The 89675-nt window shown below is 40.4% G+C and carries 86 protein-coding genes, 2 tRNA genes, 3 pseudogenes and 2 other annotated features (1 of these 93 cut by a window edge); of the genes and pseudogenes, 81 read left to right on the forward strand and 10 right to left on the reverse strand.

The window, feature by feature from the left end; translation table 11 throughout:
* The 7 genes and pseudogenes from GEZ84_RS03390 to GEZ84_RS03420 all read left to right on the forward strand — a co-directional run.
* Positions 1–364, forward strand: the 3' portion of a protein-coding gene (locus GEZ84_RS03390; protein ID WP_153223487.1) for a DUF1697 domain-containing protein. It extends 197 nt beyond the left edge of the window; 364 of the gene's 561 nt are visible here — the last part of the coding sequence; its start codon lies off the left edge, out of view; its stop codon occupies positions 362–364.
* On the forward strand, positions 361–1170 hold the full coding sequence (locus GEZ84_RS03395) for a purine-nucleoside phosphorylase (protein WP_153223488.1): 810 nt from the start codon (positions 361–363) through the stop codon (positions 1168–1170). The genes GEZ84_RS03390 and GEZ84_RS03395 overlap by 4 nt, the downstream gene beginning before the upstream one ends.
* Before the next feature lie 234 nt (positions 1171–1404).
* Complete coding sequence (locus tag GEZ84_RS03400; protein WP_153223489.1) at positions 1405–4134, forward strand: thiol-activated cytolysin C-terminal domain-containing protein; 2730 nt, start codon at positions 1405–1407, stop codon at positions 4132–4134.
* A 131-nt stretch (positions 4135–4265) separates the two neighbouring features.
* Positions 4266–4502 (forward strand): annotated as a pseudogene (locus GEZ84_RS03405) (purine-nucleoside phosphorylase); the annotation flags it as partial.
* Between the two features lie 12 nt (positions 4503–4514).
* Positions 4515–5228, forward strand: coding sequence for a LemA family protein (locus GEZ84_RS03410; RefSeq protein ID WP_153223491.1), 714 nt, complete (start codon positions 4515–4517; stop codon positions 5226–5228).
* 393 nt (positions 5229–5621) lie between these two features.
* Positions 5622–6332, forward strand: coding sequence for a purine-nucleoside phosphorylase (deoD, locus tag GEZ84_RS03415; RefSeq protein ID WP_000022096.1), 711 nt, complete (start codon positions 5622–5624; stop codon positions 6330–6332).
* Between the two features lie 335 nt (positions 6333–6667).
* On the forward strand, positions 6668–7399 hold the full coding sequence (locus GEZ84_RS03420) for an NAD-dependent protein deacylase (RefSeq protein ID WP_153223492.1): 732 nt from the start codon (positions 6668–6670) through the stop codon (positions 7397–7399).
* A gap of 230 nt (positions 7400–7629) precedes the next feature.
* Here GEZ84_RS03420 and GEZ84_RS03425 read toward each other — a convergent pair whose 3' ends face one another.
* From GEZ84_RS03425 to coaA, 3 genes are all read right to left on the reverse strand, one after another.
* Complete coding sequence (locus GEZ84_RS03425; RefSeq protein ID WP_153223493.1) at positions 7630–8142, reverse strand: DNA topology modulation protein; 513 nt, start codon at positions 8140–8142, stop codon at positions 7630–7632.
* A gap of 52 nt (positions 8143–8194) precedes the next feature.
* Positions 8195–8431 (reverse strand): 30S ribosomal protein S20, encoded by a 237-nt coding sequence (gene rpsT, locus GEZ84_RS03430; protein ID WP_001274000.1) that lies wholly within the window; start codon positions 8429–8431, stop codon positions 8195–8197.
* Positions 8432–8498: 67 nt separating this feature from the next.
* Positions 8499–9419, reverse strand: coding sequence for a type I pantothenate kinase (gene coaA, locus GEZ84_RS03435; protein WP_153223494.1), 921 nt, complete (start codon positions 9417–9419; stop codon positions 8499–8501).
* Positions 9420–9618: 199 nt separating this feature from the next.
* Between coaA and GEZ84_RS03440 the strand changes: the two genes are divergently transcribed.
* The 9 genes from GEZ84_RS03440 (at position 9619) to GEZ84_RS03480 (ending at position 17987) form a co-directional block, all read left to right on the forward strand.
* On the forward strand, positions 9619–10023 hold the full coding sequence (locus GEZ84_RS03440) for a hypothetical protein (RefSeq protein WP_153223495.1): 405 nt from the start codon (positions 9619–9621) through the stop codon (positions 10021–10023).
* Positions 10024–10233: 210 nt separating this feature from the next.
* A complete protein-coding gene (locus GEZ84_RS03445) occupies positions 10234–10824 on the forward strand; it encodes a class I SAM-dependent methyltransferase (RefSeq protein WP_153223496.1) in 591 nt (196 codons plus the stop codon).
* Positions 10821–12098 (forward strand): pyrimidine-nucleoside phosphorylase, encoded by a 1278-nt coding sequence (locus GEZ84_RS03450; RefSeq protein ID WP_153223497.1) that lies wholly within the window; start codon positions 10821–10823, stop codon positions 12096–12098. The genes GEZ84_RS03445 and GEZ84_RS03450 overlap by 4 nt, the downstream gene beginning before the upstream one ends.
* A gap of 19 nt (positions 12099–12117) precedes the next feature.
* A complete protein-coding gene (gene deoC, locus GEZ84_RS03455) occupies positions 12118–12780 on the forward strand; it encodes a deoxyribose-phosphate aldolase (RefSeq protein ID WP_153223498.1) in 663 nt (220 codons plus the stop codon).
* Positions 12767–13156: a cytidine deaminase gene (locus GEZ84_RS03460; RefSeq protein WP_153223499.1), complete on the forward strand. Its 390-nt coding sequence runs from the start codon at positions 12767–12769 to the stop codon at positions 13154–13156. The genes deoC and GEZ84_RS03460 overlap by 14 nt, the downstream gene beginning before the upstream one ends.
* 89 nt (positions 13157–13245) lie before the next feature.
* A complete protein-coding gene (locus tag GEZ84_RS03465; RefSeq protein WP_153223500.1) occupies positions 13246–14298 on the forward strand; it encodes a BMP family lipoprotein in 1053 nt (350 codons plus the stop codon).
* Positions 14299–14441: 143 nt separating this feature from the next.
* A complete protein-coding gene (locus GEZ84_RS03470; RefSeq protein WP_033681960.1) occupies positions 14442–15977 on the forward strand; it encodes an ABC transporter ATP-binding protein in 1536 nt (511 codons plus the stop codon).
* Entirely contained in the window at positions 15970–17028 is a 1059-nt protein-coding gene (locus GEZ84_RS03475) for an ABC transporter permease (RefSeq protein WP_153223501.1), read from the forward strand. The genes GEZ84_RS03470 and GEZ84_RS03475 overlap by 8 nt, the downstream gene beginning before the upstream one ends.
* Before the next feature lie 2 nt (positions 17029–17030).
* Positions 17031–17987, forward strand: coding sequence for an ABC transporter permease (locus tag GEZ84_RS03480; RefSeq protein ID WP_049513683.1), 957 nt, complete (start codon positions 17031–17033; stop codon positions 17985–17987).
* 38 nt (positions 17988–18025) lie between these two features.
* Here the strand turns inward: GEZ84_RS03480 and plsY are convergent, their stop codons facing one another.
* Positions 18026–18667 carry a glycerol-3-phosphate 1-O-acyltransferase PlsY gene (gene plsY / locus GEZ84_RS03485; RefSeq protein WP_153223502.1) on the reverse strand — a complete coding sequence of 214 codons (642 nt, stop codon included), beginning with the start codon at positions 18665–18667 and terminating at the stop codon, positions 18026–18028.
* Positions 18668–18802: 135 nt separating this feature from the next.
* Between plsY and parE the strand changes: the two genes are divergently transcribed.
* The 19 genes from parE (at position 18803) to sufB (ending at position 40218) form a co-directional block, all read left to right on the forward strand.
* A complete protein-coding gene (parE, locus tag GEZ84_RS03490) occupies positions 18803–20746 on the forward strand; it encodes a DNA topoisomerase IV subunit B (protein WP_319946412.1) in 1944 nt (647 codons plus the stop codon).
* Between the two features lie 27 nt (positions 20747–20773).
* Positions 20774–21601, forward strand: coding sequence for an aminoglycoside 6-adenylyltransferase (locus GEZ84_RS03495; RefSeq protein WP_153223503.1), 828 nt, complete (start codon positions 20774–20776; stop codon positions 21599–21601).
* 29 nt (positions 21602–21630) lie between these two features.
* Complete coding sequence (locus GEZ84_RS03500) at positions 21631–22191, forward strand: GTP pyrophosphokinase (RefSeq protein WP_153223504.1); 561 nt, start codon at positions 21631–21633, stop codon at positions 22189–22191.
* Positions 22192–22516: 325 nt separating this feature from the next.
* Positions 22517–24997 carry a DNA topoisomerase IV subunit A gene (gene parC, locus GEZ84_RS03505; protein ID WP_153223505.1) on the forward strand — a complete coding sequence of 827 codons (2481 nt, stop codon included), beginning with the start codon at positions 22517–22519 and terminating at the stop codon, positions 24995–24997.
* Between the two features lie 328 nt (positions 24998–25325).
* Positions 25326–27356, forward strand: coding sequence for a thiol-activated cytolysin family protein (locus GEZ84_RS03510; protein WP_153223506.1), 2031 nt, complete (start codon positions 25326–25328; stop codon positions 27354–27356).
* A gap of 141 nt (positions 27357–27497) precedes the next feature.
* The gene (locus GEZ84_RS03515) at positions 27498–28520 is read left to right on the forward strand and encodes a branched-chain amino acid aminotransferase (RefSeq protein ID WP_000218999.1); all 1023 of its coding nucleotides are present in this window, start codon (positions 27498–27500) and stop codon (positions 28518–28520) included.
* A gap of 22 nt (positions 28521–28542) precedes the next feature.
* Complete coding sequence (locus tag GEZ84_RS03520) at positions 28543–30510, forward strand: peptide ABC transporter substrate-binding protein (protein WP_153223507.1); 1968 nt, start codon at positions 28543–28545, stop codon at positions 30508–30510.
* Between the two features lie 97 nt (positions 30511–30607).
* Positions 30608–30838 carry a DUF2969 domain-containing protein gene (locus tag GEZ84_RS03525; RefSeq protein WP_153223508.1) on the forward strand — a complete coding sequence of 77 codons (231 nt, stop codon included), beginning with the start codon at positions 30608–30610 and terminating at the stop codon, positions 30836–30838.
* A gap of 49 nt (positions 30839–30887) precedes the next feature.
* Positions 30888–30968, forward strand: a tRNA-Tyr gene (locus GEZ84_RS03530).
* A 9-nt stretch (positions 30969–30977) separates the two neighbouring features.
* Positions 30978–31049 (forward strand) — tRNA-Gln (locus GEZ84_RS03535).
* 161 nt (positions 31050–31210) lie between these two features.
* Positions 31211–32413 carry a 30S ribosomal protein S1 gene (gene rpsA / locus GEZ84_RS03540; protein ID WP_153223509.1) on the forward strand — a complete coding sequence of 401 codons (1203 nt, stop codon included), beginning with the start codon at positions 31211–31213 and terminating at the stop codon, positions 32411–32413.
* Positions 32414–32498: 85 nt separating this feature from the next.
* Complete coding sequence (locus tag GEZ84_RS03545; protein WP_153223510.1) at positions 32499–32996, forward strand: GAF domain-containing protein; 498 nt, start codon at positions 32499–32501, stop codon at positions 32994–32996.
* The gene (gene dnaX, locus GEZ84_RS03550) at positions 32996–34651 is read left to right on the forward strand and encodes a DNA polymerase III subunit gamma/tau (RefSeq protein ID WP_153223511.1); all 1656 of its coding nucleotides are present in this window, start codon (positions 32996–32998) and stop codon (positions 34649–34651) included. The genes GEZ84_RS03545 and dnaX overlap by 1 nt, the downstream gene beginning before the upstream one ends.
* Before the next feature lie 27 nt (positions 34652–34678).
* Positions 34679–34873, forward strand: coding sequence for a DUF3272 domain-containing protein (locus GEZ84_RS03555; RefSeq protein ID WP_001081602.1), 195 nt, complete (start codon positions 34679–34681; stop codon positions 34871–34873).
* 150 nt (positions 34874–35023) lie between these two features.
* Positions 35024–35794 (forward strand): Fe-S cluster assembly ATPase SufC, encoded by a 771-nt coding sequence (sufC, locus tag GEZ84_RS03560; protein ID WP_000114489.1) that lies wholly within the window; start codon positions 35024–35026, stop codon positions 35792–35794.
* A 27-nt stretch (positions 35795–35821) separates the two neighbouring features.
* Positions 35822–37084, forward strand: a complete 1263-nt coding sequence (gene sufD / locus GEZ84_RS03565; protein WP_000159658.1) for a Fe-S cluster assembly protein SufD — start codon at positions 35822–35824, stop codon at positions 37082–37084.
* Between the two features lie 10 nt (positions 37085–37094).
* Positions 37095–38321, forward strand: coding sequence for a cysteine desulfurase (locus tag GEZ84_RS03570; RefSeq protein ID WP_153223513.1), 1227 nt, complete (start codon positions 37095–37097; stop codon positions 38319–38321).
* Positions 38308–38748 carry a Fe-S cluster assembly sulfur transfer protein SufU gene (sufU, locus tag GEZ84_RS03575; RefSeq protein WP_153223514.1) on the forward strand — a complete coding sequence of 147 codons (441 nt, stop codon included), beginning with the start codon at positions 38308–38310 and terminating at the stop codon, positions 38746–38748. Before GEZ84_RS03570 ends, sufU begins: the two co-directional genes overlap by 14 nt.
* A 57-nt stretch (positions 38749–38805) precedes the next feature.
* Complete coding sequence (gene sufB / locus GEZ84_RS03580) at positions 38806–40218, forward strand: Fe-S cluster assembly protein SufB (protein ID WP_153223547.1); 1413 nt, start codon at positions 38806–38808, stop codon at positions 40216–40218.
* 234 nt (positions 40219–40452) lie between these two features.
* Here sufB and pbp3 read toward each other — a convergent pair whose 3' ends face one another.
* Complete coding sequence (gene pbp3 / locus GEZ84_RS03585) at positions 40453–41694, reverse strand: D-alanyl-D-alanine carboxypeptidase PBP3 (RefSeq protein ID WP_153223515.1); 1242 nt, start codon at positions 41692–41694, stop codon at positions 40453–40455.
* Between the two features lie 102 nt (positions 41695–41796).
* Between pbp3 and GEZ84_RS03590 the strand changes: the two genes are divergently transcribed.
* A complete protein-coding gene (locus tag GEZ84_RS03590; RefSeq protein ID WP_153223516.1) occupies positions 41797–42906 on the forward strand; it encodes an AI-2E family transporter in 1110 nt (369 codons plus the stop codon).
* Between the two features lie 232 nt (positions 42907–43138).
* Here the strand turns inward: GEZ84_RS03590 and GEZ84_RS03595 are convergent, their stop codons facing one another.
* On the reverse strand, positions 43139–44305 hold the full coding sequence (locus GEZ84_RS03595; RefSeq protein WP_153223517.1) for an IS30 family transposase: 1167 nt from the start codon (positions 44303–44305) through the stop codon (positions 43139–43141).
* 246 nt (positions 44306–44551) lie between these two features.
* On the opposite strand from GEZ84_RS03595, the gene tuf reads away from it, so the two are divergent.
* Positions 44552–45748, forward strand: coding sequence for an elongation factor Tu (gene tuf / locus GEZ84_RS03600; RefSeq protein ID WP_001040724.1), 1197 nt, complete (start codon positions 44552–44554; stop codon positions 45746–45748).
* A gap of 151 nt (positions 45749–45899) precedes the next feature.
* On the opposite strand, the gene GEZ84_RS03605 is transcribed toward tuf, so the two are convergent.
* Entirely contained in the window at positions 45900–46982 is a 1083-nt protein-coding gene (locus tag GEZ84_RS03605; protein ID WP_153223518.1) for a DEAD/DEAH box helicase, read from the reverse strand.
* Positions 46979–47956 (reverse strand): annotated as a pseudogene (locus GEZ84_RS03610) (Gfo/Idh/MocA family protein). The gene GEZ84_RS03605 and the pseudogene GEZ84_RS03610 overlap by 4 nt, the downstream one beginning before the upstream one ends.
* Positions 47957–48097: 141 nt before the next feature.
* On the opposite strand from GEZ84_RS03610, the gene GEZ84_RS03615 reads away from it, so the two are divergent.
* The 5 genes from GEZ84_RS03615 to GEZ84_RS03635 all read left to right on the forward strand — a co-directional run bounded on the left by GEZ84_RS03615 (position 48098) and on the right by GEZ84_RS03635 (position 50693).
* Complete coding sequence (locus tag GEZ84_RS03615; protein ID WP_153223519.1) at positions 48098–48802, forward strand: YoaK family protein; 705 nt, start codon at positions 48098–48100, stop codon at positions 48800–48802.
* A 58-nt stretch (positions 48803–48860) separates the two neighbouring features.
* Positions 48861–48948: a sequence feature (ribosomal protein L21 leader region), on the forward strand.
* A gap of 35 nt (positions 48949–48983) precedes the next feature.
* Positions 48984–49298, forward strand: a complete 315-nt coding sequence (rplU, locus tag GEZ84_RS03620) for a 50S ribosomal protein L21 (protein WP_000109141.1) — start codon at positions 48984–48986, stop codon at positions 49296–49298.
* Between the two features lie 15 nt (positions 49299–49313).
* The gene (locus tag GEZ84_RS03625; RefSeq protein ID WP_000613694.1) at positions 49314–49658 is read left to right on the forward strand and encodes a ribosomal-processing cysteine protease Prp; all 345 of its coding nucleotides are present in this window, start codon (positions 49314–49316) and stop codon (positions 49656–49658) included.
* Between the two features lie 16 nt (positions 49659–49674).
* Positions 49675–49968 carry a 50S ribosomal protein L27 gene (gene rpmA, locus GEZ84_RS03630; RefSeq protein ID WP_000916509.1) on the forward strand — a complete coding sequence of 98 codons (294 nt, stop codon included), beginning with the start codon at positions 49675–49677 and terminating at the stop codon, positions 49966–49968.
* A gap of 431 nt (positions 49969–50399) precedes the next feature.
* Positions 50400–50693: a DUF5301 domain-containing protein gene (locus GEZ84_RS03635; RefSeq protein ID WP_319946414.1), complete on the forward strand. Its 294-nt coding sequence runs from the start codon at positions 50400–50402 to the stop codon at positions 50691–50693.
* A 159-nt stretch (positions 50694–50852) separates the two neighbouring features.
* Here the strand turns inward: GEZ84_RS03635 and GEZ84_RS10815 are convergent.
* Positions 50853–50927 (reverse strand): annotated as a pseudogene (locus tag GEZ84_RS10815) (AraC family transcriptional regulator); the annotation flags it as partial.
* On the opposite strand from GEZ84_RS10815, the gene GEZ84_RS03640 reads away from it, so the two are divergent.
* From GEZ84_RS03640 to GEZ84_RS03770, 27 genes are all read left to right on the forward strand, one after another.
* Complete coding sequence (locus GEZ84_RS03640) at positions 50920–51828, forward strand: LysR family transcriptional regulator (RefSeq protein ID WP_001025694.1); 909 nt, start codon at positions 50920–50922, stop codon at positions 51826–51828. The pseudogene GEZ84_RS10815 and the gene GEZ84_RS03640 sit on opposite strands and share 8 nt — an antisense overlap.
* On the forward strand, positions 51825–52286 hold the full coding sequence (lspA, locus tag GEZ84_RS03645) for a signal peptidase II (RefSeq protein ID WP_153223520.1): 462 nt from the start codon (positions 51825–51827) through the stop codon (positions 52284–52286). The genes GEZ84_RS03640 and lspA overlap by 4 nt, the downstream gene beginning before the upstream one ends.
* Positions 52276–53166: an RluA family pseudouridine synthase gene (locus GEZ84_RS03650; RefSeq protein ID WP_153223521.1), complete on the forward strand. Its 891-nt coding sequence runs from the start codon at positions 52276–52278 to the stop codon at positions 53164–53166. The genes lspA and GEZ84_RS03650 overlap by 11 nt, the downstream gene beginning before the upstream one ends.
* A gap of 109 nt (positions 53167–53275) precedes the next feature.
* Entirely contained in the window at positions 53276–54385 is a 1110-nt protein-coding gene (proB, locus tag GEZ84_RS03655; protein WP_228113011.1) for a glutamate 5-kinase, read from the forward strand.
* Between the two features lie 9 nt (positions 54386–54394).
* Positions 54395–55657: a glutamate-5-semialdehyde dehydrogenase gene (locus GEZ84_RS03660; protein ID WP_153223523.1), complete on the forward strand. Its 1263-nt coding sequence runs from the start codon at positions 54395–54397 to the stop codon at positions 55655–55657.
* Between the two features lie 3 nt (positions 55658–55660).
* On the forward strand, positions 55661–56458 hold the full coding sequence (proC, locus tag GEZ84_RS03665; RefSeq protein WP_153223524.1) for a pyrroline-5-carboxylate reductase: 798 nt from the start codon (positions 55661–55663) through the stop codon (positions 56456–56458).
* 113 nt (positions 56459–56571) lie between these two features.
* On the forward strand, positions 56572–57210 hold the full coding sequence (gene tmk, locus GEZ84_RS03670) for a dTMP kinase (RefSeq protein WP_153223525.1): 639 nt from the start codon (positions 56572–56574) through the stop codon (positions 57208–57210).
* Positions 57207–58097, forward strand: coding sequence for a DNA polymerase III subunit delta' (locus GEZ84_RS03675; RefSeq protein WP_153223526.1), 891 nt, complete (start codon positions 57207–57209; stop codon positions 58095–58097). Before tmk ends, GEZ84_RS03675 begins: the two co-directional genes overlap by 4 nt.
* A gap of 39 nt (positions 58098–58136) precedes the next feature.
* On the forward strand, positions 58137–58454 hold the full coding sequence (yabA, locus tag GEZ84_RS03680) for a DNA replication initiation control protein YabA (RefSeq protein WP_000358228.1): 318 nt from the start codon (positions 58137–58139) through the stop codon (positions 58452–58454).
* Between the two features lie 2 nt (positions 58455–58456).
* Positions 58457–59335: a 16S rRNA (cytidine(1402)-2'-O)-methyltransferase gene (gene rsmI / locus GEZ84_RS03685; RefSeq protein WP_153223527.1), complete on the forward strand. Its 879-nt coding sequence runs from the start codon at positions 58457–58459 to the stop codon at positions 59333–59335.
* Positions 59336–59469: 134 nt separating this feature from the next.
* Positions 59470–60804 carry a methylenetetrahydrofolate--tRNA-(uracil(54)-C(5))-methyltransferase (FADH(2)-oxidizing) TrmFO gene (gene trmFO / locus GEZ84_RS03690; RefSeq protein WP_319946413.1) on the forward strand — a complete coding sequence of 445 codons (1335 nt, stop codon included), beginning with the start codon at positions 59470–59472 and terminating at the stop codon, positions 60802–60804.
* 83 nt (positions 60805–60887) lie between these two features.
* On the forward strand, positions 60888–61625 hold the full coding sequence (gene pyrH / locus GEZ84_RS03695) for a UMP kinase (protein ID WP_000002996.1): 738 nt from the start codon (positions 60888–60890) through the stop codon (positions 61623–61625).
* Between the two features lie 8 nt (positions 61626–61633).
* The gene (gene frr / locus GEZ84_RS03700) at positions 61634–62191 is read left to right on the forward strand and encodes a ribosome recycling factor (protein WP_153223528.1); all 558 of its coding nucleotides are present in this window, start codon (positions 61634–61636) and stop codon (positions 62189–62191) included.
* Positions 62192–62250: 59 nt separating this feature from the next.
* Positions 62251–63105, forward strand: coding sequence for an RNA-binding virulence regulatory protein CvfB (gene cvfB / locus GEZ84_RS03705; RefSeq protein ID WP_153223529.1), 855 nt, complete (start codon positions 62251–62253; stop codon positions 63103–63105).
* 8 nt (positions 63106–63113) lie between these two features.
* Positions 63114–63329, forward strand: a complete 216-nt coding sequence (locus tag GEZ84_RS03710) for a YozE family protein (RefSeq protein ID WP_001232084.1) — start codon at positions 63114–63116, stop codon at positions 63327–63329.
* Between the two features lie 84 nt (positions 63330–63413).
* Positions 63414–64418 carry a PhoH family protein gene (locus tag GEZ84_RS03715; RefSeq protein WP_153223530.1) on the forward strand — a complete coding sequence of 335 codons (1005 nt, stop codon included), beginning with the start codon at positions 63414–63416 and terminating at the stop codon, positions 64416–64418.
* A 212-nt stretch (positions 64419–64630) separates the two neighbouring features.
* On the forward strand, positions 64631–65200 hold the full coding sequence (locus GEZ84_RS03720) for a GNAT family N-acetyltransferase (protein WP_153223531.1): 570 nt from the start codon (positions 64631–64633) through the stop codon (positions 65198–65200).
* Positions 65201–65266: 66 nt separating this feature from the next.
* Positions 65267–65917 carry a helix-hairpin-helix domain-containing protein gene (locus tag GEZ84_RS03725; protein WP_153223532.1) on the forward strand — a complete coding sequence of 217 codons (651 nt, stop codon included), beginning with the start codon at positions 65267–65269 and terminating at the stop codon, positions 65915–65917.
* Complete coding sequence (locus GEZ84_RS03730) at positions 65901–68141, forward strand: DNA internalization-related competence protein ComEC/Rec2 (protein WP_153223533.1); 2241 nt, start codon at positions 65901–65903, stop codon at positions 68139–68141. The genes GEZ84_RS03725 and GEZ84_RS03730 overlap by 17 nt, the downstream gene beginning before the upstream one ends.
* Before the next feature lie 512 nt (positions 68142–68653).
* On the forward strand, positions 68654–70783 hold the full coding sequence (locus tag GEZ84_RS03735; protein ID WP_153223534.1) for an LPXTG cell wall anchor domain-containing protein: 2130 nt from the start codon (positions 68654–68656) through the stop codon (positions 70781–70783).
* A 347-nt stretch (positions 70784–71130) separates the two neighbouring features.
* Positions 71131–71262 (forward strand) — a sequence feature (ribosomal protein L20 leader region).
* Between the two features lie 15 nt (positions 71263–71277).
* Positions 71278–71808, forward strand: a complete 531-nt coding sequence (gene infC / locus GEZ84_RS03740; RefSeq protein ID WP_000848180.1) for a translation initiation factor IF-3 — start codon at positions 71278–71280, stop codon at positions 71806–71808.
* 32 nt (positions 71809–71840) lie between these two features.
* A complete protein-coding gene (gene rpmI / locus GEZ84_RS03745) occupies positions 71841–72041 on the forward strand; it encodes a 50S ribosomal protein L35 (protein WP_001125943.1) in 201 nt (66 codons plus the stop codon).
* 51 nt (positions 72042–72092) lie between these two features.
* On the forward strand, positions 72093–72452 hold the full coding sequence (gene rplT / locus GEZ84_RS03750; RefSeq protein WP_000124834.1) for a 50S ribosomal protein L20: 360 nt from the start codon (positions 72093–72095) through the stop codon (positions 72450–72452).
* A gap of 58 nt (positions 72453–72510) precedes the next feature.
* Positions 72511–72891, forward strand: coding sequence for a VOC family protein (locus GEZ84_RS03755; RefSeq protein WP_153223535.1), 381 nt, complete (start codon positions 72511–72513; stop codon positions 72889–72891).
* A 248-nt stretch (positions 72892–73139) separates the two neighbouring features.
* On the forward strand, positions 73140–73940 hold the full coding sequence (locus tag GEZ84_RS03760) for a dihydroorotate dehydrogenase electron transfer subunit (protein ID WP_153223536.1): 801 nt from the start codon (positions 73140–73142) through the stop codon (positions 73938–73940).
* Positions 73903–74889, forward strand: a complete 987-nt coding sequence (locus GEZ84_RS03765) for a dihydroorotate dehydrogenase (RefSeq protein ID WP_194252016.1) — start codon at positions 73903–73905, stop codon at positions 74887–74889. Before GEZ84_RS03760 ends, GEZ84_RS03765 begins: the two co-directional genes overlap by 38 nt.
* Positions 74890–75017: 128 nt before the next feature.
* Positions 75018–76901: a glucosaminidase domain-containing protein gene (locus GEZ84_RS03770; RefSeq protein WP_153223538.1), complete on the forward strand. Its 1884-nt coding sequence runs from the start codon at positions 75018–75020 to the stop codon at positions 76899–76901.
* Between the two features lie 53 nt (positions 76902–76954).
* Here GEZ84_RS03770 and pavA read toward each other — a convergent pair whose 3' ends face one another.
* Positions 76955–78610, reverse strand: coding sequence for an Rqc2 family fibronectin-binding protein PavA (gene pavA / locus GEZ84_RS03775; RefSeq protein WP_153223539.1), 1656 nt, complete (start codon positions 78608–78610; stop codon positions 76955–76957).
* 104 nt (positions 78611–78714) lie between these two features.
* On the opposite strand from pavA, the gene ybeY reads away from it, so the two are divergent.
* The 12 genes from ybeY to GEZ84_RS03835 all read left to right on the forward strand — a co-directional run.
* Positions 78715–79212, forward strand: a complete 498-nt coding sequence (ybeY, locus tag GEZ84_RS03780; RefSeq protein WP_000275156.1) for an rRNA maturation RNase YbeY — start codon at positions 78715–78717, stop codon at positions 79210–79212.
* The gene (locus tag GEZ84_RS03785; RefSeq protein ID WP_000378166.1) at positions 79193–79588 is read left to right on the forward strand and encodes a diacylglycerol kinase family protein; all 396 of its coding nucleotides are present in this window, start codon (positions 79193–79195) and stop codon (positions 79586–79588) included. The genes ybeY and GEZ84_RS03785 overlap by 20 nt, the downstream gene beginning before the upstream one ends.
* Positions 79589–79604: 16 nt before the next feature.
* Complete coding sequence (gene era / locus GEZ84_RS03790; RefSeq protein WP_000143264.1) at positions 79605–80504, forward strand: GTPase Era; 900 nt, start codon at positions 79605–79607, stop codon at positions 80502–80504.
* A 48-nt stretch (positions 80505–80552) separates the two neighbouring features.
* Entirely contained in the window at positions 80553–81377 is an 825-nt protein-coding gene (gene mutM / locus GEZ84_RS03795; RefSeq protein WP_153223540.1) for a DNA-formamidopyrimidine glycosylase, read from the forward strand.
* Positions 81377–81967, forward strand: a complete 591-nt coding sequence (gene coaE / locus GEZ84_RS03800) for a dephospho-CoA kinase (RefSeq protein WP_153223541.1) — start codon at positions 81377–81379, stop codon at positions 81965–81967. Before mutM ends, coaE begins: the two co-directional genes overlap by 1 nt.
* Position 81968: 1 nt before the next feature.
* Positions 81969–83168: a multidrug efflux MFS transporter gene (locus tag GEZ84_RS03805; protein WP_153223542.1), complete on the forward strand. Its 1200-nt coding sequence runs from the start codon at positions 81969–81971 to the stop codon at positions 83166–83168.
* Positions 83168–83317, forward strand: coding sequence for a 50S ribosomal protein L33 (gene rpmG, locus GEZ84_RS03810; protein ID WP_020900291.1), 150 nt, complete (start codon positions 83168–83170; stop codon positions 83315–83317). The genes GEZ84_RS03805 and rpmG overlap by 1 nt, the downstream gene beginning before the upstream one ends.
* 39 nt (positions 83318–83356) lie before the next feature.
* Positions 83357–83590, forward strand: a complete 234-nt coding sequence (gene secG, locus GEZ84_RS03815) for a preprotein translocase subunit SecG (RefSeq protein ID WP_000282517.1) — start codon at positions 83357–83359, stop codon at positions 83588–83590.
* Positions 83591–83690: 100 nt separating this feature from the next.
* Entirely contained in the window at positions 83691–86045 is a 2355-nt protein-coding gene (gene rnr / locus GEZ84_RS03820; protein WP_153223543.1) for a ribonuclease R, read from the forward strand.
* Positions 86008–86475 (forward strand): SsrA-binding protein SmpB, encoded by a 468-nt coding sequence (smpB, locus tag GEZ84_RS03825; RefSeq protein WP_001051750.1) that lies wholly within the window; start codon positions 86008–86010, stop codon positions 86473–86475. The genes rnr and smpB overlap by 38 nt, the downstream gene beginning before the upstream one ends.
* 14 nt (positions 86476–86489) lie before the next feature.
* Positions 86490–87350, forward strand: coding sequence for an SAM-dependent methyltransferase TehB (gene tehB, locus GEZ84_RS03830; RefSeq protein WP_153223544.1), 861 nt, complete (start codon positions 86490–86492; stop codon positions 87348–87350).
* Positions 87351–87603: 253 nt separating this feature from the next.
* Positions 87604–89675: YSIRK-type signal peptide-containing protein (locus GEZ84_RS03835; RefSeq protein WP_153223545.1), on the forward strand; the 2072-nt coding region annotated here is incomplete at its 3' end.

Below are 89675 nucleotides of genomic sequence, written 5' to 3' on the forward strand. Positions count from 1 at the left end.
CCATTATCCATTTATTCAGAGCTTTTCTTTACTGAGTCTAGAGGACTTTGAAGCGGAACTTGAAAATCTGCCTGAATGGTGGACCAAAGATTTGGCACGAAAGGATGTACTCTTTTACACGGAGAGCTTGGATGTGGATCAAGTCATCGAGAAAGTGAACAGTTTGGAACTGGAAGATGAAGTCGTTCATTTTGGAAGACTTGCGATTTTCTGGGGGAAATTCTCTGAAGAATCCTACTATGCAACTGCCTATCATAAGTACTTGCTCAAGATGCCCTTTTATCGCAACATCACTATTCGCAATGCTAAAACTTTTGACAAAATCGGTCAAATGCTAAAAAATAATAAAGGAGACACACAATGACATTTTTAGATAAGATCAAGGAAACAGCTGCTTTCCTGAAAGACAAGGGAATCCAAGCGCCTGAGTTCGGTCTAATCCTTGGATCAGGACTTGGAGAACTGGCCGAAGAAATTGAAAAACCAGTTGTAGTAGACTATGCTGAGATTCCAAACTGGGGCCGCTCTACAGTAGTCGGTCACGCTGGTAAATTGGTATATGGTGACCTTGCAGGTCGCAAGGTATTGGCTCTTCAAGGTCGCTTCCATTTCTACGAAGGCAATCCTCTAGAAGTCGTGACTTTCCCAGTACGTGTCATGAAAGTTCTTGGATGTGAAGGTGTCATTGTAACCAATGCAGCTGGTGGTATTGGATTTGGTCCTGGTACCTTGATGGCTATTTCAGACCATATCAATATGACGGGGCAAAATCCATTGATGGGTGAAAACTTGGATGATTTTGGTCCTCGTTTTCCAGATATGTCTAGGGTATACACACCAGAATACCGTGCTACTGCCCATGAAGTGGCCAAGAAACTTGGTATCAAGCTTGATGAAGGTGTCTATATTGGTGTAACAGGTCCGACTTATGAAACCCCAGCAGAGATTCGTGCCTATAAGACACTTGGAGCAGATGCAGTTGGTATGTCCACAGTTCCTGAAGTTATTGTTGCAGCCCACTCTGGCTTAAAAGTTCTTGGAATTTCATGTATTACTAACTTTGCAGCTGGATTCCAAGAAGAACTCAACCACGAAGAAGTTGTAGAAGTGACTGAGCGTGTTAAAGGTGACTTCAAAGGCTTGCTTAAAGCTATTCTTGCTGCACTATGAGAAAGAAAAATAAGTGTGAAAACATCTATATAAATTGGAAGATGAATGAAACAATTAACTTCCATATAGAATTATGATATGAAAAACGAATGAGGTTCCTATACTTTTACAAACCTCATCAAATCCTTGCTAACCAAATATAAAAATGAAACTGTGATGCTAAAGGAGATTAGCTGATTGGAGAATATTGTTGGTAAAGAGGGTGAAAAAAATAAAAGAAAGATATATGAATAAATGAAAAATAATCAACGAATTATGCGTTTTGGTATAAAAAAACTAAGTATCGGAGTTGTGTCTGTTGCAGTTGGTTTTGCTTTTTTAGCACCGACAGGAATTTCTGCCAATGAAGGAAGTCCCGTTGTGAAAAACGAAACTCCTCTAGTAGTAAATGCAACGGATAGTTCCATAAAAGAAAACACTGATAAAAAACAGGAAATATCTATTACAGAGGAGAAAACTACAGCTGCTCAATCAACTCTAGAGACAAAAGAAGTTGTTGAAACTCAGAAAGAAAAAGCAGGAGAAGAATTATATCAAAAAGAATCTGCTGTGCCTCATGAGGAATTGAAGAAAGAGGAAATTCTAAAGGATGAGCCAAAAAATTCTCGACCAGTAACAGAGGCAGACTTTGTCAAAATTTCTAAAGGAGAACTCCATGTAGAGAAGGATCTTGTAGATAGTTCTTTATACGGTGGAAAATTTTTAGATCCTGATGGAGATGATGATCATGATGGAATAAAAAATAAGGATGAATTGTATATTTACAATAAAGATGGGAAAGACTATTTAGGTTACCATAGCCATCCATTACTAGCAGATAGTGATGGAGATGGATTAGAAGATGGGGAAGATGATAACAAGAAACAATGGTATGTCACAGATCGTGATTCCCTCCTTTTTATGGAGTTGGCTTATCGTGATGATGATTACATTGACAAAATTCTAGATCATAAAAATCCTTTTCCAAGTCTTTATCTTGATCGTCAAGAATATAAAATGATGCACAATGAGTTAGCCCCATTTTGGAAGATGAAAAAGGCTTATCATACAGCAAGTGGGATGGATGCTTTTTTGTTTGAAACTAAGAGTGATCTTCCTTATCTCAAAGATGGAACGGTGCATATGTTGGCTATACGTGGAACAAGACTGAATGATGCGAAAGATTTAAGTGCAGATTTTGTTTTGTTAGGAGGAAATAAACCAGCACAAGCGGATGATATCCGTAATGTTGTAAAAGAATTGGCGCAGGATTCCAGCATTACCAATCTGTATATGACAGGTCATTCTCTAGGAGGCTACTTAGCTCAAATAGCAGCAGTTGAAGCTTATCAAAAATATCCTACTTTTTATAATAATGTTTTGAAAAAAGTTACGACATTTAGCGCTCCTAAAGTAATTACTTCTCGAACTATTTGGAATGCTAAAAATGGTTTCTGGGATGTAGGGTTAGAAAGTCGTAAGTTGGCTTTATCTGGAAAAATAAAACATTATGTGGTCGATAATGATAATGTTGTGACATCTTTGATTCGTAATGATAATGATATTGTAACTTTTACAGGTAACTCTAGTTTCAAGCACCGTTCACGTGGTTATTTTGAAAGTAGAATGAACGCTATCCCGAATTTTAATATTGGAAAACGTGATACACTTGATAAACAGGGGTATCGTGATCAAAAATTGGACAAAGTTTATTTCTTTAAGAAAAAGGAAGTTCCCCTCTTGTCTACTCAACCTAGTTCAGAATCATTTGAAAACATAGCTCTAGGAAAACGAGTAACTCAAAGTTCGACAGCTTTTGGGGGAGATGCTAGAAGAGCGGTTGATGGGAAATTAGATGGGAATTACGGACATAACTCTGTCACTCATACAGATTTTCAATCAAAACCTTGGTGGCAAGTCGATTTAGACAAGGAAGAAACAATTCGTCAGATTAATATTTACAATCGAACAGATGCTGCTCAAGATAGACTGACTAATTTTAATGTGATTCTTTTGGATAGTTTTGGAAAAGAAATTGAAAGAAAGCGCATTGCATACTTGCGAGATAGTTTCGCTCAGATTTCAATTGATTATAAGAAAGCTCGTTTTGTACGCATTGAGTTAGATGGATATAATGTTCTCAGTCTTGCAGAAGTTCAGGTTTTTCGTGCTGAAAATATTGCTTGGAAAAAACAAGCACGTCAAAGCTCTACCGAATTTGGAGGAGATGCTAGTCGTGCCTTGGATGGCAACACCAATAGTAGTTATAGCCAGCAATCAATTACCCATACAAAATTTGAAAACCAGCCTTGGTGGGAAGTTGATTTAGGTCGTACAGAACAGGTAGGACTTGTTCGCCTTCATAATCGTGGGGATGGAGAACTTTCTAAACGTCTCTCAGACTTTGATGTAATTTTATATGATGAAAGAGGGCAAGAAGTTACTAGACAATATGTTTCTCGCTTAGAAGGAAGCAGTTTAGATCTCCAGTTGAATGGTAAACTAGGGCGCCGTGTTCGCATTCAATTGCGTCAAAAAAATCAAGCTCTCAGCCTTGCAGAAGTAGAAGTTTTTCGATTTGTAGCTAAAAATAATGTAACTACTCAAGTTTCTAAGCCTGTACAACTGTTAAACTACACTCCTGTAAAAGATAAAACCCTAACTATTCAACATAGTGGCGCTTATATTGCACGTTATTCAATATCGTGGGAAGAAGTTACAGTAGATAAAAATGGTCAATCAGTTGTCCGCAGTCGTTCTTGGGAAGGGAATGGACGCAATCAGATCGCAGGCTCTATCCTCAATCTCCCAATTAAGTCTAATATGCGCAATCTTCGAATTAAGATTGAAAAGAGAACAGGTCTTATCTGGAATAGATGGCAAACAATCTATGATAACAGACCTCTTCTCGCCCAACCACATCGAAAAATCACTCACTGGGGAACAACATTGAATTCTAAGGTGAGTGATGATGATGTCTTGTAATCTGACGATACAATGACAGTTAGTTTGTCTAATTTATAAGAAAGCACTAGCTGATCTTGAACAGAACTCAGCTAGTTCTCTGTGAGAGAACAAAATTAAACAGAAAGGGAGAGTGAGGTGTTCTAATTTGAACACGAGTAGCAATTCGTACCTATAAGATGCTTGGAACAGATGTGGTCGGAATGTCAACTGCTCCTGAAGTTATTGTTGTAGCCTACTCAGGTTTGAAACTTCTAGGAATTTTATTTATTACTAACTATACTACTGGTTTTAAAGAAGAGCTCAACCATGAAGAAGTGGTAGAAGTGACCGAACGTGTCAAAGGTGACTTCAAAGGCTTGCTAAAAGCCATTCTAGCTGAATTATAAAAGGGAAAATTGATGTCAAATTTAATGAATAATCCATTATTTCGTATCATTCGTGGAGTTTTTATAGTTGCTCTCCTAACTATTGTTTGGTTGATTATATTTTCTGCTATAGATACAAGTGGTAGTGAAATAGACTATGAACCGTTTCAAGGAGCATCTATCGTATTTGCAGTTTTAAGCTATATCATAATAGTCTTTCTATTTCAATACCATAAAGTTGTTAACTTAAAAGAGTTAATTAAATCCTCATACAGTGCAATTGAAATTAAAGAACAGTATGTGGAAAAGTTAATCGTACAACTTCGTGAATTGACCGATAAAATTGTTGACCATGAGTTAAAAATGTCTGTTAGGAAAAATGTTTCAGAATTGTTGGAAGAAAAAAAGTCTGTTAACAATTTTACAAACGATGAAAATCAAGCCAATCATTCAGAATCTAAGCGTAAATTTTATGGTGAATCTGGAAATACTTCAAAACACGAATACTCTACTAAAATGGAGGAGACGAAGAATAAAATTATTGAGGAAATTGAAAGAGATACAAGTGTTACCGCGGATCAAAGTATAAAGGATCTGATTGCTGAGATTAAGGAGTCAGAAGTGCTAGTTGCTAATCAAAAATTACACTATAATGAAATGGTATCGCAATACAACAAAGCAATTTACACTTTGCCATTTGCATTTTTAAGAACAACTTTAGGTCATTCAGAAAAAAATTATTTATAATATTTAACAAAATCACTCAGACTAAAATATAGTCAAAAAAAGTAAAACAAGGAAAGGTAGAGCATGTGTTCAGATTTGAACACAAGCGGAAATCTTTTCTAAAAAAATACTCACAGAAAGGATGGGTAAACCGTATTCACTGAACTGAATACGGGCGGAGAACTGTGTAAAAAAGATAAACTTCCTAGCATCATCGATGCGTCGTCAGTTTCCTATTTTTACTTTGTTCTCTGTCGATATCCTAAATATACAAAAAAGAAAGGTAGAGTGAGGTGTTCTAATTTGAACACGAGCGGAAAACTTGGAAAATAGATAATCTGACTGAGAAATCAGGATTTCTCGTCAGATTCCTAATTTTCAGTCGTTTTCTTGTCGCTCTTTGTATCATAAATTATGTCTATCCATATTGCTGCTCAGCAGGGTGAAATTGCTGATAAAATTCTTCTTCCTGGGGATCCTCTTCGTGCGAAATTTATCGCTGAGAACTTCCTTGAAGATGCTGTTTGTTTTAACGAAGTTCGTAATATGTTTGGTTACACTGGTACTTACAAGGGTCATCGTGTATCTGTCATGGGAACTGGGATGGGAATGCCATCTATTTCGATTTATGCGCGTGAGTTGATCGTTGACTACGGAGTAAAGAAATTGATCCGTGTGGGAACGGCGGGTTCTTTGAATGAAGATGTCCACGTTCGTGAATTGGTTTTGGCGCAGGCAGCTGCAACCAACTCCAACATCGTCCGTAATGACTGGCCACAGTACGATTTCCCACAAATCGCTAGCTTTGATTTGCTAGATAAGGCTTATCATATCGCCAAAGAACTTGGTATGACAACCCATGTTGGGAACGTTTTGTCTTCGGATGTCTTTTATTCAAACTACTTTGAAAAGAACATCGAGCTTGGTAAATGGGGAGTCAAGGCTGTGGAAATGGAAGCAGCAGCTCTTTACTATCTTGCTGCTCAACACCATGTTGATGCTTTAGCTATTATGACTATTTCAGATAGTTTGGTTAATCCAGATGAAGATACAACTGCAGAAGAACGTCAAAACACCTTCACTGATATGATGAAGGTTGGTTTGGAAACATTGATTGCAGACTAAAGGTAGGCTATATTCAGAATGATTTCTCTTGTTCTCAAAATGATAACTATCAACAATGAATCAATTCTGAAATAGGTAAGAATAAGGAAATTGAAGAAAGCCTAATTGTGTCAAAGGACCGAGACTAGTCAGTTTAATATCTAAATCATAATCAAATAAAGTTGGAAGCCAAATTGACAAGAAGTCAAGGCTTTCAACTTTTTAATACTCTTCGAAAATCAAATTCAAACCACGTCAGCGTCGCCTTACCGTACTCAAGTACAGCTTGCGGCTAGCTTCCTAGTTTGCTTTTTGATTTTCATTGAGTATAACTTGAAAATTCCTAGGAGTACAAAATGGATAAGATTGAACAATTACAAGGTATTATTGATCAAAGTCAGAGAATTGTCTTTTTCGGTGGTGCAGGGGTTTCTACAGAGTCTAATATTCCAGATTTTCGTAGTTCAGATGGTATATATAGTCTGAAACTAGGTCGCCATTTTACTGCCGAGCAACTGGTTTCACGCACTATGTTTGAGCGCTATCCAGAGGATTTTTTTGATTTCTACAAAAAGTATCTGGTCTATCCTGATGCCAAGCCGAATTTAGCACATGATTATCTAGCGTCGTTGGAAAAAACAGGTAAATTAAAGGCGATTGTGACGCAAAATATCGATAGCCTCCATGAAATGGCAGGATCTCATAAAGTTTTGAAACTGCATGGCAGTGCAGATCGTAATTATTGTTTGGGCTGTCATCGCTTTTATGATTTGACTGCCTTTTTGGAACTTGAAGGTCCAGTTCCCTACTGCTTAGATTGTGGCAAGGTGGTCAAACCTGACGTGACCCTTTATGAGGAAGCGCTAGATATGGATGTATTTAGTTGCGCAGCTCGAGCCATTCAGCAAGCAGATTTGTTGATTATTGGTGGCACTTCCTTAGTTGTTTACCCTGCAGCTAGCCTAATCAATTATTTTTCAGGGTCAAATCTTGTCGTTATCAACAAGTCCAGTACTCCTCAAGACAGCCAAGCTGATTTAGTTATAGAAGGTAAGATTGGAGAAGTTTTTTCTAAATTGAGACAATAACAAACTGAAAGAAGTAGGACTATACTTCCTTCAGTTTTTTTGTATCACGAACTCAGAAACTATGAACAAGATTCTCTTCATTTCTAGGGGAATTTTATTGTTGATTTATAAATTGCTCGAGTTATTTTTAATTGTTGAATAAAAGGAAAAAAGGAAGACTTTCTGGATGAAAAACTTCCTTTTTTAGTCAATCAATACATGCTGATTTTAATGAAATGCTACTATATTGTTTACTTTTTTAAAAATCGCAAAAAACAATCAATCTCTGCTTGAGAATGGAGAATATGCATCTTTTCTGGGTAAGTATTGTTTAAGTATTGGTATCTATCCTTAGCATTTTTTGTTCGACCATCCCAGAGAATCCAACGAATAAATTCCCAGTTGAATTGCTCGGGGCATCCCTTAGCCATACTTTCTCTCACTTTTCCTCTGTATTTTAAATAGCGCTTAAAGGCTCTTAGCAAACAATTCCAAGCAGAGAAATTTAAAAAGATGATCTGGTCAGCTTCCTGCATTCTTTCCTCGTAATAGCACCAAGAATAATTCCCATCAATGACCCAAGCTTCATGCTTGGTGAGAAAGCTTTTCATCTCGGTCAACATCCATTCGCGGTCACTGTCTTGCCAACCAGGTTGAAATTGGAGTGTGTCCATATGAAGTTTTGGGATGGAGTAGTAGAGAGATAACTTTTCAGCTAGCGTTGACTTACCAGCACCAGAATATCCGATAATTGCGATTTTCATTTTCTGCCCTTTCCTATTTGGAGACAAAAAAACAGCCTCTATGGACTGTTTCTTATTTAGCAAGTTTAGCTGAAAGACGAGCTTTATCGCGGCTTGCTTTGTTTTTGTGAATCAAACCTTTAGTTTCTGCTTTATCGATAGCTGAGCTAGCAGCACGGAAAAGTTCTTCAGATGGGTTTGCTTCGAAAGCTTTGATAGCAGTACGCATAGCTGATTTTTGAGCTGAGTTCTTTTCGTTTTGTTTAACGTTCAATTCAGCGCGTTTGATAGCTGATTTAATGTTTGCCAATGTTCTTACCTCCATATTTACTAACTATACCATTATATCTGAAAACTTACGTTTTGACAAGGGAAAATTATTTTTTTAAGTAAATTTCATCGATTTCATGGTTCTTTGTTTTATGAAGAATAACTTCTGCACGATTTCTGGTTGGTTCAATATAATTTTGTAAATTTGTGAGATTGATACTGGTCCAGACCTGATGAGCAAAGGCCTCCACTTCCCCAATCGGCATTTGAGTAAAACGATAGTAGTAGCTATCAGGGTCGTTTTGGGCCAGGCTCAGCATTTTCAAGAAACGATCGAGATACCAACTCTCAATATCATCTACTGAGGCATCAACATAGATTGAAAAGTCAAAGAAGTCAGTGATATAGAGACGCTCGTTTTGTGGATTTTGAAAGACGTTAATCCCCTCAACAATTACAAAGTCAGCTGCTTTGACGTTTTGTTTTTCCTCAAGAACGATGTCGTAGACTTCATGAGAATAGACAGGAATATCCACATCTTGTCCATTCTTGATGCGGTCCAAGAAGTTGAGAAGAGCTTCCATATCATAGCTTTCAGGAAATCCTTTACGATTTAAAATCCCTTGTTCAATCAAGGTCTGGTTAGGATAGAGAAAGCCATCAGTTGTTACTAGCTCAACCCTAGCATTTGTAAGCGTACGGGACAGTAAAATTTGAAGTAGGCGACTGGTTGTGGATTTTCCAACGGCAACACTACCAGAAACCCCAATGATAAAAGGCTGGGCTTTGCTTTCACGTTGAAGGAAAATTCCTTTTGAAAAGGCCAAATCATCCTTGGTACGCTTGTAAATCTGGATGAGATGGGCTAGGGGTAGATAGACATCGATAACATCTTGCAGACTAATCTGGTCATTAAAGCTTTTGATGGATTCTAATTCCTCTTCTGTCAAAGGAGGTGTTGTTTTTCGATGTAAAGATTGCCAAGTCTGGCGGCTGATTTTTTCAAAATGTAAAAATTCGTTTGTCATTTGTTTTCCCCTAGATATTTTGTCTATCATACCATAAAAAGCTAAAAAAATAAAGCGGTTTCTTGATGGTAGTAAGCTAATATAGTATAATAGAGGTAGATAGAGGTTGACCAATTTATAGATGAAGTAGGAGATAGTCGCTACTGATTTATAAGCTAATAAAGGGGAATTTTAGTTCACAACATATAGGAGGTGTACTATGAAAATCTTAAAACATTACATATTGGAACTCTGTTTTATTTTAAGTTTTGCACTACCTTTTATAAAAGGGGCGAATGCGGATAATGGTAGACGTTTTGTGGAAATCTATTACGGTTTTACTTTTTTGATGGAACATGCCATTGTAACAGCTGTCTTTATCTGTTCGCTCTTGATTGCTTTCTTCCTAAAAAAACGGTGGACGAAATGGCTTGCTGCTGGTAGTTATTTCTTCTTAGTTCTATGGATTGCTACAGAGGGTTATTTCTTCCGCATGTCGCTAGAAGATTTGATACGACTTTGGACAAGTTTGGAATTCCTGACAAAAACGTATCAGTTGGGCTTTTATCTAAACATCTTGTTGGGAATCCTGTTGATGATTAAGTATTTGAAGGTTAAGCAATAGTAATAATAAATACGCCCGATTATAGATGATAAACTTTTTGTTTTATCCTGACTATGATATTTCTGGTTCTAAATGCTTTATCATTCATCTATAAGTGTTGAAAGAGATTGAAGAAAAGGTTTTACTTACTAGCTTTCTTCAGTCTTTTTCATTTTGTTATCAATTTGTAAACGATTTACAATTTAAGTCAAATTATGGTAAAATAGTTTCATGAGTAAAATGTATTATGCAGAAAATCCTGATGCTGCTCACGACATTCATGAGTTGAGAGTGGAGTTGTTGGGAGAAAAAATGACCTTTTTGACGGATGCGGGTGTTTTTAGCAAGAAAATGGTTGACTTTGGAAGTCAACTATTGCTCAAGTGTCTTGAGGTCAATCAAGGAGAAACTGTCCTTGATGTAGGCTGTGGTTACGGGCCTTTGGGTTTGTCCTTAGCTAAGGCTTATGGAGTTCAGGCAACCATGGTTGATATCAATAATCGTGCCTTGGATTTGGCACGACAAAATGCTGAAAGAAATAAAGTAGAAGCGACGATTTTCCAGTCCAACATCTATGAACAAGTTGAAGGAAAATTTGACCATGTGATTTCCAATCCTCCTATCCGTGCGGGCAAGCAAGTGGTTCATGAAATCATTGAGAAAAGTAAAGATTTTTTGGAAACTGGTGGGGATTTAACAATCGTTATCCAGAAAAAACAAGGGGCTCCAAGTGCCAAATCCAAGATGGAAGAGGTGTTTGGCAATTGTGAAATCGTCAAAAAAGATAAGGGATACTATATCCTTAGAAGTGTGAAAGAATGAGAGCAGTTGATTTAATCCAAAAGAAACGAGACGGGCAAGAACTGACTTCAAGTGAAATTGAATGGCTAGTTGAAGGCTATGTGTCAGGAACTGTTCCTGATTATCAGATGTCTGCCTTTGCTATGGCTGTTTATTTCAAAGGAATGACGACTCGAGAAATCTCTGATTTGACCATGAAGATGGTCAAGACGGGGCAAGAGTTTGATTTATCAGCTATTGATGGGGTTAAGGTTGACAAGCATTCCACAGGTGGTGTTGGCGATAAGGTGACCTTGATTTTGGCTCCTCTTGTTGCAAGCTTTGGTGTTCCTGTGGCAAAAATGAGTGGTCGTGGTCTCGGCCATACTGGTGGGACAATTGATAAATTGGAGTCCATTAAGGGCTATCAAGTAGAACGTAGTCAAGAGGCTTTCATTAATCAAGTGCAGGATATTGGTGTATCTGTCATTGGGCAATCAGACCAGCTGGTCAAAGCAGATAAGCTTCTTTATGCCCTCCGTGATGTGACCGCAACTGTCGACACGATTCCTTTGATTGCGAGTTCTGTCATGAGCAAGAAAATCGCGGCAGGAGCGGATGCTATCTTGCTAGATGTGACTGTTGGAGAGGGTGCCTTCATGAAGACGGTTGATGAGGCACGTGAGCTGGCTCAAACCATGGTAGATCTTGGTAAGGCAGTTGGTCGAAAGACGGTAGCAGTGATTACGGATATGAGTCAGCCCTTGGGACGAGCGATTGGAAATCGCCTGGAAATCCTTGAAGCATTGGAGATTTTACAAGGTCAAGGCCGTCAGGATATTACCCACTTTATCTGTGAATTGGCTCAAATTATGCTTGGCCTGGCAAATGTAAACAAGACAGTTGAAGAAGTTCGCCAACATCTTGAAAATGGTCAAGCGCTGGCTAAGTTTGAGGATATGGTGCAAGCCCAAGGTGGAGACTTGAAAGACCTCTACCGTCCTGTTAATGTGGATCATGTAGTGGAAATCCCTGCTCAGGAAACGGGTATTATCTCAGCTCTTCCAGCTATGGAATTTGGGCTTTATGCTATGAGACTTGGGGCAGGCCGTGCAGTCAAATCTGATGACTTGGACTATGAAACTGGAATTGTTTTTGAAAAAAAGATTGGAGATTCCGTTCAAAAGGGAGAAATTGTTGCAAAAGTATACACAAATGGAAAAATTTCTCCTCAGCTAGTTACAGATTTTCAAAAATATGTTAAAATAAATGACAGGGTGAAAAGTTTACGAGAAATTATAGAAATTATCTCATAAACTACAGGAGAATCCGTATATGAAACTAAATAAATATATCGATCATACGCTTTTAAAGCAGGATGCGACAGGAAAACAAATTGATTGTTTGTTGTCTGAGGCTAGGAAGTATGATTTTGCCAGTGTTTGCGTTAATCCGACCTGGGTTGAACATGCTAAAAAAGGGCTTGAAGGAACAGATGTCAAGGTCTGTACAGTAGTAGGTTTCCCCTTGGGAGCAGCAACTTCAGCTGTGAAAGCATTTGAAACAAAAGATGCTATCCAAAATGGGGCTGATGAGATTGATATGGTGATCAATGTTGGAGCCCTCAAATCGGGTAATCTTGATTTGGTTGAATCTGATATTCGCGCAGTAGTAGAAGCAAGTGGTGACAAGTTAGTGAAAGTCATTATCGAAGCTTGCCTTCTGACAGACCAAGAAAAAGTTGTGGCTTGCCAATTAGCTCAAAAAGCTGGAGCTGATTTTGTTAAAACATCTACTGGCTTTTCAACTGGTGGTGCGACGGTAGCAGATGTTCAATTAATGCGTGAAACAGTTGGATCTGATATGGGAATCAAGGCTGCTGGTGGAGCTCGTTCTTATGCAGATGCTCTTGCCTTTGTTGAAGCAGGTGCGACCCGTATCGGAACGTCAGCTGGGGTAGCAATTTTAAAAGGAGAATTGGTAGATGGCGACTACTGAGTTGATTGAACTAGCAATTGAAACCAGCAAGAAAGCCTATGTACCCTATTTTCACTTTCCAGTCAGTGCTGTTCTAGTGGCAAAAGATGGTAGTATTTATACAGGTGTCAATATCGAGAATGCTAGTTATTCTTTGACCAACTGTGGAGAACGTACAGCAATTTTTAAAGCAGTTTCCGAAGGACAAAGAGAGTTTTCAGAATTGATTGTCTATGGACGGACTGAAAAACCAATTTCACCATGTGGTGCTTGTCGCCAAGTGATGGCTGAATTTTTTGAACAAAATCTAAAAGTGACCTTAGTCGCAAAAGATAAATCGACGGTCGAGATGACGGTCGGGGAGTTACTTCCATACTCTTTTACAGACTTAAACTAGTCTGAGCCACTTTCTGAGTGGCACGGTCCTTGTGACCAATCAATCCATACTTGCAACATCGTTGCACATCTTATTTAGGAGGTTCAGTAATGAACAAGAAACAATGGCTAGGCCTTGGTCTAGTTGCAGTGGCAGCAGTTGGACTTGCTGCATGTGGTAACCGCTCTTCTCGTAACGCAGCTTCATCTTCTGATGTGAAGACAAAAGCAGCAATTGTCACTGATACTGGTGGTGTTGATGACAAGTCATTCAACCAATCAGCTTGGGAAGGTTTGCAAGACTGGGGTAAAGAACACAATCTTTCAAAAGATAAAGGTTTCACTTACTTCCAATCAACAAGTGAGGCTGACTACGCAAATAACTTGCAACAAGCGGCTGGAAGTTACAACCTAATCTTCGGTGTTGGTTTTGCCCTTCACAATGCAGTTAAAGATGCAGCAGAAGAGCACACTGATTTGAACTATGTTTTGATTGATGATGTGATTAAAGATAAAAAGAATGTTGCTAGCGTAACATTTGCTGATAACGAAGCTGCTTACCTTGCAGGTGTTGCAGCGGCTAAAACAACTAAAACAAAACAAGTTGGTTTTGTAGGTGGTATTGAGTCTGAAGTTATCTCACGTTTTGCAGCTGGATTTAAATCTGGTGTTGCCTCAGTAGACCCATCTATCAAAGTTCAAGTTGACTATGCTGGTTCATTTGGTGATGCTGCTAAAGGTAAAACAATTGCAGCAGCACAATACGCAGCTGGTGCAGACGTTGTTTACCAAGCAGCAGGTGGAACAGGTGCTGGTGTCTTTGCAGAAGCAAAATCACTCAACGAAAGCCGTCCTGAAGGTGAAAAAGTTTGGGTTATCGGTGTTGACCGTGACCAAGAAGCAGAAGGTAAATACACTTCTAAAGATGGCAAAGAATCAAACTTTGTTCTTGTATCTACTTTGAAACAAGTTGGTACAACTGTAAAAGATATTGCTAACAAGGCAGAAAAAGGTGAATTCCCTGGCGGTCAAGTGATCGTTTACTCATTGAAAGATAAAGGGGTTGACTTGGCAGTAACAAACCTTTCAGAAGAAGGTAAAAAAGCTGTTGAAGCTGCAAAAGCTAAAATCCTTGATGGAAGCGTAAAAGTTCCTGAAAAATAATGGATGGAAGTCATTTCTTAGGAAGCGGCCCTCGGCCGCTTTTTTAAGAGTTGAGACAAAGTCATTTTGTCTCAGTAAAGCTTGCTACTAGACAAACTAGCAAGTTTTATTGAAATAAAATAAGACTCTGAAAGGAAGAGCACATGGCACACGAAAATGTCATTGAGATGCGTGATATTACCAAGGTGTTTGGTGAATTTGTTGCCAACGACAAAATCAACCTGCACCTACGAAAAGGTGAAATTCATGCACTTTTAGGAGAAAATGGGGCTGGAAAGTCCACACTCATGAACATGTTAGCAGGGCTTCTTGAACCAACCAGTGGTGAAATTGTGGTCAACGGTCAAGTTGTCAATCTCGATTCACCATCTAAAGCAGCTAGCTTGGGAATCGGAATGGTTCACCAGCACTTTATGTTGGTAGAAGCCTTCACAGTTGCTGAAAACATCATTTTAGGTAGTGAATTAACTAAAAATGGTGTGTTAGATATCGCTGGAGCTAGCAAAGAAATCAAGGCTCTTTCTGAACGTTATGGCTTAGCTGTTGATCCTTCTGCTAAAGTGGCAGACATCTCAGTTGGAGCCCAACAACGTGTAGAAATTTTAAAAACCCTTTATCGGGGGGCTGATATCCTTATCTTTGACGAACCAACGGCTGTCTTGACTCCATCAGAAATTGATGAGTTGATGGCTATTATGAAAAATCTTGTCAAAGAAGGAAAATCAATTATCTTGATCACCCACAAGTTAGACGAGATTCGCGCAGTTTCTGACCGTGTTACAGTTATCCGTCGTGGGAAATCAATTGAAACAGTCGAAATTGCAGGAGCTACCAATGCTGATTTAGCAGAAATGATGGTAGGTCGTTCTGTTTCCTTTAAAACAGAGAAACAAGCCTCTCAACCAAAAGAAGTGGTCTTGTCTATCAAAGATTTGGTGGTCAATGAAAACCGTGGTGTTCCAGCTGTTAAAAATCTGTCCTTGGATGTTCGTGCTGGAGAGATTGTTGGTATTGCAGGGATTGATGGAAATGGTCAGTCTGAACTGATTCAAGCCATTACAGGTCTTCGCAAGGTTGAATCTGGTAGCATTGAGCTAAAAGGAGATTCAATTGTAGGCTTGCACCCACGTCAGATTACAGAGTTGAGTGTTGGGCACGTTCCAGAAGACCGTCACCGTGATGGTTTGATTTTAGAAATGATGATTTCTGAAAATATTGCCCTTCAAACCTACTATAAAGAACCACATAGTAAAAATGGAATTTTGAACTATTCAAATATTACTTCTTATGCTAAAAAGCTAATGGAAGAGTTTGATGTTCGTGCTGCCAGTGAATTTGTTCCTGCAGCGGCACTCTCAGGAGGAAATCAACAAAAAGCAATTATTGCTCGTGAAATTGATCGAGATCCTGATCTCCTTATCGTCAGCCAGCCAACTCGTGGGTTGGATGTCGGTGCCATTGAGTATATCCACAAGCGCTTGATTGAAGAGCGTGATAATGGCAAGGCTGTCCTTGTTGTCAGCTTTGAATTGGATGAGATTTTAAACGTCTCAGACCGTATTGCCGTTATCCACGATGGTAAGATTCAAGGTATTGTATCACCAGAAACAACCAATAAACAAGAACTAGGTGTCTTGATGGCTGGTGGAAACTTGGGAAAGGAGAAGAGTGATGTCTAAAAAATTACAACAAATTTCGGTTCCCTTGATTTCTGTCTTCCTAGGAATTTTGCTCGGAGCCATTGTCATGTGGATCTTCGGTTATGACGCTATTTGGGGCTACGAAGAATTGTTCTATACAGCCTTTGGTAGTCTGCGTGGGATTGGAGAAATCTTCCGCGCCATGGGGCCTTTGGTCTTGATTGGTCTTGGCTTTGCCGTTGCCAGTCGTGCAGGTTTCTTTAACGTTGGGCTTCCTGGTCAGGCTTTGGCAGGTTGGATTCTCAGTGGTTGGTTTGCCTTGTCGCATCCAGATATGCCACGCCCCTTGATGATTCTAGCAACCATCGTGATTGCCTTGATTGCTGGTGGAATTGTCGGAGCTATTCCAGGTATTCTGAGAGCCTATCTAGGGACGTCAGAGGTTATCGTAACCATCATGATGAACTATATCGTCTTGTATGTAGGGAATGCCTTTATCCATGCCTTCCCTAAAGACTTCATGCAAAGTACAGATTCAACCATTCGTGTTGGGGCTAATGCAACTTACCAGACACCTTGGTTGTCTGAGTTGACTGGTAACTCACGGATGAATATTGGTATTTTCTTTGCCATCATTGCCGTTGCAGTTATTTGGTTCATGCTCAAGAAAACAACTCTTGGTTTTGAAATTCGTGCGGTTGGTCTTAATCCCCATGCTTCAGAATATGCTGGTATTTCTGCAAAAAGAACGATTATCCTATCAATGATTATATCAGGTGCCTTGGCTGGTCTTGGTGGTGCTGTTGAAGGACTTGGAACCTTCCAGAACGTCTATGTTCAAGGGGCGTCATTAGCTGTCGGGTTTAACGGGATGGCGGTTAGTCTGCTTGCGGCAAACTCACCAATTGGTATTCTCTTTGCAGCCTTCCTCTTTGGTGTTCTCCAAGTTGGAGCCCCTGGTATGAATGCGGCGCAGGTACCGTCTGAGCTTGTCAGCATTGTAACAGCTTCTATTATCTTCTTTGTCAGTGTTCATTACCTTATCGAACGCTTTGTCAAATCGAAAAAACAAGTTAAAGGAGGTAAGTAAAGATGTCTATTACAACCTTGCTCACCCTCTTGGTGTCTTCTATGCTGATTTACTCAGCCCCCCTCATCTTTACAAGTATCGGTGGCGTTTTCTCTGAACGTGGTGGTGTAGTAAACGTCGGCCTTGAAGGCATTATGGTTATGGGTGCCTTTTCTGGAGTTGTCTTTAACCTTGAATTTGCAGAACAATTTGGAGCAGCAACTCCATGGCTATCTTTGTTAGTTGCAGGATTGGTAGGGGGAATCTTTTCTATCATCCACGCAGCAGCGACGGTTCATTTCCGTGCAGACCATGTTGTCAGTGGTACGGTATTGAACTTGATGGCACCAGCCTTGGCTGTTTTCTTGGTTAAAGTTCTTTATAACAAAGGACAAACCGATAACTTAAGCCAGACTTTTGGACGCTTTGATTTCCCAGTCTTGGCAAATATCCCAGTGATTGGTGATATCTTCTTCAAGTCAACTAGTCTACTTGGTTATCTGGCCATTGCCTTCTCATTCCTTGCTTGGTTTATCCTCTTCAAAACGCGCTTTGGTCTTCGTCTCCGCTCTGTCGGTGAACACCCTCAAGCAGCTGATACCTTGGGAATCAATGTCTACAAGATGAGATATTTAGGGGTTATCATTTCAGGTTTCCTAGGTGGAATTGGTGGAGCGATTTATGCTCAATCCATCTCAGTTAACTTCTCAGTGACAACTATTGTTGGACCTGGATTTATCGCCCTTGCTGCGATGATTTTTGGAAAATGGAATCCAATCGGAGCCATGCTATCTAGTCTCTTCTTTGGGCTTTCACAAAGTTTGGCTGTTATCGGTTCTCAATTGCCGTTCCTACAAGGTGTGCCAACAGTTTACCTTCAAATCGCACCTTATGTTTTGACAATTCTTGTCTTGGCAGCCTTCTTTGGAAAAGCAGTCGCACCAAAAGCAGATGGTATCAACTATATCAAATCAAAATAAGCATACAAAAAAACGTCAGTTCATTCAAAACTGGCGTTTTATTTTTTAGGATGTTGGTGAGTTAAGTTCAATCCCCAAGGAACCAAATTTTCAGTTTTATTTTTGATGCGAGAGATATTATCCTTATGTCGAATGATAATCAAGCTAGCGAGTGCTAGGATAATAGCAATGAAGAGAGGGTCATAGTGACTCAGGATAAAACCAACAAGTGGAAAGAGTAGAACTCCAATGACAGCCGCGATAGATGCTGTGACACTAGAGAGTGAAATCATACTACCAAGATAGAGGGTTCCAAAGAAAACAACTGCAAGGTAGAGACAGAAGACAGGCGCAAATCCGAAAACCACTCCAGCGCTAGTTGCGACAGCCTTACCACCCTTAAATCCTGCAAAGATAGGGAAGGTATGGCCGATTACAGCTAAAAGTCCAAAGATGAGAGGCGAAACGCCTTGTAGATGAAAAATAATTGGAAGAAGTGTTGCTAGGGTTCCTTTGAAAAAGTCAATTACAAAGGTCGCCATACCAGCTTTCTTACCTAAAATACGGAAGGTATTGGTTGTTCCAGTATTTCCAGAACCATGATCGCGGAGATTGATTTGAAAGAATACTTGTCCAATCCAGAGACCAGACGGAATTGAACCCAGCAGATAGGCTAGGATTAATAAAACTATTGTAATCATACTCCTATTATATCATGAAATGGAGAAGAAAGGCAGAGAATCTCTTCTGAAATTGTCACAGCGGAGAAAGAAAAATTTTGCAAAATCCTTGGAAAACCTGTAGAATAGTAAAGATGAACGAATAGGAGGTTCCTTGTGTCAAAAAAGGAAATCAATATTAACAATTATAATGATGATGCCATTCAGGTGCTAGAAGGGTTGGATGCGGTTCGAAAACGTCCAGGGATGTATATCGGATCGACCGATGGTGCTGGTCTCCACCACCTAGTCTGGGAAATCGTCGATAATGCTGTCGATGAAGCCTTGTCTGGATTTGGTGACCGTATTGATGTGACCATCAATAAAGACGGGAGTTTGACTGTGCAAGACCATGGTCGTGGGATGCCGACTGGAATGCACGCTATGGGGATTCCAACAGTTGAGGTAATCTTTACCATTCTTCACGCCGGAGGGAAATTCGGTCAGGGTGGCTACAAGACTTCTGGTGGTCTCCATGGGGTTGGATCTTCCGTTGTAAACGCCCTATCAAGCTGGTTGGAAGTTGAAATTACCCGTGATGGAACGATTTATAAACAACGATTTGAAAATGGGGGCAAACCTGTTACGACTCTTGAAAAGGTCGGTACAGCACCCAAGTCTAAGACAGGTACTAAGGTTACTTTTATGCCTGACGCGACGATCTTTTCTACGACAGATTTCAAGTACAATACCATCTCAGAACGTCTCAATGAGTCAGCCTTTCTCTTAAAAAATGTGACCTTGTCTTTGACGGACAAACGAACAGATGAAGCGATTGAATTCCACTATGAGAATGGGGTACAAGACTTTGTTTCTTATCTGAACGAAGATAAGGAAACCTTAACGCCAGTTCTATACTTTGAAGGCGAAGACAATGGTTTCCAAGTGGAAGTAGCTCTCCAGTACAATGATGGATTTTCAGATAACATCCTATCCTTTGTCAATAACGTTCGCACCAAGGACGGTGGAACGCACGAGACAGGACTTAAGTCTGCCATTACCAAGGTTATGAATGACTATGCGCGTAAGACGGGGCTTCTCAAGGAAAAAGATAAAAACCTTGAAGGGTCAGATTACCGTGAAGGGTTAGCAGCTGTTCTTTCTATCTTGGTTCCTGAAGAACACCTCCAGTTTGAAGGCCAGACCAAGGATAAACTTGGAAGTCCGCTTGCTCGTCCCGTTGTGGATGGAATTGTGGCGGATAAGTTGACCTTCTTCCTCATGGAAAATGGGGAACTGGCTTCTAACCTCATCCGTAAGGCTATCAAGGCTCGTGATGCTCGTGAAGCGGCTCGCAAGGCGCGTGATGAGAGCCGGAATGGTAAGAAAAATAAAAAAGACAAGGGCTTGTTGTCTGGGAAATTAACCCCAGCCCAGTCTAAGAATCCTGCTAAGAATGAACTCTATCTAGTCGAGGGGGACTCTGCCGGTGGTTCTGCCAAACAAGGCCGTGACCGCAAGTTCCAGGCTATTTTGCCTCTTCGTGGTAAGGTTATTAATACAGCCAAGGCAAAGATGGCGGATATCCTCAAAAATGAAGAAATTAATACCATGATTTATACCATTGGTGCGGGTGTTGGGGCAGACTTCTCTATTGAAGATGCTAACTATGACAAGATCATTATTATGACCGATGCGGATACAGACGGTGCCCACATTCAAACACTTCTCTTAACCTTCTTTTACCGCTATATGCGTCCTCTTGTCGAGGCAGGACATGTCTATATCGCCCTTCCGCCTCTTTATAAGATGTCCAAAGGAAAAGGCAAGAAAGAAGAAGTGGCCTATGCTTGGACGGACGGTGAGCTAGAAGAGCTCCGTAAACAGTTCGGTAAAGGCGCTACTCTCCAACGTTACAAAGGTCTTGGTGAGATGAATGCGGACCAGCTCTGGGAAACAACCATGAATCCTGAAACCCGTACCCTTATCCGTGTCACCATCGAAGACCTAGCACGCGCCGAACGTCGCGTCAATGTCCTCATGGGAGATAAGGTCGAACCACGCCGTAAGTGGATTGAGGACAATGTCAAGTTTACGCTGGAAGAAGCGACAGTGTTTTAAGTCACTTTTTAATGAATGGGTATCAACATGAGAGCTGAAACAGAAATGCTAGATCTGATTTTACAAACTGCCAAAACTTTACAAGTAAAAGCTGTCGGCCTGTCTGGTTCACGGACAAACCCAAAGGCCCCAAAAGATGAATTTCAAGACTATGACGTGGTCTATGTCGTGGACGATTTAGATAATCTGACGAGTGACCTTTCTTGGCTAGACCAGTTTGGCAAACGTATTATTGAGCAAGAGGTTGCTCTTGACCATCGTCGTCTATATCTCATGCTCTTTGAAGATGGTAATCGTATTGATTTGACTCTTTGCCCTAAAGAACACATTCAAGAATGGGTGGACAGTGAAGCAGGATTCACTGTTTTAGAAGATGAGAAGGGCTTATTTGAGTCATATTCTCCCAGTCCAAAGCGTTTCTGGATACATTCAGCTACTGAAACAGATTTTAAAAATTCCTGCAATGAATTTTGGTGGGTGTCTGCCTATGTAGTCAAAGGCATTTGTCGCAAACAAGTCATCTATGCGACCGACTATCTCTACAGCATTTGTCAACAAGAACTCCTGAAAGTCTTATCTTGGCAGGTAGCAAGTGACAGGGGAAAGGTCGACATCGGAAAGAATTACAAGTATCTCTTTAACTATTTACCTACTGAGAAAGAGAAAGAATTCTCAAATCTACTTGATTTTTCAAGTATAGAGAAACTTACTCAGTCTTTGTTTGCTACGATGCAACTTTTTCATCAAGAAGCTCAATTCTTTGCTCAAAAGATGGGTTTTGACTATGATACGGAAGTGGCTGAGAAGATGATTGAGTATGCTGAGGAAAGAGTGAAGAAGTTTGGGAATAACTAGAAAAATGAAAAAGCGAGAGGAGAAGACTCATGATTGAAAAAGTGGAACGCCTTATTACAGAGATTAATCGTATTCATCTAGAATATTCTAAAGATTATTTTGAAACGGGTAAGGTGGAAAAAATCAATCTCAAGCATACCTTTTCTAAAGTTCCTACGAAAGCGATTTTGGCCTACCGTCTGAATTTACATGAGTCGATTAATGACTATCTGATGAAAGCGGATGTCCAAGATATTGCCTATGTTTATCGCGTCAAAACTTCTGAGTCTATTTTAGATAAAATTACACGTTTTTCAGAGCGTCAAGAGGGCTATCCTGTGAATTCTATTCTTAATGATATTTTTGGTGCTCGTATGATTTTAAGTTCCAAAGAGATATCTCAAGTTATGGAGAAGCTAGATGATTGGCAAAATCTGTACGGACTAAAAAACTGGTATTTACGTGATAAAGATGGCTATGTCGGTATTCATATCTATTTTAAAAATAAAAGTAATTTTTATTACCCATGGGAACTTCAACTTTGGGATAAGAAAGATGTAGATAGCAATATCGCCAGTCATATCAAGTATAAACGAGGATTTGTGGAGTAGGCATTTCAAGTGGAAATGACGATACAGGAATTGGATGAAACTCACTTACTCTATATTTTTTCTTTTTCCATAATATTTTCTTTCCATTTTTCGAAAGAAGTTGAACACGCCTTAAATGCTGTGTGAAAATTCCTTAATACTAACCGAATCAATAAATTTTAAACACTTTAAACTACAGAAAGGATAGTTTGGTTACTCATCGTAACTGAACACGGGACTAAGACTTAGGAAAAAAGAGAAATCGACTTGGGTTCATAGAACCTTACATCGATTTCCTATTTTTCTACAGAAATTTTCGGCAAGCCGAATTGTCCCTTTGTATCTTATGTCTAACATTCAAAACATGTCCCTGGAGGACATCATGGGAGAGCGCTTTGGTCGCTACTCCAAGTACATTATTCAAGACCGGGCTTTGCCAGATATTCGTGATGGCTTGAAGCCAGTTCAGCGCCGTATTCTTTATTCGATGAATAAGGATGGAAATACTTTTGACAAGAGCTACCGCAAGTCGGCCAAGTCTGTCGGGAATATCATGGGGAATTTCCACCCACACGGTGATAGTTCTATCTATGATGCCATGGTTCGTATGTCACAGGACTGGAAAAACCGTGAGATTTTGGTCGAAATGCACGGAAACAACGGTTCTATGGACGGGGATCCGCCTGCGGCTATGCGTTATACCGAGGCACGTTTGTCTGAGATTGCTGGCTATCTTCTTCAGGATATCGAGAAAAAGACAGTTCCTTTTGCTTGGAACTTTGACGACACGGAGAAAGAGCCGACGGTCTTACCAGCAGCTTTTCCGAATCTATTGGTTAATGGTTCGACTGGGATTTCGGCTGGTTATGCCACAGACATTCCTCCCCATAATTTGTCTGAGGTCATTGATGCGGCGGTTTATATGATTGACCATCCAACTGCAAAAGTTGATAAACTCATGGAATTCTTGCCTGGACCAGACTTCCCGACTGGAGGAATTATCCAAGGGCGTGACGAAATCAAGAAAGCCTACGAAACTGGGAAAGGGCGTGTGGTTGTTCGTTCCAAGACTGAGATTGAAAAGCTAAAAGGTGGTAAGGAACAAATCGTTATCACTGAGATTCCTTATGAAATCAATAAGGCTAATCTGGTCAAGAAAATCGATGATGTTCGTGTCAATAACAAGGTGGCTGGTATTGCTGAGGTTCGTGATGAGTCTGACCGTGATGGTCTTCGTATCGCTATTGAGCTCAAAAAAGACGCCAATACTGAGCTCGTTCTTAACTATCTCTTCAAATACACAGACCTGCAAATCAACTACAACTTTAACATGGTGGCGATTGATAATTTCACACCTCGCCAGGTTGGGATTGTTCCAATCCTGTCTAGCTACATCGCCCACCGTCGCGAAGTGATTTTGGCGCGTTCCCGCTTTGACAAGGAAAAGGCTGAAAAACGTCTCCATATCGTCGAAGGTTTGATTCGCGTGATTTCGATTTTGGACGAAGTCATTGCTCTTATCCGTGCTTCTGAGAATAAGGCTGACGCCAAGGAAAACCTTAAGGTCAGCTATGATTTTACAGAAGAACAGGCTGAGGCTATCGTAACCTTGCAACTGTACCGTTTGACCAATACAGACGTAGTTGTCTTGCAGGAAGAAGAAGCAGAACTTCGTGAAAAGATTGCCATGCTTGCGGCGATCATCGGTGATGAACGGACCATGTACAATCTCATGAAGAAAGAACTTCGTGAGGTCAAGAAGAAATTTGCGACACCACGTTTGAGTAGCTTAGAAGACACAGCAAAAGCAATCGAGATTGATACAGCTAGTTTGATTGCCGAGGAAGATACCTATGTCAGCGTGACCAAGGCAGGTTACATCAAGCGTACCAGTCCACGTTCCTTTGCGGCTTCAACGCTAGAGGAAATTGGCAAACGTGATGACGATCGTTTGATTTTTGTTCAATCTGTCAAGACAACCCAGCACCTCTTGATGTTCACAAGTCTCGGAAATGTCATCTACAGACCAATCCATGAATTGGCAGATATTCGTTGGAAGGACATCGGAGAGCATCTGAGCCAGACCATTACAAACTTTGAAACCAACGAAGAAATCCTTTATGTAGAAGTGGTAGATCAGTTCGATGATGCGACAACCTATTTTACAGCCACTCGTCTCGGTCAAATCAAGCGTGTAGAACGCAAAGAATTCACTCCATGGCGAACCTACAAGTCTAAGTCTGTCAAGTATGCTAAGCTCAAAGATGATACAGACCAGATTGTAGCAGTAGCTCCGATTAAACTGGATGATGTTCTCTTGATTAGCCAAAACGGTTATGCCCTTCGTTTCAATATTGAAGAGGTTCCTGTTGTCGGTGCCAAGGCTGCAGGTGTCAAGGCTATGAATTTGAAAGAAGATGATGTCCTCCAATCTGCCTTTATCTGTAACACCTCATCCTTCTATCTCTTGACTCAGCGTGGAAGTTTGAAACGTGTTTCCGTTGAGGAAATTCCAGCAACTAGCCGTGCTAAACGCGGACTACAAGTTTTGCGTGAGTTGAAAAGTAGACCGCACCGTGTCTTCTTGGCTGGTGCAGTTGCAGATCAAGGATTTGTAGGTGATCTCTTCAGTACAGAAGCGGACAGGAACGACCAAACTCTGCTTGTCCAATCCAATAAAGGAACAGTCTATCAAAACCGATTGCAGGACTTGAACCTGTCAGAACGAACTAGCAACGGAAGCTTCATATCAGATACTATTTCAGATGAGGAAGTTTTTGACGCTTATCTTCAGGAAGTTTATACAGAACTAGGATCTAACAAATAGTAAAGGCAATGAAAAGGTTTTTGTCGAGAAATTTCTTAAGCTATAGATTTAAAAGTTGAATTTGATTATATATACAAAAACGAACAGTGCTGATTCCCAACTGATAGGGACTTGCTCCTGCTCGTTTTCTTGCTTTTAGCTATATAGACTACTCAATTGTTGCATATATAGATATTAACATATTAATAACTATATAAGTTGACCTAATAAAAAATACTAGCCTTTTAAGAAAACAATTGAATCTATAATATTTTTATGTTATACTCTTGTTGTTTAAAGAAAGTGCGCTTAAGGAATAATTAGCTCAAATATATTAAAGGAGTTTTGTATGTCTCAAAATAAACAAGATAAAGGATTTCGTTTTTCTATTTGTAAGCGTAGTGTTGGAGTATGTGGTGTTGCCATTGCAACATTTTTACTAGGTTCTGGACTAATTTTTCAATCAAATGTAGTAAAAGCTACAGAGCCAAGTGTAGCTGCAGTTTCTGGTGAAAACATTGCTGCTCACAAACCTGCAAGTCAAAGTTCAATTGCGTATGGAGGAGAAGCGTCTAGAGCGGTTGATGGCAATCGTGATAACGCATGGAGCCACCGTTCCGTTACCCATACAGATTTTCAAGATCATTCTTGGTGGAAAGTTGATTTAGAGAAAGAAGAATCAGTAGGAACTGTTCGTATCTACAATCGTGGAGATGGGGATGTAGCAAAGCGTTTATCTAATTTTGATGTTATTTTGTTGGATAAAGCTGGAAATGAAGTAACTCGTCAACATATCGATAGCTTAAACAATCGACCAACAATTGATGTTCAATTCTCAGGAGTGAATGCACGATATGTTAAAGTGGAGCTAAATAATTCAAAAACACCACTTAGCTTAGCAGAAGTCGAAGTGTATCGCACTGTAAAAGACAAGAGTGCAACAAGCAGTAAATCAGAAAATAGATCAAAAACAGATTTTACTGCTGAACTCAATCACTATTTGTTTGATTTGAATTATGATAAAACAGATATTTTAACTAGACGGGGTGAGGCGATAGAAAATTACACGAATACAAGCACAAAGCAACAAGGAAATGAGTTTGTGGTTGTAGAGAAAGTGAAGAAGAGTCTTTCCAATGGTTCTTCTGATGTTGCCATTAATAGCAATGGGGATATTTACCTAGGTGCTTTGTTTAAAGCAAATCAAGACCTTCTAGAAAATAAACCACAACAAATTAGTTTAGAGCGTAGCAAAGGTAGGATTAGTGTTGACTTACCAGGAATGGTTGGCGGAGATAGCTATGTAGATGCTAATCCAACTGTAAGTGGTATGCAAGAAGGTGTGAATACCTTGTTAAATCGTTGGCATGAAAAGTATGCTGCTAAAAACGCTACTCCGGCACGTATGCAATACGAATCAACTTCTGCTTATAGTATGAATCAATTGAAAGCAAAATTTGGAAGTGATTTTGAAAAAGTAGGAGCGAACTTAAAATTTGACTTTGAGGCTGTGAACAAGGGTGAGAAACAAATTGAGGTCGTCGATTTTAAACAAATTTACTATACTGCTAACTTTGATGCTCCAAAAAATCCATCAGATGTATTTGCTCCAGGAGTAACGGTTGATCAATTGAAAGCACGTGGAATTGATGAAAAAACACCTCCTGTATACGTGTCAAGTGTTTCATACGGACGTCAAATGTATGTCAAATTTGAAACAACAAGCAAGAGTACAGAATTGAAAGCAGCTATCGATGCTGTAATTAAGGGAGTACCGATTAAAGCCGAATCTGAATGGGCGCGTGTCTTGAAGGATACCAAGGTAACAGTTTCAATCGTAGGTGGAAATGCTGATAGAGCTGGACGTGTTGTGACAGGTACAGTAGAAGATTTGAAGAGTTTGATTCAAGAAGGAGCTACTTTCAGTACACAAAACCCTGCTGTTCCAATTTCTTATAAGACTGCATTCTTGAAAGATAATCAAGTGGCCACAATTCAAAGCAATACAGACTACATTGAAACGAAAGTCACTTCATACAAAAATGGTTTCCTCAATTTACATCATAAGGGAGCCTATATCGCTCGTTACTATGTTTACTGGGATGAAGTAACTTATGACAAGGATGGTATCGAAAGTATCCGCTCACGTCAATGGGAAGATAATGGTAAAAGTAGAACAGCTGGTTTCCAAACTGAAATTCAATTTAGAGGAAATGTGCGCAATATACGTGTGAAGATTCAAGAAAAAACAGGTCTTGTTTGGGAACCATGGCGTACAGTTTATAATCGCACAGACCTTCCTCTTGTTCAAAAACGTATCATTGTTAACTCAGGTACAACGATCAGACCAAAATACGATGAAAAAGTTGAAAACAACTAATTTTTCACTTGTAAAAGGAATCAGTTCTAAGAGCTGGTTCTTTTTATTGAAGAAATTTTCTGAAAATTACAAAATATACTTGCTATTTTAGAAAAATAGTGTAGAATATAAGAAATAGGTTTTTAGAATAAGGAGTGGAATATGACAGTAACGATTGATTGGGAAAACCTTGGTTTTTCCTATATGAAATTACCTTATCGCTATATTGCTCATTTTAAAAATGGACAATGGGATCAAGGAGAGCTTACAGAAGATGCAACTTTGCATATTTCTGAGTCTTCTCCAAGTCTTCACTATGGACAACAAGCATTTGAAGGTTTGAAAGCTTATCGTACTAAGGATGGCAGTGTTCAACTGTTCCGTCCTGATGAAAATGCTAAACGCTTGCAACGTACCTGTGACCGTCTCTTGATGCCACAAGTTCCAACAGAAATGTTTGTAGAAGCTTGTAAAGCAGTTGTCCGTGCCAATGAAGAATACGTACCACCATACGGAACAGGTGGAACCCTATATCTTCGTCCTCTTTTGATTGGTGTCGGAGATATTATTGGGGTAAAACCAGCAGAAGAGTACATTTTCACTATCTTTGCTATGCCAGTTGGAAATTACTTTAAAGGTGGTTTGGTTCCAACTAACTTCTTGATTCAGGATGAATACGACCGTGCAGCGCCAAATGGTACAGGTGCGGCTAAGGTTGGTGGGAACTATGCTGCAAGTCTCTTGCCAGGGAAATTGGCGAAATCACGCCATTTCTCAGATGTTATCTATCTAGATCCTTCAACACATACAAAGATTGAAGAAGTCGGTTCAGCTAACTTCTTTGGAATTACAGCTGATAATGAATTTGTAACACCATTGAGTCCATCTATCTTGCCATCTATTACCAAGTATTCCTTGCTTTATTTGGCAGAACATCGCTTGGGCTTAACTCCTATTGAGGGAGATGTCCCAATTGATAACCTTGACCGTTTTGTAGAGGCAGGTGCCTGTGGTACAGCAGCAGTTATTTCACCAATTGGTGGAATTCAGCACGGTGATGATTTCCATGTATTCTATAGTGAAACAGAAGTTGGTCCTGTGACTCGTAAACTCTATGATGAATTGACAGGTATTCAGTTTGGTGATATTGAAGCGCCAGAAGGTTGGATTGTAAAAGTAGATTAAAATAAACAAAAGGAGATTTTTGATGAAATCGAAAAAGTGGCTCTTAACAGCAGGAGTGGTCCTGAGCACAGCAGCTCTTTTAGTAGCTTGTGGAAAAGCTGATAAAGAAGCAGATGCACCGACAACGTTCTCATATGTCTATGCAGTAGATCCTGCATCTTTGGACTATAGTATAGCGACTCGTACATCGACAACAGATGTCATCGGGAACGTGGTTGATGGCTTGATGGAAAACGACCAATACGGAAATGTTATTCCTTCCTTGGCTGAAGATTGGTCTGTGTCAAAAGATGGTTTGACTTATACCTACAAACTTCGTAAAGGAGTTAAATGGTACACTTCGGAAGGTGAAGAATACGCCGAAGTAACAGCCCATGACTTTGTGACAGGACTAAAACACGTAGCTGACGGCAAGTCAGACGGTGTCTCTCTTATCCAAAATTCAATCAAGGGATTGGATTCCTACATGACTGGTGAGACGAATGATTTCTCTACAGTTGGTGTCAAAGCTTTGGACGATTACACAGTTGAATATACCCTAAACAAACCTGAAAGCTTCTGGAACTCTAAAGTCACAACAGCAACGATGTTGCCTGTAAATGAAGAGTTTTTGAAGGCGTCAGGTAAAGATTATGGAGCAGTTACTCCAGCAGGGATTCTCTACAATGGTCCTTATATTTTGAAAACCTTAACATCTAAATCGTTGATTGAATACGAGAAAAATCCAAATTACTGGGATAAAGAAAAGGTAAAAATCGAGAAGATTAAATTGACTTACTATGATGGTTCTGATCAAGAATCCTTGATCCGTAGTTTCTCTTCTGGTGCCTATACGACAGCTCGTCTCTTCCCAAGTAGTTCAAACTTTGCTTCAACTTTAGAGCAATACGGAGATAAAATCACTTATAGCCCACAGGACTCAAGTAGTTATTACTTCACCTTTAACGTAAATCGTCAGTCGTACAATAAAACTGCGAAAACAAGTGAGGAGCAAAAGACTTCAACTAAAGAAGCTATGCTTAATAAGGACTTCCGTCAGGCTATCAACTTTGCCTTCAACCGCCATTCTTATGCTGCACAGCTAAATGGTGAAGACGGTGCGGACAAGATTATTCGTAACAGCCTCGTTCCTGATAACTTTGTGCAAGCAGGTGGTAAGAACTTTGGTCAAATCGCTCAAGCAGAGTTGGTGAACTATGGTGACCAATGGAAGGGTGTTGAGCTAGTTGACGGTAAGGATTCTATCTACAACCCTGATAAGGCTAAAGCAGCTTTCGAAAAAGCTAAGAAAGACTTGGAATCTAAAGGGGTAACTTTCCCAATTCACTTGGATGTCCCAGTTGAACAAACAGATACCATCGCCGTTCAACAAAGTAACTCTTTCAAACAGTCTATCGAATCAACTCTTGGTGCTGAAAATGTTGTTATCGACGTTCTTCAAATGACAGATAATGAAAAGGAAACAATCACTTCACAAGCGCGTGTTCCTTCTCAAAAAGACTATGATTTGAACAGTACAGGATGGGCTCCAAGTTATCAAGACCCAGCATCTTACTTGAATATCATGGATCCTAAATCAGGTTCTGCTATGAAGCACCTCGGTATTACTAAAGGGAAAGATAAGGATGTTGTAGCGAAACTTGGTTTGGATCAATATAAGAAATTATTGGATGATGCAGATTCAGAAACTACGAATCTTGAAGAACGCTATGAAAAATATGCCAAGGCTCAAGCTTGGTTGACAGATAGTTCATTATTGATGCCAACAGCCTCATCTGGTGGTTCTCCAGTTGTAAGTAATGTCGTGCCATTCTCAAAACCATACTCACAAGTTGGTATTAAAGGTGACCCATATATCTTTAAAGGAATGAAATTGCAAAAAGATATCGTTACGACAAAAGAATATGAAGAAGCACTGAAAAAATGGCAAAAAGAAAAATTGGAATCAAACGGTAAGTACCAAAAAGAACTAGAAAAACACATTAAATAATGCGGAAAACTCTATATCAGACAAGCCTGATGTAGAGTTTTTTCTTGCTAGTTTTAGGATTTTCTTGTAAAATAGAAAAAGTGAAGAGAGGTATGAAATGAGCAAGAAAGATAAAAAAATTGAAATTCAAGTAGCAGATGCCAAAGTTAATGTTGGTAAAGACAGTTTTGAAGGTTATGCATTGACTATCGGTAAAAAAGTTATCGGAGAAATTGCCGAATTAGACGGACAATTTGCCATCATAAAGAATGGGAATGTCGATAGTTTTTATAAAAAATTGGAAAAAGCTGTGGAAATTTTGATTGAAAATTATAATTTAGCAAAATAAGTCTTGTTTTTTTGAAATTTTCATGATATAATAGTCCATGTTGATTGTAGGAGAGATAGCGAAGAGGCTAAACGCGGCGGACTGTAAATCCGCTCCTTCGGGTTCGGGGGTTCGAATCCCTCTCTCTCCATTTCATCAATGGGGTATAGCCAAGCGGTAAGGCAAGGGACTTTGACTCCCTCATGCGTTGGTTCGAATCCAGCTACCCCAGTTCTTAGGTAATGATCAAGATAAAAAGCAAAATATCTTAGGGTATTTTATTTTTATAATTGAAAGACGTGAACGATATAAACATGTCCTTGCGGGTGCTTAGGAAAAAAATTATAAGTATGTCAAGTTTAAGAAAAACTTGATTGTTGGAGGATTTTTTAGATGAACGAATTTGAAGATTTGCTAAATAGCGTTAGCCAAGTTGAGACTGGTGATGTTGTTAGTGCTGAAGTATTGACAGTTGATGCGACTCAAGCTAACGTTGCAATCTCTGGAACTGGTGTTGAAGGTGTCTTGACTCTTCGCGAATTGACAAACGATCGCGATGCAGATATCAATGACTTTGTTAAAGTAGGAGAAGTATTGGATGTTCTTGTACTTCGTCAAGTAGTTGGTAAAGATACTGATACAGTTACATACCTTGTATCTAAAAAACGCCTTGAAGCTCGCAAAGCATGGGACAAACTTGTTGGTCGCGAAGAAGAAGTTGTTACTGTTAAAGGAACTCGTGCCGTTAAAGGTGGACTTTCAGTAGAATTTGAAGGTGTTCGTGGATTTATCCCAGCTTCAATGTTGGATACTCGTTTCGTACGTAACACTGAACGTTTTGTAGGTCAAGAATTTGACGCTAAAATCAAAGAAGTTGACGCTAAAGAAAACCGCTTCATCCTTTCACGTCGTGAAGTTGTTGAAGCAACTACAGCAGCAGCTCGTGCTGAAGTATTCGGTAAATTGGCTGTTGGTGATGTAGTAACTGGTAAAGTTGCACGTATCACAAGCTTCGGTGCTTTCATCGACCTTGGTGGTGTTGACGGATTGGTTCACTTGACTGAATTGTCACATGAACGTAACGTTTCACCAAAATTAGTTGTAACTGTTGGTGAAGAAATTGAAGTGAAAATCCTTGATCTTAACGAAGAAGAAGGACGCGTATCACTTTCACTTAAAGCAACAACACCTGGACCATGGGATGGTGTTGAGCAAAAATTGGCTAAAGGTGATGTAGTAGAAGGAACAGTTAAACGTTTGACTGACTTCGGTGCATTTGTTGAAGTATTGCCAGGTATCGATGGACTTGTTCACGTATCACAAATTTCACACAAACGTATTGAAAATCCAAAAGAAGCTCTTAAAGTTGGTCAAGAAGTTCAAGTTAAAGTTCTTGAAGTTAACGCAGATGCAGAGCGCGTATCACTTTCTATCAAAGCTCTTGAAGAGCGTCCAGCTCAAGAAGAAGGACAAAAAGAAGAAAAACGCGCTGCTCGTCCACGTCGTCCAAAACGTCAAGAAAAACGTGATTTCGAACTTCCAGAAACACAAACAGGATTCTCAATGGCTGACTTGTTCGGTGATATCGAACTTTAATCAAATTGAAAATTCACAAAATCCTTTGTTTCCTAAACAAGGGATTTTTCTTTTGTCTGTAAGCCTTTTTTGATATAATAGTTCTATGTTAGAATCAGAAAAACAATCACGTTATCAAATGTTAAATGAAGAGCTCTCTTTTTTATTGGATGGTGAAACCAATGTTTTGGCTAATCTTTCCAACGCCAGTGCTCTTCTAAAATCACGCTTTCCTAATACCGTATTCTCAGGCTTTTATCTGTTCGATGGAAAGGAATTGGTTTTAGGTCCTTTCCAAGGAGGTGTTTCCTGCATCCGTATTGCACTAGGCAAGGGTGTTTGTGGTGAGGCAGCTCACTTTCAGGAAACTGTTCTTGTTGGAGATGTAACAATTTATCCCAACTATATTTCTTGTGATAGTCGAGCTAAAAGTGAAATTGTTGTGCCGATGATAAAGAATGATCAATTACTTGGAGTTCTGGATTTGGATTCTTCAGAGATGGATGATTATGATGCTATGGATCGAGATTATTTGGAACAATTTGTCGCTATTTTGCTTGAAAAGACAGAATGGGACTTTACAATGTTTGGGGAGAAAGCCTAATGTATCAAGCACTTTATCGAAAATATAGAAGTCAAAACTTCTCCCAGTTGGTTGGTCAAGAAGTTGTATCTAAAACTCTTAAACAGGCAGTGGAGCAAGAGAAAATAAGTCATGCTTATCTTTTTTCTGGTCCTCGTGGAACGGGAAAAACCAGTGTAGCCAAGATTTTTGCCAAAGCTATGAACTGTCCCAATCAAGTGGGTGGTGAACCTTGTAATAACTGCTATATTTGTCAAGCAGTGACAGATGGTAGTTTAGAAGATGTCATTGAAATGGATGCAGCCTCTAATAATGGGGTAGATGAAATTCGTGAAATTCGTGATAAATCTACCTACGCCCCTAGCCTTGCTCGTTATAAGGTTTATATCATAGATGAGGTTCACATGCTGTCTACAGGGGCTTTTAATGCCCTTCTAAAGACGCTGGAAGAGCCAACACAGAATGTGGTCTTTATTTTGGCCACTACTGAATTGCACAAGATTCCTGCTACTATTCTATCCCGTGTGCAACGTTTTGAATTTAAATCGATTAAGACACAGGATATTAAGGAGCATATCCACTATATCTTAGACAAAGAAAATATCAGTTCTGAACCAGAGGCTGTGGAAATCATTGCCAGACGGGCTGAAGGTGGAATGCGAGACGCCTTGTCTATTTTAGATCAGGCCCTGAGTTTGACACAGGGAAATGAATTGACGACTGCTATCTCTGAAGAAATTACAGGGACTATTAGTCTATCAGCCTTGGATGATTATGTGGCTGCCTTGTCTCAACAGGATGTTCCCAAGGCTTTGTCTTGCTTAAATCTTCTCTTTGACAATGGTAAGAGCATGACTCGTTTTGTGACCGACCTTTTGCACTATTTAAGAGACTTGTTAATTGTTCAAACAGGGGGAGAAAACACTCATCATAGTCCAGTCTTTGTAGAAAATTTGGCACTTCCTCAAGAAAATTTGTTTGAAATGATTCGCTTAGCGACAGTCAGTTTAGCAGATATTAAGTCTAGTTTGCAGCCCAAGATTTATGCTGAGATGATGACCATCCGTTTGGCGGAGATTAAGCCTGAATCAGCTCTTTCAGGAGCGGTTGAAAGTGAAATTGCTGCATTGAGACAGGAAGTTGCCAGTCTTAAACAAGAACTCGCAAATGTGGGAACTGTACCCAAGCCAACTAGTCCAGTACCTACCCGCCCAGCAGCAGGCAAAACAGTCTATCGTGTGGATCGCAATAAGGTTCAATCGATCCTACAAGAGGCCGTTGAAAATCCTGATTTAGCACGTCAAAATTTGATTCGTTTACAAAATGCCTGGGGAGAGGTAATTGAAAGTCTTGGTGGGCCAGACAAGGCTCTGCTAGTTGGTTCTCAACCGGTTGCGGCCAATGAACACCATGCTATTCTTGCTTTTGAATCTAACTTCAATGCTGGTCAAACTATGAAACGAGATAATCTCAATACCATGTTTGGCAACATCCTCAGTCAGGCAGCAGGTTTTTCACCTGAGATTTTAGCCATTTCCATGGAGGAATGGAAAGAAGTGCGCGCAGCCTTTTCAGCCAAAGCCAAATCTTCTCAAACTGAAAAAGAAGCAGAAGAAAGCCTGATTCCAGAAGGATTTGAATTTTTGGCTGATAAAGTGAAGGTAGAGGAAGACTAAAGAAAGATTTCATGATACAATAAGTTTATGAATAGACAACAATTTATTATCATCGCGCTGTTTACAGCTGCTGAGACCTATTTTTTCAATGAAGCCTGGATGACTGGTCGCTATATTATGGCAGCCTTTTGGGCCATTTTGCTCTTTAGAAACTTTAGAGTTAGTTACTTGATGGGCAAGATTGTAGATGTTATTGACCAACATTTAAAAGGAAAAGACTAGTCCTCAGCTTCTAGACAAAATCAAAGCCTTTTAGGCTTTTTTTTGTTATACTATAAAAGTATATTTATTGACCTTTTACCGTGTTTTCTAGGGAAATCAAGTATGTTTCTAGTAAGTACTGTAAAGGCCTTGAAAAAGAAAGGAACTATCATGTCAGTATTAGAGATTAAAGATCTTCACGTTGAGATTGAAGGAAAAGAAATTTTAAAAGGGGTTAACCTGACCCTGAAAACAGGAGAAATCGCCGCTATCATGGGACCAAATGGTACTGGTAAATCGACTCTTTCTGCCGCTATCATGGGAAATCCAAACTATGAAGTGACCAAAGGTGAAGTCTTGTTTGACGGCGTAAACATCCTTGAATTGGAAGTGGACGAGCGAGCGCGTATGGGACTTTTCCTTGCTATGCAGTACCCATCAGAAATTCCTGGAATTACCAATGCTGAGTTTCTTCGTGCAGCCATGAATGCTGGTAAAGAAGACGATGAGAAGATTTCAGTTCGTGAGTTTATTACTAAACTAGACGAGAAGATGGAATTGCTCAACATGAAAGAAGAAATGGCAGAGCGTTACCTCAACGAAGGTTTCTCTGGTGGTGAGAAAAAACGTAATGAGATTCTTCAACTTTTGATGTTGGAACCAACTTTTGCCCTTTTGGATGAGATTGACTCTGGTCTTGATATTGATGCCCTTAAAGTTGTTTCTAAAGGTGTGAATGCTATGCGTGGTGAAGGCTTTGGTGCTATGATTATCACTCACTACCAACGTCTTTTGAACTACATCACACCTGATGTGGTACACGTCATGATGGAAGGTCGTGTTGTCCTTTCAGGTGGTCCAGAATTGGCTGCGCGTTTGGAACGTGAAGGATACGCAAAACTAGCTGAAGAACTTGGTTACGACTACAAGGAAGAATTGTAATTCCCTCGTATCTTTTAGGAGAAGTAAATGACTAAAGAAAATATTAAACTTTTTTCAGAAATGCACGCTGAACCAAGCTGGTTGGCTGATCTCCGTCAAAAAGCTTTTGACAAGATTGAGAGTTTAGAATTACCAGTTATTGAGCGTGTCAAATTCCACCGTTGGAATCTGGGTGATGGAACGATTACAGAAAGTGAGCCATCAGCAAATGTTCCAGATTTCACAGCTCTAGATAATCACTTGAAGTTGGTACAAGTAGGAACTCAAACTGTTTTTGAGCAAACTCCAGTTGAGTTAGCTGAACAGGGTGTTGTCTTCACAGATTTCCATTCAGCTTTAGAAGAAATTCCAGAGCTGATCGAAGAATTCTTCATGTCATCTGTTAAGTATGACGATGACAAGTTGGCGGCTTATCACACTGCTTACTTTAACAGTGGTGCTGTTCTCTACATTCCTGATAATGTTGAGATTGCTGAACCAATCGAAGGGATTTTCTACCAAGACAGCGATAGCGATGTGCCGTTTAACAAGCATATTATGATTATCGCTGGTAAAAATTCTAAGATTAGTTATCTGGAGCGTTTAGAGTCACGCGGTGAAGGAAGTGCCAAAGCAACTGCTAATATCACAGTAGAAGTGATTGCACGTTCTGGTGCGCAAGTGAAGTTTGCTGCGATTGACCGTCTAGGTGAAAACGTCACTGCCTACATTAGCCGTCGTGGTAAATTAGGCAACGATGCAAGCATTGACTGGGCAATAGGTGTCATGAACGAAGGGAATGTCGTAGCTGACTTTGATAGTGACTTGATTGGTAACGGTAGCCATGCTGATCTGAAAGTCGTAGCTCTTTCCAGTGGCCGTCAGGTACAAGGGATTGACACCCGAGTAACTAACTATGGTTGCAACTCTATCGGTAATATCCTTCAACATGGGGTTATCCTTGAAAAAGCAACTTTAACTTTCAACGGTATTGGCCACATTATCAAGGGTGCCAAGGGAGCAGATGCGCAACAAGAAAGTCGTGTTCTCATGCTTTCAGACCAAGCGCGTTCAGATGCCAACCCAATTCTTTTGATTGATGAAAATGACGTAACTGCTGGTCACGCTGCTTCTATCGGACAAGTAGATCCAGAAGATATGTACTACCTCATGAGCCGTGGCTTGGATAAGGCAACTGCAGAACGCTTGGTTGTTCGTGGTTTCCTTGGATCTGTCATCGTTGAGATTCCAGTCAAGGAAGTTCGCGATGAAATGATTGCAACGATCGAAGAAAAATTGTCAAAACGCTAAGGGGAAGCCTATGTTAGATGTAGAAGCGATTCGCAAGGATTTTCCAATTTTAGACCAGATTGTCAACGATGAACCTCTGGTTTATCTGGATAATGCCGCGACGACACAAAAACCACTAGCAGTTCTGGAAACGATTAACCGCTATTATGAGCACGACAATGCCAATGTTCATCGTGGGGTTCATACCTTGGCGGAGCGGGCGACAGCTTCCTATGAGGCGGCTCGTGAAACCATTCGTAAGTTTATCAATGCAGGGTCTACAAAGGAAGTTCTCTTTACAAGAGGAACGACAACCAGTCTGAACTGGGTAGCGCGCTTTGCAGAGGAAGTCTTGACTGAGGGAGACCAGGTCTTGATTTCCGTCATGGAACACCATTCCAACATCATTCCTTGGCAGGAAGCCTGCCGTAAGACTGGGGCAGAGCTTGTCTATGTCTATCTCAAGGATGGAGCCTTGGACATGGATGACTTGCGAGCTAAATTGACTGATAGAGTTAAGTTTGTCTCCCTAGCTCACGCCTCAAATGTTCTGGGTGTGGTCAATCCAATCAAAGAAATCACTCAATTGGCTCACCAAGTGGGAGCCATCATTGTGGTGGATGGTGCTCAATCTACGCCTCATATGAAGATCGATGTACAGGACTTAGATGTGGATTTCTTTGCCTTTTCAGGTCACAAGATGTCTGGTCCGACTGGTATCGGTGTTCTTTATGGCAAAGAAAAGTATCTGGAGCAAATGTCACCAGTTGAATTTGGCGGTGAGATGATTGATTTCGTCTATGAGCAATCTGCTAGCTGGAAGGAGTTGCCTTGGAAATTCGAGGCTGGAACTCCAAATATGGCTGGTGCAATCGGACTTGCTACTGCAGTGGATTATCTGGAAAAGATTGGTATGGATGCAATTGAAGCCTATGAACAAGAATTGATTGCATACGTCTTTCCAAAACTGCAGGCAATTGAGGGATTAACTATTTATGGTTCGCAGGACTTGGATCAACGCTCGGGTGTCATTGCCTTTAACCTAGGCAATCTTCATCCTCACGACCTTGCGACTGCTTTGGATTATGAAGGCGTGGCTGTTCGAGCAGGTCACCATTGCGCTCAACCCTTGCTCCAGTATTTGGATGTTCCAGCAACAGCTCGTGCAAGTTTTTATATCTACAATACCCAGGCAGATTGCGACAAGCTAGTCGATGCCTTACAAAAGACAAAGGAGTTTTTCAATGGCACTTTCTAAACTAGATAGCCTTTATATGGCAGTGGTAGCGGACCATTCGAAAAATCCACATCACCAAGGGAAGTTAGAAGATGCTGAGCAAATCAGTCTCAACAATCCGACCTGTGGAGATGTCATCAACCTCTCTGTCAAGTTTGATGTAGATGACCGTTTGGAAGATATCGCTTTTCTAAACTCAGGTTGTACCATCTCAACTGCCTCTGCTAGCATGATGACAGATGCAGTTTTGGGAAAGACCAAGAAAGAAATCTTAGAACTTGCGACTATTTTTTCTGAAATGGTTCAAGGGCAAAAAGATGACAGACAAGATAGTCTTGGAGACGCAGCTTTCTTGTCAGGTGTTGCCAAATTTCCTCAACGAATCAAGTGTGCAACCCTAGCCTGGAACGCCTTGAAGAAAACAATCGAAAATCAAGAAAATCAGTAAGACAAGTTTCTTTTGTCTTATGAATTAGTAGAAATGAAGAATGAAAGAAAGGATATTATGGCTGAAGAAAGAGTAGAACCAAAACCAATTGACCTTGGTGAATATAAATTTGGTTTCCATGATGATGTAGAGCCTGTCCTATCGACAGGAAAAGGATTGAATGAAGATGTCATTCGTGAACTATCAGCTGCAAAGGGAGAACCTGAGTGGATGTTAGAGTTCCGTTTGAAGTCTTATGAAACCTTCAAAAAAATGCCCATGCAAACTTGGGGAGCAGACTTGTCAGAGATTGACTTTGATGACCTGATTTATTACCAAAAACCATCTGATAAGCCAGCCCGTTCTTGGGATGACGTTCCTGAAAAAATCAAAGAAACCTTTGAACGTATCGGAATTCCTGAAGCTGAGCGTGCCTATCTAGCGGGAGCTTCTGCCCAGTACGAGTCAGAAGTGGTTTACCACAACATGAAGGAAGAGTTCCAGAAATTGGGGATTATCTTTACAGATACGGATTCTGCCCTCAAGGAATACCCAGACTTGTTTAAACAATACTTTGCGAAGTTGGTACCGCCAACAGATAACAAGTTGGCTGCCCTCAACTCAGCAGTATGGTCAGGTGGAACCTTTATCTACGTACCAAAAGGGGTCAAGGTAGATATTCCTCTTCAAACTTACTTCCGTATCAACAACGAAAATACTGGTCAGTTTGAACGTACCTTGATTATCGTTGATGAGGGAGCAAGTGTCCACTACGTTGAAGGATGTACAGCGCCAACTTATTCAAGTAACAGCTTGCATGCTGCCATCGTAGAAATCTTTGCCTTGGATGGAGCTTATATGCGCTATACGACCATCCAAAACTGGTCTGATAACGTCTATAACTTGGTAACCAAACGCGCTAAGGCTCAAAAGGATGCCACTGTTGAGTGGATTGATGGAAACTTAGGTGCCAAAACAACTATGAAATACCCATCTGTTTACCTAGATGGAGAAGGGGCGCGTGGTACCATGCTTTCTATTGCCTTTGCCAATGCTGGGCAACACCAAGATACGGGTGCTAAGATGATCCACAACGCACCACATACAAGCTCGTCTATCGTGTCTAAATCCATCGCTAAAAGCGGAGGAAAGGTTGACTACCGTGGACAGGTCACCTTTAACAAGAACTCTAAGAAATCTGTTTCTCACATCGAGTGTGACACCATTATCATGGATGACTTGTCAGCATCAGATACTATTCCATTTAATGAAATTCACAACTCACAAGTCGCTTTGGAACACGAAGCTAAGGTATCTAAGATTTCAGAAGAGCAACTCTATTACCTCATGAGCCGTGGATTGTCAGAATCTGAGGCAACTGAGATGATTGTCATGGGATTTGTAGAACCCTTTACAAAAGAACTTCCAATGGAGTATGCTGTTGAGCTGAACCGCTTGATTAGCTATGAGATGGAAGGATCAGTTGGGTAAAATTTGATTTTATACTCTTCGAAAATCTCTTCAAACCATGTCAGTTTCGCCTTGCCGTATATATGTTACTGACTTCGTCAGTTCTATCCACAACTTCAAAAATGTGTTTTGAGCAACCTGCGGCTAGCATACTAGTTTGCTCTTTGATTTTCATTGAGTATTAGATTTACCCAAAGTCAAGTACTTTGAAGAAGAACTTATAACAAAAAATCGCGGTTTAAAATCGCGATTTTTTTATAATTTTTCGTTGATGAAACGGATAAACTGATTCCACCAAACTTTTAAGAAGAAGGCTTTTTCAACTTTCTTTTCTGCTAGCATTTCGAAACTAGGACGTTCTGTAGTAATGTAACCTTGACCAATCAAGTCCTTGTCTTCATAAGTTAAATGGCCAACCACTGTTCCAGCTTCAAGTGTTGCTGGGATTGCTTTGGAATCAGGTGTGAATTGAACAGATTGGGAAGATTGACCTCCAACACGTTCAATTAGAGAGATATCATCTTTGGCAACAGCAGTGACTGTATCTTCTTTTCCGTCTTGTACAGGGACTTTGCTATCTTGATAGGCATCGCCTTTTTGAACGATTTTGCGAAGTGTGAATGTAGAAGAAATATAATCCATTAGGGAAGATGTAGCTGTGAAACGAGCGTAAGGATTATTGTCTTGATGGTCTGCATTCAAAACAACTGTAATAACCCTCATTCCTTTCTCGACAGTAGTACCAACAAAAGATTCACCAGCTTTGTCTGTCGTTCCTGTCTTCAGTCCGTCAAAGCCTCCTCGATGAGCAGGCATTCCTTCTAACATGTAGTTGGTCGAAGTGATTGTCATTCCAGCAAAAGTAGAAGAAGGTTTTTTGGTGATTTCTAAGACTTGTGGGTACTTTTTGATGAGGTTACGAGCAACGATAGCGACATCATAAGCACTAAGCTTATTTTCTTCATCTTTTTTAGAACCTGGGTAAATGTTATCCCCTAGAGTCTCATTGTTAAGACCTGTCGTATTGACAACAGTGGCATCCTGAATTCCCCATTCCAGGAGTTTAGCGCGCATCATATCGACGAAATCTTTCTCTGAGCCAGCAATTTTCTCAGATAGAGCAATGGCTGCACTGTTAGCACTAGATACTAGTGTTGCTTCCAGTAGCTGCTCGACGGTATAATTACGAGCCTCCATAGGGACGTTGCTTGCTTCGGAATTTGTCGTTAATCTGTAAGGATAATCAGAAATATCTACAGGAGTTGATAGTGTAATACTGCCGTTTTCCAAGGCTTCATAGACAAGATAAACTGTAATCAATTTTGTGATTGAAGCGATTTCGACTGGCTGAGTTGCATCTTTTTCATAAAGTATTTTTCCAGTATTTGCTTCAACAGCAATGGCATGTTTTGCGGCAATATTAAAATCTTGAGCAGCAACAGTAGATGCTGACCCAATCACAGATAAGCTTAGTAGAGATAAAATGATTTTTTTCATAGTAAGTTTATTCTAACATAAAGAAAAAAATATTCCCAGTTTCATGATAGAATAAAGAAGCTTTTTTGAAAGTGTGGTAAAATAGATGAATGGAGGTACCTCATGTTTCGTAAGAATAAATTATTTTTTTGGACCAGTGAGATTTTACTATTAACCATCATCTTTTATTTATGGAGACAGATGGGTGGGATTATAACGCCCTTTGTAAGTGTCGCAAACACCATAATGATTCCCTTTCTTCTAGGTAGTTTTTTATATTATTTAACAAATCCCTTTGTTAGTTTTTTACAAAAGTATTTCAAAATTAATCGTATCATTGGTATTCTACTAACTTTGTGTGCCTTGGTTTGGGGGCTAGTTATTGGGGTAGTCTATCTCTTACCAATTTTGATTAATCAGTTGACCAGTTTGATAGCAACAAGTCAGACAATCTACAGTCGTTTGCAAGATTTGATTGTGGATTTATCTACTTATCCAGCCTTTCAAAATTTAGATATTCAATCGACTATTCAACAGTTAAATCTTTCTTATGTAGATATTTTACAAAATATCCTAAATAGCGTTACGAATAGTGTCGGAAGTATCCTATCAGCTCTTTTTAGTACTATTTTAATTATTATCATGACACCTGTGTTTTTGGTTTATTTTTTGTTAGATGGTCACAAGTTTTTACCGATGCTGGAACGTACTGTTTTAAAGAGAGATAAGTTGCATATTGCAGGCCTCTTAAAAAATTTGAATGCGACAATTGCTCGCTATATTAGTGGAGTCGCCATTGATGCGATTATTATCGGTTGTTTGGCTTTTATCGGATATAGCGTGATCGGTTTAAAATACGCTTTGGTCTTCGCCATCTTTTCAGGCTTGGCCAATCTCATTCCTTATGTAGGACCAAGTATTGGTCTGATTCCGATGATTATTGCCAATGTCTTTACGGATCCTCATAGAATGCTAATTGCAGTTGTTTACATGCTAATCATTCAACAAGTGGATGGAAATATCCTCTACCCTCGAATCGTAGGTGGGGTAATGAAGGTTCATCCAATTACGATTTTAGTATTACTTTTGTTATCAAGCAATATCTATGGTGTCATTGGCATGATTGTCGCTGTACCAACCTATTCTATCTTAAAAGAGATTTCTAAGTTCTTATCTCGCTTGTATGAAAATCATAAAATAATGAAAGAACGAGAAAGAGAACTAGCCAAGTAAAAGTCAGGAAATTCCTGATTTTTCTTTTTATTTAGGCAAGTGATAGGAGTGGAAGTGCCGTTTAGATTAGCAGATTAAGAATAATGGTAAATGCTTGATTTCATCGCTTTTGTAGCCGAAAGGCATCGAAAAAAAGAGCGCACAAAATCCCCTCATCTGAAAGCGTTTCAGATTAAGTTCCGCTATGGTGGAAGTTAGTGTGAGACGTTTGAATGGGGGTTTAGGTTAGTTTTTAGATTTTATGTTGGAGTAATGTAGAAGACTGGCAGACATCTTCTGCAGGTATTTTAGAAATACCGAGAAGCTTAGGAATCTCTTCTCCATAAGTAAAGGCAAAAAGTTCATAGGCTGACTTTCCATTCAAAGCAGCCCGTTTGACACTGTTGACATGCGAACAAACGAGATTGATGTCCTCTTGAGTTAAGTTGTCAAAAGAAGTTCCTTTAGGTAGAATGTCGCGAATTAGCGTGTGATTTTTCTCAATTCTCCCTTTCTGGTCAGAGCGATTAGGGTCACAAAAGAAGAGTTTACTCTCTCCTCGAACATCCATTTCGATGTCATCAACCCTGGCAAACTCTCCACCATTATCTGTGAGGATGACAGGAAAGAGTAGGAAGAAGTCTTTGTCAGCTTCATGAAGAGTGTTCTTGATATCATAGAGGTGTTTGGTAACCTCAAGAGCAGTTTTATTATCCAGAAGCCTAGCGAAGATAAAGTTACAGAAAGATAAATTGAAGGTGAGTAGGACTTTACCTCCCATCCTCCCCAGAACTGTGTCCATTTCCAGCCAAGAGTCTAGTTTCTTAAGGACTAAATAGTTTTGGAAATCCTCATAGGAACGGCCTTTTTTAGCTTCTTTAGGGATGGAAGGTAGTTTACTTTTCCGTCTTTCTTTGAATTTAACGGCTCTGGATAGGTCAATAGGAGCGATAGATAGGTATCCTTTTCGGATATGTCGATAGACAGTTGAGGAACTGACATCGAGGTTATGGGTTTTGAGGATATGATAGATGTGTTGTCCCTTTTTAACACCATCAGAAATGACTTTGTCCATGTCCCAGAAGGTCTTGGAATTAAGGGGAGTCCCTTCACGAGATTCAACAAGAGTTTGTTCGTACTGTTTTTGAGCTTGTTTAGCGAGGTATAAAATCTTCTTATAGCCACAATTCTGTCTTCTTTTAGGGCATCCATTACAGACAAAGGGAGCCTTATCGAGTAGAGGGCAAGGAAGGTTATCGCATGTAGACTCTCGGACTTGTCTGTTTCGTTTCACTTCTTTGGATACAGTAGTCGGGTCTTTTAGAATGGATTGTCCAATAGCTTTGAAGGTTTCCCCGCGCTCTAAGCCTAATTGGATATCATTACGGTCTGAAAGGGTAAGGTGTTTATGTTTTGTCATAGTGGACCTCATTTCTAACTCAAACGTCTCACACTTAATTCCACCATAAAAATCCGTTTTAGACTAATTTCCACTTCGATTGGGCAAGTGGAAGTTACTTTGAAAAGTTACCGATTAAGAATAATTCACAAAAACTTTGTAAAACACTTGCAATTTAGCTGAAATTTGATAAAATAGTAAGGAAAGTTAGACTGTATTGCCTACTGTCTATCTATAAAATATATTTTATTGGAGGCTTTTACTCAAATGGCAAAAGAAAAATACGATCGTAGTAAACCACACGTTAACATTGGTACTATCGGACACGTTGACCACGGTAAAACTACCCTAACTGCAGCTATCACAACTGTTTTGGCACGTCGCTTGCCTTCATCAGTTAACCAACCTAAAGACTATGCGTCTATCGATGCTGCTCCAGAAGAACGCGAACGCGGTATCACTATCAACACTGCACACGTTGAGTACGAAACTGAAAAACGTCACTACGCTCACATCGACGCTCCAGGACACGCGGACTACGTTAAAAACATGATCACTGGTGCCGCTCAAATGGACGGAGCTATCCTTGTAGTAGCTTCAACTGACGGACCAATGCCACAAACTCGTGAGCACATCCTTCTTTCACGTCAGGTTGGTGTTAAACACCTTATCGTCTTCATGAACAAAGTTGACTTGGTTGACGACGAAGAATTGCTTGAATTGGTTGAAATGGAAATCCGTGACCTATTGTCAGAATACGACTTCCCAGGTGACGATCTTCCAGTTATCCAAGGTTCAGCTCTTAAAGCCCTTGAAGGTGACTCTAAATACGAAGACATCGTTATGGAATTGATGAACACAGTTGATGAGTACATCCCAGAACCAGAACGTGACACTGACAAACCATTGCTTCTTCCAGTCGAAGACGTATTCTCAATCACTGGACGTGGTACAGTTGCTTCAGGACGTATCGACCGTGGTATCGTTAAAGTCAACGACGAAATTGAAATCGTTGGTATCAAAGAAGAAACTCAAAAAGCAGTTGTTACTGGTGTTGAAATGTTCCGTAAACAACTTGACGAAGGTCTTGCTGGAGATAACGTAGGTGTCCTTCTTCGTGGTGTTCAACGTGATGAAATCGAACGTGGACAAGTTATCGCTAAACCAGGTTCAATCAACCCACACACTAAATTCAAAGGTGAAGTTTACATCCTTACTAAAGAAGAAGGTGGACGTCACACTCCATTCTTCAACAACTACCGTCCACAATTCTACTTCCGTACTACTGACGTTACAGGTTCAATCGAACTTCCAGCAGGTACTGAAATGGTAATGCCTGGTGATAACGTGACAATCGACGTTGAGTTGATCCACCCAATCGCCGTAGAACAAGGTACTACATTCTCTATCCGTGAGGGTGGACGTACTGTTGGTTCAGGTATGGTTACAGAAATCGAAGCTTAATTCGATTTAGTTCCCAGAAGAACAATTATTTAAGTCAGACACTAAAAGAACCTTGCTTTGCAAGGTTCTTTTTTTGAATATTGAACTAAAATTTAAGAATTGTACATAAAAAAGCCCTATACACTAGATGGGCATAGAGCAAAGGTGGACTTTATTTGATATAGAGTTCTTGATTTTTTAGGACAATTTCACGGACACTTTCAAACTTCTTAAGTTTTTTGAGTTCTTCAGGATGGGTTACGAGAGTAATAACATAACCTTCCTTGCCCATACGGCCAGTACGGCCAGCACGGTGAGTGTAGGTCTCGCTATCTCTAGGAACATCAAAGTTTACGACACATTCTAGGCTATCGATATCAATTCCACGTGCCAGAAGGTCTGTTGCAAGAAGCAGGGTTAGTTGCTTATCTTTAAACTTTTCTAAGATGACTTTTCTAAATTTGACATTGACATCACTAGCTAGAGAAACAGCCAAGATATCACGATACTGTAATTTCTCTTCTGCGCTTCCAAGGTCTGATAGGCTGTTAAAGAAGACCAGACCGCGGAAATCTTCAACATGAGCTAGTTTTCGTAGCATATCCACTCTGTGACGTTGGTCTACTTGCATATAGAAATGTTGGATGTTGTCTAACTTTTGGTCAGAGAGATCAATGGTGTGCGTGTTAGGCGCAATTTTTTCTTGGTCAAACTTTGTCGTCGCACTCATGTAGACCAGTTGGTGGTCACGAGGTGCGTAGTGAGTGATTTTCTCGACAAAATGAATTTGAGAATCGTCTAGCAACTGGTCGAATTCATCCAGGATGATGGTTTCCACATTCATCATCTTGATTTTTTTCAATTTAATCAACTCAAAGATACGACCAGGGGTTCCAATCAGAATTTCTGGTCCCTTTTTAAGGCGTTCAATTTGTCGTTTCTGACTTGAACCTGATAAGAAGAGCTGAGTAGTCAAGCCGATAGCTTCTGCCCACGTTTTACACACATCAAAAATCTGTCCAGCAAGCTCAGTATTAGGTGCTAGAATCAAGAGTTGTTGGGCTTTTTTCTTTTGTAGTCTGAGAAGACTTGGTAGGAGATAAGCTAAGGTCTTGCCTGTTCCTGTTGGGCTTACTCCTAAGAGATTTTCTCCAGCAAGAAGGGGCTCAAATAGTTGAGTTTGAATGGGGGTGAATTCCTGGAAACCGAGTTGGTTGCTCAATTCTTGCCATTCAGTAGGTAGTTTAGTTTTCATTTTTCTGCCTCAAATCTAATGCCAGCAGTCTGGCGCATGGTATATAGTAGCTCATGAACTGAACTTGCATCTTCCAGCCAAGTTTGGTAGAGATTCAGATCTGGTTGTTGGATCATGTGTGCAAATGCAGCGATTTCCTCAGTCATCGTATGAGGGTCCTGTTGAATAGGAAGCTGAATTTGATTTCCTTTGTGGTCGGTAAAAATAGCTGAGCGAACATGCTCGGTGGTGTTGAGGGTCAAGGTACCATCTGTCGTATAAATCTCGCAAGGGAGATTGGAAGTGATGTTTTTCCCAGCCTTGATATGAACTTGAAAATCAGGGTAAAAGAGGATTCCGTCTCCATTCAGGTCCATGCTATTGTCAAGCTGTTGAGCCATGTAGGTCGCGTCCTCAGCATTCCCAAAAAGACGAACAGCAGCGTAGAGAGGATAAATACCCAAATCCATGAGAGCACCGCCAGCAAAACGATCTGAGAAGACATTTGGTATCTCCCCAGCCAACAAGTTAGGCATTTTGGAAGAATACTTGGCATAGTTGAAATCTGCCCCTAAAATTTGCTTGTCTGCTAAAAAGTTTTTGATAGTAGTAAAAGCTTCCTCGTGGTAATTACGAGCTGCTTCGAAGATAAAACAGTGATTTTACTTAGCTGTTTGAATCAAATCCAGCCATTCTTGTGGCTGAGTGACAGCTGGCTTTTCAAGAATGACGTGTTTACCTGCAGACAAGGCATCTTTTGCCTGAGCAAAATGCAAGGAGTTTGGACTGGCAATATAGACAACATCAAAGGAGCTCTTGAAGAAGTCCTCTAATTGTTCAAAGAGTTGGATATCCTGATAGCTAGAAGCAAAGGTTGCTGCGGTTTCTAACTTTCTAGAATAGACTGCGATCAGCTGGTATTCTCCGATGGTATGGGCTGCTTCTATAAAGTGGTGGCTGATAGCTCCTGTTCCGATGACACCTAATTTAAGCATAGATACTCCTTTTCCGATTTCAAATCCTTCTTTCATTATAACATAGATAGACGGGACTATCCAACAGCGGGTAAAAAATTTCAAATAAGCTACTAGGTCTTTTCCAAAGAAAGTGATACAATAGTGAGATAAGTAAATAAAATGGGAGGGAAAATGAGGTTATTACCGATAAGAAAAATATCACGTCAGTCTAAGAGGCTAGCGCTTTTTTTGACGTTTTGTGCAGGTTATGTAGATGCCTATACTTTTATTGTGCGAGGGAATACTCTTGTAGCTGGACAAACTGGGAATGTTGTCTTTCTTTCAGTAGAATTAATTCAAAATAATGTTTCAGATGTTAGGGACAAGGTTCTCACCTTGCTAGCTTTTATGATGGGAGTCTTTTTATTAACTGTTTATAAGGAAAAATTGAGAATTGTGAAAAAACCGATTCTGTCGCTGATTCCTTTGGCAATATTATCAATAGTTATTGGTTTTGTGCCGCAGACTGTAGATAATATTTATCTAGTACCGCCCTTGGCCTTCTGTATGGGGCTGGTGACAACTGCTTTTGGAGAAGTGTCGGGTATTGCTTATAATAATGCCTTTATGACAGGAAATATCAAACGGACCATGCTGGCTTTCGGAGATTATTTCCGGACCAAGCACACTCCTTTTTTGCGTGAAGGGTTCATATTTGTTAGCCTGCTTGGTAGTTTTGTCCTTGGCGTTGTCTTTTCAGCCTATTTGACGATTTTCTATCGTGAAAAGACCATTCTTGGTGTTCCTATTATGATGAGTATTTTTTATTCTAGCATGCTTTTTGCCAAGCTGCAGAAAAAAGTAAAAGAAAAAGCTTCATTTTAGGTGTTATTACTTGTAAGAAAATAGGAGATATGCTATACTTGAAGAGTTGACTATGCACGTTCCTGTGCAACCGCACGAACATCGTTGCTTGATTATTCAAGTTTAAGTGGTTCGTCCCACGATGCTAGGCGAGTCTTCACAAAAATTCGGGGAAACCCATAAAAATCATAGGAGGTGCATAATGAGCACATACGCAATTATCAAAACTGGCGGAAAACAAGTTAAAGTTGAAGTTGGTCAAGCAGTTTACGTTGAAAAATTGAACGTTGAAGCTGGTCAAGAAGTTACTTTTAACGAAGTTGTTCTTGTTGGTGGTGAAAACACTGTTGTCGGAACTCCACTTGTTGCTGGAGCTACTGTAGTTGGAACTGTTGAAAAACAAGGAAAACAAAAGAAAGTTGTTACTTACAAGTACAAACCTAAAAAAGGTAGCCACCGTAAACAAGGTCACCGTCAACCATATACAAAAGTTGTCATCAACGCAATCAACGCTTAATTTTAAGGAGAACACATGATACAAGCAGTCTTTGAGAGAGCCGAAGATGGCGAGCTGAGGAGTGCGGAAATTACTGGACACGCCGAGAGTGGCGAATACGGCTTTGATGTCGTGTGTGCATCGGTTTCTACGCTTGCCATTAACTTTATCAATTCTATTGAGAAATTTGCAGGCTATGAACCAATCCTAGAATTAAACGAAGATGAAGGTGGCTATCTGATGGTTGAAATTCCAAAAGATCTTCCTTCACACCAGAGAGAAATGACCCAGTTATTCTTTGAATCATTTTTCTTAGGTATGGCAAACTTATCGGAGAACTCTTCTGAGTTCGTCCAAACCAGAGTTATCACAGAAAACTAACACGGAGGAAAACATTATGTTAAAAATGACTCTTAACAACTTGCAACTTTTCGCCCACAAAAAAGGTGGAGGTTCTACATCAAACGGACGTGATTCACAAGCAAAACGTCTTGGAGCTAAAGCAGCTGACGGACAAACTGTAACAGGTGGATCAATCCTTTACCGTCAACGTGGTACACACATTTATCCAGGTGTAAACGTTGGACGTGGTGGAGACGATACTTTGTTCGCTAAAGTTGAAGGTGTAGTACGCTTTGAACGTAAAGGACGCGATAAAAAACAAGTTTCTGTTTACCCAATCGCTAAATAAAAAGATTCAGTGAATCTTTTTATCCCGAGCCTTGAAATGTAAAGGCGAGGATGCTGAAATAGCATAAATAAGGCTTTCCGAGTTTTCGGAGAGCCTATTTTTTTATTTTGATACCCATGCTGATACCCATATTTTAAAAACCTATGTAAGAAGCGAATTTGTCGGTTACTTTATTTTACAATGAAAAAATAGTTGAATGTAGAGCTTTTACAGTCATGAATTTTATAAGGGAATAAGATATTGTAAAAATTGCTAAGGTTTGATATTATGAATGTATCTAAGTAAGGAAGCAGGAATATGGAAAGGATGTGAACCTGTATGAAAAAGCTTTTTGCCATAATAGTCTGTTCAATCTCTTTTCTTGTTCTATCTGCTTGTGTCAGTAAGAAAAACTGATTCTTCCTGAACCTGAGACAATCTCTGTAATTTCTATTCAGAAAAAACTCTCTGAAAATGTTAAAACAATGACCAAGAGGGAAGAAATTTCAAAATTGATTAAGGAGATGCAGAAACAGTCCAAATCTACAACTTTTGAGAGTTTCAATGTTCAACCGACAAATGATAAAGATTACATCATTATCAAATTCATTCATCAGAATGAAGAAAAGGATAGTGTAGCCTATCTATATACTATAAAAGAAAAACAGTATATTGAACAACCTTATGTTGGGATTTGGGAGGTAAGTCCAGATATAGCTAATAGGATTGAAGAGGCTTTTTCATAAATTTATGGTAAATCGAATTTGTGTCAAGTTTGAAACGGTAAATCAACAAGATTTGCTGTTTTTATTTGTTTGAAATAAAATGAGGACTGAAAAAAGATATCATTCTAATTCTTGTATTGGAGTATTAGAGTATTCATTGAGCATTGAAAATTTCCTGACTTTTTTCCTTTTTGGAAAACTTCTAAAATATGGTATAATGAAAAAATAAAGAAGTTGGGGGTAGAAGATGAACATTCAACAATTACGCTATGTTGTTGCCATTGCCAATAGTGGTACTTTCCGTGAAGCTGCTGAAAAGATGTATGTTAGTCAGCCGAGTCTGTCCATTTCTGTTCGTGATTTGGAAAAAGAATTGGGATTTAAGATTTTCCGTCGGACTAGCTCAGGGACTTTCTTGACTCGTCGTGGTATGGAATTCTATGAAAAAGCGCAAGAATTGGTTAAAGGATTTGATATTTTTCAAAATCAGTATGCCAATCCTGAGGAAGAAAAGGATGAATTTTCCATTGCTAGTCAGCACTATGATTTCTTGCCACCAACTATTACAGCCTTTTCAGAGCGCTATCCTGACTATAAGAACTTCCGTATTTTTGAATCGACTACTGTTCAAATCTTAGACGAAGTAGCTCAAGGGCATAGTGAGATTGGGATTATCTACCTCAATAATCAAAATAAAAAAGGGATTATGCAACGGGTTGAAAAGCTAGGCCTAGAGGTCATTGAATTAATTCCCTTTCATACCCATATTTATCTTCGTGAAGGGCATCCTTTGGCTCAGAAAGAGGAACTGGTCATGGAGGATTTAGCGGATCTACCAACGGTTCGTTTCACTCAAGAGAAAGACGAGTACCTTTATTATTCGGAGAACTTTGTTGATACAAGTGCAAGCTCACAGATGTTCAATGTGACAGACCGTGCTACTTTGAATGGTATTTTGGAGCGGACGGACGCTTATGCTACAGGTTCTGGATTTTTGGATAGTGATAGTGTTAATGGGATTACAGTTATTCGTCTCAAGGATAACCTAGATAATCGCATGGTCTATGTTAAACGTGAAGAAGTGGAGCTGAGTCAAGCTGGGACTCTATTTGTAGAAGTCATGCAAGAATATTTTAATCAGAAGAGGAAATCATGAAAAAAAGAGGAATAGTGGCAGTCATTGTACTGCTTTTGATTGGGCTGGATCAGTTGGTAAAATCCTATATCGTCCAGCAGATTCCACTGGGTGAAGTGCGCTCTTGGATTCCCAATTTTGTTAGCTTGACCTACCTACAAAATCGAGGTGCAGCCTTTTCTATCTTACAAGATCAGCAGTTGTTATTCGCTGTGATTACTCTGGTTGTTGTGGTAGGTGCCATTTGGTATTTACATAAACACATGGAGAACTCACTCTGGCTGGTCTTGGGTTTGACTTTGATTATTGCAGGTGGTTTTGGAAATTTTATTGACAGGATCAGTCAGGGCTTTGTTGTGGATATGTTCCACCTTGACTTTATTAATTTTGCAATTTTCAATGTTGCAGATAGCTATTTGACTGTTGGGGTGATTATTTTATTAATTGCAATGCTAAAAGAGGAAATAAATGGAAATTAAAATTGAAACTGGTGGCCTGCGTTTGGATAAGGCTCTGTCGGATTTGACAGAATTATCACGCAGTCTCGCGAATGAACAAATCAAATCAGGTCAGGTCTTGGTCAATGGCCAAGTCAAGAAAGCTAAATACACAGTTCAAGAGGGCGATGTCGTCACTTACCATGTGCCAGAACCAGAGGTTTTAGAGTATGTAGCTGAGAATCTTCCGCTAGAAATCATCTACCAAGATGATGATGTGGCTGTCGTTAACAAGCCTCAGGGGATGGTTGTGCATCCGAGTGCTGGTCATACTAGTGGGACCCTAGTAAATGCCCTTATGTACCATATTAAGGACTTGTCGGGTATCAATGGGGTTCTACGCCCAGGCATTGTTCACCGTATTGATAAGGATACGTCAGGTCTTCTCATGATTGCTAAAAACGATGAGGCGCATCTAGCACTTGCTCAAGAACTTAAGGATAAAAAGTCTCTTCGAAAATATTGGGCGATTGTTCATGGAAATTTGCCTAATGATCGCGGTGTGATTGAAGCGCCGATTGGTCGTAGTGAAAAAGATCGTAAGAAACAGGCTGTGACTGCCAAAGGTAAGCCTGCGGTAACTCGTTTCCACATTTTAGAACGCTTTGGTGATTATAGCTTGGTAGAGTTACAACTGGAGACAGGGCGTACCCATCAAATCCGTGTTCACATGGCTTATATCGGCCATCCAGTCGCTGGTGATGAAGTCTATGGTCCTCGCAAGACACTTAAGGGGTATGGACAATTTCTCCATGCCAAGACGCTAGGTTTTACTCATCCGAGAACAGGTGAGACCTTGGAATTTACAGCAGATATCCCAGAGATTTTTAAGGAAACTTTGGAGAGATTGAGAAAGAATTAGATGTGATAAAAGGTTGAGATAGCTTGTCTCGACCTTTTTCCTATCAACTCTTTTCTATTTCCTGCTATTCATGTTATAATGGATAAATATGAAGAATCGGAGTGAGACTATGAAATACAAACGGATTGTCTTTAAGGTGGGGACTTCTTCTCTGACGAATGAGGATGGAAGTTTATCACGTAGTAAGGTAAAGGCTATTACCCAGCAGTTGGCTATGTTGCACGAGGCTGGTCATGAATTGATTTTGGTATCGTCAGGTGCCATTGCGGCTGGTTTTGGGGCCTTAGGATTTAAAAAGCGTCCGACCAAGATTGCTGATAAACAGGCTTCAGCAGCGGTAGGGCAAGGGCTCTTGTTGGAAGAATACACGACTAATCTTCTCTTGCGCCAAATCGTTTCTGCACAAATCTTGCTGACCCAGGATGACTTTGTGGATAAGCGCCGTTATAAAAATGCCCATCAGGCTTTGTCAGTTCTACTTAGCCGTGGAGCGATTCCTATCATCAACGAGAATGACAGTGTCGTCATTGATGAACTCAAAGTTGGGGACAATGACACTCTTAGTGCACAGGTTGCAGCCATGGTCCAAGCAGACCTTTTGGTCCTCTTGACAGACGTAGACGGTCTTTATACTGGAAATCCTAATTCAGATCCAAGAGCCAAACGCCTGGAGCGAATTGAGACCATCAATCGTGAGATTATTGATATGGCCGGTGGAGCAGGTTCGTCTAATGGTACAGGTGGCATGTTAACCAAAATCAAAGCAGCTACGATTGCGACGGAATCAGGAGTTCCTGTTTATATCTGCTCATCCTTGAAGTCAGATGCCATGATTGAGGCAGCTGAGGAGACCAAGGATGGTTCCTACTTTGTTGCTCAAGAGAAGGGACTTCGTACCCAGAAACAATGGCTGGCCTTTTATGCTCAGAGTCAAGGTTCTATTTGGGTTGATAAAGGGGCTGCAGAAGCTCTCTCTCAACATGGCAAGAGTCTCCTTTTATCTGGTGTTGTTGAAGCGGAAGGCGCCTTTTCTTACGGTGATATCGTGACAGTATTTGACAAGGAAAGTGGAAAATCACTTGGAAAAGGGCGCGTGCAATTTGGGGCATCTGCTTTGGAGGATATGTTGCGTTCTCAAAAAGCCAAGGGTGTCCTGATTCACCGTGATGACTGGATTTCCATTACTCCTGAAATCCAACTACTCTTTACAGAATTTTAGAGGTAAACTATGGTAAGTACACAAGAACAATTTGAACAGATACAGGCTGTTAAAAAATCGATCAACACAGCTAGTGAAGTCGTGAAAAACCAAGCCCTGCTAGCCATGGCTGATTACTTAGTGGCTGCTACTGAGGAGATTTTAGCGGCCAATGCTCTCGATATGGCAGCGGCCAAGGGTAAAATCTCAGATGTGATGCTGGATCGTCTTTATTTGGATGCAGGTCGTATAGAAGCGATGGCAACTGGTATTCGTGAAGTGGTTGCTTTACCAGATCCAATCGGTGAAGTTTTAGAAACCAGTCAGCTTGAAAATGGCTTAGTTATCACCAAAAAACGTGTGGCTATGGGCGTTATCGGTATTATCTATGAAAGCCGTCCAAATGTGACGTCTGATGCGGTTGCTCTGGCTCTCAAGAGTGGGAATGCGGTTGTTCTTCGTAGCGGTAAGGATGCCTATCAAACAGCCCATGCCATTGTCACAGCTTTGAAGAAGGGCTTGGAGACGACTACTATTCACCCAGATGTGATTCAACTGGTGGAAGATACCAGTCGAGAAAGTAGCTATGCCATGATGAAGGCAAAGGGTTATCTAGACCTTCTCATCCCTCGTGGAGGAGCTGGCTTGATTAATGCCGTGGTTGAGAATGCGATCGTACCTGTTATTGAGACAGGGACTGGGATTGTCCATGTTTATGTGGATAAGGATGCAGATGAAGACAAGGCTCTGTCTATCATCAATAATGCTAAAACCAGTCGTCCTTCTGTTTGTAATGCCATGGAGGTTCTGCTTGTTCATGAAGACAAGGCAGCAAGCTTCCTTCCTCGTTTGGAGCAAGTGCTAGTTGTCGATCGAAAAGAAGCTGGGTTGGAACCAATTCAATTCCGCTTGGATAGCAAAGCAAGTCAGTTTGTTTCAGGCCAAACTGCTGAAGCACAAGACTTTGACACTGAGTTTTTAGACTATGTCCTAGCTGTTAAGGTTGTGAGCAGTTTAGAAGAAGCGGTTGCCCATATTGAAGCCCACAGTACCCATCATTCGGATGCCATTGTGACGGAAAATGCTGAAGCTGCGGTTTACTTTACAGATCAAGTGGACTCTGCAGCTGTCTATGTCAATGCCTCAACTCGTTTCACAGATGGAGGTCAATTTGGTCTTGGATGTGAAATGGGAATTTCTACTCAGAAACTGCACGCGCGTGGTCCCATGGGCTTGAAAGAGTTGGCTAGCTACAAGTATGTGGTTACTGGTGACGGGCAGATAAGGGAGTAAGAGATGAAGATTGGATTTATCGGTTTGGGAAATATGGGTGCTAGCTTGGCCAAGGCTGTTTTACATGCTAAGACGGGTGATGACCTTCTTCTTGCCAATCGTAGTCAAGCCAAGGTGGATGCTTTCATTGCAGACTTTGGTGGTCAGGCTTCCAGCAACGAAGAAATTTTTGCAGAAGCAGATGTGATTTTTCTAGGAGTAAAGCCTGCACAGTTCTCAGACTTGCTTTCTCAATACCAGACTATCCTTGAAAAACGAGAAAGTCTTCTTTTGATTTCTATGGCAGCTGGATTGACCTTGGAAAAACTCGCTAGTCTCTTACCAAGCCAACACAGAATTATTCGAATGATGCCAAATACCCCTGCTTCTATTGGTCAAGGAGTGATTAGTTATGCCTTGTCCCCTAATTGCAGGGCTGAGGACAGTGAACTCTTTTGTCAGCTGTTAGCCAAGGCTGGTCTCTTGGTTGAACTTGGGGAAGGCTTAATCGATGCAGCGACAGGTCTTGCAGGCTGTGGCCCAGCTTTTGTCTATCTCTTTATTGAGGCCTTGGCAGATGCGGGTGTTCAGACAGGATTGCCACGAGAAATAGCACTGAAAATGGCAGCCCAAACTGTGGTAGGAGCTGGGCAATTGGTTCTTGAAAGTCAGCAACATCCTGGAGTATTGAAAGACCAAGTTTGTAGCCCAGGCGGTTCGACTATCGCTGGTGTAGCAAGCCTAGAAGCACATGCTTTTCGAGGAACGGTCATGGATGCAGTTCATCAAGCCTACAAACGAACACAAGAACTAGGTAAATAAGAGGTGGCTTTGTCTGCCTCTTTTATGGTGGTTGAAATGAGAAGACAAAAAGATTGTCACAAACCCCTATTTTTTTGATAGAATAGAAGTAGTAAAAAAGAAATGAGTTAGATATGTCAAAAGGATTTTTAGTCTCTCTTGAGGGACCAGAGGGAGCAGGCAAGACCAGTGTTTTAGAGGCTTTGCTACCAATTTTAGAGGAAAAGGGGGTAGAGGTGCTGACGACCCGTGAACCTGGCGGAGTCTTGATTGGGGAGAAGATTCGGGAAGTAATTTTGGATCCAAGTCATACTCAGATGGATGCGAAGACAGAGTTGCTTCTTTATATTGCTAGTCGCAGACAGCACTTGGTGGAAAAAGTTCTTCCTGCCCTTGAAGCTGGCAAGTTGGTCATTATGGACCGCTTCATCGATAGTTCTCTTGCATATCAGGGATTTGGTCGTGGCTTGGATATTGACGCCATTGATTGGCTCAATCAGTTTGCGACAGATGGCCTTAAACCCAATTTGACACTCTATTTTGATATTGAGGTGGAAGAAGGACTGGCTCGTATTGTTGCTAATAGCAATCGCGAGGTCAATCGTTTGGACTTGGAAGGGTTGGACTTGCATAAAAAAGTTCGTCAAGGCTACCTTTCTCTTCTGGAAAAAGAGGGAAATCGCATTGTAAAGATTGATGCTAGTCTCCCTTTGGAGCAGGTTGTGGAAACTACCAAGGCTGTCTTGTTTGACAGAATGGGCTTGGCTAAATGAAACAAGAAGAATTAAAGGCTTGGCAGCCAGAACAGTTTGACCGCTTTGTCCGTATCCTAGAACAAGACCAGCTCAATCACGCCTACCTCTTTTCAGGTTTCTTTGGAAGCTTGGAAATGGCTCAATTTTTAGCTAAGAGCCTTTTTTGTACAGATAAAGTAGGTGTGTTGCCATGTGAGAAATGCCGAAATTGTAAACTGATTGAACAGGGAGAATTTCCCGATGTCACTTTGATTAAGCCAGTCAATCAGGTCATTAAGACAGAACGGATTCGAGAATTGGTGGGGCAGTTTTCTCAAGCAGGGATTGAAAGCCAACAACAGGTCTTTATTATCGAGCAAGCTGAGAAAATGCATCCTAACGCAGCTAATTCTCTGCTCAAGGTTATTGAAGAACCTCAGAGTGAGGTCTACATTTTCTTCTTGACAAGCGATGAAGAAAAGATTTTACCGACCATCCGAAGTCGGACGCAAATTTTTCACTTTAAAAAACAAGAAGAACAACTCATCTTGCTCTTAGAACAAATGGGACTGGTTAAGAAAAAAGCAACTTTTTTAGCCCAGTTTAGTCAATCGCGAGCTGAAGCAGAAAAGTTAGCCAATCAGTCAAGTTTTTGGACCTTGGTTGATGAAAGTGAACGCCTGCTGACTTGGTTAGTAGCTAAGAAAAAAGAAAGTTATTTGCAAGTTGCTAAATTAGCTAGCATGGCAGATGATAAGGAAAAACAAGATCAGGTTTTACGGATTCTTGAAGTCCTCTGTGGACAAGATCTCCTACAAGCAAGAGTGCGGGCGATTCTACAAGATTTGCTAGAAGCTAGAAAAATGTGGCAGGCTAATGTCAGCTTTCAAAATGCCATGGAATATCTGGTCTTGAAAGAAATGTAAACTCAAAAATGAATGATAAAGAAAGGAAAGGGCTGGTTTATGGACAAAAAAGAATTATTTGACGCGCTGGATGATTTTTCCCAACAGTTATTGGTGACCTTGGCTGATGTGGAAGCCATCAAGAAAAATCTCAAGAGCCTGGTAGAGGAAAATACAGCTCTTCGCTTGGAAAATAGTAAGTTGCGCGAACGCTTGGGTGAGGTGGAAGCAGATGCTCCTGTCAAGGCTAAGCATGTTCGTGAAAGTGTTCGTCGCATTTACCGTGATGGATTTCATGTATGTAATGATTTTTATGGACAACGTCGAGAGCAGGACGAGGAATGTATGTTCTGTGACGAGTTGTTATACAGGGAGTAGGCATGCGGATTCAAAAAAGTTTTAAGGGGCAGTCTCCCTACGGCAAGCTGTACCTAGTAGCAACGCCGATTGGCAATCTAGATGATATGACCTTTCGTGCTATCCAGACCTTGAAAGAAGTGGACTGGATTGCTGCTGAGGATACGCGCAATACAGGGCTTTTGCTCAAGCATTTTGATATTTCCATCAAGCAGATTAGTTTTCATGAGCACAATGCCAAGGAAAAGATTCCTGATTTGATTGGTTTCCTGAAAGCAGGGCAAAGTATTGCTCAGGTTTCTGACGCGGGTCTGCCCAGCATCTCGGACCCTGGTCATGATTTGGTTAAGGCAGCTATTGAGGAAGAGATTGCTGTTGTCACTGTTCCAGGTGCCTCTGCAGGAATTTCTGCCTTGATTGCCAGTGGTTTAGCGCCACAGCCACACATATTTTATGGCTTTTTACCCAGAAAATCAGGCCAGCAAAAGCAATTTTTCGACTTGAAAAAAGACTATCCAGAAACTCAAATTTTCTATGAATCACCTCATCGTGTGGCAGATACGCTAGAAAATATGCTAGAAGTCTATGGTGACCGCTCGGTAGTCTTGGTCAGGGAATTGACTAAAATCTATGAAGAATACCAAAGAGGTACAATTTCTGAATTGCTGGAAAGTATCGCTGAAACGCCTCTCAAGGGTGAATGCCTTCTCATCGTTGAAGGTGCCAGTCAGGATGTGGAGGAAAAAGACGAGGAGGACTTGTTCTTAGAAATCCAAGCCCGTATCCAGCAAGGCATGAAGAAAAATCAAGCTATCAAGGAAGTTGCTAAGATTTACCAGTGGAATAAGAGTCAACTCTATGCTGCCTACCATGACTGGGAAGAAAATCAAGAAAATGACTAAACAGGGAAGTTTGCCTTCTTCCCTTTTTTTGTTATACTAGTAGAAGAAAAAATTAGAAAGATTTGTGGGTGCCAAACAATCCAGTGGCTTGTTTGGAGATGGACTGAGGTTCTACCCAAAGAGGTATTAGTGTCGTGTCTCAATCTTATATCAATGTTATCGGTGCTGGTTTGGCAGGTTCTGAAGCAGCCTACCAAATCGCAGAGCGTGGTATTCCAGTTAAACTTTATGAAATGCGTGGTGTCAAGTCGACTCCTCAGCACAAAACAGACAATTTTGCTGAGTTAGTTTGTTCCAATTCCCTACGTGGGGATGCTCTGACAAATGCCGTCGGCCTCCTAAAGGAAGAAATGCGTCTCTTGGGTTCTGTTATCTTAGAATCTGCTGAGGCAACCCGTGTTCCTGCAGGTGGAGCCCTTGCGGTGGACCGTGATGGTTTCTCTCAAATGGTGACCGAAAAAGTGGCCAACCACCCCTTGATTGAAGTGGTTCGTGATGAAATTACAGAATTGCCGACAGATATTATCACAGTTGTGGCGACTGGTCCTTTGACCAGCGATGCTTTGGCTGAAAAGATTCATGCCCTTAATGACGGTGATGGTTTTTATTTCTACGATGCGGCAGCGCCTATTATCGACGTCAACACTATCGATATGAGCAAGGTTTATCTAAAATCTCGTTATGATAAGGGAGAAGCGGCCTACCTCAATGCCCCTATGACTAAGCAAGAATTTATGGATTTCCATGAAGCTTTGGTCAATGCGGAAGAAGCACCGCTCAATTCTTTTGAAAAAGAAAAGTACTTTGAAGGTTGTATGCCAATCGAAGTCATGGCCAAACGTGGTATTAAAACCATGCTTTATGGCCCTATGAAGCCAGTCGGTCTGGAGTATCCAGACGACTACACAGGCCCTCGTGATGGAGAATTTAAAACACCGTATGCGGTTGTTCAGCTACGTCAGGACAATGCGGCTGGTAGTCTCTACAATATCGTTGGTTTCCAGACCCACCTCAAATGGGGAGAGCAAAAGCGAGTCTTCCAAATGATTCCAGGTCTTGAAAATGCTGAGTTTGTTCGTTATGGTGTTATGCACCGCAATTCTTACATGGATTCACCAAATCTTCTTGAGCAGACCTACCGTTCTAAGAAACAGCCCAACCTCTTCTTTGCTGGTCAGATGACGGGTGTGGAAGGCTATGTAGAGTCAGCAGCGTCAGGATTAGTTGCGGGAATTAACGCGGCTCGTCTTTTCAAGGGAGAAAGTGAAGCTATCTTCCCAGAGACAACAGCGATTGGTAGTCTGGCTCATTATATCACCCATGCGGACAGCAAGCATTTCCAACCAATGAATGTCAATTTTGGGATTATCAAGGAGTTGGAAGGCGAACGTATCCGTGATAAGAAGGCTCGTTATGAAAAAATTGCAGAGCGTGCCCTTAGCGACTTAGAGGAATTTTTGACTGTCTAATTTTTTTGAAAGAATTGCTCATGATACTATAAAAATCTTAGAAATTGTGATAAAATAGGTAGGATAAAAAAAGGAGAGTGAAAATGGCGAACCCCAAGTATAAACGTATTTTAATCAAGTTATCAGGTGAAGCCCTTGCCGGTGAACGTGGCGTAGGGATTGATATCCAAACAGTTCAAACAATCGCAAAAGAGATTCAAGAAGTTCATAGCTTAGGTATCGAAATTGCCCTTGTTATTGGTGGAGGAAATCTCTGGCGTGGAGAACCTGCTGCTGAAGCAGGAATGGACCGCGTTCAGGCAGATTACACTGGAATGCTTGGGACTGTTATGAATGCTCTTGTGATGGCAGATTCATTGCAACAAGTTGGTGTCGATACGCGCGTACAAACAGCTATTGCCATGCAACAAGTGGCAGAGCCTTATGTCCGTGGACGTGCCCTTCGTCACCTTGAAAAAGGTCGTATCGTTATCTTTGGTGCCGGAATTGGTTCACCTTACTTCTCAACTGATACAACAGCAGCCCTTCGTGCAGCTGAAATCGAAGCGGATGCCATCCTCATGGCTAAAAATGGTGTCGATGGTGTTTACAATGCCGATCCTAAGAAGGATAAGACAGCTGTTAAATTTGAAGAATTGACTCACCGTGATGTTATTAACAAAGGTCTTCGTATCATGGACTCAACAGCTTCAACCCTCTCAATGGATAACGACATTGACTTGGTTGTCTTCAACATGAACCAACCAGGCAACATCAAACGTGTCGTATTTGGTGAAAATATCGGAACAACAGTTTCAAATAATATCGAAGAAAAGGAATAAGAAAGATTATGGCTAACGCAATTATTGAAAAAGCTAAAGAGAGAATGACCCAGTCTCACCAATCACTTGCTCGTGAATTTGGTGGTATCCGTGCTGGTCGTGCCAATGCAAGCTTGCTTGACCGTGTACATGTAGAATACTATGGAGTAGAAACTCCTCTTAACCAAATCGCTTCAATTACGATTCCAGAAGCGCGTGTTTTGTTGGTCACACCATTTGACAAGTCTTCATTGAAAGACATCGAACGTGCCTTGAACGCTTCTGATCTTGGTATCACACCAGCTAACGACGGTTCTGTGATTCGCTTGGTTATCCCTGCTCTTACAGAAGAAACTCGTCGTGACCTTGCTAAAGAAGTGAAGAAGGTCGGTGAAAATGCTAAAGTGGCTGTTCGCAATATCCGTCGTGATGCTATGGACGAAGCCAAGAAACAAGAAAAAGAAAAAGAAATCACTGAAGACGAATTGAAGACTCTTGAAAAAGATATTCAAAAAGTAACAGACGATGCTGTTAAACACATCGACGACATGACTGCCAACAAAGAAAAAGAACTTTTGGAAGTCTAAAAATAAACAGAAAAACTCAGTTGGCATTGCTGGCTGAGTTTTATTCGAAAGAAGGAAATATGAATACAAATCTTGCAAGTTTTATCGTTGGACTCATCATCGATGAAAATGACCGTTTTTACTTTGTACAAAAGGATGGTCAGACCTATGCGCTTTCCAAGGAAGAAGGTCAGCATACAGTAGGCGATACGGTTAAAGGTTTTGCCTACGCAGATATGAAGCAAAAACTCCGCTTGACAACCCTAGAAGTGACTGCCACTCAAGACAAATTTGGTTGGGGAACTGTAACAGAAGTTCGTAAAGATTTGGGTGTTTTTGTAGATACGGGACTTCCTGACAAGGAAATCGTTGTGTCACTCGATATTCTCCCTGAACTCAAGGAACTCTGGCCTAAGAGGGGTGACCAACTCTACATCCGTCTTGAAGTGGACAAGAAAGATCGTATCTGGGGTCTCTTGGCTTATCAAGAAGACTTCCAACGTCTGGCTCGTCCTGCCTACAACAACATGCAGAACCAAAACTGGCCAGCCATTGTATACCGTCTCAAGCTGTCAGGAACTTTTGTTTACCTGCCAGAAAATAACATGCTTGGCTTTATCCATCCTAGTGAGCGCTATGCAGAGCCACGTTTGGGGCAAGTTTTAGATGCGCGTGTTATTGGCTTCCGTGAAGTTGACCGCACATTGAACCTCTCCCTCAAACCGCGTTCTTTTGAGATGTTGGAAAATGATGCCCAGATGATTTTGACCTACTTGGAAAGCAATGGTGGTTTCATGACCTTAAATGATAAGTCATCTCCAGACGACATCAAGGCAACCTTTGGCATCTCTAAAGGTCAGTTCAAGAAAGCTTTAGGTGGTCTTATGAAGGCTGGTAAAATCAAGCAAGACCAGTTTGGGACAGAGTTGATTTAGGGAGACATATGAGAAAATCATTTTACACTTGGCTCATGACGGAGCGCAATCCTAAAAGTAACAGTCCAAAGGCTATCCTAGCAGACCTCGCTTTTGAAGAATCAGCCTTCCCAAAACACACAGATGATTTTGATGAGGTCAGTCGCTTTTTGGAAGAACATGCCAGTTTCTCTTTTAACCTAGGAGACTTTGACGCTATCTGGCAAGAATACTTAGAACACTAGCATGATTCACTGGGTTTGGGCTAGTAATTTCTCCATCCCTCTGCTATAATAAAAAGAAATAAAAGGATTAGAGAGGTTCTTTATTTGAAGGAACATTCAATTGACATTCAACTGAGTCATCCAGATGACCTGTTTCATCTTTTTGGTTCCAATGAACGCCATCTTCGTTTGATGGAAGAAGAGCTTGATGTGGTGATTCATGCTCGTACAGAAATTGTCCAGGTTTTGGGAGAAGAGACTGCTTGTGAGGAAGCCCGTCAAGTTATTCAAGCTCTCATGGTCTTGGTGAACCGTGGGATGACCGTTGGTACGCCAGATGTGGTGACTGCAATTAGCATGGTCAAAAACGATGAAATTGATAAGTTTGTCGCTCTTTATGAAGAAGAAATTATCAAGGACAATACTGGAAAGCCTATCCGTGTCAAAACATTGGGTCAAAAGCTTTATGTGGATAGTGTCAAACAGCATGATGTGACCTTTGGAATCGGACCTGCAGGGACAGGGAAGACCTTCCTTGCAGTGACCTTGGCAGTGACTGCTCTTAAACGTGGGCAGGTCAAGCGAATTATCCTGACACGTCCAGCAGTGGAAGCAGGAGAGAGTCTAGGTTTTCTTCCAGGTGATCTCAAGGAGAAGGTAGATCCTTACCTTAGACCTGTTTATGATGCCTTGTATCAGATTCTGGGAAAAGACCAAACGACTCGTCTCATGGAGCGTGAAATCATTGAGATTGCACCTCTTGCCTATATGCGTGGACGGACCTTGGATGATGCCTTTGTCATTCTCGATGAGGCGCAAAATACGACTATCATGCAGATGAAGATGTTCTTGACTCGTTTAGGCTTTAATTCTAAGATGATTGTCAATGGAGATATCAGCCAGATTGACCTGCCGCGTAACGTCAAGTCAGGTTTGATTGATGCCCAAGAAAAACTCAAGAACATTCACCAAATTGACTTTGTTCACTTTTCAGCCAAGGATGTGGTTCGTCATCCAGTTGTCGCTCAGATTATCCGAGCTTATGAACCAGTACCGGTTAAAAAAGAAGAGAGTGAAGAATTAGATCCTCAACCTCTATCTGAAGGATAGTTCTTTTGAACTTAAAGTTATCTCAATGCTAAATCTATAGTTGATTGAAGTTAGAATAGTACGTCGTGACTGCTAAAACATTTCTAGAAATTAATTTGACTTTCCTGATTGATTTGTTCATATTTTATTTCAATCTACTATAAATTTGCGTTTTAAATGTTTTATTCAATATCCTTATATTAGATTAGAAACGTTTCAAGTGGAAGAAATTTATGGAATCAATCTTTTTAAAACTAGCTCAGTATCCCATAGTCGAGACTGAACGTTTATTGCTTAGACCTGTAACTTTGGATGATGCGGAAGCAATGTTTGCCTATGCCTCGGACAAGGATAATACACGTTACACTTTTCTAACCAATCAAAATTTAGAAGAAACCAAAAATAATATTGCTCAGTTCTACTTGGCCAATCCATTAGGCCGTTGGGGAATTGAATTAAAAAGTACTGGAGAGTTTATCGGAACCATTGACCTGCACAAGATTGCTCCTGTTCTTAAGAAGGCAGCTATTGGCTACATTATCAATAAAAAGTATTGGAATCAAGGATTAACGACAGAAGCCAATCGTGCTGTGATTGAGCTAGCTTTTGAGAAGATAGGGATGAATAAGTTGACTGCCCTTCACGATAAGGACAATCCTGCATCTGGAAAGGTCATGGAGAAATCAGGCATGCGTTTTTCCCACGAAGAAGCTTATGCTTGTATGGACCAGCATGAAGAAGGTCGAATCGTGACAAGAGTTCACTATGTATTGACCAAGGAAGACTATTTTGCAAATAAATAAGCAGTTGAGAAGACATTTTCAACTGTTTTTTCTTTCTCTTACGAATAATTTAAGAGAGGAGAAAATATGGAAGCAATTATCGAGAAAATTAAAGAGTATAAAATCATTGTCATCTGTACTGGTCTGGGCTTGCTTGTAGGAGGATTTTTCCTGCTAAAGCCAGCTCCACACACACCTGTCAAGGAAACGAATTTGCAGGCAGAGGTCGCAGCTGTTTCCAAGGATTCGGTATCCGAAAAGGAAGTGAAGAAGGAAGAAAAGGAAGAACCCCTTGAACAAGATTTGATCACAGTAGATGTGAAGGGAGCTGTTAAATCGCCAGGAATTTATGATTTGCCAGTAGGGAGTCGGGTCAATGACGCCGTTCAGAAAGCAGGTGGCTTGACAGAGCAAGCAGACAGCAAGTCGCTTAATCTAGCTCAGAAAATTAGTGACGAGGCTCTGGTTTACGTTCCAACTAAGGGAGAAGAAGCAGCTAGTCAGCAGGCAGGTTCTGGGACGGCTTCTTCAACAAGCAAGGATAAGAAGGTCAATCTCAACAAGGCCAGTCTGGAAGAACTCAAGCAAGTCAAGGGTCTGGGAGGAAAACGAGCTCAGGATATTATTGACCATCGTGAAACAAATGGGAAATTTAAGTCGGTAGACGAGCTCAAAAAGGTCTCTGGCATTGGTGCCAAAACTATAGAAAAGTTAAAAGACTATGTTACAGTGGACTAAGAATTTCCCCATTCCCCTAATTTACCTGAGTTTTCTGTTACTTTGGCTTTATTACACTATTTTCTCAGAATCCTATCTTGCTTTATTGGGCTTTGTTTTTCTGCTAGTCTGTCTCTTTATCCAATTTCCTTGGAAATCTGCTGGAAAAGTTCTAGTGATTTGTGGAATCTTTGGCTTCTGGTTTCTATTTCAAAATTGGCAACAGAGTCAAGCTAGTCAAAATCTGGTGGATTCTGTTGAAAGGGTACGGATTTTGCCTGACACTATTAAGGTCAATGGTGACAGTCTATCCTTTCGTGGCAAGTCTGATGGGCGCATTTTTCAAGTCTATTATAAAATCCAATCAGAGGAGGAGAAAGAATCCTTTCAAGTTTTAACCGACCTTTATGAGATAGGACTAGAAGGGAAGCTTTCGGAGCCAGAAGGGCAGAGAAATTTTGGTGGCTTTAATTACCAAGCCTATCTGATGACTCAGGGAATTTACCAGACTCTCAATATCAAAAGAATCCAGTCGCTTAAACAGGTTAGCAGTTGGGATATAGGAGAAAATCTATCCAGTTTACGCCGAAAGGCTGTAGTTTGGATTAAGACGCATTTTCCAGACCCTATGCGCAATTACATGACGGGGCTTCTATTAGGGCATCTGGACACCGACTTTGAGGAGATGAATGAGCTTTATTCTAGTCTAGGAATTATCCACCTCTTTGCCTTGTCTGGTATGCAGGTAGGTTTTTTCATGGATGGATTTAAGAAACTTCTCTTGCGATCAGGCTTGACCCAAGAAAAGTTGAAATGGCTGACCTATCCTTTTTCCCTTCTCTATGCAGGTCTGACAGGATTTTCAGCTTCGGTCATTCGCAGTCTTTTGCAAAAGTTACTGGCTCAACATGGTGTTAAGGCCTTGGATAATTTTGCCTTGACGGTACTTGTCCTCTTTATCATCATGCCCAACTTTTTCCTGACTGCAGGAGGAGTTTTGTCCTGTGCCTACGCTTTTATCTTGACCATGACCAGCAAAGAAGGAGAAGGCCTCAAGGCTGTTGCTAGAGAAAGTTTGGTTATTTCTTTGGGAATCTTGCCCATTCTATCCTTCTATTTTGCAGAATTTCAGCCTTGGTCCATCCTTTTGACTTTTGTCTTTTCCTTTCTATTTGACTTGGTTTTCTTACCGCTCTTGTCTGTCCTATTTGCCCTTTCCTTTCTCTATCCATTCATTCATCTGAATTTTATCTTTGAATGGTTGGAGGGAATGATTCGCTTTGTCTCGCAGGTGGCAAGTAAACCGCTTGTCTTTGGACAACCCAATGCATGGCTTTTAATCCTATTGTTAATTTCCTTGGCTTTAGCCTATGATTTGAGGAAAAACATTAAAAAGCTAACGGTATTGAGCTTATTGATTACAGGTCTCTTTTTCTTGACCAAGTATCCACTGGAAAATGAAATTACCATGCTGGATGTGGGGCAAGGAGAAAGTATTTTCCTACGGGATGTAACTGGTAAAACTATTCTCATAGATGTAGGTGGCAAGGCAGAATCTGATAAGAAAATCGAAAAATGGCAAGAAAAGGCGATGACCAGTAATGCCCAGCGAACCTTGATTCCCTATCTCAAAAGTCGAGGAGTAGCCAAGATTGACCAGCTAATTTTGACCAACACGGACAAGGAGCGTGTTGGTGATTTGTTGGAGGTGACCAAGGCTTTCCATGTAGGGGAGATCTTAGTATCAAAAGGCAGTCTGAAACAGAAGCAATTTGTAGCGGAACTACAAGCGACTCAAATCAAAGTACGCAGTGTGACAATGGGAGAGAACTTGCCAATTTTTGGAAGTCAGTTAGAAGTCCTATCTCCAAGGAAAATTGGAGATGGAGGACACGATGATTCCCTGGTTCTTTATGGGAAACTCTTGGATAAGCACTTTCTCTTCACAGGAAATTTGGAGGAGAAGGGAGAGAAGGACTTGCTGAAGCAATATCCTGACCTAGAAGTGGATGTCTTGAAAGCTGGTCAACATGGCAATAAAAAATCATCAAGTTCAGCCTTTCTGGAAAAACTCAAACCAGAGATGACTCTCATTTCAGTTGGAAAGAACAATCGAACGAAACTTCCCCATCAGGAAACCTTGACACGACTGGAAGGTATCAATAGCAAAGTATATCGAACTGACCAGCAAGGGGCTATACGCTTTAAGGGTTGGAATAGTTGGAAAATCGAAAGCGTTCGATAGGAAGAGCAAGTTTTAAAAAGGTGTTAGATTTCTATTCCCACTTAATTATCACTTCATGTAATCAAAAATAAGAAAGAAAATCTTTTAATAATAAAACGCATAATATCAAGTTTTTTAGACAACTGATACTATGCGTTTTTGCTGATTTTAAAGATTGTTTGTATAGCCTTGAAAAGATTTTTTAATGTGAATTTGATGGTTTTCATTATAGATGATACTTTTTTGTAACAAAATAGACTCCATAGAAATCAGGGGATAAAATATAAAAATGAACAAGTTGAATATTATAATTTTTTGAAATTCGAAAATGTTATAAAAACGTAATTTTTCAGACAATAGTTATTTATTTGCATCAAATATAATAATTATAAAATAAAAGGACTATCTATTCGTATATATATATACGAATAGATTTGGTTTTCTGGTAAAAAATTTTGAAAATAATCTATTGATTTATTTAATAAGAAGAGTATTATAGAATATAATAAGATATTTAACATGGAGGAAATCAGATGTTTTATAAAGATAATCACAATCGTGAAAAACAATTACGTTTTTCTATTCGTAAAGTAAGTTTTGGTGCAGCTTCAGTAGCTGTAGCAGCTCTTTTGATGTTTCTAGGCAATGGTGCTGTAGAGGCATCCGAGCAACAGCATTCTACAAATGAAGCTATTTTGGAAGTTACAAGAGCAAATAGAGATGAAAGTATATCGACTGTATCTAAAACAAATGAAGGAAGTACAGAGGCTGATAAAAAAAATCCCGTAGAAGAAAACAATCACCCTCTTGCTAAATCTGAAAAAGAAAATAGGGAATCAGTAATTTCTACTGATACTCCAACAACATTGAATACTGAGGAAAATCAAGAGAAACCTGCGGTTTTGAAACGAGTTCGTAGATCAAATCCAGATAGTGGGATGGATAGTTCTACCACTAATGATGATCCTTCGGCAAATAAAGTATTTGAAGCGCCAGCAGAGGGAGCTAGTCTGGATGAATTGAAAGCAAAACTAAATGAATTGGAAGATTCAGTTGAAAATAATGACAAAATTAGAGATATGAACACTGTTGGTAACTCTAAACAAGTAAAAAAAGGAGCAGTTAATGAAATTAATGAATTTGGGGGGTGGAAAGCTGTAACAGAAAATGGAGAAACAGGAAAATTTGCAATTGCAAGAAAAACAGAAGGTGGAGTTTTTCCATTAGAAACAGTAAATACTGTTCGTACAATCAAAGGAAATTACGAATACTATTATGACACCTATGTTAGAGAACAAGCATTTGATCGAACTGGTGATTATATGCTATTTCTATCAAAAGTTAGAACTTTAGCGGACCAAGAGGAAAAAACATTTGATGGTCAACCGTATAAAGAAAACGGTGAAGGGAATGGTATTGCAAAAGGTGTTAAGGGATTTAATGGTATCGAAAAGACATTTAAAGCCTATTCATCTGAAACTGGTTCTACAGTAAAAATTTCCTTTAAGACAGGGTATTCTGGTGATATCAATGGAGGAAAAGCAAAATATAAAGTAGAAGTTATGATTGATGAAAATGGGGTGAAGAAAACAATTTATACTAAAACTTTTTCCCCAACAGATAATAAGAAGGATGACGATGCAATTATAACACCAGCGAAAGACGGAGATAAGAATAAGAGAGAGTATCTAAGAAATGAATATAATAAAAAGACACTAGATAAAGAGCAAGTTGAAGCAAAAATGGCAGAGGAGCAGAACAAGCCAAATGGAACACCAGGGACATTCACAAGTAAAAATATTGTTCTACCAAAAGGAGTAACAGATTATACTGTTCGTATTAGTTCCGCTGATAATCAACGTTTAGGAATGGGATATCAATCGCCTCATAACCATTATGCGCTTCCTATTTCTGGATTAGAATTTAGTATTAGTCAGGATACGAGTAACCTAGCTAAGAATCTCTTGCAGAGAATATATAATAAATTAAAAGAAACAGAGTCTACAGATAAAAGTCAAAAGACAGGTGATAGTGCTAGTAATTATGAAAATAAATTAAATGAGATCGATGCTTTATTGAAATCCAGTGATTTAAAAACAACAGCAGAATATAAAAGATTATCTTTGGATTTATTAAATGCTAAGGAACAGTTAAAGGAAGTGACGCCAGATGCCCCAGCTGTAGCAGTTGATTCAGATAAGGCTCAAGTAACAGTTACTCCAAGTGCTAATGCGGATCGTCTTGAAGTCAGTGTCGGTAATGACAAGCTAGTCGCAACGAAGACAGGTTCAACATGGAGTCTAGCAACTTCTAAGGACGGCGTAAGCATCGATGCCAACACAGGTGTCGTGACAGTCGCTCATAACGCTGCAGATGCCAACACAGTGATTAGTGCCACAGCGAAACATGGTAATAGTGATCTAAGTAGTCCAGCTAGCGGCAACCTTCCAGCTAAGGAAGTGACGCCAGATGCCCCAGCTGTAGCAGTTGATTCAGATAAGGCTCAACAAGGAGGTTCAAAGAATCAATCATTTACCACTCAGGTTGATAGAAATAAATTACCAAATACAGGTTCTACAGATACAACTGCAATGATGATTGTAGGAACAGCAAGTGCTTTGCTTGGAATTGGCCTTACAGGGCGTCGCCGTAAAGAAGACTAAGTGTAAAAGTTTAATAATTGTAAAAATTTGGGAAGTTTCCCAATGTCAGTAAGTCAGTGGACTAACTATTTGAATAGAAGATGTGTTTAAGATTATTTATCCCATCTTCTATTTTTTTGAATAAAAAATAAAGGTTCTTTACCTTGTTTTTTGAGATTTATATTACTCTATAGATCAAATCAACTACCGATTGAATTTTTAGCTTTCTTGGATATTTGCGATTCGATTGAATGGTAGCTAACTGTTTTTTGGGGTAGTTTTTCAACTGTAGGGAAGAAAAAGGGAATTTTCAAAAAAATAACTTTTTATCTTGACAAGGGCTAGAAAACTTGGTATCATATAAAAGTTGAGAAAAGCAGAAGTGAGAGCTTCTCGCCTTGTGACATCAAGTTGCCTGGCCCTACGGATGAAAAGTTTCTAAGAAACGCTATCATAACGTGCGGGCTTGTATTATTACGAGTCCGCTATTGTTTTTCTCTAATAAAACAAAAGAGGTGAAAACCATAGCAAAGCAAGACTTATTCATCAATGATGAGATTCGTGTACGTGAAGTTCGCTTGATTGGTCTTGAGGGAGAACAGTTAGGTATCAAGCCACTCAGTGAAGCGCAAGCTTTGGCTGATAACGCTAATGTTGACCTAGTGTTGATTCAACCCCAAGCCAAACCGCCTGTTGCAAAAATTATGGACTACGGTAAGTTCAAATTTGAGTACCAGAAGAAGCAAAAGGAACAACGTAAAAAACAAAGTGTTGTTACTGTGAAAGAAGTTCGTCTAAGTCCAACTATTGACAAGGGTGACTTTGATACAAAACTTCGCAATGCACGCAAATTCCTTGAAAAAGGAAATAAAGTTAAGGTATCTATTCGCTTTAAGGGTCGTATGATTACCCATAAAGAGATTGGTGCAAAAGTTTTAGCCGAGTTTGCTGAAGCAACTCAAGATATTGCCATCATCGAACAACGTGCTAAAATGGATGGACGTCAAATGTTCATGCAATTGGCGCCAGCGACTGACAAAAAATAATTGTCAGAAAGTTAAATAAAGGAGAAAAAATCATGCCAAAACAAAAAACACACCGCGCATCAGCTAAACGTTTCAAACGTACAGGTTCTGGTGGACTTAAACGTTTCCGTGCTTACACTTCTCACCGTTTCCACGGAAAAACTAAGAAACAACGTCGTCATCTTCGTAAAGCATCTATGGTGCATTCAGGAGATTACAAACGTATCAAAGCAATGCTTACTCGCTTGAAATAATAGCTTGACTGTAAGTAAAGAATTCTAGGAAATATTTGGAGGAAATAAAACATGGCACGTGTTAAAGGTGGCGTTGTATCACGCAAACGTCGTAAACGTATTCTTAAATTAGCAAAAGGTTACTATGGAGCTAAACACATCTTGTTCCGTACTGCAAAAGAACAAGTAATGAACTCTTACTACTATGCATACCGTGACCGTCGTCAGAAAAAACGTGACTTCCGCAAATTGTGGATCACTCGTATCAATGCAGCAGCTCGTATGAACGGACTTTCATACTCACAATTGATGCATGGTTTGAAATTGGCTGAGATCGAAGTTAACCGTAAAATGCTTGCTGACTTGGCTGTTAACGATGCAGCAGCTTTCACAGCTCTTGCAGATGCAGCTAAAGCAAAACTTGGTAAATAATAACAGATAAGACTGGAACAGGATTGTCCCAGTCTTTTTAAAAATAAAGGAGAAAAATATGGCTTCAAAAATGCTACATACTTGCTTGCGAGTAGAAAATCTTGAAAAATCAATCGCATTTTATCAAGATGCTTTTGGTTTTCAAGAATTGCGTCGCAGAGATTTTCCAGACCATGCTTTCACGATTGTCTATCTGGGTCTTGAGGGCGACGACTATGAGTTGGAGTTGACTTATAACTATGACCACGGTCCTTATGTGGTTGGAGATGGCTTTGCCCATATCGCCCTCAGTACACCTGATCTTGAGGCACTTCATCAAGAGCACAGTGCCAAAGGCTATGAAGTGACTGAGCCAAATGGTCTGCCAGGAACTGCACCTAACTATTATTTTGTCAAAGACCCTGATGGCTACAAGGTCGAAGTCATTCGTGAAAAATAATCTCGTGAGGCCAAGTAGAATGTTCGTTTTCTACTTGACTTTTTTTAGCTGAAAGAGTATACTAGTAAAAATTTAACCTTTAAGGGGAGTCCAGAGAGACTCACAAGGTGTCAGATAAAAGAATAGTACAATTTTCTAGAGGGGACTTTTTGAGTGTGCTCTCTTCTGTTGCACGATTTTAACTGAGGCCTTGCACTAGCAAGGTCTTTTCTTTGTCTGGTTCCCTTAAAATTTAAGGAGGAAAAGTCATGAATCCAACATGTAAGAAGCGTTTGGGTGCTATTCGCTTGGAAACCATGAAGGTGGTTGCACAGGAGGAAATCGCGCCAGCAATTTTTGAATTAGTACTAGAGGGGGAAATGGTTGAGGCTATGCGAGCAGGCCAATTTCTTCATCTGCGTGTGCCTGATGATGCCCATCTTTTGCGTCGTCCTATTTCAATTTCGTCTATTGATAAGGCAAATAAGCAGTGTCATCTTATTTATCGGATTGAGGGAACTGGGACAGCTATTTTTTCAACCTTAAGTCAGGGAGATACTCTTGATGTGATGGGTCCTCAGGGAAATGGTTTTGACTTGTCTGACCTAGATGAGCAGAGCCAGGTTCTCTTAGTTGGAGGTGGGATTGGTGTACCTCCCTTGCTTGAGGTGGCCAAGGAATTGCATGCCCGTGGTGTGAAAGTGTTGACTGTCTTAGGTTTTGCTAACAAGGATGCAGTCATTTTGGAAAAGGAATTGATCCAATATGGTCAGGTCTTTGTAACGACAGATGATGGTTCTTATGGCATTAAAGGAAATGTGTCTGTTATCATCAATGATTTAGACAGTCATTTTGATGCTGTTTACTCATGTGGGGCTCCAGGTATGATGAAGTATATCAATCAAACCTTCTATAACCATCCAAGAGCCTATCTATCTTTGGAATCTCGTATGGCTTGTGGGATGGGGGCTTGCTATGCCTGTGTCCTAAAAGTGCCAGAAAGCGAGACGGTCAGCCAACGTGTCTGTGAAGATGGCCCTGTTTTCCGCACAGGAACAGTTGTATTATAAGGAGAAAATCATGACTAGAAATCGTTTACAAGTTTCTCTACCAGGATTGGATTTGAAAAATCCGATTATTCCAGCATCAGGCTGTTTTGGTTTTGGTCAAGAGTATGCCAAGTACTATGATTTAGACCTTTTAGGTTCTATTATGATCAAGGCGACAACCCTTGAACCCCGTTTTGGCAATCCAACTCCAAGAGTGGCAGAAACACCCGCTGGTATGCTTAATGCAATTGGCTTGCAAAATCCTGGTTTGGAAGTTGTTTTGGCTGAAAAGCTACCTTGGCTGGAAAGAGAATATCCAAATCTTCCTATTATTGCTAATGTGGCTGGTTTTTCAAAACAAGAGTATGCAGCTGTTTCTCATGGTATTTCTAAGGCAACTAATGTAAAGGCCATCGAGCTCAATATTTCTTGCCCCAATGTTGACCACTGTAATCACGGACTTTTGATTGGTCAAGATCCTGATCTGGCTTATGATGTAGTAAAGGCAGCTGTAGAGGCGTCAGATGTACCAGTTTATGTCAAACTAACCCCTAGTGTGACAGATATCGTTACTGTCGCAAGGGCAGCAGAGGATGCAGGAGCAAGTGGCTTGACTATGATTAATACTCTGGTTGGAATGCGTTTTGACCTCAAAACCAGAAAACCAATCTTGGCCAATGGGACAGGTGGAATGTCTGGTCCAGCAGTCTTTCCAGTAGCCCTCAAACTCATCCGCCAAGTTGCCCAAACAACAGACCTGCCTATTATTGGAATGGGAGGAGTGGATTCGGCAGAAGCTGCCCTAGAAATGTATCTGGCTGGAGCCTCTGCTATCGGAGTTGGAACAGCCAACTTTACCAATCCATATGCCTGTCCTGATATCATCGAAAATCTACCAAAGGTTATGGACAAATACGGCATTAGCAGTTTGGAAAATCTACGTCAGGAAGTAAAAGCTAGCTTTAGATAAGCTAGAACATCTTTATCGTCAATAAGACACAGAATTTTCATCATTTTGTAATATTTTCATCTTTATAACTATGTTAGAATAAAATTAATCATGAATGATGTAGATGAATTTCTACTTAGGGGAGTAAAATGAAGAGAACACTACTTGTAAGCACAGCAGTGCTTGCATTGGCAATTGTGTCAACAACATCAGTATTTGCTGAAGATAGTAAAACAACAGACCAAAGTCAAACGACAAATAAGAATCAATCTGTGGATAAAAATCAGACTCCAACATCAGAAGAGAAAAAAGTTGTTGAATATACAAAGAATGAGACTGCAAAGACGGAAAAAAAGAAAGAACCAGTTGTTGTAGAAGAAGATAATTCTAAAAAAGAGGCTATTTCAAACAAAGAAAAAGTTGAAGAAGTTCCTAAGAATGGTTGGCAGAAAGAGAACGGGGAATGGCTTTTTTATGAGAATAATCAACCAATCAAAAACTGGAAAAAAATTGCGGGTGTCTGGTATTTCTTTGATCAAAATGGAATCATGGCTAGCAATAGGATTGTTAATGACTATGCTTTTCATACTAGTGGAGCAATGGTAGAAAATTCCTGGGTAAAAATTGCTGATAAATGGTATTATGCTACAGATTCAGGAAAGATTGTTCGTAATAGATGGGAAAGAGTTGGCAATGTTTGGTATTACTTCAACCAAGATGGAGTTATGGCTAGCAATACTCTAGTTAACGATTATCTTCTTAATAGCAGTGGGGCAATGGCTCAAAATGATTGGGAAAAAATTGCTGATAAATGGTATTATGCTACAGATTCAGGAAAGATTGTCCGTAATAAATGGGAAAAAATTAATGGAATATGGTACTATTTTAACAGTGACGGTGTGATGGCTAGTAATCAGTGGAAAGATGCTTACTATCTAAAAAATAGTGGAGCGATGGCTGAAAAAGAATGGATTTTTGATAAATATTATAATAGCTGGTTTTACCTAAAATCAGGTGGTGCTTATGCTTCACGTGAATGGATTGATGCTTATTACCTTAAAGCTGGTGGTTATATGGCTGAGAATGAATGGATTTTTGACCCTAACTACAATGCATGGTACTACCTGAAAGAAGATGGAAGCTATGTTACTGGTGCTTTTAACATCAAAAATAAAGAGTACTTCTTTCAGAGTGATGGAAAGTGGATTCAAAGCCCAAAATATTTTAAGGTTAAACCAATCACAGCCTATATTTATAGCGAATCAGGAGATATTTTGAGTTATGTCAATCAGGGAAGTATTGTGACCTATGATAGCTCTAAAAGTAAGGGCAGTCGCCTTGCTGTTTCAATATCAGGCTTGTCTGGTTATATGAATCAAAACGATTTGACTTTAGTTGATGAAGAAAGTGAGTTTATTCCTCACTATACTACTGACGGAAGATTCCTATATCATGAACTTTCTCCATACACTAGTATTCGGGTAGCTCCACATACTTCAGCCATGAAAATTGGCAAGAAGTATTATTCAAATGATGGAGAACATTTTGATGGGTTTACTATCAAGAATCGTTTCCTTTTTAAGAATTTGACTGAACCAACCAACTATAGTGCGGATGAATTAAATAGAGTTTATTCGATGATGAATATCCGAAACAGCCGTCTTGCTGGTAAAGGAGCAATTTTTAAAGAAGCTGAAAAACGTTACGGTGTCAATGCTCTTTATTTAATGGCTCACAGTGCGCTAGAAAGTGCTTGGGGACGTAGCCAAATTGCTAATGATAAAAATAACTTCTTCGGAATAGCTGCTTACGATACCAGTCCCTATGATTCAGCTAAGAAATTTGATGATGTAGATAAAGGAATTCTTGGTGCGGCCAAGTGGATTCGTGAGAACTATATTGACCGTGGAAGAGATCACCTTGGAAATAAAGCGACAGGAATGAATGTACGCTATGCATCAGATCCGTACTGGGGTGAAAAAATAGCTAGTATCATGATGAATATCAATAGTCGACTTGGTGGAAAAGATTAGTCCTATAATTGGACATGATTTGAGTACCGCTAAAAATCCTGATTTCAAGTAAATCAGGATTTTTTCATGGATGCAATTTTTTCTGGATCTGGTGTGACACGGAGGGTCTTTTGTCCTGTGTAAGTAACAAAGCCTGGTTTTCCACCAGTTGGTTTATTGAGTTTTTTGACTTCAATCATATCCACCTGCACCAGATTTGATAGGCGACCTTGAGAGAAGTAGGCGGCCAGCTCTGCTGCGTCTGTCTTGATTTCATCAGATGGGTCAAGATTTCCTGAGATGACAACATGGCTTCCAGGAATATCCTTGGCATGGAACCAAAGTTCCTCCTTGCGGGCCATTTTAAAGGTTAGTTCCTCATTTTGTAGATTGTTTCTACCGACATAGATGATGGTTTTGCCATCGCTTGCTAGATATTGTTCTGGTTTTTTGCGCTTCTGAATTTTCTCTCGCTGTCTTCTGCGGATGAAGCCTGTTTGGATTAATTCCTCACGGATTTCAGCGATTTCTTCTAGCCCAGCTTGGTTGAGGACAGTTTCGACACTTTCCAGATAGAGAATAGTTGCCTTGGTTTCTTCAATCAGATCAGTTAAGTATTTGACAGCTTCTTTGAGTTTCTGGTAACGTTTGAAATAGCGTTGGGCATTCTGGTTGGGAGTCAGAGCCTTATCAAGCGCAATCGTGATTGGTTGATTAGTATAGTAGTTGTCTAGGATAACCTGGTCTTGGTCATTGGGAACTTGGTGGAGGAAGGTTGTCAGCAATTCTCCTTTTTGGCGAAATTCTTCAGCATTGTCTGTCGCTAGTAACTCTTTTTCCTGTTTTTTGAGTTTGTGGCGGTTTTTCTGAAGTTCATTTTCAACACGGCGAATGAGTTCACTGGCTTGTTGTTTGACGCGGTCGCGTTCAGCCTTGTCCTTATAGTAGGTGTCTAAGAGATCCGAAAGACTGGTAAAAGGCTCTCCCACCTGATTTGCAAAAGGAACTGGACTGAAGGAAATCTCTGTCAAGCATGGCTTGGTTACTTGATTGAAAAAGTTTCGGAAAGTAGACAGTTTATCACTAACCAGAATGTTTTCCAATTCATTTGCCGTATCGCGTCCCAGACCTTGAAAGAGGCTTTGAAGATTTTTAGCTGTCGTTTCCTGTGTTTGTAGGATTTCAAAGAGCTTTTCATCCTTGACCGTGAACGGATTGAGAGATTCCGTACTTGGCGGAGCGATATAGGTAGATCCAGGAAGTAAGGTACGGTAGCTATTTTGTGAAAAGCCGACGTGTTTAATGACTTCGAGGATTTTATGACTGCTCTTATCGACCAGTAGAATATTACTGTGTTTACCCATGATTTCTATAATCAAGGTAGCCTGAATATGGTCTCCAATCTCGTTTTTATTAGAAACCGTAATTTCCACAATACGGTCATTTTCCACTTGCTCAATCGATTCAATCAGGGCACCCTGCAAATACTTTCTCAAAACCATGATAAAGGTTGATGGTTGGGCTGGATTTTCAAAAGTCGTTTGGGTCAGCTGAATGCGTCCAAAAACTGGATGGGCAGAAAGGAGCAGGCGATGGCTTTGGCGATTGCTACGGATTTGCAAGACCAACTCTTGTTCAAAAGGTTGATTGATTTTCTGGATGCGACCGTTCACTAACTCTCTTCGCAATTCCTCAACCATGTGGTGTAAAAAAAATCCGTCAAATGACATCGTTCTCTCCTTGTGATTGTATTCCATAGTATTATATCAAAAAGGTAGAATAAAATCATGGAAATGTGGTATAATAAAGCCAAGTAAAGAGAAACGAGAAGCACATGTATATTGAAATGGTAGATGAAACTGGTCAAGTTTCAAAAGAAATGTTGCAACAAACCCAAGAAATTTTGGAATTTGCAGCCCAAAAATTAGGCAAAGAAGACAAGGAGATGGCAGTTACCTTTGTGACCAATGAACGTAGTCATGAACTCAATCTAGAGTACCGTGACACAGACCGTCCGACAGATGTTATCAGCCTTGAATATAAGCCAGAGTTGGAAATTGCCTTTGACGAAGAGGATTTACTTGAAAATCCAGAATTGGCAGAGATGATGTCTGAGTTTGATGCCTATATTGGGGAATTGTTCATCTCTATTGATAAGGCACATGAGCAGGCCGAGGAATATGGCCATAGCTTTGAGCGTGAAATGGGCTTCTTGGCAGTACACGGCTTTTTACATATCAACGGCTATGATCACTACACTCCGGAAGAAGAGGCGGAGATGTTCGGTTTACAAGAAGAAATTTTGACAGCCTATGGACTCACAAGACAATAAACGAAAATGGAAAAATCGTGACCTGATATCCAGTTTAGAATTTGCTCTCACAGGAATTTTTACTGCCATCAAGGAAGAACGCAATATGCGAAAACATGCAGTGACGGCTCTTGTAGTCATTCTTGCAGGTTTTGTTTTTCAGGTGTCACGAATCGAATGGCTCTTTCTCCTATTGAGCATTTTCTTGGTAGTAGCCTTTGAAATTATCAATTCTGCTATCGAAAATGTGGTGGATTTGGCCAGTCACTATCACTTTTCCATGCTGGCTAAAAATGCCAAGGATATGGCGGCTGGCGCGGTATTAGTGGTCTCTCTTTTCGCAGCCTTAACAGGCGCATTGATTTTTCTCCCACGAATCTGGGATTTATTATTTTAAACAGTAAGAGGAAATTATGACTTTTAAATCAGGCTTTGTAGCCATTTTAGGACGTCCCAATGTTGGGAAGTCAACCTTTTTAAATCACGTCATGGGGCAAAAGATTGCCATCATGAGTGACAAGGCGCAGACAACGCGCAACAAAATCATGGGAATTTACACGACCGATAAGGAGCAGATTGTCTTTATCGACACGCCAGGGATTCACAAGCCTAAAACAGCCCTCGGAGATTTCATGGTTGAGTCTGCCTACAGTACCCTTCGTGAAGTGGATACTGTTCTTTTTATGGTGCCTGCTGATGAAGCGCGTGGTAAGGGGGACGATATGATTATCGAACGCCTCAAGGCTGCCAAGGTTCCTGTGATTTTGGTGGTGAATAAAATCGATAAGGTTCACCCAGACCAGCTTTTGTCTCAGATTGATGATTTCCGTAACCAAATGGACTTCAAGGAAATTGTCCCAATCTCAGCTCTTCAGGGGAATAATGTGTCTCGTCTAGTGGATATTTTGAGTGAAAATCTGGACGAAGGTTTCCAATATTTCCCGTCTGATCAAATCACAGACCATCCAGAACGTTTCTTAGTTTCAGAAATGGTTCGCGAGAAAGTTTTGCACCTAACTCGTGAAGAGATTCCGCATTCTGTCGCAGTAGTTGTGGATTCTATGAAGCGAGATGAAGAGACAGACAAGGTTCACATCCGTGCAACCATCATGGTCGAGCGAGATAGCCAAAAAGGGATTATCATCGGCAAAGGTGGTGCTATGCTCAAGAAAATCGGTAGCATGGCACGTCGTGATATCGAACTCATGCTAGGAGACAAGGTCTTCCTAGAAACCTGGGTCAAGGTCAAGAAAAACTGGCGCGATAAAAAGCTAGATTTGGCTGACTTTGGCTATAATGAAAAAGAATACTAAGTGGAGGTGGGCTCATGCCTGCTTCTTGTTTTTACAGAAGGAGGACTTATGCCTGAATTACCTGAGGTTGAAACTGTTCGTCGTGGCTTAGAAAAATTGATTTTGGGAAAGAAGATTTCCAGTATAGAAATTCGTTATCACAAGATGATTAAAACGGATTTAGACGAGTTTCAAAAGGAAGTGCCTGGTCAAGTTGTTGAGTTAATGGGACGTCGTGGGAAATATTTGCTTTTTTACCTGACAGACAAGGTCTTGATTTCCCATCTGCGGATGGAGGGCAAGTATTTTTACTATCCAGACCAAGCACCTGAACGCAAACACGCCCATGTTTTGATTCATTTTGAAGATGGTGGGACGCTTGTTTATGAGGATGTACGCAAGTTTGGTACTATGGAACTCTTGTCTCCTGACCTTTTGGATGCCTATTTTATTTCTAAAAAACTAGGTCCTGAGCCAAACGAACAAGACTTTGATGTGCAGGTCTTTCAAGCTGCTCTAACTAAATCTAAAAAGCCTATCAAATCCCATCTCCTAGACCAGACCTTGGTAGCTGGATTAGGAAATATTTATGTGGATGAGGTTCTCTGGCGTGCTCAGGTTCATCCAGCTAGACCTTCCCAGACGTTAACAGTAGCAGAAGCGATAGCCATTCATGACCAGACCATTGCTGTTTTGAGCCAGGCTGTTGACAAAGGTGGTTCCACCATTCGGACCTATACCAATGCCTTTGGTGAAGATGGGACCATGCAGGATTTTCATCAGGTCTATGACAAGGCTGGTCAAGAATGTTCACGTTGTGGCACTGTGATTGAGAAAATCCAACTAGGCGGACGAGGTACCCATTTTTGTCCTCAGTGTCAAAGGAGGAATTAATGGGAAAAATCATCGGAATCACAGGAGGAATTGCCTCTGGTAAGTCAACTGTGACAAATTTTCTAATACAGCAAGGCTTTCAAGTAGTGGATGCCGACGCAGTCGTCCACCAACTACAGAAACCTGGCGGTCGTCTGTTTCAGGCTCTAGTCCAGCACTTTGGGCAAGAAATCATCCTTGAAAACGGAGAACTCAATCGACCTCTCCTAGCTAGTCTCATCTTTTCAAATCCTGAAGAACGAGAATGGTCTAAGCAAATCCAAGGAGAGATTATCCGTGAGGAACTAGCTACATTAAGAGACCAATTGGCTCAGACAGAAGAGATTTTCTTCATGGATATTCCCCTACTTTTTGAGCAGGACTACAGCGCTTGGTTTTATGAGACATGGTTGGTCTATGTGGACCGAGATGTCCAAGTAGAACGCCTAATGAAAAGGGATCAGCTATCCAAGGATGAAGCTAAGTCGCGTCTGGCAGCCCAGTGGCCTTTAGAGAATAAGAAAGATTTAGCCAGCCATATTCTTGATAATAATGGGAATCAAGATCAGCTTCTAACTCAGGTGCTTACCCTTCTTGAGGGAGGTAAGTAAGATGACAGAGATTAATTGGAAGGATAATCTGCGCATTGCCTGGTTTGGTAATTTTCTGACAGGAGCCAGTATTTCTTTGGTTGTGCCTTTTATGCCCATCTTTGTGGAAAATCTGGGTGTAAGAAGTAATCAAGCTGCTTTTTATGCAGGTTTAGCTATTTCTGTCTCTGCTATTTCCGCGGCGCTCTTTTCTCCTATCTGGGGCATCCTTGCTGACAAATATGGTCGAAAACCCATGATGATTCGGGCCGGCCTGGCCATGACTATCACTATGGGAGGCTTGGCCTTTGTCCCAAATATCTATTGGCTAATCTTTCTTCGTTTACTGAATGGTGTATTTGCGGGTTTTGTTCCTAATGCAACAGCCTTGATAGCCAGTCAGGTTCCCAAGGAGAAATCAGGCTCTGCCTTAGGTACTTTGTCTACAGGCGTAGTTGCAGGTACTCTAACTGGTCCTTTTATCGGGGGCTTTATCGCAGAATTATTTGGCATTCGTACGGTTTTCTTACTGGTTGGTAGTTTTCTGTTCTTAGCCGCTATTTTAACTATTTGCTTTATCAAGGAAGATTTTCAACCAGTAGCCAAGGAAAAGGCCATTCCAACAAAGGAATTGTTTACATCAGTTAAATATCCCTATCTATTGATTAATCTCTTTCTAACTAGTTTTGTCATCCAATTTTCAGCCCAATCGATTGGCCCTATTCTGGCTCTTTATGTGCGTGACTTAGGGCAGACAGAGAATCTTCTTTTTGTCTCTGGTTTGATTGTGTCCAGTATGGGCTTTTCCAGCATGATGAGTGCAGGAGTTATGGGCAAGCTAGGTGACAAGGTGGGCAATCATCGTCTCTTGGTTGTCGCCCAGTTTTATTCAGTTATCATCTATCTTCTCTGTGCCAATGCCTCTAGTCCCCTTCAACTAGGACTCTATCGTTTCCTCTTTGGCTTGGGAACCGGTGCGCTGATACCTGGTGTCAATGCCCTTCTCAGCAAAATGACTCCCAAAGCCGGCATTTCGAGAGTCTTTGCCTTTAATCAGGTATTCTTTTATCTGGGAGGTGTCGTTGGTCCCATGGCAGGTTCTGCAGTAGCAGGACAATTTGGCTACCATGCAGTCTTTTATGCGACAAGCCTTTGTGTTGCCTTTAGTTGTCTCTTTAACCTGCTTCAATTTCGAACATTATTAAAAGTAAAGGAAATCTAGTGCGAGTAAAAATTAATCTCAAATGCTCCTCTTGTGGCAGTATCAATTACCTAACCAGTAAAAATTCAAAAACCCATCCAGACAAGATTGATGTTTTAAAGTATTGTCCCAAGGAAAGAAAAGTAACCCTACATCTTGAATCTAAGTAGATTTTATGGTAAAATAATAGGGATTTTAAGGAGTTTGATATGTATAACCTATTATTAACCATTTTATTAGTATTATCTGTTGTGATTGTGATTGCGATTTTCATGCAACCAACCAAAAACCAATCCAGCAATGTATTTGATGCCAGCTCAGGTGATTTGTTTGAACGTAGTAAAGCTCGCGGTTTTGAAGCTGTAATGCAGCGTTTGACAGGGATTTTAGTCTTTTTCTGGCTAGCCATTGCCTTAGCATTGACGGTATTATCAAGTAGATAAGAAAATAATGGGCAGGACTAGGTCTTTGCCCCTTTTTATTTTTAAATGATGTTTGAGAAGGTTTTACAGTAAAAGAAAATAAAAAATCTAGAAAGAAAATATGAAAGATAGAATAAAAGAATATTTGCAAGATAAGGGAGAGGTAACGGTCAATGACTTGGCTCAGGCTTTGGGAAAAGATGGGTCCAAGGATTTTCGTGAGTTGATTAAAACCTTGTCCCTAATGGAAAGAAAGCATCAGATTCGCTTTGAGGAAGATGGTAGTCTGACCTTGGAAGTTAAGAAAAAACATGAGATTACTCTCAAGGGGATTTTTCATGCCCATAAAAATGGCTTTGGTTTTGTCAGTCTGGAAGAGGAAGAGGACGACCTTTTTGTAGGAAAGAACGATGTTAACTACGCTATTGATGGTGATACTGTTGAAGTTGTTATCAAGAAAGTCGCTGACCGCAATAAGGGAACAGCAGCAGAAGCCAAAATTATTGATATTCTAGAGCACAGTTTGACAACCGTTGTTGGACAAATCGTTCTAGATCAGGAAAAGCCTAAGTATGCCGGCTACATCCGTTCTAAAAACCAGAAAATTAGCCAGCCGATTTATGTTAAGAAACCAGCTCTTAAACTAGAAGGGACGGAAGTTCTCAAGGTCTTTATCGACAAATACCCAAGCAAGAAACATGATTTCTTTGTTGCTAGTGTCCTTGATGTGGTGGGGCACTCGACGGATGTTGGGATTGATGTTCTTGAGGTCTTGGAATCAATGGACATTGTATCCGAGTTTCCAGAGGATGTTGTCAAGGAAGCGGAAAGTGTGCCGGATGCTCCGTCTCAAAAGGATATGGAAGGTCGTCTGGATCTAAGAGATGAGATTACCTTTACCATTGACGGTGCTGATGCCAAGGACTTGGACGATGCGGTGCATATCAAGGCCTTGAAAAATGGGAATCTGGAGCTTGGAGTTCACATCGCAGATGTTTCCTACTATGTTACCGAGGGTTCTGCCCTCGACAAGGAAGCCCTTAACCGCGCGACTTCTGTCTATGTGACAGACCGTGTGGTGCCAATGCTTCCAGAAAGACTGTCGAATGGCATCTGCTCCCTCAATCCTCAAGTTGACCGTCTGACCCAGTCTGCCATTATGGAGATTGATAAACATGGTCGTGTGGTCAATTACACCATTACACAAACAGTTATCAAGACCAGTTTTCGTATGACCTATAGTGATGTCAATGATATCCTAGCAGGTGACGAGGAGAAGAGGCAAGAATATAAGAAAATTGTTCCAAGTATCGAACTCATGGCCAAGCTCCATGAAATTTTAGAAAACATGCGTGTGAAACGTGGTGCTCTCAATTTCGATACCAATGAAGCTAAGATTTTAGTGGATAAACAAGGCAAGCCTGTTGATATCGTTCTTCGTCAGCGTGGTGTTGCTGAGCGCATGATTGAGTCCTTTATGCTGATGGCCAATGAAACAGTTGCCGAGCATTTTAGCAAGTTGGATTTGCCTTTCATCTATCGAATTCACGAGGAGCCTAAGGCTGAAAAGGTTCAGAAGTTTATTGATTATGCTTCGAGCTTTGGCTTGCGCATTTATGGGACTGCCAGTGAGATCAGCCAGGAGGCCCTTCAAGACATCATGCGTACTGTTGAGGGAGAACCTTATGCAGATGTATTGTCTATGATGCTTCTCCGTTCTATGCAGCAGGCTCGCTATTCGGAGCATAATCACGGTCACTATGGTCTAGCGGCTGATTATTACACTCACTTTACCAGTCCGATTCGTCGTTATCCAGACCTTCTAGTCCATCGGATGATTCGCGACTATGGGCGTTCCAAGGAAATAGCAGAGCATTTTGAACAAGTGATTCCAGAGATTGCGACCCAGTCTTCTAACCGTGAACGTCGTGCCATTGAGGCTGAGCGTGAAGTCGAAGCCATGAAAAAGGCTGAGTACATGGAAGAATATGTGGGTGAAGAGTATGATGCAGTTGTATCCAGCATCGTTAAATTCGGTCTCTTTGTTGAATTGCCAAACACGGTTGAGGGTTTGATTCACATCACTAATTTACCTGAATTTTATCATTTCAATGAGCGTGATTTGACCCTTCGTGGGGAGAAATCAGGAACAACCTTCCGTGTAGGGCAACAGATTCGTATTCGAGTTGAAAGAGCCGATAAGATGACGGGTGAAATTGATTTCTCTTATATCCCAAGTGAGTTTGATGTGATTGAAAAAGGCTTGAAACAGTCTAGTCGTAGTGACAGAGGGCGTGGTTCAAGTCGTCGTTCAGATAAGAAGGAAGACAAGAGAAAGTCAGGTCGCTCAAATGATAAGCGCAAGCATTCACAAAAAGATAAAAAGAAAAAAGGAAAGAAACCTTTTTACAAAGAAGTAGCTAAGAAAGGAGCCAAGCATGGCAAAGGGCGAGGGAAAGGTCGTCGCACAAAATAAAAAGGCACGCCACGACTATACAATCGTAGATACGCTAGAGGCAGGAATGGTCCTGACAGGAACTGAGATCAAGAGCGTTCGAGCAGCTCGAATCAATCTTAAGGACGGCTTTGCCCAAGTAAAAAATGGGGAAGTCTGGCTGAGTAATGTTCATATCGCACCTTACGAAGAGGGCAATATTTGGAACCAAGAACCAGAACGTCGCCGTAAACTCTTGCTCCATAAGAAACAAATCCAAAAATTAGAACAAGAGACTAAAGGAACAGGAATGACACTGGTTCCCCTTAAGGTCTATATCAAAGATGGCTATGCCAAGCTCCTTTTAGGCCTAGCTAAAGGGAAGCATGACTATGATAAACGGGAGTCTATCAAACGACGTGAGCAGAATCGCGATATTGCGCGCGTGATGAAAGCTGTCAACCAGCGATAAAAAGAGGAATGAAAATGGAAAAACTAGTTGCCTACAAACGCATGCCACTGTGGACTAAAGAGACCATGCCAGAGGCGGTTCAGCAAAAGCACAATACCAAGGTCGGAACTTGGGGCAAGATTACTGTTGTAAAAGGAGTTCTCAAATTTATTGAGTTGACAGAGGATGGCGAGGTTCTAGCTGAGCATCTCTTTGAAGCGGGGGCTGACAATCCAATGGCACAACCACAAGCTTGGCACCGAGTGGAGGCTGTAACAGACGATGTAGAATGGTATTTGGAATTTTATTGTAAACCTGAGGATTATTTCCCGAAGAAATACAATACCAATCCTGTTCATTCAGAGGTTCTAGAGGCCATGCAAACAATAAAACCAGGGAAAGCCTTGGATTTGGGCTGTGGTCAGGGGCGTAATTCCCTCTTTCTAGCCCAGCAAGGTTTTGATGTGACAGCTGTGGATCAAAATGAACTGGCCCTTGAAATCTTGCAAAGCATTGTGGAACAGGAAGATTTGGACATGCCTGTCGGTCTTTATGATATCAATTCAGCCAGTATTGGGCAAGCCTATGATTTCATCGTATCGACAGTTGTTCTCATGTTTCTGCAAGCAGACCGCATTCCTGCAATTATCAAAAACATACAGGAGCAAACCACTGTTGGTGGCTACAATCTTATCGTCTGTGCCATGGACACGGAGGATTATCCTTGCTCAGTGAACTTCCCATTTACCTTTAAAGAAGGGGAATTGGCAGACTATTACAAGGATTGGGACTTGGTTAAGTACAATGAAAATCCAGGCCATTTGCACCGTCGCGATGAAAATGGCAATCGTATTCAACTACGCTTTGCGACCATGCTAGCCAAGAAAATCAAGTAAGCACACATGAAGATTAGGAATTTTCCTGATCTTTTTTTAAATGCTAAATGTTACAAAAATTTAATATTTCTGACTATATGATTTTTATTTCAAAAAAATATATAATTATATCAAAAAAGATCCTTAATATATATATATATATATATACGCATAAAATTATAATAGATTAAAAAATATGGAAAATGTTCTATTGAATTTTTATAGTAAAAGAGTATCATATAATATGATAAAAAATTTTTTTGGAGGAAATTAAATGTTTCATAAAGGTAAACACGATCGTGAAAAGCAATTACGTTTTTCTATTCGTAAGGTCAGCTTTGGTGCAGCTAGTGTCGCAGTAGCTGCATTGTTCATGTTTTTAGGAAATGGAGCAGTATCTGCTGCAGAGCAAGGAGTGCCTTCAACTAATGGGGAGACTCTAGCACCGCAACCTAAAGATCAGAATGTCCAGAATGGGACCTACGAAGGGAACACAGTAGCAATTAGTCCTGCTGCAACAGTAGAGACAAATACTCAACCTTCAACAGTTGAAAATAATCCTTCTCCAGAATCATCACCTCAGAAGGTGGAGACTCTAGATAAGAAAGAATTAACAGATTTAATCAAAGAAATTGATGGAAAGTTTGCTAAAGGAACCTATGCTACTAAAACAGAAGAAAGCGTTAACAATCTTAGAACTGTTTTAGAAGAAGCAAGAACAGTTTTAAATAATGCGAAAACACAAGCTGAATTATCACAAGCACAAGCTAAATTAGTTACAGCAACAACAAAATTACAAACAAAACCAGAAGAGAAAAAAGAAGCACCAGCAGTTGATACTACAAATGGAAAAGATACTGTAGGTGTTAAAGCAACAAATACTGAAAAAGCAGCAGATACGAATTCAATCGCAAACTCAGGTTCTAGAGATGAACGTAATGGAAAAGCATTGGATAAAAATAATCCATTCCGTACAGGTACAACCCCTAGCACGACAGATGATACATCAGCAACTCAAGTATTTGATAATCCAGCAGAAGGTGCCGATGTAAAAACCCTTTCAAATAAGTTGGAATCATTGCCTGAGACGATTCAGAACAATGAAAAAATTCAGGATATGAATGAACTTGGAAATGCTAAAAGGGTAGCTAAAGGACAAGTTCTTGAAATTGATGAATTTGGTGGTTGGAAAGCGATTAATCAACCAGATGGTACTGCGGGGAAATTTGCTATCGCAAGAAAAACAGAAAGCGGTGTTTTTCCAATTGAAACTGTAAATACAGTATATAATGATAGAGCAAAATCGTACGATACTTATGTAAAGGAACAAGCTTTTGATAGATCAAAAGACTATATGTTATTCCTAGGGAAAGTTAGAACTAGAGCTAGTCAATCAGAACAAACATTTAATGGTAGAGATTATCAAAGTACTGGTTTAGGCGCTAGTGATTCTTTTGCAATTAAGAAGTTTAGTGGGATTGAAAAAACTTTTAAAGCATATTCTCCAGAAACAGGTTCTAAGGTGAAAGTTGCCTTTAAAACAGGATATACTGGAGATTTAAATGGTACAAAAGCAAAATACTTAGTTGAAGTAGTTTATCATCAGAAGGGTAGTGAAGTAAATGCTTATAAATATACTTTTGAGCCACAACCAAAAGGAGGAACTCTAAAAAATGATCACGGTATAGTAACATCAGCTAAGGATGGTACAGGAACAGAATATTTAAGAAGTAAGTTTAATAACCATAATTTAAATAAAGATGAAGTAGAGGCGAAAATGGCTGAAGAAGCTAATAAGCCAAATGGTCAAGCCGGAATGTTTACAAGTTCAGATATAGATTTACCAGTAGGAGTTACTGAGTATACAGTTCGAATTAAAGTGACAGAAACAGAAAGAATGGGTATGGGATACCAGTCTCCATTGAGACATTATGCGTTACCTGTTACAGGAACAGACTTTTCAATTGAACAAGATACAAAAAATATTGCGAAGGATTTACTACAGAGAATCTATAATAGATTAGTAGAACAAAAATCAGAAGATACTAAGTGGTCTACTCCTGAAACTAAGGCTGCTTATGAAACAAAATTGACTGAGATTAATAATTTACTTAGTTCAGAAACAAGTACCACAAGTAAGTATAAAGAATCTGCCGAGTTATTGATTGAAAAGTATAAGTCTCTGAACAATAGAGATGAAATTGTTGCAGCAGCGAAAGCCGACTTGGCTCAAGCGGTAGAGGCAGAGAAGAATGAAATCAATGCCGATAACAGTTTGACAAGTGCAGCGAAAGCTGAAAAAGTTAAGGCTGTAGAAGCTAAGAAAACAGAAGAAGAAGCTAAGAT

It is taken from the genome of Streptococcus mitis (assembly GCF_009496155.1).
Classification (GTDB): Bacteria; Bacillota; Bacilli; order Lactobacillales; family Streptococcaceae; genus Streptococcus; species Streptococcus mitis_BQ.

Coding starts and splice junctions, on each gene's coding strand:
- GEZ84_RS03395 (WP_153223488.1), top strand. CDS start 361: ATGACATTTTTAGATAAGATCAAGGAAACAGCTGCTTTCCTGAAAGAC.
- GEZ84_RS03400 (WP_153223489.1), top strand. CDS start 1,405: ATGAAAAATAATCAACGAATTATGCGTTTTGGTATAAAAAAACTAAGT.
- GEZ84_RS03410 (WP_153223491.1), top strand. CDS start 4,515: ATGTCAAATTTAATGAATAATCCATTATTTCGTATCATTCGTGGAGTT.
- deoD (WP_000022096.1), top strand. CDS start 5,622: ATGTCTATCCATATTGCTGCTCAGCAGGGTGAAATTGCTGATAAAATT.
- GEZ84_RS03420 (WP_153223492.1), top strand. CDS start 6,668: ATGGATAAGATTGAACAATTACAAGGTATTATTGATCAAAGTCAGAGA.
- GEZ84_RS03425 (WP_153223493.1), bottom strand. CDS start 8,142: ATGAAAATCGCAATTATCGGATATTCTGGTGCTGGTAAGTCAACGCTA.
- coaA (WP_153223494.1), bottom strand. CDS start 9,419: ATGACAAACGAATTTTTACATTTTGAAAAAATCAGCCGCCAGACTTGG.
- GEZ84_RS03440 (WP_153223495.1), top strand. CDS start 9,619: ATGAAAATCTTAAAACATTACATATTGGAACTCTGTTTTATTTTAAGT.
- GEZ84_RS03445 (WP_153223496.1), top strand. CDS start 10,234: ATGAGTAAAATGTATTATGCAGAAAATCCTGATGCTGCTCACGACATT.
- GEZ84_RS03450 (WP_153223497.1), top strand. CDS start 10,821: ATGAGAGCAGTTGATTTAATCCAAAAGAAACGAGACGGGCAAGAACTG.
- deoC (WP_153223498.1), top strand. CDS start 12,118: ATGAAACTAAATAAATATATCGATCATACGCTTTTAAAGCAGGATGCG.
- GEZ84_RS03460 (WP_153223499.1), top strand. CDS start 12,767: ATGGCGACTACTGAGTTGATTGAACTAGCAATTGAAACCAGCAAGAAA.
- GEZ84_RS03465 (WP_153223500.1), top strand. CDS start 13,246: ATGAACAAGAAACAATGGCTAGGCCTTGGTCTAGTTGCAGTGGCAGCA.
- GEZ84_RS03470 (WP_033681960.1), top strand. CDS start 14,442: ATGGCACACGAAAATGTCATTGAGATGCGTGATATTACCAAGGTGTTT.
- GEZ84_RS03475 (WP_153223501.1), top strand. CDS start 15,970: ATGTCTAAAAAATTACAACAAATTTCGGTTCCCTTGATTTCTGTCTTC.
- GEZ84_RS03480 (WP_049513683.1), top strand. CDS start 17,031: ATGTCTATTACAACCTTGCTCACCCTCTTGGTGTCTTCTATGCTGATT.
- plsY (WP_153223502.1), bottom strand. CDS start 18,667: ATGATTACAATAGTTTTATTAATCCTAGCCTATCTGCTGGGTTCAATT.
- GEZ84_RS03495 (WP_153223503.1), top strand. CDS start 20,774: ATGAGAGCTGAAACAGAAATGCTAGATCTGATTTTACAAACTGCCAAA.
- GEZ84_RS03500 (WP_153223504.1), top strand. CDS start 21,631: ATGATTGAAAAAGTGGAACGCCTTATTACAGAGATTAATCGTATTCAT.
- parC (WP_153223505.1), top strand. CDS start 22,517: ATGTCTAACATTCAAAACATGTCCCTGGAGGACATCATGGGAGAGCGC.
- GEZ84_RS03510 (WP_153223506.1), top strand. CDS start 25,326: ATGTCTCAAAATAAACAAGATAAAGGATTTCGTTTTTCTATTTGTAAG.
- GEZ84_RS03515 (WP_000218999.1), top strand. CDS start 27,498: ATGACAGTAACGATTGATTGGGAAAACCTTGGTTTTTCCTATATGAAA.
- GEZ84_RS03520 (WP_153223507.1), top strand. CDS start 28,543: ATGAAATCGAAAAAGTGGCTCTTAACAGCAGGAGTGGTCCTGAGCACA.
- GEZ84_RS03525 (WP_153223508.1), top strand. CDS start 30,608: ATGAGCAAGAAAGATAAAAAAATTGAAATTCAAGTAGCAGATGCCAAA.
- rpsA (WP_153223509.1), top strand. CDS start 31,211: ATGAACGAATTTGAAGATTTGCTAAATAGCGTTAGCCAAGTTGAGACT.
- GEZ84_RS03545 (WP_153223510.1), top strand. CDS start 32,499: ATGTTAGAATCAGAAAAACAATCACGTTATCAAATGTTAAATGAAGAG.
- dnaX (WP_153223511.1), top strand. CDS start 32,996: ATGTATCAAGCACTTTATCGAAAATATAGAAGTCAAAACTTCTCCCAG.
- GEZ84_RS03555 (WP_001081602.1), top strand. CDS start 34,679: ATGAATAGACAACAATTTATTATCATCGCGCTGTTTACAGCTGCTGAG.
- sufC (WP_000114489.1), top strand. CDS start 35,024: ATGTCAGTATTAGAGATTAAAGATCTTCACGTTGAGATTGAAGGAAAA.
- sufD (WP_000159658.1), top strand. CDS start 35,822: ATGACTAAAGAAAATATTAAACTTTTTTCAGAAATGCACGCTGAACCA.
- GEZ84_RS03570 (WP_153223513.1), top strand. CDS start 37,095: ATGTTAGATGTAGAAGCGATTCGCAAGGATTTTCCAATTTTAGACCAG.
- sufU (WP_153223514.1), top strand. CDS start 38,308: ATGGCACTTTCTAAACTAGATAGCCTTTATATGGCAGTGGTAGCGGAC.
- sufB (WP_153223547.1), top strand. CDS start 38,806: ATGGCTGAAGAAAGAGTAGAACCAAAACCAATTGACCTTGGTGAATAT.
- pbp3 (WP_153223515.1), bottom strand. CDS start 41,694: ATGAAAAAAATCATTTTATCTCTACTAAGCTTATCTGTGATTGGGTCA.
- GEZ84_RS03590 (WP_153223516.1), top strand. CDS start 41,797: ATGTTTCGTAAGAATAAATTATTTTTTTGGACCAGTGAGATTTTACTA.
- GEZ84_RS03595 (WP_153223517.1), bottom strand. CDS start 44,305: ATGACAAAACATAAACACCTTACCCTTTCAGACCGTAATGATATCCAA.
- tuf (WP_001040724.1), top strand. CDS start 44,552: ATGGCAAAAGAAAAATACGATCGTAGTAAACCACACGTTAACATTGGT.
- GEZ84_RS03605 (WP_153223518.1), bottom strand. CDS start 46,982: ATGAAAACTAAACTACCTACTGAATGGCAAGAATTGAGCAACCAACTC.
- GEZ84_RS03615 (WP_153223519.1), top strand. CDS start 48,098: ATGGGAGGGAAAATGAGGTTATTACCGATAAGAAAAATATCACGTCAG.
- rplU (WP_000109141.1), top strand. CDS start 48,984: ATGAGCACATACGCAATTATCAAAACTGGCGGAAAACAAGTTAAAGTT.
- GEZ84_RS03625 (WP_000613694.1), top strand. CDS start 49,314: ATGATACAAGCAGTCTTTGAGAGAGCCGAAGATGGCGAGCTGAGGAGT.
- rpmA (WP_000916509.1), top strand. CDS start 49,675: ATGTTAAAAATGACTCTTAACAACTTGCAACTTTTCGCCCACAAAAAA.
- GEZ84_RS03640 (WP_001025694.1), top strand. CDS start 50,920: ATGAACATTCAACAATTACGCTATGTTGTTGCCATTGCCAATAGTGGT.
- lspA (WP_153223520.1), top strand. CDS start 51,825: ATGAAAAAAAGAGGAATAGTGGCAGTCATTGTACTGCTTTTGATTGGG.
- GEZ84_RS03650 (WP_153223521.1), top strand. CDS start 52,276: ATGGAAATTAAAATTGAAACTGGTGGCCTGCGTTTGGATAAGGCTCTG.
- proB (WP_228113011.1), top strand. CDS start 53,276: ATGAAATACAAACGGATTGTCTTTAAGGTGGGGACTTCTTCTCTGACG.
- GEZ84_RS03660 (WP_153223523.1), top strand. CDS start 54,395: ATGGTAAGTACACAAGAACAATTTGAACAGATACAGGCTGTTAAAAAA.
- proC (WP_153223524.1), top strand. CDS start 55,661: ATGAAGATTGGATTTATCGGTTTGGGAAATATGGGTGCTAGCTTGGCC.
- tmk (WP_153223525.1), top strand. CDS start 56,572: ATGTCAAAAGGATTTTTAGTCTCTCTTGAGGGACCAGAGGGAGCAGGC.
- GEZ84_RS03675 (WP_153223526.1), top strand. CDS start 57,207: ATGAAACAAGAAGAATTAAAGGCTTGGCAGCCAGAACAGTTTGACCGC.
- yabA (WP_000358228.1), top strand. CDS start 58,137: ATGGACAAAAAAGAATTATTTGACGCGCTGGATGATTTTTCCCAACAG.
- rsmI (WP_153223527.1), top strand. CDS start 58,457: ATGCGGATTCAAAAAAGTTTTAAGGGGCAGTCTCCCTACGGCAAGCTG.
- pyrH (WP_000002996.1), top strand. CDS start 60,888: ATGGCGAACCCCAAGTATAAACGTATTTTAATCAAGTTATCAGGTGAA.
- frr (WP_153223528.1), top strand. CDS start 61,634: ATGGCTAACGCAATTATTGAAAAAGCTAAAGAGAGAATGACCCAGTCT.
- cvfB (WP_153223529.1), top strand. CDS start 62,251: ATGAATACAAATCTTGCAAGTTTTATCGTTGGACTCATCATCGATGAA.
- GEZ84_RS03710 (WP_001232084.1), top strand. CDS start 63,114: ATGAGAAAATCATTTTACACTTGGCTCATGACGGAGCGCAATCCTAAA.
- GEZ84_RS03720 (WP_153223531.1), top strand. CDS start 64,631: ATGGAATCAATCTTTTTAAAACTAGCTCAGTATCCCATAGTCGAGACT.
- GEZ84_RS03725 (WP_153223532.1), top strand. CDS start 65,267: ATGGAAGCAATTATCGAGAAAATTAAAGAGTATAAAATCATTGTCATC.
- GEZ84_RS03730 (WP_153223533.1), top strand. CDS start 65,901: ATGTTACAGTGGACTAAGAATTTCCCCATTCCCCTAATTTACCTGAGT.
- GEZ84_RS03735 (WP_153223534.1), top strand. CDS start 68,654: ATGTTTTATAAAGATAATCACAATCGTGAAAAACAATTACGTTTTTCT.
- rpmI (WP_001125943.1), top strand. CDS start 71,841: ATGCCAAAACAAAAAACACACCGCGCATCAGCTAAACGTTTCAAACGT.
- rplT (WP_000124834.1), top strand. CDS start 72,093: ATGGCACGTGTTAAAGGTGGCGTTGTATCACGCAAACGTCGTAAACGT.
- GEZ84_RS03755 (WP_153223535.1), top strand. CDS start 72,511: ATGGCTTCAAAAATGCTACATACTTGCTTGCGAGTAGAAAATCTTGAA.
- GEZ84_RS03760 (WP_153223536.1), top strand. CDS start 73,140: ATGAATCCAACATGTAAGAAGCGTTTGGGTGCTATTCGCTTGGAAACC.
- GEZ84_RS03765 (WP_194252016.1), top strand. CDS start 73,903: ATGGCCCTGTTTTCCGCACAGGAACAGTTGTATTATAAGGAGAAAATC.
- GEZ84_RS03770 (WP_153223538.1), top strand. CDS start 75,018: ATGAAGAGAACACTACTTGTAAGCACAGCAGTGCTTGCATTGGCAATT.
- pavA (WP_153223539.1), bottom strand. CDS start 78,610: ATGTCATTTGACGGATTTTTTTTACACCACATGGTTGAGGAATTGCGA.
- ybeY (WP_000275156.1), top strand. CDS start 78,715: ATGTATATTGAAATGGTAGATGAAACTGGTCAAGTTTCAAAAGAAATG.
- GEZ84_RS03785 (WP_000378166.1), top strand. CDS start 79,193: ATGGACTCACAAGACAATAAACGAAAATGGAAAAATCGTGACCTGATA.
- era (WP_000143264.1), top strand. CDS start 79,605: ATGACTTTTAAATCAGGCTTTGTAGCCATTTTAGGACGTCCCAATGTT.
- mutM (WP_153223540.1), top strand. CDS start 80,553: ATGCCTGAATTACCTGAGGTTGAAACTGTTCGTCGTGGCTTAGAAAAA.
- coaE (WP_153223541.1), top strand. CDS start 81,377: ATGGGAAAAATCATCGGAATCACAGGAGGAATTGCCTCTGGTAAGTCA.
- GEZ84_RS03805 (WP_153223542.1), top strand. CDS start 81,969: ATGACAGAGATTAATTGGAAGGATAATCTGCGCATTGCCTGGTTTGGT.
- secG (WP_000282517.1), top strand. CDS start 83,357: ATGTATAACCTATTATTAACCATTTTATTAGTATTATCTGTTGTGATT.
- rnr (WP_153223543.1), top strand. CDS start 83,691: ATGAAAGATAGAATAAAAGAATATTTGCAAGATAAGGGAGAGGTAACG.
- smpB (WP_001051750.1), top strand. CDS start 86,008: ATGGCAAAGGGCGAGGGAAAGGTCGTCGCACAAAATAAAAAGGCACGC.
- tehB (WP_153223544.1), top strand. CDS start 86,490: ATGGAAAAACTAGTTGCCTACAAACGCATGCCACTGTGGACTAAAGAG.